Origin of the sequence: Marinoscillum sp. MHG1-6 (genome assembly GCF_024714475.1) — a bacterium.
Lineage (GTDB): Bacteria > Bacteroidota > Bacteroidia > Cytophagales > Cyclobacteriaceae > JAMZMI01.
On record NZ_JAMZMI010000005.1, the window covers coordinates 173015 to 270349 of the forward strand.

Annotated in this window: 85 protein-coding genes and 1 tRNA gene (1 of these 86 running past the window's edge); 43 read left to right on the forward strand and 43 right to left on the reverse strand. The window is 41.9% G+C overall.

Annotated features, from left to right (window positions below; all coding sequences use genetic code 11):
• The 7 genes from NXR94_RS12925 to NXR94_RS12955 form a co-directional block, all read right to left on the reverse strand.
• On the reverse strand, positions 1 to 127 hold the 5' end (the start) of the coding sequence (locus NXR94_RS12925) for a Crp/Fnr family transcriptional regulator (protein ID WP_258105071.1). The gene continues 503 nt to the left of window position 1, outside the view; only the first 127 of its 630 coding nucleotides appear in the window; it begins with the start codon at positions 125 to 127; its stop codon lies off the left edge, out of view.
• Between the two features lie 14 nt (positions 128 to 141).
• Positions 142 to 1119 (reverse strand): hypothetical protein, encoded by a 978-nt coding sequence (locus tag NXR94_RS12930; RefSeq protein ID WP_258105072.1) that lies wholly within the window; start codon positions 1117 to 1119, stop codon positions 142 to 144.
• A gap of 87 nt (positions 1120 to 1206) precedes the next feature.
• Positions 1207 to 1971: an SGNH/GDSL hydrolase family protein gene (locus NXR94_RS12935; protein ID WP_258105073.1), complete on the reverse strand. Its 765-nt coding sequence runs from the start codon at positions 1969 to 1971 to the stop codon at positions 1207 to 1209.
• 6 nt (positions 1972 to 1977) lie between these two features.
• A complete protein-coding gene (locus NXR94_RS12940; protein WP_258105074.1) occupies positions 1978 to 2334 on the reverse strand; it encodes an MmcQ/YjbR family DNA-binding protein in 357 nt (118 codons plus the stop codon).
• A 3-nt stretch (positions 2335 to 2337) separates the two neighbouring features.
• Positions 2338 to 2544: a DUF6728 family protein gene (locus tag NXR94_RS12945; RefSeq protein ID WP_258105075.1), complete on the reverse strand. Its 207-nt coding sequence runs from the start codon at positions 2542 to 2544 to the stop codon at positions 2338 to 2340.
• Between the two features lie 8 nt (positions 2545 to 2552).
• Positions 2553 to 4541, reverse strand: a complete 1989-nt coding sequence (ispG, locus tag NXR94_RS12950; RefSeq protein ID WP_258105076.1) for a (E)-4-hydroxy-3-methylbut-2-enyl-diphosphate synthase — start codon at positions 4539 to 4541, stop codon at positions 2553 to 2555.
• A gap of 10 nt (positions 4542 to 4551) precedes the next feature.
• Positions 4552 to 5265: an SDR family oxidoreductase gene (locus tag NXR94_RS12955; protein WP_258105077.1), complete on the reverse strand. Its 714-nt coding sequence runs from the start codon at positions 5263 to 5265 to the stop codon at positions 4552 to 4554.
• A 96-nt stretch (positions 5266 to 5361) separates the two neighbouring features.
• Here NXR94_RS12955 and NXR94_RS12960 point away from each other — a divergent pair, with 96 nt between their 5' ends.
• Genes NXR94_RS12960 through NXR94_RS12970 form a run of 3 tightly spaced genes read left to right on the forward strand, consistent with a single transcriptional unit; the run spans position 5362 to position 8021 of the window.
• Positions 5362 to 6093 carry an ABC transporter permease gene (locus NXR94_RS12960; RefSeq protein WP_258105078.1) on the forward strand — a complete coding sequence of 244 codons (732 nt, stop codon included), beginning with the start codon at positions 5362 to 5364 and terminating at the stop codon, positions 6091 to 6093.
• Complete coding sequence (locus NXR94_RS12965; RefSeq protein WP_258105079.1) at positions 6090 to 6833, forward strand: ABC transporter ATP-binding protein; 744 nt, start codon at positions 6090 to 6092, stop codon at positions 6831 to 6833. Before NXR94_RS12960 ends, NXR94_RS12965 begins: the two co-directional genes overlap by 4 nt.
• 18 nt (positions 6834 to 6851) lie before the next feature.
• The gene (locus NXR94_RS12970; RefSeq protein ID WP_258105080.1) at positions 6852 to 8021 is read left to right on the forward strand and encodes an MFS transporter; all 1170 of its coding nucleotides are present in this window, start codon (positions 6852 to 6854) and stop codon (positions 8019 to 8021) included.
• A 28-nt stretch (positions 8022 to 8049) separates the two neighbouring features.
• On the opposite strand, the gene NXR94_RS12975 is transcribed toward NXR94_RS12970, so the two are convergent.
• Positions 8050 to 10824 carry a CHAT domain-containing tetratricopeptide repeat protein gene (locus tag NXR94_RS12975; RefSeq protein WP_258105081.1) on the reverse strand — a complete coding sequence of 925 codons (2775 nt, stop codon included), beginning with the start codon at positions 10822 to 10824 and terminating at the stop codon, positions 8050 to 8052.
• Between the two features lie 219 nt (positions 10825 to 11043).
• On the opposite strand from NXR94_RS12975, the gene NXR94_RS12980 reads away from it, so the two are divergent.
• Positions 11044 to 13284: a tetratricopeptide repeat-containing sensor histidine kinase gene (locus NXR94_RS12980; RefSeq protein ID WP_258105082.1), complete on the forward strand. Its 2241-nt coding sequence runs from the start codon at positions 11044 to 11046 to the stop codon at positions 13282 to 13284.
• Between the two features lie 99 nt (positions 13285 to 13383).
• The gene (locus tag NXR94_RS12985) at positions 13384 to 14325 is read left to right on the forward strand and encodes a glycoside hydrolase family 43 protein (protein WP_258105083.1); all 942 of its coding nucleotides are present in this window, start codon (positions 13384 to 13386) and stop codon (positions 14323 to 14325) included.
• A gap of 83 nt (positions 14326 to 14408) precedes the next feature.
• Here NXR94_RS12985 and NXR94_RS12990 read toward each other — a convergent pair whose 3' ends face one another.
• Genes NXR94_RS12990 through NXR94_RS13000 form a run of 3 tightly spaced genes read right to left on the reverse strand, consistent with a single transcriptional unit; the run spans position 14409 to position 20301 of the window.
• On the reverse strand, positions 14409 to 15854 hold the full coding sequence (locus NXR94_RS12990; protein WP_258105084.1) for an efflux transporter outer membrane subunit: 1446 nt from the start codon (positions 15852 to 15854) through the stop codon (positions 14409 to 14411).
• 4 nt (positions 15855 to 15858) lie between these two features.
• Complete coding sequence (locus tag NXR94_RS12995; protein ID WP_258105085.1) at positions 15859 to 19092, reverse strand: efflux RND transporter permease subunit; 3234 nt, start codon at positions 19090 to 19092, stop codon at positions 15859 to 15861.
• 33 nt (positions 19093 to 19125) lie between these two features.
• Positions 19126 to 20301, reverse strand: a complete 1176-nt coding sequence (locus NXR94_RS13000) for an efflux RND transporter periplasmic adaptor subunit (RefSeq protein WP_258105086.1) — start codon at positions 20299 to 20301, stop codon at positions 19126 to 19128.
• Positions 20302 to 20888: 587 nt separating this feature from the next.
• Here NXR94_RS13000 and NXR94_RS13005 point away from each other — a divergent pair.
• From NXR94_RS13005 to NXR94_RS13020, 4 genes are all read left to right on the forward strand, one after another.
• Positions 20889 to 21977 carry an acyl-CoA desaturase gene (locus NXR94_RS13005; protein ID WP_258105087.1) on the forward strand — a complete coding sequence of 363 codons (1089 nt, stop codon included), beginning with the start codon at positions 20889 to 20891 and terminating at the stop codon, positions 21975 to 21977.
• 56 nt (positions 21978 to 22033) lie between these two features.
• Complete coding sequence (locus NXR94_RS13010; protein ID WP_258105088.1) at positions 22034 to 23215, forward strand: DEAD/DEAH box helicase; 1182 nt, start codon at positions 22034 to 22036, stop codon at positions 23213 to 23215.
• Positions 23216 to 23259: 44 nt separating this feature from the next.
• A complete protein-coding gene (locus NXR94_RS13015) occupies positions 23260 to 23451 on the forward strand; it encodes a cold-shock protein (protein ID WP_258105089.1) in 192 nt (63 codons plus the stop codon).
• 79 nt (positions 23452 to 23530) lie between these two features.
• Positions 23531 to 23980, forward strand: a complete 450-nt coding sequence (locus NXR94_RS13020; RefSeq protein ID WP_258105090.1) for a cold-shock protein — start codon at positions 23531 to 23533, stop codon at positions 23978 to 23980.
• Positions 23981 to 24115: 135 nt separating this feature from the next.
• Here NXR94_RS13020 and NXR94_RS13025 read toward each other — a convergent pair whose 3' ends face one another.
• The 21 genes from NXR94_RS13025 to NXR94_RS13120 form a co-directional block, all read right to left on the reverse strand.
• Positions 24116 to 24409 carry a GNAT family N-acetyltransferase gene (locus tag NXR94_RS13025; protein WP_258105091.1) on the reverse strand — a complete coding sequence of 98 codons (294 nt, stop codon included), beginning with the start codon at positions 24407 to 24409 and terminating at the stop codon, positions 24116 to 24118.
• 113 nt (positions 24410 to 24522) lie between these two features.
• The gene (locus NXR94_RS13030) at positions 24523 to 28005 is read right to left on the reverse strand and encodes a hypothetical protein (RefSeq protein WP_258105092.1); all 3483 of its coding nucleotides are present in this window, start codon (positions 28003 to 28005) and stop codon (positions 24523 to 24525) included.
• Positions 27926 to 31480, reverse strand: coding sequence for a sensor histidine kinase (locus tag NXR94_RS13035; protein ID WP_258105093.1), 3555 nt, complete (start codon positions 31478 to 31480; stop codon positions 27926 to 27928). Before NXR94_RS13035 ends, NXR94_RS13030 begins: the two co-directional genes overlap by 80 nt.
• A gap of 28 nt (positions 31481 to 31508) precedes the next feature.
• Positions 31509 to 31907 carry a DUF983 domain-containing protein gene (locus NXR94_RS17195; protein ID WP_374988007.1) on the reverse strand — a complete coding sequence of 133 codons (399 nt, stop codon included), beginning with the start codon at positions 31905 to 31907 and terminating at the stop codon, positions 31509 to 31511.
• The gene (locus NXR94_RS13040) at positions 31861 to 32118 is read right to left on the reverse strand and encodes a hypothetical protein (protein ID WP_258105094.1); all 258 of its coding nucleotides are present in this window, start codon (positions 32116 to 32118) and stop codon (positions 31861 to 31863) included. The genes NXR94_RS17195 and NXR94_RS13040 overlap by 47 nt, the downstream gene beginning before the upstream one ends.
• Positions 32119 to 32121: 3 nt before the next feature.
• Positions 32122 to 32691 (reverse strand): DUF420 domain-containing protein, encoded by a 570-nt coding sequence (locus NXR94_RS13045; protein WP_258105095.1) that lies wholly within the window; start codon positions 32689 to 32691, stop codon positions 32122 to 32124.
• Complete coding sequence (locus tag NXR94_RS13050) at positions 32678 to 33085, reverse strand: hypothetical protein (RefSeq protein ID WP_258105096.1); 408 nt, start codon at positions 33083 to 33085, stop codon at positions 32678 to 32680. Before NXR94_RS13050 ends, NXR94_RS13045 begins: the two co-directional genes overlap by 14 nt.
• A 53-nt stretch (positions 33086 to 33138) precedes the next feature.
• A complete protein-coding gene (locus NXR94_RS13055; protein WP_258105097.1) occupies positions 33139 to 33468 on the reverse strand; it encodes a cytochrome C oxidase subunit IV family protein in 330 nt (109 codons plus the stop codon).
• Positions 33469 to 33491: 23 nt separating this feature from the next.
• Positions 33492 to 34211 carry a cytochrome c oxidase subunit 3 gene (locus NXR94_RS13060; protein ID WP_258105098.1) on the reverse strand — a complete coding sequence of 240 codons (720 nt, stop codon included), beginning with the start codon at positions 34209 to 34211 and terminating at the stop codon, positions 33492 to 33494.
• 11 nt (positions 34212 to 34222) lie between these two features.
• Positions 34223 to 34807, reverse strand: coding sequence for a cytochrome c oxidase subunit 3 (locus NXR94_RS13065; RefSeq protein ID WP_258105099.1), 585 nt, complete (start codon positions 34805 to 34807; stop codon positions 34223 to 34225).
• 1 nt (position 34808) lies between these two features.
• Entirely contained in the window at positions 34809 to 35696 is an 888-nt protein-coding gene (gene cyoE / locus NXR94_RS13070) for a heme o synthase (protein WP_258105100.1), read from the reverse strand.
• Positions 35696 to 36697, reverse strand: coding sequence for a heme A synthase (locus NXR94_RS13075; protein WP_258105101.1), 1002 nt, complete (start codon positions 36695 to 36697; stop codon positions 35696 to 35698). Before NXR94_RS13075 ends, cyoE begins: the two co-directional genes overlap by 1 nt.
• The gene (locus NXR94_RS13080) at positions 36687 to 38540 is read right to left on the reverse strand and encodes a cbb3-type cytochrome c oxidase subunit I (RefSeq protein ID WP_258105102.1); all 1854 of its coding nucleotides are present in this window, start codon (positions 38538 to 38540) and stop codon (positions 36687 to 36689) included. The genes NXR94_RS13075 and NXR94_RS13080 overlap by 11 nt, the downstream gene beginning before the upstream one ends.
• 12 nt (positions 38541 to 38552) lie before the next feature.
• Entirely contained in the window at positions 38553 to 39638 is a 1086-nt protein-coding gene (locus tag NXR94_RS13085) for a cytochrome c oxidase subunit II (protein WP_258105103.1), read from the reverse strand.
• Between the two features lie 21 nt (positions 39639 to 39659).
• Complete coding sequence (locus NXR94_RS13090) at positions 39660 to 40940, reverse strand: quinol:cytochrome C oxidoreductase (protein WP_258105104.1); 1281 nt, start codon at positions 40938 to 40940, stop codon at positions 39660 to 39662.
• A gap of 23 nt (positions 40941 to 40963) precedes the next feature.
• Entirely contained in the window at positions 40964 to 41581 is a 618-nt protein-coding gene (locus tag NXR94_RS13095; protein WP_258105105.1) for a cytochrome c, read from the reverse strand.
• Between the two features lie 8 nt (positions 41582 to 41589).
• On the reverse strand, positions 41590 to 42114 hold the full coding sequence (locus NXR94_RS13100; protein ID WP_258105106.1) for a DUF3341 domain-containing protein: 525 nt from the start codon (positions 42112 to 42114) through the stop codon (positions 41590 to 41592).
• A 1-nt stretch (position 42115) separates the two neighbouring features.
• The gene (gene nrfD / locus NXR94_RS13105; protein ID WP_258105107.1) at positions 42116 to 43474 is read right to left on the reverse strand and encodes an NrfD/PsrC family molybdoenzyme membrane anchor subunit; all 1359 of its coding nucleotides are present in this window, start codon (positions 43472 to 43474) and stop codon (positions 42116 to 42118) included.
• 21 nt (positions 43475 to 43495) lie between these two features.
• Positions 43496 to 46597: a TAT-variant-translocated molybdopterin oxidoreductase gene (locus NXR94_RS13110; RefSeq protein WP_258105108.1), complete on the reverse strand. Its 3102-nt coding sequence runs from the start codon at positions 46595 to 46597 to the stop codon at positions 43496 to 43498.
• Positions 46598 to 46634: 37 nt separating this feature from the next.
• Positions 46635 to 47942: a cytochrome c3 family protein gene (locus tag NXR94_RS13115; RefSeq protein ID WP_258105109.1), complete on the reverse strand. Its 1308-nt coding sequence runs from the start codon at positions 47940 to 47942 to the stop codon at positions 46635 to 46637.
• Positions 47943 to 48228: 286 nt separating this feature from the next.
• Positions 48229 to 49545 (reverse strand): serine hydrolase, encoded by a 1317-nt coding sequence (locus NXR94_RS13120; protein WP_258105110.1) that lies wholly within the window; start codon positions 49543 to 49545, stop codon positions 48229 to 48231.
• A gap of 41 nt (positions 49546 to 49586) precedes the next feature.
• Here NXR94_RS13120 and serA point away from each other — a divergent pair, with 41 nt between their 5' ends.
• The 4 genes from serA to NXR94_RS13140 all read left to right on the forward strand — a co-directional run bounded on the left by serA (position 49587) and on the right by NXR94_RS13140 (position 54271).
• Positions 49587 to 51479: a phosphoglycerate dehydrogenase gene (gene serA, locus NXR94_RS13125; protein ID WP_258105111.1), complete on the forward strand. Its 1893-nt coding sequence runs from the start codon at positions 49587 to 49589 to the stop codon at positions 51477 to 51479.
• A 79-nt stretch (positions 51480 to 51558) separates the two neighbouring features.
• Positions 51559 to 51945, forward strand: a complete 387-nt coding sequence (locus NXR94_RS13130; protein WP_258105112.1) for a monothiol bacilliredoxin BrxC family protein — start codon at positions 51559 to 51561, stop codon at positions 51943 to 51945.
• A gap of 258 nt (positions 51946 to 52203) precedes the next feature.
• On the forward strand, positions 52204 to 53277 hold the full coding sequence (locus NXR94_RS13135; protein WP_258105113.1) for an aminotransferase class V-fold PLP-dependent enzyme: 1074 nt from the start codon (positions 52204 to 52206) through the stop codon (positions 53275 to 53277).
• Positions 53278 to 53347: 70 nt separating this feature from the next.
• Positions 53348 to 54271, forward strand: coding sequence for a universal stress protein (locus tag NXR94_RS13140; RefSeq protein ID WP_258105114.1), 924 nt, complete (start codon positions 53348 to 53350; stop codon positions 54269 to 54271).
• Between the two features lie 13 nt (positions 54272 to 54284).
• On the opposite strand, the gene NXR94_RS13145 is transcribed toward NXR94_RS13140, so the two are convergent.
• A complete protein-coding gene (locus NXR94_RS13145) occupies positions 54285 to 54737 on the reverse strand; it encodes a MarR family winged helix-turn-helix transcriptional regulator (protein ID WP_258105115.1) in 453 nt (150 codons plus the stop codon).
• Between the two features lie 125 nt (positions 54738 to 54862).
• On the opposite strand from NXR94_RS13145, the gene NXR94_RS13150 reads away from it, so the two are divergent.
• The 11 genes from NXR94_RS13150 to lepB all read left to right on the forward strand — a co-directional run bounded on the left by NXR94_RS13150 (position 54863) and on the right by lepB (position 65693).
• The gene (locus tag NXR94_RS13150) at positions 54863 to 55402 is read left to right on the forward strand and encodes an RNA polymerase sigma factor (RefSeq protein ID WP_258105116.1); all 540 of its coding nucleotides are present in this window, start codon (positions 54863 to 54865) and stop codon (positions 55400 to 55402) included.
• Positions 55403 to 55434: 32 nt separating this feature from the next.
• Positions 55435 to 55860: a hypothetical protein gene (locus NXR94_RS13155; protein WP_258105117.1), complete on the forward strand. Its 426-nt coding sequence runs from the start codon at positions 55435 to 55437 to the stop codon at positions 55858 to 55860.
• A 59-nt stretch (positions 55861 to 55919) separates the two neighbouring features.
• Positions 55920 to 56414, forward strand: a complete 495-nt coding sequence (locus NXR94_RS13160; RefSeq protein ID WP_258105118.1) for a hypothetical protein — start codon at positions 55920 to 55922, stop codon at positions 56412 to 56414.
• Positions 56415 to 56450: 36 nt separating this feature from the next.
• Positions 56451 to 57533 carry a hypothetical protein gene (locus NXR94_RS13165; protein ID WP_258105119.1) on the forward strand — a complete coding sequence of 361 codons (1083 nt, stop codon included), beginning with the start codon at positions 56451 to 56453 and terminating at the stop codon, positions 57531 to 57533.
• 81 nt (positions 57534 to 57614) lie between these two features.
• Entirely contained in the window at positions 57615 to 59234 is a 1620-nt protein-coding gene (locus NXR94_RS13170; protein ID WP_258105120.1) for a CTP synthase, read from the forward strand.
• A gap of 31 nt (positions 59235 to 59265) precedes the next feature.
• On the forward strand, positions 59266 to 61098 hold the full coding sequence (gene yidC / locus NXR94_RS13175) for a membrane protein insertase YidC (protein ID WP_258105121.1): 1833 nt from the start codon (positions 59266 to 59268) through the stop codon (positions 61096 to 61098).
• A gap of 170 nt (positions 61099 to 61268) precedes the next feature.
• Positions 61269 to 62045, forward strand: a complete 777-nt coding sequence (locus NXR94_RS13180) for a ParA family protein (protein ID WP_258105122.1) — start codon at positions 61269 to 61271, stop codon at positions 62043 to 62045.
• Between the two features lie 9 nt (positions 62046 to 62054).
• On the forward strand, positions 62055 to 62945 hold the full coding sequence (locus tag NXR94_RS13185; protein WP_258105123.1) for a ParB/RepB/Spo0J family partition protein: 891 nt from the start codon (positions 62055 to 62057) through the stop codon (positions 62943 to 62945).
• Between the two features lies 1 nt (position 62946).
• Entirely contained in the window at positions 62947 to 63522 is a 576-nt protein-coding gene (locus NXR94_RS13190; protein WP_258105124.1) for a DUF5683 domain-containing protein, read from the forward strand.
• A gap of 2 nt (positions 63523 to 63524) precedes the next feature.
• Positions 63525 to 64244, forward strand: a complete 720-nt coding sequence (gene dapB, locus NXR94_RS13195; protein ID WP_258105125.1) for a 4-hydroxy-tetrahydrodipicolinate reductase — start codon at positions 63525 to 63527, stop codon at positions 64242 to 64244.
• Entirely contained in the window at positions 64245 to 65693 is a 1449-nt protein-coding gene (lepB, locus tag NXR94_RS13205; protein WP_308706271.1) for a signal peptidase I, read from the forward strand.
• 3 nt (positions 65694 to 65696) lie between these two features.
• Here lepB and ung read toward each other — a convergent pair whose 3' ends face one another.
• Positions 65697 to 66359, reverse strand: coding sequence for a uracil-DNA glycosylase (gene ung / locus NXR94_RS13210; protein ID WP_258105126.1), 663 nt, complete (start codon positions 66357 to 66359; stop codon positions 65697 to 65699).
• 77 nt (positions 66360 to 66436) lie between these two features.
• On the opposite strand from ung, the gene apaG reads away from it, so the two are divergent.
• From apaG to NXR94_RS13225, 3 genes are all read left to right on the forward strand, one after another.
• Positions 66437 to 66823 (forward strand): Co2+/Mg2+ efflux protein ApaG, encoded by a 387-nt coding sequence (gene apaG / locus NXR94_RS13215; protein ID WP_258105127.1) that lies wholly within the window; start codon positions 66437 to 66439, stop codon positions 66821 to 66823.
• A gap of 2 nt (positions 66824 to 66825) precedes the next feature.
• Positions 66826 to 67593, forward strand: a complete 768-nt coding sequence (locus NXR94_RS13220; RefSeq protein ID WP_258105128.1) for a class I SAM-dependent methyltransferase — start codon at positions 66826 to 66828, stop codon at positions 67591 to 67593.
• Positions 67594 to 67674: 81 nt separating this feature from the next.
• The gene (locus NXR94_RS13225; protein ID WP_258105129.1) at positions 67675 to 68571 is read left to right on the forward strand and encodes a chromosome segregation protein SMC; all 897 of its coding nucleotides are present in this window, start codon (positions 67675 to 67677) and stop codon (positions 68569 to 68571) included.
• On the opposite strand, the gene NXR94_RS13230 is transcribed toward NXR94_RS13225, so the two are convergent.
• Both NXR94_RS13230 and NXR94_RS13235 read right to left on the reverse strand, forming a co-directional pair.
• A complete protein-coding gene (locus NXR94_RS13230; RefSeq protein WP_258105130.1) occupies positions 68572 to 69183 on the reverse strand; it encodes a hypothetical protein in 612 nt (203 codons plus the stop codon).
• A 2-nt stretch (positions 69184 to 69185) separates the two neighbouring features.
• The gene (locus tag NXR94_RS13235) at positions 69186 to 70205 is read right to left on the reverse strand and encodes a YHYH protein (protein WP_258105131.1); all 1020 of its coding nucleotides are present in this window, start codon (positions 70203 to 70205) and stop codon (positions 69186 to 69188) included.
• Between the two features lie 208 nt (positions 70206 to 70413).
• Here NXR94_RS13235 and rpsF point away from each other — a divergent pair, with 208 nt between their 5' ends.
• The 9 genes from rpsF (at position 70414) to NXR94_RS13280 (ending at position 78862) form a co-directional block, all read left to right on the forward strand.
• The gene (gene rpsF / locus NXR94_RS13240; protein WP_258105132.1) at positions 70414 to 70779 is read left to right on the forward strand and encodes a 30S ribosomal protein S6; all 366 of its coding nucleotides are present in this window, start codon (positions 70414 to 70416) and stop codon (positions 70777 to 70779) included.
• Complete coding sequence (rpsR, locus tag NXR94_RS13245) at positions 70776 to 71027, forward strand: 30S ribosomal protein S18 (protein WP_258105133.1); 252 nt, start codon at positions 70776 to 70778, stop codon at positions 71025 to 71027. The genes rpsF and rpsR overlap by 4 nt, the downstream gene beginning before the upstream one ends.
• Positions 71028 to 71034: 7 nt before the next feature.
• Complete coding sequence (gene rplI, locus NXR94_RS13250; protein WP_258105134.1) at positions 71035 to 71475, forward strand: 50S ribosomal protein L9; 441 nt, start codon at positions 71035 to 71037, stop codon at positions 71473 to 71475.
• Between the two features lie 73 nt (positions 71476 to 71548).
• Entirely contained in the window at positions 71549 to 72508 is a 960-nt protein-coding gene (locus NXR94_RS13255) for a GSCFA domain-containing protein (RefSeq protein ID WP_258105135.1), read from the forward strand.
• 2 nt (positions 72509 to 72510) lie between these two features.
• Positions 72511 to 74538: a thioredoxin domain-containing protein gene (locus tag NXR94_RS13260; protein WP_258105136.1), complete on the forward strand. Its 2028-nt coding sequence runs from the start codon at positions 72511 to 72513 to the stop codon at positions 74536 to 74538.
• Between the two features lie 123 nt (positions 74539 to 74661).
• Positions 74662 to 74865 (forward strand): hypothetical protein, encoded by a 204-nt coding sequence (locus NXR94_RS13265; RefSeq protein WP_258105137.1) that lies wholly within the window; start codon positions 74662 to 74664, stop codon positions 74863 to 74865.
• Between the two features lie 29 nt (positions 74866 to 74894).
• A complete protein-coding gene (priA, locus tag NXR94_RS13270) occupies positions 74895 to 77354 on the forward strand; it encodes a primosomal protein N' (RefSeq protein ID WP_258105138.1) in 2460 nt (819 codons plus the stop codon).
• A gap of 4 nt (positions 77355 to 77358) precedes the next feature.
• Positions 77359 to 78087 carry a hypothetical protein gene (locus tag NXR94_RS13275; RefSeq protein WP_258105139.1) on the forward strand — a complete coding sequence of 243 codons (729 nt, stop codon included), beginning with the start codon at positions 77359 to 77361 and terminating at the stop codon, positions 78085 to 78087.
• Entirely contained in the window at positions 78059 to 78862 is an 804-nt protein-coding gene (locus tag NXR94_RS13280) for a DUF6048 family protein (protein ID WP_258105140.1), read from the forward strand. The genes NXR94_RS13275 and NXR94_RS13280 overlap by 29 nt, the downstream gene beginning before the upstream one ends.
• Before the next feature lie 72 nt (positions 78863 to 78934).
• On the opposite strand, the gene can is transcribed toward NXR94_RS13280, so the two are convergent.
• The 5 genes from can to dnaG form a co-directional block, all read right to left on the reverse strand.
• A complete protein-coding gene (gene can / locus NXR94_RS13285; RefSeq protein ID WP_258105141.1) occupies positions 78935 to 79567 on the reverse strand; it encodes a carbonate dehydratase in 633 nt (210 codons plus the stop codon).
• 107 nt (positions 79568 to 79674) lie between these two features.
• Positions 79675 to 80445 (reverse strand): 5'/3'-nucleotidase SurE, encoded by a 771-nt coding sequence (surE, locus tag NXR94_RS13290; protein WP_258105142.1) that lies wholly within the window; start codon positions 80443 to 80445, stop codon positions 79675 to 79677.
• 4 nt (positions 80446 to 80449) lie between these two features.
• Positions 80450 to 81058: a hypothetical protein gene (locus NXR94_RS13295; protein ID WP_258105143.1), complete on the reverse strand. Its 609-nt coding sequence runs from the start codon at positions 81056 to 81058 to the stop codon at positions 80450 to 80452.
• A gap of 3 nt (positions 81059 to 81061) precedes the next feature.
• Positions 81062 to 82282 (reverse strand): bifunctional 3,4-dihydroxy-2-butanone-4-phosphate synthase/GTP cyclohydrolase II, encoded by a 1221-nt coding sequence (locus NXR94_RS13300; protein ID WP_258105144.1) that lies wholly within the window; start codon positions 82280 to 82282, stop codon positions 81062 to 81064.
• A 17-nt stretch (positions 82283 to 82299) separates the two neighbouring features.
• Positions 82300 to 84234 carry a DNA primase gene (gene dnaG / locus NXR94_RS13305; protein WP_258105145.1) on the reverse strand — a complete coding sequence of 645 codons (1935 nt, stop codon included), beginning with the start codon at positions 84232 to 84234 and terminating at the stop codon, positions 82300 to 82302.
• 164 nt (positions 84235 to 84398) lie between these two features.
• Here dnaG and NXR94_RS13310 point away from each other — a divergent pair, with 164 nt between their 5' ends.
• Genes NXR94_RS13310 through NXR94_RS13335 form a run of 6 tightly spaced genes read left to right on the forward strand, consistent with a single transcriptional unit; the run spans position 84399 to position 94213 of the window.
• On the forward strand, positions 84399 to 85493 hold the full coding sequence (locus tag NXR94_RS13310) for an Mrp/NBP35 family ATP-binding protein (RefSeq protein ID WP_258105146.1): 1095 nt from the start codon (positions 84399 to 84401) through the stop codon (positions 85491 to 85493).
• Between the two features lie 12 nt (positions 85494 to 85505).
• On the forward strand, positions 85506 to 85784 hold the full coding sequence (locus tag NXR94_RS13315) for a NifU family protein (RefSeq protein ID WP_258105147.1): 279 nt from the start codon (positions 85506 to 85508) through the stop codon (positions 85782 to 85784).
• Positions 85785 to 88772, forward strand: a complete 2988-nt coding sequence (locus NXR94_RS13320) for a T9SS-dependent choice-of-anchor J family protein (RefSeq protein ID WP_258105148.1) — start codon at positions 85785 to 85787, stop codon at positions 88770 to 88772. It abuts the gene before it with no gap.
• A gap of 51 nt (positions 88773 to 88823) precedes the next feature.
• The gene (locus NXR94_RS13325) at positions 88824 to 91487 is read left to right on the forward strand and encodes a D-alanine--D-alanine ligase (protein ID WP_258105149.1); all 2664 of its coding nucleotides are present in this window, start codon (positions 88824 to 88826) and stop codon (positions 91485 to 91487) included.
• A 48-nt stretch (positions 91488 to 91535) separates the two neighbouring features.
• On the forward strand, positions 91536 to 92381 hold the full coding sequence (locus tag NXR94_RS13330) for a PASTA domain-containing protein (RefSeq protein ID WP_258105150.1): 846 nt from the start codon (positions 91536 to 91538) through the stop codon (positions 92379 to 92381).
• On the forward strand, positions 92378 to 94213 hold the full coding sequence (locus tag NXR94_RS13335; protein ID WP_258105151.1) for a T9SS type A sorting domain-containing protein: 1836 nt from the start codon (positions 92378 to 92380) through the stop codon (positions 94211 to 94213). Before NXR94_RS13330 ends, NXR94_RS13335 begins: the two co-directional genes overlap by 4 nt.
• On the opposite strand, the gene NXR94_RS13340 is transcribed toward NXR94_RS13335, so the two are convergent.
• Together NXR94_RS13340 and NXR94_RS13345 are read right to left on the reverse strand one after the other, a co-directional pair.
• Positions 94210 to 95484 carry a site-2 protease family protein gene (locus NXR94_RS13340; protein ID WP_258105152.1) on the reverse strand — a complete coding sequence of 425 codons (1275 nt, stop codon included), beginning with the start codon at positions 95482 to 95484 and terminating at the stop codon, positions 94210 to 94212. The two genes, NXR94_RS13335 and NXR94_RS13340, sit on opposite strands and share 4 nt — an antisense overlap.
• Positions 95477 to 96109 carry an HAD family phosphatase gene (locus NXR94_RS13345; RefSeq protein WP_258105153.1) on the reverse strand — a complete coding sequence of 211 codons (633 nt, stop codon included), beginning with the start codon at positions 96107 to 96109 and terminating at the stop codon, positions 95477 to 95479. Before NXR94_RS13345 ends, NXR94_RS13340 begins: the two co-directional genes overlap by 8 nt.
• A 480-nt stretch (positions 96110 to 96589) precedes the next feature.
• Between NXR94_RS13345 and NXR94_RS13350 the strand changes: the two genes are divergently transcribed.
• Positions 96590 to 96663 (forward strand) — tRNA-Ile (locus tag NXR94_RS13350).
• Positions 96664 to 97335: the final 672 nt, after the last annotated feature.

Sequence of the window (97335 nt, forward strand, 5' to 3'; positions counted from 1 at the left end):
GATCATCCGGGCTAATGATGATACTATCCGCAGAAGCCTTCTTTTGTCTCCCCACTGTAAGGATTTCATCTACCAGGGCCTGCTCAAAACCTGCACCGAGCAGCATGGATGCCAATTGCTCTTTCATAGGAAACTTATTGCTTAGAAACCAAGGTCATCGCCTTGTGGTTCGTTCTGATCATTCGTTTCATCCACGGGTTCGGGAACTTCCTCCGGTTCTACCGCCTCTTCCTGCTGGTTAGTGTCATTTTGATCTTCTACCGGACTGTCTATGCTTTGATCACCTTCCTCCGTAGGAGTTGGCTCCACAAAGGAGTCCGTCTGCTCTCCATCGGGTACAAAGCTGTCAGAAAATCCGGAATCAAAATCAGCGGAATCTGTGGGCTCAGGCTTGGGTTTAGGCTTTTTCTTAGGCATGGGTTGCTGGATCAGATATTGACCAAAATGCTTGTTATAATACTCCTGCTCGACATTCATCAACTTATCCTTGGGATCGTAACCATAAAGGAACTTCGGCTCAGGTTTCTTTTCCGGAGGCGGGGCTCTTGCCAAAGTCGGTAGCGCAAAGTCATCCTGAATACTGTCCGCTCCTGCAAATGCTATAGCAGTGGAATCTACGCCCAGCGAATCTTCAAAGTCAGACACGTAAAACTCTCCCACTTCCACGGCGGCTGTGTCTTCTTCCAGGCCCGGAGGTAATGCAGGTTCCTCGGGACGCAAGACATTCTCCATTGGAGCCGTTTTCATACGGTAGTTTTTCAGCCAGTAAGGCTCATACTTAACAATTCCGTATTTTGATTTTTTAACCTCCCTTTCGTCAACTTTATAATCGCCTGCATAAGCGAAATAATCCGTCTGTTTTGGTGTTGGAGTAGGATTCGTGGGAAGGTCTGCAATTGCCGCGGTATCCGTTGCTGAGCTTTCGGAGACCGGTATGCTCGCCTTGCTTGCAAGGTACTCTGTACGCTCTGCCTCGTCTAGTTTCCAGAGATAGGAATAGTATACCATTCTAACGGAGTCGTCGAGAATGTAGGTGCTTTGAAAGGCCGGACAAATAATTTTATCCTTGCAACCAGTGAAAGCAACAATGGAGACTAATAAGGTAATTAAAAACCTCATAAATAGAGCATCACACAAATCAAGCCTAAAAATAGGATTATTTTAACTCTGGAAAAAGGTAAAAGTCAAATAAGAAATGAAGTGACGTTATTGACTTAGTATTGATTTCGACCACGAAAACATGAGTTCAACCCATCTTCTGTACATCTCTTCGGAAGGATGAAGCCCATCTGAAGCAATCAAATCCGGATTGGATGCAGCTTCTCTGGAAATAGGTGTAATGTCAAAATATTGTACTTGGTAAAGGTCTGCGATTGAATCATTTATACTATTGTAGAGGTCAATTTCCCTGGCAGTTTTCTCGGGGTTTCCGCTTTGTCCAAATGGTGTAACGCTGTAGTCCGGAATTGAGACAACAAACACCCTGGATGTGTCTCCTCCGGCAAAACTTATTGCCTGCTGCAAAAGCTTATCAAACTCCCTTTTTTGTTGGTCGATGGGGTATCCCCGATACTGGTTATTCACCCCGATTAACAGAGAAACAATATCGAAGGTATCTACTACATTTTCAAGAGCGATGGCAGCCAACAATTCATTCGTCGTCCAACCTGTTCTGGCAATAATTGTAGGTGCGTCTATTTTTACGCTATCATTCAAAAGCTTTGTCACCAGTTGGACAGGCCATCTTTGGTCCTCATCCACTGCTTCTCCGATCGTGTAGGAATCTCCTAATGCAAGGAAAGTCTTTTGTTTTGAGGGCACCTCAGGTTCTTTCATGGGATTGTCTTGCACGTGTGATTCTTCTGGAATGGTGTCGGTTAAGTCCTCGTATTCCGATTCAAGGCTTTTTGTTGGTTCTTCAGGAGGCTCGCAAAACGAAAATAAGAGAAAAACCAGAATTAGGGTGCTCAATTTCATCTAAGCTAAACCGGCGAGCTCTTCCTTTTGTTTTTTTGTCAGACCTGAAATCACCAGGTCATAAGATTGATTGATCCATTCCCTTATTTGGGCATCTGCCACTGAACCATCCATCATAATCGTATTCCAGTGTTTTTTGTTCATGTGATAACCAGGCATTACTGCCGGATACTCTTCTCTGAGTTTTTCAGCAATATCCGGATCACACTTGAGGTTAATACTCGAAAAACTTTCAATATCCGTCAGCGCAAACATTTTTCCCATCACCTTAAAAACCAGTGTTTCGGGGCCAAACGGGACCTCCTCGGTCACTCCAGGCTTAGAAAGACAGAAATTCCGATAATCTTCAATGTTCATGAGTTACATGGCTCTGATGATAAACCGGGCGATGATCACAATCAAACAAATCAGAAAGATCAACATGGAAATCTTGTTGATACCATGCATCATCTTAATATTGATGTTCGTAGGCCTGCTAGGGTCCTTTTTTCTAAAAAAATAGGTTAATACCTCTCTGAAATTGAAATAATAACCGGGCTCATGTTTCTCCTTTTCTTCATTCTCCATAGTCACCATTAATTTACAGCCTCTGCCGATGGCTCTATCCAGTTGCCATCTTCCCTAATCAGCTCAATCAGTTCATCCAAAGCCTTCGCCGACGGCACACCACGTTTCACCACTTCTTTACCTTTATATAATGTGATCTTACCCTTTCCGGAACCAACATAACCATAATCGGCATCTGCCATTTCTCCCGGGCCATTCACAATACAACCCATGATCCCGATCTTGATTCCTTTCAGATGATCCGTTCTTTTACGAATCATGGCCGTAGTTTCCTGAAGGTCAAATAAGGTTCGCCCACAGGACGGACATGAAATATATTCCGTCTTGGTTATCCTGGTTCGGGCGGCTTGCAGTACCCCAAAAGCGATCTCATTATATTTCTTAACTTGCCGAAACAAATGATCCTGACTATCAAATTGAGAAGTGGTGATCATACAGCCATCTCCAAAACCATCGATCAACAGACCTCCAATATCCGTTGCCGGAAACATCATCATGGCATCCTCCTCCAGTTGCGGATAAACCCTCTCGATGATAACCGGCACTTTTACTCCCGCTTTATCCAGCTTGAAAAAAGCATTTCGCAGAGCGGCCATTGCATGGGTATTGCGGGTAGTGAGCATCAGTACCATGTTGGACGTCCCTTTTAGGGCCTCAAGGACGGAATTGCTCAGCCTGATTTCATCCACTCTGACAAAATTGAGCTCCGGATGAAGCACCTCCCCCAAGTCCCGTGTCTCTAATAATGGGTATATTGACTTTGAACAACCATCTGTAACCCAGGCAGCGTGATCAACAATTTCTTTTAGTCCGTTTGGCAACATGAACGATACCGGATTGGTACCTGTATAAATGAAATCTGTACCCAGGTCGCTCATCGTCCACTTATCAAGTGCCGGTAAGTAAAAATGACCCACGTTTTTCAAATCAGCCATTTCCAGGTTTTCCACCTTAGAAAAGTCAGCAATTACCCTGGGCACATTAGTATCACCAATATTAAGGACCTCCAGTGATCCCCTTTTAGAATATTCAAAAGGATTGTAGTTTGGATTTTCTACTGCATCTATTTCCTGATGCTCCTCCCTGTTGAGAAAACGATCAACGAGAATTCTCCCTACTGGCGACTCAACTTCCGGAGCTTCTGTCAAAGAAACTCTCACGGTGTCCCCCAAACCGTCCTCCAGTAAAGTACCGATGCCTAATGCGGACTTTATTCTGCCATCCTCAGCTTCACCCGCTTCGGTTACACCCAGGTGCAACGGATATGGTTTCAAGCCCTCCTCTTCCAACTTCTGCACAAGCAGTCTATAAGCCTGAACCATAACCTGAGGGTTGCTGGATTTCATAGAAATTACGAGGTCATAGTACTCGTTTTTTTCACAAATCCGGATAAACTCTAAGGCCGACTCTACCATCCCGATAGGTGTATCTCCATATCTGCTCATGATGCGGTCAGAAAGTGAACCATGATTCGTTCCGATCCTCATGGCTGTACCATGTTCTTTACAGATGTTAATCAGCGGCGTAAATTTCTGTTCAATCCTTAACAACTCGTCCTGATAGGCCTCATCCGTATATTCTATCTCCTCGAATTTCTTTTTGTCAGCGTAATTTCCAGGGTTTACCCGTACTTTCTCCACGATTTTGGCCGCTAGCTCAGCCGCGTTGGGGGTGAAATGTATATCAGCAACTAAAGGAGCCTGAATGTTTCTCTTTCGAAGCTCATCTCGAATGTTTCTTAAGTTTTCAGCCTCCTTAACACTTGGGGCCGTGATCCTCACATATTCACAACCGGATTCCACCATTCGGATTGCTTGCTCCACGGAGCCCGCTGTATCCATGGTATCCACGGTAGTCATCGACTGAACTCTTATTGGCTGATCCCCTCCAAGAGGCACCTCCCCTATATTTACTTCAAGCGTCTGTCTGCGCTTATAAGATGTCAGGGATTCACAATATCTAATAGGCTCCAGAACCTCTGCTGCTTTTGTCTCCATAATTGATTGCTCAAATATCACCCAATTGCGGTCTAATTACCAGATCTTCTACCACGGACCGATCACTCAATTCATAAGTTATCAATACCATCTCTGCCACATCTTCCGGCTTCATGAATCGCTCTTCAGGCAAATCCACCCCTTCCCAACTCGCGGTGTAAGTTGCACCGGGCATCACTGATGTAACCCGAATACCGTGAGGCTTCATCTCTTCTCTTAACACTTTTGACATGCCATATAGTGCGAATTTGCTAATACAATAGGACCCGCCATTACTATAAGCCATAATAGACGCTGTTGAGCACATATTAAAGATATGTCCACGAGCATTTTCCTTCATGTTATGGATCAGTCCGCGGGTGAGGTAATACGCACTGTAAAGGTTCGTCTGTATCATCTTTTCCAAGGCACCTTCATCTTCATTGTGCACTTCTCCAGGAATAAAAATCCCAGTGTTATTCACCAATATTTCTACCGGCTTTCCAATCATTTGTACAAACTCAACAAAGTCCTCAGTAGCCTGTTTTGAAGAAAGATCTGCCTTGAAAACATATACTCTATTTCCGTACTGGGCTTCTACCTCAGACTTTAGGGAATCAAGATCCTTCTGGCTTCGTGAGCAGGTCGCAATTTCAAATCCTTTAGCCGAAAAGCTGTGAATAATGGCCTTGCCGATGCCTTTAGTCCCTCCAGATACGACTATTAGTTTGCTATTATTTTCCATTGTCAGGGATTAAAGCTTAAAAGGGTCAGTAATGTTTGATCTTTAGTTGCTAATTTTCAGCAAAACTAAGCGATATCTGAAAGAAGAGGATTCCGAATGCAGAAATTAGGAAAGTTTATCTTGTTCATGGGTACCCTGTTCACCCGAAGGGAGAATTTCGGGACCTATGTCAAACTTACAATCGACGAATGCATCAAGGTAGGATATAACTCACTATTCATTGTCACCATTGTTTCCGTCTTTATGGGAGCGGTAGTGACGGTGCAAACTGCCTACAACCTGGTTAGCCCTTTTATCCCTGATTATGTGATCTCTCTGGTCGTTCGGGACATGACCGTTCTGGAGCTCTCTCCCACTATTATTGCGATTGTCTATGCCGGAAAGGTGGGTTCCAATATAGCAGGTGAATTAGGGACTATGCGTATCACTGAGCAGATCGATGCGCTGGAGGTTATGGGGATCAATGCCTCCTCTTATCTCGTGCTGCCTAAAATTATTGCCTCGATGATCATGTACCCCATGCTTGTCGTGCTCTCAGCGTTCCTATGTATGTATGGCGGATACCTGACCAGTTTGGCAACCGGCATTATCTCCGGTTATGATTACATCTACGGTATCCGGTACGAGTTCATCGAGTTTAATGTGAGCTTTGCTCTGATCAAAGCATTTGTTTTCTCCTTCCTTGTTGCATCAATCTCCGCATATAAGGGATTCTTCACCAGTGGTGGAGCTTTGGAAGTGGGTCAGGCCTCTACCGCAGCGGTAACGAACAGCTGTATTGCTATTCTGCTGGCTGATTATTTACTTGCTCAACTTTTATTGGCATGATAGAGGCAGTTAACATAGAAAAGTCGTTTGATGGCAAAGAAGTGCTGAAGGGCATCAGTGCCACGTTTGAAAAAGGTAAAACCAACCTGATCATCGGATCCAGTGGTACCGGTAAGAGTGTATTGCTAAAAAACATTGTGGGTCTTGTTCATCCCGATGAAGGCTATGTACTTTATGATGGCCGGGATTTCACCAATGGTGATAAGCAGCTACAGACTCAGATACGAAGAGAAATAGGCATGCTTTTCCAGGGAAGTGCATTGTTCGACAGTAAGAATGTCGAGGAGAATGTCATGTTCCCGATGGATGTACTGACTGATACGCCTTTCGAAGAAAAGCTGGAACGTGTAAACTTTTGTCTGGAACGTGTCGGACTGGAGAATGTGAATAGCAAAATGCCTTCCGAAATCAGTGGCGGTATGAAAAAGCGGGTGGGTATCGCCCGGGCCATTGTCAACAACCCCAATTACCTGTTTTGCGATGAGCCGAACTCCGGGCTGGATCCTCAGACGAGTATCACGATTGATGAGCTCATTGCAGAAATTACCCATGAGTACAACATCACCACAGTTGTGGTCACTCACGACATGAATTCGGTCATCGAAATTGGCCAAAAAGTTATCTTCCTTTACCAGGGAAATAAGCTCTGGGAAGGAAGCAATGAAAATATTACCCAGTCTGAAGTGAAGGAACTCAACGATTTCGTTTTCGCCAATCGAATGATGAAACTCATCAAGTAAGCTTCCGTTTCTAATTCGATGCACAAGAACGTTTGGATATTGACCATCGCACAGGCGCTGATGATGTCGCTCAACTCACTCAATGTATTTGTTGGTGGACTCGTAGGCACAAAACTTGCACCCTCAGAAAAACTGGCCACCATTCCTGTGGCAAGTATTGTTGTGGGAACCGCGCTATCAACGGTTCCGGTAACCATGATCATGAAACGAATCGGTCGAAAGAAAACCTTTCTGCTCATATCCGTTTACTCCATCATCGTTTCCATACTGGCGGGATATGCCATCATGATGGAAAGCTTTTACCTGTTCTCTTTTTGTACATTTTTACTGGGACTGACCAGTGCCTGTCTGATGCAGTTTCGATTTGCCGCCATGGAAAGCGTCAATGAGGATCAAATACCTAAAGCTGCCTCCTATGTGCTACTTGGAGGAATTGCCGCCGCATTCATGGGCCCAGAAGTGGCAGTACTGGGAAAAGACCTATTCACCAGTGAGTTCATGGGTAGTTATTTGCTGTTGGGTGGACTGTTCCTTCTGTCTTTGTTTGTTTTACTTACTTACGAAAACACCGTATTCAAAACCAACGAATCCGACCTACCACAAAGGACACTTAAAGAAATTTCCTCTCAGGGTGTTTTCTGGGTTGCCGTATTAGGAGCAACTGTCGGTTATGCTGTCATGACCTTTATCATGACTGCCACACCTGTTAGTATGCACCTCATGGATGGCCATTCTCTTTCAGATACGAAATGGGTCATCCAAAGTCATATTGTAGCCATGTTTCTGCCTTCCATCTTTACAGGTTGGCTTATCAAGAAGTTTGGTATTATCAGAATGATGATCATTGGATTGTTCATCTACCTTTTCTGTATAGCCACAGCATATTCAGGGCACTTCCTACATCACTATTGGGTTTCCCTGGTATTGCTAGGTTTAGGATGGAATTTTCTATTTGTTGGTGGTACTGCCCTCCTACCTCAATCTTATACCCCTTCGGAAAGATTCAAGGTTCAGGGCATGAATGAGCTGATCATTTTCGCCACTCAGGCGGTAGCCTCTCTCTCATCAGGTTGGATCGTCTTTACTTTGGGTTGGGAGAACCTGTTAATGATGACGCTACCTGTCATTTTGATTCAATTTATCACGATATGGCTTTGGCAAGCTAAAAAGAGAAAGGTAGCAGCATAAAGCTACTACCTTTATTAAAGACGTTTGATCACTCCACCATCACAAAGGCACCCCAATAATAGGGATGAGGATAGGTTTTCATAAGATCAATCTGTGCCTTTTGGAATGCCGCCTCAGGTGACAAGCCTCCACGGGTCCAGTTCTGATAAAATGCACTCATCAGCTTTTGAGTAGCAATATCATCTACTTTCCATAGGCTCATGATCATTCTATCTGCTCCTGCTACTTTAAAAGCCCGCTGAAGTCCATAAACTCCTTCACCCGACTTGATATCCCCTTTTCCTGTTTCACAAGCCGAAAGCACTACTAAATCCGTTTTACTAAGATTCAAATTGATGGCTTCAAATGCAGTCAGTATCCCATTGTCTGACTCTGAGAACGAAGCTCCACTACCCTGACCATCTTCCGATGCACCGGCCAATAATAATCCGGAGCGCAGTAATGGATTGTTTTTAGCATACTCTACCTGTACCCCAAACACCTGTCCTCCTGATTTTACATCTTCCATAAAAAATCCGTGGGTGGCTATATGCAGTAGTTTTGGTGAGTTTACCTGTTTAATTGCACTCTCGGTAGCATTTTCTGAGAGCTTTAGGCTGATCCTATATTGACTGGATTTAAGGGCACTTTCCACCACACCAATTTCTTTTGCTGTCCCGGGTAAGGGAGCAATACTAGTCGATCCGTAGGTTGGAAATCCAAGTAAAAAAGCGTCTCTGGATTTCTTCTTCTCACGCCCTGAACTTGCCAAGTCTGCCACATTCCCAACTAAATGAAGATCCTTTTGCTGAACAATGAATTTTCCTTCAGGTGTCTTTAGTGTATTAACATTAAGCTGGTTATAAACGCCATCAGGAGAAAGGTATACCGTCTTAATTCCTGGAATGGCGCTGTCTATCTTTTTCCAGTACTGGCTATAAGACTGAGTATCATCCATTTTCAATCGAATAATGTTCTTATAGTAGCTGTAGTACTTGCTATCTAACTGAGAACCATTTTCCAGAATAACGACCTGAGGTTTGATTGATGGTTTCAAAATGATAGCTGCATACCTCATCTCCTCAGTCAGTCGACTATCGAAATATGGATAATGAATCATCTCGATTGCCACCTGTCCGGGGCCCAGTTTGGAAACGATTGACTGATACTCTTTTGATTGATCTACCATATTCTCTGAAAATATGGTTGACACTTCTGACAAAGCTTTTTCAGTATCATTAGCTTCAGCTTCTAACTGATCAAGGAAAATGTTTTGTTCTTCCAGTTCCTCCTTGGACATAGTGTAATAGGTAGCCAACTCCTTCTTCTGATCAACCCAGATTTGATAGAGTTCGATCAACTCCTGATTTCCACTTGATAGAATGAGATTCTTGATCTTGGTAGTCGTATTAAGCAACAGGCCTTTCGTTGCAATACGATAATTGATCGCCTGGTCTAACAACACGGGGTTGTCATCCATCTGATCAAATGCAAAATTGTAGTAGTTGAAAAAGCGTGGTCCTAGTTTCTCCCAGTACTTGGTTTTCTCGGCTTCGCTCATTGAGGGAAAAAAGCTGTTAATAAAGTCCATCGTCTGAGTCATGACGTCAGAATACATCAGCGCACTGGCTTCAGCATTCCCTTGTTTCCACAAAACCAAAGCCATATCTTCCATGCTTTGAACTGTTTTCGGATGCTTATCTCCTAATCTCTTTTTATTCGTCACCAAAGCGGAAGAAAGCAACTCGCCGGCCTTATCTAATCTGCCGGTTACCCGATAAAGGTTACCAAGGTCCTGCATTGCCGAAGCGGTAAGTGGATGACTCTCACCAAATTTCAATTTATAGATAGACAGACTCTCTTTTAGCAGACTCTCGGCTTCCTCTAACCTATCAGTCTGAAAATAGAGCGACGCCAGATTGTTCAGCATATGTGCATAATCGGGGTCCCCCGTCCGGTTCACTTTTAATCTCGATTTTTGCAGCTCTATCGCTTCCTGGTAAACCGCCTCCGCTCCCGCATAGTCTCCGCTCTCCTGTAATACCAGCGCCCTGTTGGTCATCAGTTGAAGATAGGTCCCCGAATTGTCACTGATTTTACGCTCGGCAATATTTTGAGCATACTGCATCAATTCAGTGGCTTCTTTGGAACGCCCCATGTAGAGATACAGAATTCCCTTGTTGTTGAGAGAAATGGCGTTAGGCATTGATCCGCCACCTTCCGCTAATTGAATCTGCTTGATTGACTGCTCCATGTCTTTTTCAGCCTGTGTATACTCCCCCTTATTAAATCGCAGGACAGCCATATTGTTGAATTCGGCTGCATATCCCTTGCTCTCTACTCCGTAATGTTCTTTCCAACTATCAAGGGCTTGTTGGGTGTAGGTCGTGGCCTTTTCAAAACGGCCCATATCGCTATATAATAAGCCAAGAAGACCTAAGGTCTTTAAGTATACCGGATCAACCTTTTCTCCCAAAACTTCAAATTGTAGCTGTGCATCTATTAGTGCTGATTCTGACAACCGATAAGCACGTCTTAGGTAACTGAACCGACCAAATTCGTATTGGCTCACTGCTTCATCACGTGGCGTTTTTTTGCTGTCATCCTGGGTAACCCAGGCGGCTGTTTTATAGAAGGTCTCCCCTTTTTGTTTGTTTTCAAACGATTCCGATTTATCCAGGAAAGCAATGGCATAGTTGAAGGTAGAGGTCTCATATTCCTCGTTCTTCTCCTCTATCTTTTCTTTGATCGCCTCCTTGGCCTTTTTCTTTAAAGATTTTCCCAGGTCACCAAACTGTGCCTGAATTAACCCCGGGAATATCATTAGGGCGGATATTAGAAAAATCTGATAGCGTGGTTTCATAGCATATTTAAATGAGGGTTAAACTTAGATATTTTCATAAGCAAGTAAAAAGCCAAAAGCTCAATGGCTCAACATAAGCAAGATCCTGTTCTAAAAAGTCAGAAGATTCAAATTCATGACATCGATAAGCTGTAAATGGTTGAGTATTAAAATATTATTAAATTGAGCTTCCAACTACCTATGAAATTAAGATTCTCATTTATTTTCCTTTATTTCATTATTCATTCCGCAGATGCCTCCTTGGACTCTTTGGTATTAGCTGCGAGAATCTCAGAAACTCCTCAGGAACTGATTGACCATTACCTGATGCTTTCAGAGGAGTTTACAGATAAGGACTTCGATATTTCAAACACCTATTTACAGGCCGCCTATTACCTGTCTGATTCCTTAAAATATCCAGATGGAATTATTAATAGTTATATCGTAGCTGGCATCTATTTTACAAAATCAGGTCAATTCGATACTGCATTTGCCCTTTTAAAAAAATCATTAGTACAGGCTAAAAAACATCAAAACAAACTACTAAAAGGACGAGCTCATTTGTTCTTGGGGGATTTTTATTGGCTTTCCCAGGTAAAAAGTAGTCTCGCTCATTATTATCTGGCATGGGAATGCTTTCATTCGATAAATGACAGCCATTATGAGATTATCACAGATCTTAAACTGGGATATGTATACCAGAAAACAGGTGACTTTTATAACGCACTCGAAAGTTACAATCAGGCAAAGGAATTGAGTAAACTCAATAACGATGCCGAACAACATGCTTCAAGTTATCGACATCTTGGATTATTTTACCAATACAGAGGGGATTACCAGAGAGCACTCCACTATTTTAACCGGGCTATTGAAATAGGGGAACAAAACAATCTGAAAATAAGACTATCAGAATTTCATTATGAACTTGGTGATTTATACCGACTTATGGATAATTACGAAGCCGCTGAAAACTGTCTCAACACCTCAACCCAACTTTGTTCTGAAGAAGGATTAAGACCCTGGATTTATAATTTACTGCATTACGGATTGCTATACATGGACATGGGAAAATATGATTTGGCTCATGACTACTTAGATAATGTAATTGATGAATCAGAAAAGACGGGCAATGAATTTGCACTTGCAGAGGCAATAACCGCACTTGGAAGAGTAAGTTATAAATTAGGAAATTATAACGAGTCCAGAGAAATCCTTATCAGGGCCTTTAATTTATCAGATAGTTTGGAAGCCCAGAGGGAAAAAATGAATACACTACAATCTCTGGCTGAGTTGGAAGAGGAATCGGGCAACTACAATAAGTCCTTAGAATATTATAAAACCTTCGTAGCACTTCGCGATAGTCTTAATTATTTTAAGTCAAATGAAGATATAGCATTTCTTGAAGCGGAGTTTCAATTTAAATACCAGGAAGACTCCATCCAACACGTTGCGGAGCTTCAAAAGGCTTCTATAGAGGCAGAAATACAGCGACAATCTAAGAGACAGGCTATCTTCATCATTACTCTTGTATTGCTTTTTGTTCTGCTTGCTGTCGTTATCATATGGATTAAAACAAGACAAAGGGCTCATCAAAAGCTTATTGAATTATTGGCCGCCGTTCGAGATCAACACAAGAAAATAACCCAACAAAGAGATCAACTTCAGGATACTCTGGAAAAACTGGAAAGTACTCAGGAACAGCTCATGATATCAGAACGAAAAGCAGCGGTAAGTATTCTAGCCGCAGGCTTAGGTCATGAAATGAACAACCCCTTAAACATTATTTTGGGGGGAGTTTGGAGGCTTAAAGATTACCTCAAAAATGACGATGTCAAATTAACCGAAAAGGAACAACTCGATGTGTTGGGATCAATTGATGATGGCGTTATGAGAATCAATAAAATTGTGAAAAACCTGATCTACTTTGATTCAAATAGTCAAGATTTGATCCATGAAGTGGATATTCATGAAATCATTGATTCTGCCATTTCCAAAATGTCTGAATCTCTACACAAAAAAGACATCGAACTTGGAAAAATGTATTTCGCACCACCAGCAAAAGTGCTTTGTTCGTTTATTGCAGTCCAACGCATATTTGTCAATTTACTACAAAATGCAGTTGACGCTATTGAGCATACTGGAAAGATTGAGATTACAACTGAAGTTATAGATGCAGATGAAATCAGAATAATCATTAATGATAATGGAACTGGGATAGATTCGGAGGATATGGAAAAAATCGGGAAACCCTTTTTTACAACAAAATCACCAGGGCAAGGTTTTGGATTGGGGCTATATATCTCCAGAGATCTTGCAGCTGCTTATGGAGGTACCATCAATCTTTATCCAAATCATACAGGAGTTAAAGTTGTCGTGGTTTTCCCAATATCCCATAGAATAGCCACGTCTGATTTGATGGACAGAAATTTCAAAAACTCGTAATCAATCCCTCTCTCCTCTCCACATTTTATTGCAAATAATTATTTCTATATAATGAGTACTACTTTTACTGTAAGCAGAATTGCAACATATCAAACTATCATGAAAAAATTGACAGTTCTAATTATTCTGTTTGGCCTTATTGGCTGTAAACCCTCAGAACCCGAAGTATATCTTTTTTCCTTTTTTCAGGGAAATGGTGAAGATGGATTACACCTTGCTGCAAGTACCGATGGTCTTAATTGGAAAGCGCTGAATAACAATGAATCTTTTCTGGCTCCTACTGCCGGTAAAGACAAGCTTATGCGGGACCCATGTATAATCAAGGGCGGAGACGATAAGTTTCATATGGTATGGACAGTTAGCTGGAATGAACGAGGCATAGGTTACGCCAACTCAACTGATTTAATCAAATGGTCAGATCAAAAATATATCCCTGTGATGGACCACGAACCAACAGCAAGAAACTGCTGGGCACCAGAGATCTATTATGATGAGGAGAAAGATCAGTACCTCATATATTGGGCAACTACCATTCCCGGAAGGTTTCCCGCAACGGACACTTTGGGTGGTGGAGGCTACGATCACAGAATGTATTACACCACCACCAGGGACTTTAGGAGTTTTAGCGATACTAAAATCTTATATGATAAGGGCTTTAGTGTTATCGATGCTACCATCGTGAAGGATGGTAAAACCTATGTTATGTTCCTCAAAAATGAAACCCTGTTACCCAAACCAGAAAAAAACATCAGAATTTCTACAAGTACGGATTTGCTTGGTGACTACTCAGAACCTACAACGCCAATAACCACTGATTGGGTCGAGGGTCCTACGGTAACCAGGGTAGGTAATGATTGGGTTGTCTATTTTGACATGTACACCAAAAGTAAAATGGGGGGAATCTCTTCAAAGGACCTGAAAATATGGACCGATATTTCCGAGAATATTAGCTTCCCAAAAGGCACAAGGCATGGCACGGTCTTCAAGGTGAAGCAAAGTGTATTGGAGAATATCATTACCGCCAAAACTCCTAAAGACTAAAATGAACTTACGATGATACGGGACTTAGCACTCATGCTACCTGAGTGCTTTCAGTCTCTATCAGGTGGGTAATAGTTTCGAATCTACTTCCATCCGCCACCCAGGCTACGATACAATTCCACTTTAGCTGAGAATATTCGCATCTTGACATTTTCAAGATTCAATTCACTATCCAGGGCCTCTCTTTGTGCGGTGATTACCTCCAGATAATTAGCCAAACCACTTCTAAAAAGAAAGGAAGCATCCTTGACCGCATTCTGTGCTGCTACTACTCTTTCCTGAGCGATTGCATATTCTTCCTTCAACTTTTCAATAGAAACGAGCGCATTAGAGACCTCATTCATGGCCTGGATGAACTTATCCTTGAATTCCAGTTCCGCTATTTTCTTTTGGTTCAGGGCTATCTCATAATTTGTTTTGAGCCTCCGCTTTTGAAATAAAGGCTGGAAAATCACTCCATTCAATAAAAGTAGTCCTGAGCCGGCAGGGTTTAACAGTCTATCAAGTTCAAAGGAATTCAATCCAAGACTTGCTCCTAAATTGACAGAAGGGTATCTCATGGCGTTGGCTACCCCCACCCGCTCATACGCCTCGCGAAGGTTATATTCTGCTGCCGCCACATCCGGACGATTATTGATCAACTCTAACGGCATCCCTGCCACGTAGGACTCATCGAAGATTGGATCTTCCAGGCTTTGCAACAAAACAGCCCGTCCCTGCCGACCAATCAATCTATTTAACCTGTTTTCCTCCCTGATATATTCTCTTTCAAGCCTTGGAATCAAGGTTTGCGCTCTCAGTTTTTGCGATAGGGTTTGCTTTACCGCAAGAGAGGTCACCTCCCCTGCCTCAAACTGCAATTGGACAATGTTGAGGGTGTTGTCATTAAGCGTTAAGTTATCCTTATAAACTTCTATCTGTGACCGGAGTAAGGCAAGATTATAATAGGTAGAGGCGATATTTGCAATCAATGAAGTTTGGACCGCCTTTTGAAACTCCATCGTTTTCATGTAAGAAAGCTGACTTGCCCTTTTCTGTCCGCTCAATTTGCTCCATATATCAAGCTCCCAACTAAGATCCAAAGACACCTCATATTCTAACCGCTCTTTATAAAAGCTGGTAGGAACAGCATCCGGATCATAAATTCTTCTGGCTCGATTCGAATTATAATTTGCATAATTCTCTGAGTATTGATCCTGTCTAAACTTAAATGCATTCAGCCCGACCGATGGGTAGTAATTAGCCTTTGATTGCTTTAATCTTGATAAGCCAATTTCTACATAAGTGTCAGCAATTTGAAGATCAATGCTGTATTGCAAAGCCGTATCTACCAGGGAAACCAGAAGTGAATCACCAAAGAAATCTGCCCAGTGAATTCCAGCGAGGTTCGCACTATCTCCTGTCGACCCAATTTCAGTTCCATAATATTTCTCGGATTCGCCCAGGTCCGGCCGCTCATAAGGCTCGCTTAGCTTACAACTACCGATCGTGATGAGGGTTAATATCCAGATAAATTTGTTGTACTTCATGACATTAATCTTCATCACCAAAATCCATATTAAATCTCTGATGCAAACTAAGAAACAGGTAGGCTAGCACGGGAATAACTAAAACTCCTAGAATAACACCCGACATCATTCCTCCGGCAGTACCAATACTCACGGATTTGTTACCCTGAGCTGCTGCACCGTGAGCAAACATCAACGGGATTAGTCCTACCGTAAATGCCAAAGAAGTCATCACAATAGATCGCAGACGCAGAGCACTCGCATCCAGTACCGCTTCAATCACCGGCTGACCGGCTTTCCACTTCTGTGTAGCGAACTCAACAATTAGAATAGCATTCTTTGCCAATAGTCCAATCAACATGATGATACCCACTTGCACATAGGTGTTGTTGTCAATACCAGCCAGATCGATGGCAATGAATACTCCCAGTATACCTGTTGGGATGGAAAGTATTACCGCCCAGGGAAGCCAGAAACTTTCATACTGTGCAGCCAAAATCAAATAGACCAGTATGATACTCATGATGAATATGATTGCCGTATCACCACCAGAGTTTTTCTCTTCCAAACTCATACTTGTCCATTCATAGCTCAAACTAGCCGGAAGCTTGTTGGACGCCTCTATTTCAATAGCATTCATCACGTCTCCGGTACTGTAGCCTTTGGCCGGAGTGACATTAATCTTAGCCGCATTGTACAGGTTATACCTGTTGACTGTCTCTGGACCAAAATCCTGTTCCAACTTCACAATGGTATTAATAGAAACCATTTCTCCTGCGTCGTTTTTGACGAATATGTTATTGAAATCTGAAGGGTTTTCCCTGAACTGAATATCCGCCTGCATATAAACACCATATTGACGACTAAACCTGTTAAAGTCTCCCGCCTGGGTACGTCCAAAGTATGACTTTATGGTAAACATCAGGTCAGAAACACTTACCCCAAGACTTTTCGCCTTCTCATAATCAATATTGAGTTTAGTCTGCGGAAAGTTGGGATTGAATGAGGTAAACGCATTTTCTATTTGAGGCAACCTGTTCAGGTTAGCTATAAATTCATTTGCCAACTGACCAAACTCTCCTAAGTCCCCATCTGACCTGTCCTGAAGCATGAGTTGTACCCCATCAAAACTTCCAAATCCCTGAACTGTAGGTCTGGGGTAGATATTGATGCTCGCTCCATCAATTGCCAGCATCCTTTTGGATAGAAGCTTCATCACATCTTCCATCCGATGGACCTCACCTCGCTCCTTGGATTTCTTCAATTTAATATAGGCCAAACCAGAAGATGGACTGTTCGCATTCACCACCACATTAAAGCCCGAAACGGTATTGACCATTGCTACGGATGGCTCCATTTTGAGAAGTGAATCAGCCATTCTAAGTGCCACATTTGTTCTGTGCAAAGAAGACCCTTCAGGCATTCTCAGGGACATGATCAAGAAGTTATCATCTTCTGTAGGGATAAATCCACTTGGGGTATTCCTCATCAAAACTACGGTCAATATAAAGATGGCTATCAATCCCAGAATAGACACAAAACTGTTATGGATAGCCCACTTGATCAAAGAAACATATTTCACCACAAGCCTGTCAAAGAAGCTATCAAACTTCTCCAATCCCGTTTGCCACCCTATTTTTATTCTTTTAAGGAGTCCTAACTCTCCTATTCTATTAACATCGGTATTTTCAATGGAGCGGTTGATACGTGAATGAAATAAGAACGTAAACTCACCCAAAAACTCCAGCTTTCTTTCCGACGTTTTTCGTTCCTTAAAAAGTAACCGTGTTAAAACCGGACCGAGTGTAAGTGCATTCACCGCCGAGATGATTACAGCAAAAATGATTGTGTAAGCAAACTCTCGATAAAATATTCCAACCGGACCATGCAGAAAGGCAATGGGTAGAAATACCGCTGCGATAACCACAGTAATTGAAACAATCGCGCTCGTAATCTCACTCATAGCTGAGAAAACCGCCTGTTTTGCTGTCATGCCATGGCCACTCATTTTCTCATAAATCGCCTCCATTACTACAATGGCATTATCCACAACAATACCAATGGACAGTACCAGAGAGAACATACTCAAAACGTTCATAGAAACGCCTACAAGATTCAAGAAGAAGAATGTTCCTACCAGGGATATAGGAATAGAAATAGCAGTTATTATCGTTATTCTGAAATTCTGAAGGAAGATAAAAACGACTAAGAACACCAAAAAGAATGCTTCAAACAACGTATGAACCACCTGATTCATGGACTCATCAATCTGATCGCGCACACTGTAAGTAATCTCATAGTCAATGCCTTCCGGAAATACCCTGGATTGTTCTTCCAGAATCCTTCTGACCTGTTTGTCTATCTCTACGGCATTTGCTCCACTCAACTGAACCACGTCAATGGTCACGGCCGGTCTACCATCTAGCCTATTTTCACTTGTATAATTGGAAGCACCAAATTCAACCCGGGCCACATCTCGCAAATGAAGCAGAGATCCCGTTTCGTCCGTCTTAATTACGAGGTTTCCGTACTCTTCCACCTCATTGAAACGCCCTTCATGTTTAATAACAATTTCAAAAAGCTCATCAGAGTTCTCCCCGAACTTACCGGGGGCAGCCTCAAAGTTTTGATCTTTTATCTGATTATAGATATCCCTCGGAGAAAGTCCATATTGGGCCAGCTTGTTGGGGTCGAGCCAGATACGCATGGCATAGTCGCGGGCACGAAGGATACTCGCCTCAGCCAATCCCTCAATACGCTTTAGCTCTCTTCTGATATTGATCCTGGTATAGGCGTTAAGGAAGGTTTCATCATACATCCCCGATTCACTGAAGATGTTGATGGTCATGATACTACCCTTCATCCGCTTCATTACCTGGATTCCCGCTGCAACAACTTCAGCTGGTATCCGCTCCGTAACACTTGAGATCCGGTTTTGAATCTCGACGGCCGCTTTATCAGGGTCAGTCCCCGGCTTAAAATAAACCGTCACCCTACCACGCCCTGAGTTTGTGGCCGTGGAGTTAGCGTACGTCATGTTTGCCGTACCATTAATGGATTCCTCGATAGGCAATAGCACTGACTTGGCTACAGTTTCTGCATTACCTCCAGGATAGTATACCTGCACACTCACACTTGGTGGCGCAATTTCCGGAAATCGTTCTACCGGAAGTGTGGAAATACTGGTCACACCTGCCAGAACCAGCAAGATGGAGATGACTAAAGTCAGGACCGGTTTTGAAATAATCTTCTCTAACATAATTTATCTCAGATATGCAATGAGAGGTAAAAACTATTGTGAAACCTGCCCTGGGGCCTGTGATGAAGTACCGTTGATTAAAGAACCACTTTTGATCGGATTGATCCTGACACCATCAGTCAGCTTATTCAATCCCGAAGTCACGATTCTGTCATCCTCTGATAAGCTGTTATTACTGATGATATAATCCTTACCTGTTCTGCCCTCAATTTGAATTTCCCTCCTTTTGGTCAAGTTGTTGTCATCCAACACAAACACGAACTTTTTATCCTGAATGGAAATGGCTGCACTCTGAGGTATCAGGATGGCATTAGGATAAATCTGTTCCATCAAAATCTTGCCGGTATTACCGGATCTCAACAGCGTGTCAGGATTGTTAAACACTGCTCTCAGGGTAATGGAGCCTGTGTTTCTATTAATCTGTCCGGAGTTGGCGTCAATCCTACCCGTATGATCATATATGTATCCATCCGCAAGAATAAGCTTTACATCAGGGCTAATTCTTTTTGAAGTTGAATCATTTTTCATCCGCTCATAATAGAGATAATCAGATTCACTCATAGAAAAGTAAACATAAATCTTGCTGACATTGGACAGTACCGTCATGGGTTCAGAATCGGTCTTCTTTATCACATTACCTACTGACTTTGGGATTCTGCCAATAAACCCGCTTACAGGTGCATGAATGGTCGTAAAGCTTAATTTGATCTGCATGTTGGCTTCAATAGCCTGAGCTTTCGCCAGAGAAGCCTGTGCAATCTCATAGTCAGCCTCGGCCGTCCGCATCTGCACATCGGAGATCACGTCATTATCGATTAATGGCTGTAACCGATCCAGCTCTGTTTTCGCTTTCTTTAGCTTAGCACGTTCCAAGGCAACATTGGCCTGAGAATTTTTTAGGTCCTCAATGTAAGGTTGAGCATTAATTTTGAATAGGGCTTGCCCTTTTTTTACAAAGTCCCCCTCGTCCACGTATATCTCTTCCAAAATACCATCAACCTGGGGACGTATTTCCACATCCTCTATGCCCTCAATAGAACCAAGGTATTGAAATGTATTGGCGGCTGATTGCCCTTTCAGGGTTTTAACAGGTAAAGGCAATCCTGTATCCTCTTCATTTTTAGAGCTACAACCAATAATTATGAGGAAAAGAAAGCATAGCAGAAATTTAACCTTGCTTTCCAAGGCTATTCGCTGGTGATTATTCATCGATTTATCAAAAATTTTACAAAATGCGTTGTCTGTACATCCGAGCGGTAAAATTGATGCCAGCTTTAAGCCGAAAAGATAATAAATCCATCCGGTGTTATACCTTTTATTAAGAAAATCTCAATCAAAAGGATTGACAAACCCCTGAATCATTTAATCCCTTTCTTTACTCCTGGCCTTTTAAACATCATATCAATCACTAATATCATAATTGAAACCGCAGAATACAACAATCAATAAGCAGCACATAAATCTACGCCAAAAAGCTAATGAGTGGGAAATATTACCAAGCATCAACGACTCGAGCAACCAGCCCGACAATCATACCCAATTTCCCAATGCCGATTATTTTCTGTACCTTTGTACTTTAACTGAAGGATTAATTCTCTTTATTGATCTCCCGATCTGATAACTGGTTCTTAAGCCTCTCTTAGAACTAAAACGTTTCAAAAAACAAACATTAACATTTGTCGGATTGCTGCAGTATTCTGCAGTCTAATCTTCTCTTATTGGTATTCACCAAGGCAAATCCCTAGCAAGGTCCTTAAGTGATCCGGTAGGCGGGTTCAATCACGACCCCCTTTATTATGAAAAATTTAAAATTCTCTTCCGAACAAGGTCTTGCCTTTGCACAGGACCTGAGACAAGGTATTAATCAATACTTTAAGTCTGGTGAGAGCAGGTATGCCAACCATTCGATGGTGGTAAAATCTATCCTCATTCTTACCATTTACAGCTTACCACTGATCCTTTTGAGCACAGGATTGGTTGCTGGAATCGCTCCGCTTTTTATCCTTTATATCATCAGTGGACTTGGTATGGCAGGTATCGGCATGAACATCATGCACGATGCACTTCACGGATCCTATGCTAAAAATAAATTTCTTAACAACTTGATGGGCCATTCGATCAATCTAATCGGTGCGAGTGCATCCATCTGGAAGATCCAGCACAATGTGCTTCATCATACCTATACCAATGTAGCAGATGCGGATGATGACCTGAACAGTTCCATTTTACTCCGTTTTTCACCGGATAAGAAGCTTTACTGGATCCACCGGTTTCAGTTTATCTATGCATGGTTCTTCTATGGCCTTATGACCCTGATTTGGGTAACAGCACGGGATTTTATCAGAATTAGACAATACAAAAAACTCGGATTCTTTAAGAAAAAATCAGAGTTCAACTCAGAGGTGCTAAAGGCTTTGGCATGGAAAATCACCTATTTCACCTATGCCCTGGCTCTTCCCATCATTATGGTTCCACAAGCCTGGTGGATAGTGGTGTTAGCCTTTTTATGTATGCATTATGTTACAGGAAGCATATTGAGTATCGTATTTCAAACTGCACATGTCATGCCAACATCAGATTTTCCAAAACCCGATGAAAATGGGGTGATTGGAAATCACTGGTCTGTGCATCAATTGCATACTACCTCTAACTATGCACCCAAAAGCACGCTTTTCTCCTGGTACATTGGCGGGTTAAATTATCAAATCGAGCACCATTTAATGCCCAACATTTGCCACGTACATTATAAGGGACTTTCAAAAGTGGTGAAAGCACTTGCCAAAAAACACGGCTTGCCATACAATTCCCACAAAACATTTTTACAAGCAGTATGGGATCACCTGAGAATGCTGAAAATGCTTGGCCAACAACAGGTACATGGATAAGGAGCTTTGCTCATAGTACACTACCCTTACGGGTATTTTAAATAGAATAAATCAGAATGAAATTCATAAAAAAACAAAAATCGTCTTCTTCTAACTTTAGAAGAAAAAAGGGAAATAATCGAAGGGCCCCTTCAACCTTAAACCCTGAACTTTTGGTTCGTAAGGCTACGGCACATAAAGAAGAAGCAAGGACTCCAGCCTGGAATTATGAGGCTACCGAGCTCCATCCTCTTCTAAAGCGTAACCTTTCCAAACGTGGGTACACACACCCCACTCCAATTCAGGAGCAATGCCTGCAACCGGCAACGCAGGGTCGGGACATTTTGGGTATAGCAGGAACGGGAACAGGCAAAACTGCTGCGTTCCTCATTCCTATCGTTCAACAGCTATTAGAAAATCCAAAAACCACCAGAGCGCTGATCATTATTCCAACACGTGAGCTTGCACTCCAGGTGACAGAGGAATTTGATATGGTTGCGGCACAATTGAATTTTCGTGCTTCATGCTTCATCGGAGGTAGAAGTATTTCTTCGGACCTGGCCAGATTGAAGCAGCCTAACCATGTAGTGATTGCTACTCCGGGGAGATTGCTGGATCTTAACAATCAACGTGCACTTTCCCTTGGACAATTTAACACTCTGGTACTTGATGAATTTGACAGGATGCTGGATATGGGCTTTTTACAGGATGTAAAGAAAATCTTGAAGGGACTTACCAGCAGGAAACAAACAATGTTTTTTTCCGCTACCATGGATAAAAAACAACGTGCATTAATCAATGATATCCTTACAAACCCTGTAGAAATAATGATTGAGCAACGGATTGCTGCCTCAGACCGGGTTGATCAGGAACTGATAAAAGTACAACCGGGAAGAAATAAATTCGACATGCTCCTACAACTGATTCAAAACAATGACTTTAGTAGGGTGATGATCTTTGCCGAGACCAAAAGGGTTGTCAATCAGGTGAGCAAAAAGCTGGGACAAAGTGGTGTCAGATCAGATGTCATTCATGGCAACAAGTCACAGAGCTATAGGCAAAATGCCTTAAAAATGTTTAGTTCAGGAAAAGTCCAGGTACTCGTTGCTACGGACGTTGCAGCTCGAGGCTTGGATGTTTCGGATGTATCGCATGTGATCAATTATCAGATGCCTCAAACGATGGACAGCTACATTCACCGAATTGGCAGAACCGGGCGAGCAGGCAAACATGGCCGTGCTTTCACCTTCGTCGACTAGGCGGAATAATCAAATGAAATTTTAATAAATCAATACAATACATAATGAAAGAAGGAACTGTAAAGTTTTTCAATGAAACCAAAGGATTTGGTTTCATTACTCCGGACGATGGTGGAAAAGATGTTTTTGTTCACCAAAGCAATCTGGTCGATAGCATTAGAGAAAATGACAAAGTAAAATTTGAAACCCAAACAGGTGAAAGGGGCATCAATGCTATCAATGTAGAAAGAATCTAACATTTAGCAAGTCTTAAAAAAGACTGCCTGATAAGAGGTGGTCTTTTTCATTTTATTCAACAACCATAAACGCACCTATATGCCAAAATCACAGAACGCATTTAACAAGAAACAAAAAGAGAAAAAACGTCAGCAGAAGAAGCAGGACAAGCAGCAACGTAAAGAAGAGCGTCAGGCAAATGCGCAAAGTGGAACGTTGGAAAACATGATGGCCTATGTTGATGAACAGGGGAACATACTCGACAGTCCTCCCGAAAAGGATGACAAAAAGGAAAAGATAGATGCGTCTGAGATTGAAGTCAGTGTACCAAAATCACCACACCAACCAGACCTGGAACATCGTGGCAGGGTGAGCTTTTTTGACACTTCCAAGGGCTATGGTTTTATCAACCAGGATGGTACACAACAACGTTATTTTATACACGCCAACAATTTAAAAATGGCCGTTCAGGAAGGCGATAAAGTGTCATTTAAGACGCAAAAAGGTTTAAAGGGAATGGAGGCTATTGAAGTGAAAATACTTAAGTAACCCGGAACCATAAATGAATCCAGGATTACCAATCTGGTATTCTGATCGTTTCTCACATAGGAATCAAATCCATCTCATAAAAATTTAAAAGGCCCGAAATCGGGCCTTTATTGTTTATTTGATCTGGCACAAAAATCAGATCACATGATATCTCAAGCTATGGTATTCGGGTTCACTAATCATCACATTATTTACAAAAGGACAAGAGGCTTTCACCTTTAACGCATTGATTTTAGCGAAATCGAGAGCATGTTCAACCAGAGCTGTTCCTACCTGCCTGTGCCGGTATTCTTTAGGAACATGGGTCGACTTGTAATCCAGGTAAAGATCCCCATGTCGTTCATAATCCAGAATAGCCTGACCATGATTTAGGTTGACATAAAACATATGATTCGACGGGTCGTGTTTTACATTTAGGTTGTTCATCATCTCATCATTTTATTTCTACATAAACCAAATGACTATGTCATCATACATAGACAACGACTTAAAAACCCTAACGTTTTCAAAAAATGAAAAAAGTCGAAAAGCCCGGTTCTGACCTAGAAAAAAGCGGTCAACTGCATGGTCCCGGTATGAATGGGCCGCAAGCCGGGAGACTTCCGTCCGTTATATTGAAAAGTTAGCTGAAGCCCCCCTCCTAATGATTGTTGCCAATTCAGGTTCCATTTTTTATTTTGACCCGGTTGTAAGCCTTCCAATAGTTCATACGCTAGATAAGTGTTCTCTTCCCCATCAAAACCAATAGATAACCATTGAAGCTGAATATTAAAATTTCCCTTACCTGATCTTATCCATGTGGATTCTAATAGATAATCCTGAATATCTGAATGCTGTTGGTTCTCACTCCCCTTTTCTGCCTTTGACCTAAGTGCCACTTTTGCAGAAAAGCGGGCGTTATTGGTTGGCTGCCATATGAGCTCAGGAGCCCATATTTCCCGATGTAATTGAAAGTTTCGTGAAGCCAGGTAATCGGATTGATTGGTGGTTTCTCCAACTCCCGACTGAAAACGTACTGTAAATACCTGATTAATGCTATATCTAAAATTTCCTATCCAATCTTCCCTTGATCGCAACTCGAAACCATTGGTCAGCAAGGTCTTATGATCCTGTTGGGTATGACTTATATCCATTGCCAATCCGGACCCATTGCGGTTATAAAATAGGGTGTATCGTTGCTGTGCCTGAGCTGAAAGCACTTCTTGCAGCCGGATCTTAAAATTAATTGGATTCAAACGGCTACCCAATCGGTCTTCCACAGATTTATAGTTCAATCTTACATTGGTACTCAGGGTAACTCTGGATAAGATTTTAGCTAGTTCATTACCGGACTCCCATCTCTTCGGTAAACGAGCATCGATACTATGTTGAAAAGTGGATTGAAAAGCGTTGATGTACTCATCTGTTGGCAGAAAGATCTTGGCATAGTTCTTCTCATCATAATTGATTGCCTCATAAAACTCATTGAGGTCCTGCTCGCCATCATCATTCTCATCACGCCAGGTATGTGTACCCTGACCAGTTGGGACAAGAATAAATACAAATTCACGTCTCAGCTCTCGGGTATTTGCTGTTGAATATGAAAATTGCTGCTGCACTAGTTTCTTGAAGAAACTTCCTTGCCAATCCAATCTGCCCAGAATATTCTTATCTCTTGAGTTGGCAAAATGATCCGTCACCTTACGGTAATTCCCCGTGATACCGACACGCTGTGATTGAAAGAAATGTGCATAAAAGCCAACAACAAACTGATCGGCGGATGTATAGCGCCTCATCCTGCCCTCCAATGGTTGCTGATCATATCTTTTAATATAATCTAACCGAAATGAGGTCTTTGAGGAATCCCCTGAGCGTAGGTAAAAGTCGTGCAAATAATAATGCATCAGAGTGTTTGTCAGGCTATCCCCCACGGAGGTCCTCTGCTGATCTATTTCATATCGATAACCCGGCTGAATGCCCCATGATATCAACCTGATATCCTGTTTGGCTCTCATCCACTTAGATTGAAAATGGTCAGTGTCATTATTCAGGTAATAGAACGAAGACTGAGATAATAACGGGCCCAATTCTTTTGAAACCTCCAGATCATGCTGATGCCCATTGACAATGCCATTTCGATCTCTATAGCTGTAGTGATAATTCAGCTGATTTAACGTATTTCGGGTTAACCCAATATTTGCTTTCAGGATATGATCAGATCGGTCCAGGCTGTCCTGAAAAATGTCATAACCCCAGTTTCGGTCGTATTCGATAGGCCTAAAACGATCGATCCATTTAAAATTACTGGATAGGCTTTCAAAAGACACACCAGCATCAAATCCGTAGTCGCCTAATTTTCTCCCCGAGGACTGGAAACTACCTCTCCAGGCTATCCCCTGATTATCTCCATCATCTATTAGTGAATATAGGTTTTCATCCCTATCAGAAATGGCCAGTTCCTGAGTAAATTTTTCAAATTCAGAGACCTTAGTCGCATTTCCAACCACCAACATCCGCTTGCTATTGGGAAGGGGTGTAGTCCTAACCGGTGCATAATTCCCTTGAGACACTCCTGACACTGGAGCTACCCATCGATATACTCGCCCATTTGCTGTTCCTGAAACCAGTTGATAGTCTCCATTACCCAATTCCACCTCACTAAAGCTCACTCGAAACAAAGCAATATCAGGATCGGTGGTATATTCAAAATAGGTGTAGGTGATTCCTCCAATCAGTGTATCGCGCTCGAAATAAAGCACCGCATCTTCAATGTACCCTGTTTCATCCGCACCGCTGATTATGCCTAAACCATCATTATCCCCTAATTGAGATAAGGTATTAATATCATTTGGGGAAGGGGTGTAGCCTAAGGTTGTGTTCGGGTTATCCTTCTCCTGATAGAAATTAAAGAAAAACTTCGTGCGGCCATTATAAATTTCCTGAGTAGCAGTGAAATTGGATCGGCCATAATATTGCTCTGCATATTCAAAATCTACTCGAATCCGAGTATACCTTGTAATCAAAATACTATTACTAAAAGTGATCTCTCCCAGATTATAATCAATGACATAGTCCCTGTCGAAACCACGCTCCAGCAGCTTTCCGTCTACAAACACACGTTCTGAGTCGGCCATAACAATGATATACCGCTCACCATTAGGCCCGGTTAACCGATATGGACCCTGAATCCCCTCAAGTGGGGTAAGCTGAGCAGAATAAAATTGTCCCTTGGCCGCAGATCCACTCATACTGGTTTTGCCCTTCCATCGTGAGCCCACGTCATACTGGTAGGACGCACTAAGCCCCTGAACGTTCTTATAATACTGCAAAAAATATCCTTCATCAACGGGGTTCGTGAGTACAACGTCCCCTGCATTGAGTGCCAATTGATCATTATAAAGTTTGATATACACATTGTCAAAATCACGAATTTGCTGGGTGTTTCCTTCAGGCTGAAATGGGACATTCTGATCTGTTATAGACGCAGAGACAAAAAGGTTCTCTGAAAGCTGACCATCCAATTGGAGATTCAAGGCTGAGTTTACAAAGACATTTTGGCGATTTCCGAATGTCACACCTCGGCTGATCGCTCCATAGCTATCCATATTGTTGAACTGAAAAATCTCCTCCTTTGGAATCACAGAAACCGTGGAAGCACTGGGCATTTGAGAAACCCTACCCTGATCATAAGTATCAATACTTCTATTGATAAATGGCTGATAGAGTTCAGTAGATACTGTACGAAAGCAAATAGTTATAGAATCTGATTTAATAGATCCACTTAAGGTCACCCTGTTACTAGATGGATCGAAATCATAGGAGGCGTTTTCTATCGTTATAGATCCGGGTTCTACCGGTATGGTATCCAATAAAATAGTGCTGGTTGCCGGATAACTCCTGCATTGAAGACCCTGACCATTTAGGTCAAAGCAGGTCAGTACCAATAAGCCAGTGGAAATGAGTAATTTATACCACGACAGGCATAGAAATGAAGAACGTGGTCCCCTCTCCGATCTTTGACTCGAACCATATATTTCCTCCGGCATTCTCTATTCCTTTTTTAGCTACTGCCAACCCTATTCCACTACCTGTAGCTTTAGTACTAAAATAAGGAGTAAATATCTTATCCCTACTTTCTTCACTAATACCTTCTCCATTATCTTTGACAGCTATCAAAACCTTCCTCGGCTTTACCTCCAGATCTATATGAACTTCAACTGGATTTTTTGATGTAGCCTGAATAGCATTCAAAAGTATATTATTGAATATCCCGTTAAAAATCTTCTTATCGGCATCAACGATCACTTCCTGATCCACGCCTGACAGGTCAATGAGGACATCATCGGAGCAATGGACGTCAGCCACCTCTTGAATTAAGGCAGCAATGTCAAATTGTTCATTTTTAGGAGCTGGCATCTTTGCAAACGCAGAAAAAGAATCCGCAATGGAACTCAAAGCATCAATCTGGCCAATCAACGAGCTAAGCACTTTATAATCCTGTGAATCAGCACCCTTATGCCTCATCATTTGCTGGATTTTCAAACGCATGGGTGTAAGTGGGTTTTTGATTTCATGTGCCACTTGTCGCGCTATCTCTTTCCAGGCTGACTCCTTTTGGCTCTCAGCCAATGCAGCCTTACTTTCTTCCAGTTTGGAGATCATTTGATTGTACTCATTGATCAAAATTCCTACCTCATCCGCAGAGTGATATTCAATGGGTTGATTCGTCTCCTGAAGATTCGTGGTTTTAAGTCCTTCTGTTATCAACTTCAATGGCTTAACCAATCTGTCTATGATCAGATTGCCAATGATCAGTGAGAACAAGAATATAATCGTGAAGATCGAAATGAGATTATTAAAAACTTCTACCTGCTGTCGTTGCAAATGACTCTTGGAGTCAAAATATGGCATGGATAATATACCTAACAACTCCCCGTTTCGGTAGGATTTAAGCCCCAAAAATGATACCCGAAACTCTAGCTCCCCGATTGATTGCTTATAAATTTTGTTTTCTGCGTTTCCGTACTTAATGGCGTTGAAAGGCCTGGGAGCAATTTGTCTACTCAACAACCCTAACTCAAATATGTCGGCCTCACTCGAGACGAGCAATTGCCCCTGAGAGGAGTATATATTTACATCCGATTGAATAAGCGACGCCACTCTTGAAACCTCATTTCCAAGATCATCTCTATTGATCTCATTGTTATAAAACCGGTCTAGAAGGTCAACCAGCGACTCCGAAATGTTGTAGGCCTTCTTATTAGAATTCTTATCAATTTCCTCCTTATAGGACTGGTTCAAACTATTGAGAAGGGCAACACTCACGATGAGCATCGGTACTACAAAAGACAGCCCTAGATACAGCTGAATTTTGGTAGCCAGATTAAATATTCGTTCGTGATCAAAGGCCTTGAACACCCAAAACAGTAGGGCCATGCAAAACAATATCACTAAATAGAGAAAGGAAAAGTTAGCCACAATAGCAAGGACATGATAATCCGGTGAGGCAATGACATAGACCCTTCCATCAGAGGTTTTTAATCCATAAAATTGAATCCCCTGCTTTTCAATTCCCTTATCAAATAACTGCTCGTTGGTCAGATCAGGATAGCCAAGGATATTCTGAAATTCTATTCGACTTCTCTTATAGAGCAGTTTTCCTTCCTTAAAAACAGCATAATCGTAACGATCATTCTCACTGAGATAATATTGCCCTGCCACCACAAGCTGTGGAAATACGCTGGTAGGGATATATTTCTTCAATGTAAGGGTCAGGACTACATACCCCACCTCCCGACCCAGCGAGGATACGGGGATAAAGGTGTAATATCGATCTTGAACATTATCCTTTTTGCCCTCTACAAAGTAAATATTCGGGTAATCCGTCTTAAAAGGTTCTTTGGCAAACTCCGCCCACAAAGCCTCATATGAAGAGCTAAGGTTATCCATTGCTTTTCCCTCGCTATCAAAGAGAAAAACCTCGATATCATACTTATCAAAGTATGTCGAAAGGTGCTGTCGCCTGATTTTCTCACGAATGTTTTTTCGAACGAGCAGGCGATTGCTTAATCGCGATTTGATGTACTGGTCATTTTGAATATTGAGTACACGTTGACTGAGATAATACTCAGCCAGAAAATCATTCTTAATTAGCAAGCGATTGGCAAACCTCCGCTTCGCTACCAATTCATCCTTTTCGTAATGTTTATAAACCGTGAATGAACAAATTGATGCACAAAGTACAATCAATAGGGAGCTATATAGAAAGGAACTATAATCAAGGTTGAAATGATCAAAAGACAGTCTGGTGAGTACTAGAATCCACCACACTAACCCCGCCAGGGCAATAGAAAAGGTTACCCTCTCAGACAATAAAGACCAGCCAACGACGAGCATGATAACATGAATAACGAACAGTAACCACCTATTCGCTTTCACACTGTTGATCCAATAAATACCAATTTGGAAAACATGAAAAACGATCACTGACCAAACGACTAAAACAAGATAGGCCACCACCCTTTGGTCTGAAAACTGGAGACGTTCACTTACGTCAAGCGAGATCAATGAGTTTTCCAAAATATTCCAGCTCACCTTACAAACCAGAAACCCGCAATATTGAATCACAAGCAGCATCAATATTCCAGCAATGAGGCTGTTAAATCTTACAATTAGGTTGATGAGTTGCCTGTAAAGCAGCCGTAGAACAATAACGATCAACAGCGAATTAAGCAATAAATCACCCAGGGAATGAGCCAGCGAGGAAGTATAATTGATCGGGTCAAATAGTGAAATATCCAACCAGTATCTGGTAAGTATCAAAATAAGAAAACGGGCCAGGACAATGGCGACCAGCCCAAGAATCAGGCGGACTTTTTCTCCGAGATTATCTGTCCAGTCACTCCATTTTTGATAGAACAAAAACAGCCCCGATATGAGTATAAGCAACAGCAATATGGCATCAACCCTTCCTGAGGACACCTCTCCCAAACTGTATGCAACCGTGAAGTCAGTAGATTTAATGTAACTGTCTCCTTCTCCAACGTTCACCTCATACCCCATGAAAATATCAGAATTGATCGTTCCACGCAGGTACTGATTTTTGATCAGCGGTTCCCGATTGACCGGCAGCAGAGAATATATCTCGATAAGCGTATTTTTACTCGGAACCACATGGCGCCTGGCTACATATGTCCCGTTATCGAAACTCAGCTTATACAGCTCATCCTTAGATCTCAGTTGTGGATATGAGGGGGTTAATTCATTATCAGACCAGTAAACCAGCGTACCATTCACAAAAACACGCTTCAGGAAACGAGCATTCGAGTTGATATCAAACGGGTTGGAGTAGATGGTGAACTGATCAACGAAGTCCAGTAAATCAGCCTTCTGATCCATGATTTGCTCTTCAAAGTTTTCCTGTATCTGGCCTTCAATACGCTGCTTATCATTCAGAGATACTCTCCAGATAAATCCGGCAGCAATAAGGAAAATAAGAGTAAGAGATAGGGATCGGGTCATTAAGCCATGAGAATAATGCCCAATATAATTATTTAGATTGTTTTGCGGGATCGTAGTGAACTCCACTAAAAATATTCAGGAATAAAACCCTTGAATAACGAAGAGTTAGCGGATATAGTAAAGCAGAAACAAGTCCTACAGTTATAATGTAAGTTTCCAATTCAGGATCACCTACAAAAAAGTAAAGACAAAAAACAGTCACCAAGAAAATTCCCACGGACAAAGCATAGCTTACAAACATTGCCCCGTAAAAAAAACCGGGCTCTCTTTCATAGCGAAGGTTACAAACCGGGCATTCCTGGTTCATTACTGTAAACTTCTTCAAATCATACGCTCCATGAGGAAAGATTTTACCCTCACGACATCGGGGGCATTTACACTCAAGAAGTGCGGGAATAAGTCCTTTTTGGCTCATTGACCTTTGCATTTTTGTACCAGAAGTAAGCCACCACGGCTATCGCCACATATGGTGTAAAAAATAGATAAAGAATTCCTGTGTTTAAACCAGCAGCTAATGAAGTATCGCCCTGACTAACGTTATTCACTACCTGGGTTCGACACATTGCGCACTGAGCCTCAGCCCAAAATGTACCCAATAAACAATAGGTAATTACGCAAATCCTCAACCATAAATTCATGCCTCAAAGATAATAAGGGGATATCAGAAGGTATACAATTACTCCGGTCACAGAAACATAAAGCCATACAGGAAATGTGAACTTCACAATTTTCTTGTGTCTGGTAATCTGATCAGTCAGCGCAAAGTAAAATGCAAGCAAAACGAAAGGAACGACTACGAAAGAAAGACCAATATGGGAAAGTAATGTAAACACGTAAATCGTTCGCAGGGCACCCACTTTCAACAGCTCATCGGCGCTAAGAATTCCATCCTTATTGGAGTCCCCGAAGATGACAGAAGTCGAATTCGAATGGTAAACCACATAGGAAACAAGAAAAAGTGTTCCCAATACCAGACAGGAAAGCATCAGTTTTTTATGAAGACTTACCTTCCGTTTTCTGATGGCTATTAATGCCAATATCAATAGCACAGAGGTAGTGCTATTCAGCAAAGCATTCAGCTTCGGCAAGGCTTTAATCCAATCCCCACTTAGTCCCAGGTCAAGTGGGCTGTATAATAATATCGCCACAACTAGTGGGATAGCTATAGAAATAGCAATAATGATCCTTAAATAAACTTTATTCTCTTTCACTCTTCTCAATATTAGTTAAGTAGATATCCACTTCAGTAAGTATACGATCCGTCTCTTCTCTGCTTGCCTTATAGAAGCCTCGGTAATAACCCTCTTCATCAACCAAAACGGCGGCATTGTCTTTCAGACAACTCTCCTCCATTATGAGTTTCATTTCAGAATCAGAAACTGACTCAAATCTTCTTTTGATACGTGTTAGTTCATTCCGCTTTGTCTCCCATAATTCTGCATTGAGTTGCAAGTAAGCCCCGTCAACAATGCGACAGGAGTCAGCTACCATTTCAAACTTCGGGATATCAAATTTGTTCTCTCCGAAGATTTGCAATATCAGATACCAGCTAATTGGTAGTACAAATACGACGATAAAAAAGCCAGCTACGATTAGTTTCTTCATGGCATAAAAAAAGAGGCCTAACAGCCTCTTCAAATTTTATTAAGTTCTCTACATCAATAAAGCAAACTGAAAATAGCAGAACCCTGGTAGCTCAAAATAAACAGGAGGAATACTATGAACATGGTAGGCAATAAAATCGCCCAGATCAAAGACTTCTTCTCATGTGAAAGGTGCATAAATTGTCCAACAATGTAGAAAGCTTTTACTATCGTCAAGATGACGAAAATAAACGTCTTTATTGCACCTGATTCCATGGTGAAGGCAATGACGAATTCAACCGCAGTTACGGCCAAAAGAATCAACATAACCTTCCATATACCCCAGATCTTGGCCTTATCAGCCGGCTGCACTTCTATTTGTGGTGTATTATCGTGATGTTCCATAATTTCTTAAATCTCGGGTTAGATTAAACAAGGTAGAAGAAGGTAAATACGAATACCCATACAAGGTCTACAAAGTGCCAGTACAAACCAACCTTTTCAACCATCTCATAGTGGCCTCTTTTCTCTAATTTACCTACCGTAGTCTGATAGAATATGATAAAGTTCAATACCACACCACTGAATACGTGGAATCCGTGAAATCCTGTAATAAAGAAAAACAGGGCAGCGAAGTTTGGAGGACCATACTCGTTTATTGAAAGATTAGCTCCCACTCCTCCGTTACCATGAATGAAGTGTGACCACTCCCATGCCTGACAACCAAGGAAAGTCAAACCACCTAAAATGGTCCAAAGCATCCACTTCTCCACAGCAGTCTTATCCATTCTATGTCCGGCTTCCACCGCCAATACCATCGTCACACTACTCAAGATGAGGATAAAAGTCATGATCCCTACAAAAACCAATGGAAGCGACACACCATGCAAGAAAGGAACCGCCTCAAACACTTTTTCAGGGACAGGCCAGTATGCCTGAGAAAAAACGAAATCCTCGATAGCTCCTTCATAAGCCGGGTAGCTAAACCTGGTCATACCATAAGCAATCAATAATGCTGAAAAGGTAAAGGCATCAGAGAGTAGGAAGAACCACATCATTAGTTTTCCATAGCTGGCCTTCATCGGTTCAGTACCGCCAGCCCAAGCACTCATTTTACCTCCATCCACTAGAACTGTAGTGTTTGACATAGTGAAAAAGTCTAATTATTAAGAATCAAAAATAAATATAAATACAGCCAAAGTCCACCCAAAAAATGCCAATAAGTTACGCACATTTCAATCTGCGCAAGGCTTTTAGAATGAACCTTATATCGAAATGAATTGACAAGCACAACCAGCAAAAAGATAAGCCCTCCTACCAAGTGTACCACGTGCAATCCGGTAAACACATATATAAATGAACCAGCAGGGTTTCCCACAAAAAACACCTCCTGTTCTACCAACTGTCCCCAGGAGAAAAACTGACCAACCGAGAAGGCAACAGCCAGGACAGCTGTTAGGGTCAACCCCAATCTGATGTTGAACAGATTATTCCTTTTAGCAGCCAGATAAGCAAAATGAATACTGATACTGCTTAGCACAATCATTACTGAAGTCACGTTAAACAATGACGGAAAATCTATCAACGCCCAGTTGCCTTCAGATTTCTTCACGATATACGCACTTGTCAGCGAAGCGAAGATCATGGTAACGGATATGATAAATAACCACATCGCAAACTTCTTAGGGTGCATTGATTTCACCCTCACTTTTCCTAAATGTATGTCAGCTGATGATCTCGTCATATTAAATTTTGTCTAAGAGATACGCTATCTGCACTATAGGCAAATAGATAAAAGAACCGAACATAATTTTCAACGCAGATTTTCTTGAGTTGTCCTTTAACAGCATAAAGGTCTGAGAAAGGAACAATGCTCCACAAAACGTTGCAACCACCCCACTGGTAATTCCTGTTAGACCGAAATACGTCGGCAACAAGCCCAACGGCAATAGAAACAAGGTATAGGTCATAATATTAATTGCCGTATTCAAATCCTTCTTACCACCACTTGGCAATAACTTGAATCCGGCCTTTTTATAATCTTCGTCAGCCACCCATGCAATAGCCCAAAAATGAGGAAACTGCCAAATGAACTGAATGCCAAAAATGATCAGGGCTTCGTAGGAAATAACTCCTGTAGCAGCTGTCCACCCTAAAAGTGGTGGAAGTGCTCCCGGAATCGCTCCAACAAACACTGCAATCGGCCCTACCCTTTTTAACGGTGTGTATACAAATGAATACAACACCATAGAAACCATCGAAAGAACTACAGTAATTGGGTTTGTAAGCCAAACCAACAACAACAAACCGATAGCTCCGGTTAATATCGAAAATTGAATTGCATCCTGGCTGGAAAGTCTACTTGTTGGCAATGGTCTGCCCTGTGTTCTGGTCATCACACGATCATACTCCACTTCCTTTACCTGGTTAATAATCACCGAGGATCCCGAGATCAAAAAACCTCCAAATACAAGTCCTGCAAAACCTATCCAGGATAAATCTCCTTTATTACCTAGCAAATAGCCAAAACCACTGGAAAATGCCACCAGAGATGACAATCTCACCTTGAGCAATTCGACATAAGCCCGGGCCTTTTCAGAATAACTTAAAGAATATGTTGAAGTAGTCTGCATTAGCTAGCTGAAGGATATAATCTAGAGTTCAAAAATAGATAAAATATAACTCCGAAGGCCAGAGAGCCCACAAACAAATGTATCGGCTGAGCAAAAGCGGGGAATCCCACATAGGTCAAAATAACTCCCAGCAATATCTCAATGAGAAAAAGTCCGCTTAAGACTAACAGATAATAGTTGCCTCTTAATTCTGACCTATTCAGATAAAGAATATAACCAAGTAGTGCAATAAGTACCAGAGAATATGAACGATGCACTAAAAATACTGTGCTGAGATTATCAATCCATTCACCTCTCAAAATTCCCAGCCCATTGAGTACATCTATCTGCTCTCGAACCCCTGTTCCCAAAAGCACTTGAATTGAAAATAATACCAGCAAAACCAAAATTGCCCAACGACCCTTAACTGCAGTTTGAGCTCCTGTGATTTTGATATTTTGATACATCAACAATCCGACAAGCAACAGGGCCAAAAACATATGAAAAGTAATAAAGCCTGGAAGCAGATTCGTAGAAACCACCAATGAACCAACCCATCCCTGAAACAGCACCAGGATAAAACCGGCCAGGCCTAACCAAAGCTGAGTTGAATCTCCTGATTTGTATGAATAAAACAAGTTGGCCATAATAAACAATCCAATTGCTACTCCTATTAAGCGGTTAACGTACTCGGTCCACGCCTTTGTCGTATCAAACTCGGTTTCTTCAGATATCTCAGGATCGTTTAGCACTCGATCAGAAAGTTCATTCAAGCCTAATGCACCTAGCACTTCAGCCAATCTGTTATTTTTCTCCAACCTTTTCCTGGCATAAATTTCTTCGTAGCCTGATGGCAATTTTTCATCTGAAACCGGAGGAATATAATTACCAAAACATTTAGGCCAATCAGGACAACCCATTCCGGACCCCGTACTACGAACAATGCCGCCTACTAGAATTAAAAAGTAGACGGCAATGATCGTGTATAAGTTGATTTTATAAAATCTATTATTATTTGGCATCTTGAGCAACCGGACTTACATCCTCGGTCTTTGCCAACTCATTTTCAAATGGAAGATTAGATTCCGGAGTATGACTATATGGAACAGTTTGTGGAATAAAATCATCCTTTGCTCCCGGCTTACTATAGTCGTACGCCCATCTATAAACTTTAGGAATATCTCCTTCCCAGTTACCATGACCCGGTATTCTAGGAGTCGTCCATTCAAGTGTAGTTGAACCCCAAGGATTTTGAGGTGCTTTACGTCCTTTGAAAATACTGTAGAAGAAGTTGAACAGGAATACAAACTGAGCAGAGAAAGTCAAAATTGCTGCAATACTTACGAAAGCGTTCAGGTCAGTAAATGAATTGAATGCATCAAAGTTTGTCCATGAATAATATCTTCTAGGAAATCCTGCAATACCCACATAATGTAGAGGGAAGAATACCAGGTAGATTCCAACGAAAGAGAACCAGAAGTGGATGTATCCAAGTTTCTCATCCATCATTCTTCCGAACATTTTAGGGAACCAGTGATAAACACCAGCCAACATCCCAAAGAATGAAGCACTACCCATTACCAGGTGAAAGTGTGCCACCACAAAGTAGGTATCATGAAGGTTGATATCTAAAGCAGAGTTACCAAGGAAAATACCAGTTAAGCCACCTGAAATAAAGAACGACACCAATCCAATTGAAAACAGCATTGCTGGAGTAAAGTGAATATTACCCTTCCATAGGGTAGTGATGTAGTTAAATGCTTTAACCGCAGAAGGCACCGCAATAATCAATGTTAGGAACATGAAGATTGATCCCAAAAACGGGTTCATTCCAGTCACAAACATGTGGTGTGCCCAAACTATAAACGATAAGAATGCAATTGCCAACATAGACATGATCATCGCTGTATACCCGAAAATTGGCTTTCTCGAGTTCGTAGCAATAATCTCAGAAGTAATCCCAAGGGCAGGAAGTAATACTATGTATACTTCAGGGTGTCCAAGGAACCAGAATAAATGTTGATAAAGGATCGGGCTACCACCCATATTAGGCAATGCCTCACCTCCGATATAAATTTCAGACAGGTAGAAACTTGTTCCAAATGATCTATCAAATACCAATAGCAAGGCTGCCGCCACCAATACCGGGAATGATAACAATCCGATTACAGCCGTGATGAAAAAAGCCCACACTGTCAATGGCAGTCTGGAGAATGACATTCCCTCGGTTCGAAGGTTAATTACGGTTGTGATATAGTTGATACCACCGAGTAATGTGGAGGCAATGAAGAACACCATGGCAACTAACCACAAAGTCATACCCAAGCCAGATCCCGAAATAGCCTGAGGTAACGCACTCAAAGGAGGATAAACGGTCCATCCTCCTCCTGCAGGTCCTGTTTCAAGAAACAGAGAAACGAACATTATAGTACTGGAAATAAAGAATAACCAATAGGATAACATGTTCATAAAACCAGAAGCCATATCCCTGGCTCCAATTTGAAGAGGGATCAAAAAGTTACTAAAGGTACCACTCAGCCCCGCTGTCAAAACAAAGAATACCATGATAGTACCATGCATGGTAACGAGGGCCAAATAGAACTCAGAATCCAATTTCCCAGCTGAAGTGATCCACTTACCCAAAATTGGTCTCAACCACTCTAGACTCATATCAGGGAAACCTAACTGGAGTCTGAAAATTATTGACAACCCACCACCGATAAGTGCCCAAAAAATACCTGAGATCAGGTACTGCTTGGCAATCATCTTATGATCAGTGCTGAAAATATATTTTTGAATGAAGCTTTGCTCATGATGCTCATCATGATGCACTTCTTCTCCTATGTGAATGTCCGCTACTGACATGTTTTAATGCTTTTAATTTGTACTAACTAGTGCGTTATCAATATTAACAATCTCAGCCTCTTCTGCCTCAATTCCAGCAGCGATCTTGGCCATCTCTTTAAGTTCAGCAGGAACCTGACTCAGGTAATCTTCATTTTGCTTCAACCATGGAGTCTGTTCGCTGTACCACTTTTCGTAATCCGCGGGTTCGTCTACCACAACAACATATCGCATTGCGAAGTGACCCTTACCACATATTTTATTACAAACTAATTCATAGTTAAAATCCGGATTTCCAGTCTCTGCTCTCATATCAGCTGTAGACTTGGTTGGAGTAAACCAGAAGTGTGTCGGCATGCCTGGAACCGCGTTCATCTGCATTCTGAAATGTGGCATGTAAACACTGTGAATCACATCTCTAGCTCTGATTTTTAGCAATACCGGCTTTCCTTTAGGAATGTGAAGTTCTAATGGGATGAAATCATCAAAAGATGCCTTGTCTGAAAAGTCAATACCCATTTGATTGGTAACATCGATTTTTTTGTAGTCTGAATCTCCAAGCTTTTTATCATCTCCAGGGTATCTAACCGCCCAGGCATATTGATAGCCCATTACCTCAACCACTTCAGCACCTTCAGGAGCCGGACTGGTGATCCCTACCCATGCTTTCCAACCGGAAACAATTAGGACTGCCAAAACAACTGCAGGGACAGCCGTCCAAATCACCTCAAGTTTATTATTGTGAGCGTAGAAAGTTGCCTTTCCGTCCTTCTTATATTGGTACTTATATGAAAATCCAAAAAGGAATATTTGAGTAATCACGAAAACAAATCCCGTAATACCCATGGTGATCCAGAACAGTCTTTCAGTTATCAGACCGTGCTCGGATGCTATTGGCTGAACAAAATCTTCATCCAGTCCCCCGAATGAATAGTAGAAAAACCCGAACAAGCCAGCGACCAGAAAGAGCGCAAGCAGTGTCGCATTTAATTTGTTGTTACTCGGCTCAGGTTTTTTTGCATCACCTTTTGCGATCCCAACCAATGTCGTCACCTTGAAGATTGCTATCAAGATGGCAACAATCAATATTACCGCTAAAACTATGATCAAATTCAACATATCTCTCCTATTACTCTTTTATCAAATATGGTGATGTAAACTTTCCTCTAACATTGGGTGATTCTTCGCTACCAATGCCGATTTGCTCAATTGATTTAGTACTACAAAGATAAATGCACCAGCATAAATCAGCATAAGTCCTACCTCTAATGCTCCAAAACCACCATTACCTTTTAAGGTGCCTGGAGTGATCATTAGGTAGAAGTCAAACCAATGTCCTATAATAACGATCGGTGTAACCACTTTCATGAACCTTGAATGTCTCTTAGAATCTCTTGTCATCAATAACAAGAATGGCAAGAAGAAGTTAAGAAACAGGTTCAAAAAGAAATATGGAGCATAGTGATCATTCTTCCATCTCTCAACGAAATAAATTGACTCCTCAGGAATATTCGCATAGTAGATCAATAGGAATTGAGAGAACCACACGTAGGTCCAGAAAATACTGAATGCAAAGATGAACTTACCTAAATCATGTAGATGGTTGGCATTAACCACTGACAAGTAACCTTTGTCTTTTAGCAATACCACAATAAGCGCGATCAAGGCCAATCCTGATACCCACCAGCTGGCAAACATGTACCAACCGAACATGGTACTAAACCAGTGTGTATCGATTGACATTACCCAGTCCCATGCTGACATTGAAGATGACACAGCAAAGAACACCAAGAAAATAGCAGATAGCTTACGCATCTGATACCACTTTTCAGTTCCTCCATCAACATCCTCGCTGATAGCCGTTGCTTTAAGTTTTAGAAACAACACGTACCATACACCAAAGAATATCACCATTCTGGCAATAAAGAAAAGTGGAAAGCCTCCTTTATGCAATGGCCAATAGAAATAGCCACCCTTACCATCTATAATAGAATCGTAATCTTCAGAAGAGGTGTCATATAAATCATGATGTGTCCAATGGAAAATATCATGCCCTGCAATAAAGAAGACAACCAGCATCAAAACAGCTGCAATCGGTAACCATGCACCAAATGCCAGTGGAATTCTTTTAAGACCTGCAGACCACCCAGCCTGAGCAGCATATTGTACTGCAAAAAAGAAAACACCGATAACTGCTAAACCTGCAAAAAACACATTGTTGATCCAGAGGTTTGCGAATAATCGTTGTGTCCAGTGAAAAGCATGATGTCCACCTTCGGCCACTGCCTCGTGACCTTCATGGCCATGACCTCCCATGTTCAGGGAGATAATACCTATGATAACAAGGATAATTCCGACCCCTATTGTAATGAAGAGGTTCTTTTTGGCCTTACCTGTAAATTCAAATTTTTCTTCAACCATATCTCTAATGGGTAAATCTGCTTTTATTGTTTTTGTAGGGTTTGAACATAAGACACAATCTTCCATCGCTCCTCAACACTCAATTGAGATGAATGAGCTCCCATCCTACCCTTACCGTGCGTAATTACGTGGAATATGTGACCTTCAGGTTGATCCTTGATAGCTGCCGAATTATAAGTTGGCACCCCTTTGAATACTTTACCTACGCTACCGTCTCCCATACCTTTAGCACCATGACAATGATCACAAAAACGATCGTATAGTGCCTTCCCTTCTTTCACTACATCGGGAGTAAACTCGATTGGGCTGGTTAACTCGGTGGCAGCCGTTTCATAATCATCAGGAGCAATATGATTTGGAATCCCACCTCTTCTGATTGTACCAGCTACTGGCTCTCTCATGGTCATTCCAAAAGCATTATACTCGTTAGAGTTATAAAACTCTCCATGTTCATCCTCAGGGTTTGAGTCTAACCACGTACCAGCTTCTTTGTCCTGAATTTGAGAAAGAGGCTCATAAGGTGTAGAGTGATACATTTGTGGGGCATATTCTAACCCGGTATTATCCGGACCTGCAGTGCAAGACGCAAGCATCAAAACAACACCACCTACAATACCTACTTGATAAATCTTCTTTAACATGGTATCTCTTATACTGTTTTCTTATTAACCTCAATAGCTCCGTTATCAGAAAACATTTTCGTGATAACATCTTCGCTCAAACTATTCTTGTTAAGATCCACTGCCACGACGTGCTTGTCATCAGTGATTCTGATATCCAATAAATTAGGTTTTCCCCAGGGCTTTAGATTAGAGATAACGAGAAACGTTCCTACCATTCCAAAACTTGCCAATAAGACTGTCAGCTCGAAAGTCACCGGAATAAATGATGGAAAAGGAATAAAATCTTTACCTCCAATGATCATAGGCCAATCAACCCCCATCATACCAATCTGCATGGTTAACGCCAGGGATGTTCCCAAAAGACCAAACAGGAATGCCACGATAGTCAACCTCGAACCCTTGTAACCTAAAGCATCATCCATACCGTGTACAGGAAATGGAGAATAAACTTCATCAACCTTCACACCTCCGGCACGAACTGTTTTAACTGCATCGAGTAGAACATCTTCGTCCTCGTATACACCTAATATATAATTCTTAGATTCTGACATCTTATTTCTTTTCTCCTGTTGGTTTAACAATACTCTTAACCTCTGCCATGTTGATCACAGGGAAGAACTTAGCAAATGCAAAAAACAAAGTGAAGAACAATCCGAAAGTAAAAATGTAAACTCCTACATCATATCGTGTCGGATAGAACATCGCCCAGCTTGAAGGAACGAAATCTCTGTGTAGTGATGTCACGATAATTACAAATCGCTCAAACCACATACCGATGTTCACAACAATGGACAATACAAAAGTCGCTGCAATATTGGTTCTGATCTTTTTGAACCAGAACAACTGAGGTGAGATTACATTACAAGTCATCATTGACCAGTATGCCCACCAGTAAGGTCCAGTAGCTCTGTTAATGAAGGCATATTGCTCAGGCTCAACACCTGAATACCATGCAATAAAGAACTCTGTGATATAAGCAATACCTACAACCGAACCTGTAATGATGATGATGATATTCATCAACTCAATATGTCCGATGGTGATATAATCTTCCAGTTTGTAAACCGCTCTGGTAATCACCAAAAGGGTCAATACCATAGCAAACCCTGAGAAAATCGCCCCTGCAACAAAGTATGGAGGGAAGATCGTAGTATGCCATCCAGGTATAACTGAAGTTGCAAAGTCAAAGGATACAATAGTGTGTACTGAAAGTACAAGTGGTGTTGCTAAACCAGCAAGGATCAATGAAACTGTCTCATATCTTGACCATGCTTTTGCTGCACCATTCCAACCAAGGCTTAGTGCACCATATACAATTTTAGATATCCCTGTAGCTCTGTCTCTGATCGTTGCAAAGTCAGGAACAAGCCCGATATACCAGAACACAAGTGAAACAGAGAAATAAGTCGAAATCGCAAATACGTCCCAAAGAAGTGGTGAGTTGAAATTCACCCAAAGTGAACCGAATGTATTTGGAAGCGGTAAAGCCCAGTAAAAACCTAACCATGGACGTCCCATGTGAAGTACAGGGAACTGAAGTGCGCAGATTACGGCAAAAATGGTCATCGCCTCAGCCGCACGGTTGATGGACATTCTCCATCGCTGTCTGAAAAGAAGCAATACTGCAGAAATCAGCGTACCAGCGTGACCGATACCCACCCACCATACAAAGTTGGTGATATCCCAGGCCCATCCAACGGTCTTGTTCAGACCCCAACTACCAATTCCTTCCCATACCAAAATTGCCACTGCCAATATTCCTATGGTTAATGCACCCAGAGATGCAGCCATAGCTAATAGCCATGATTTTGCCGGTTTTTCCTCAACCCTTCTACAGATGTCATCTGTAACATCATGTACGGTTTTACCACCGGTAACTAAAGGTTCTCTAATAACAGATTCTGAAGTCATAATCTATACATTATCAGCGGCTTAAGCCTCCGCTTCTTCTTTTACAGCTTTTTCGTCTTTGTTTCTAATTTTAGTCAGGTACCAAACATTTGGCATCACTCTTAGCTCTTCCAACACGTGATATGCTCTCGGCTCCTTGGACTCTACTCCTTTATCTGAGCTTTGAATCTTCAACATTTGAGAGATTTTGCTCTCAGGGTTTTTCATATCACCAAACACAAGCGCTTCAGAAGGACATGCGCTGGCACAAGCCGTAGTAACATCTGCATCAGATGGACGTCTTCCTTCTTTCTTCGCTTCAAGCTTACCTGCCTGGATTCTCTGTACACAGAATGTACATTTCTCCATCACACCACGAGCACGAACAGTCACATCCGGGTTCAATACCATTTTACCCAAATCATTGTTCATCGCCATGTTCTTATCGAACTGCTTGTTATCGTGGTATTTAAACCAGTTAAATCTTCTTACTTTATAAGGACAGTTGTTGGCACAGTATCTCGTACCAATACATCTGTTATAAGTCATTTGATTGAGACCCTCAGTACTGTGAGTGGTCGCAGCAACCGGACAAACAGTCTCACATGGAGCGTTGTTACATTGCTGACACATCATCGGTTGGAAAGTGATTTCAGGATTAGCTGAAGCCTTTTCCATTGCAGTGTAACCGTCTTCCTTGGTAGCGTCAGAACTGTAGTATCTGTCAATTCTGATCCAGTGCATTTCTCGTCGGTTCAGAACCTCTTCCTTACCAACTACCGGAATATTATTTTCTACCTGACACGCTACAGTACATGCTCCACAACCTGTACATGAGTTCAGGTCGATGCTTAAACCCCAGTGATGGTTAGCATAAGAGTGCCCTTTCCAAAGAGAAACAGCATAAGGCTTAACCATTCCTTCTGCAGTAGCAATCTTAGGGAAGTGTCTTCCAGCTTGAGGATCTTTTTGGTATTCTTTCAAAAGCGCTTCCTGTACCACAGTCTCTCTACCCATATAAGTATGGTGAGTCTGTGTTTGCGCTATTTGATATGAGGTAGATGTAGGCTCAACGCTTACACCAGAAGTTACTGCAAAAGAAAGACTACCGCCTTTAGAAGCAATCAATGGATAGGCATTCACTCCAACACCATTAGCCACCTTACCAGCTACCGTTCTACCGTAACCAAGTGCTAAACCAATAGTACCATACGCCTGACCCGGTTGAGGTAATACAGGTACTTCAAGAGAAACACCTCCCACGGTCAACTTCACAAGCTGAGTAGTCATATCACCCAAGGCAATTCCCCACTCTTCCACTTGCTTTGGTGACACAGTCAGATAGTTATCCCAGGTAGCCTTAGAGATTGGATCAGGCATTTCCTGCAACCATGGGTTGTTAGCCTGAGTACCATCACCAATACTTGCTTTCTGATAGATCACTAATTCTAATCCAGCGTTATCCAGTGTATAGGATGATGAGATCGCTGAAGCAATTGATGCAACATCTACTGTTGGTGAAAGTACTTCCGCTTCTCCGGAAGCCGCATCATAAACACCATCATGAAGACATTTATCCCAGTAAGCATCAAACGATGCAAAACCTGTAGCCGATGGGTAACCATAGGTCTCCCAATTTGATCGGATAAAATCATAATAGCTTGTCTCAACTCCAGCCCAGGTAAGGAATGAATCCTGTGCCTGTCTGGTGTCAAAAATGTTTTTGATGGTAGGTTGTGATAAGCTGTATGAACCTGAAATTGGCTCAAAATCATTCCATGACTCCAGGTAGTGATGATCCGGAGCTTGGTATTTTACTAATGCTGAAGTTTCATCCTTTCGATCAGCAGTGGATAATGAGAATTTCACTTTAGCCAGACCCGCCTGAATGTCAGCTCCGAATGCTGAATCGTAAACCGGATTACAGTTGTAAAAGATCACGCCTCCAACTACTCCTGACTTAAGCTCGGATACGAAAGAACCGAACTTCTTATCATCTCCAGCTCTGGTTTTTAAAGATTTGGAAGCATCAATAGTTGAACCATAGCTACCTAATAAGTCATTTAGTGCGATTACCAGTTGCTGAACGGCAACATCTGATGAGCCAGAAACAACTAAAGAAGCACCTTTTGATTTCAAAAGATCAGCCGCTGCCTTTTTGATTGTCGCACTGTCTTCAATTTTCTTGGAAGCAATTGTTGCGGCACCCAATTTAGATGCTACTTCATTATACAATGCTGCCACATACAAACCTTCCTGAGAAGGTTTGATCAATGTTCTGTAGTCTGCATTCGCTCCTGTAATAGTCAGGTTTGCTTCAAAAGCATAAAGCCTGGACATGTCTTTTTTAGAATCCGTCAGCTTACGTGTGCTGGCAAATTGTTTTGTACTAAGTGTTGCATTAGGAGCAGAACCCAGGAAATCATAACCAAAGGTTACAATCGTTTTTGCTTTTGAAAAATCATAAAGAGGGAATGATTTAGTTCCAAAAGCAGCTTCATAGGCTGAAGTTAGTCCATCATATGAATAAGAGTCATATTGAACATGATCCAAAGATGGATACTTCTCTTTAAGCTTGCTGATTGCAGCTAAAGTACTTGGACTAGCCACCGAATGGCTCACCAAAGCAATTTTTCCGCTAGCTGCGGAAAGTGCACCAGTTACAGCTGCATCCAGATCAGACCAGCTGGCTTTCTTGCCATTAATCAATGGAGATTGAAGACGTTCTTTATCATAAAGTGATAAAACAGAAGCCTGTACTTGTGGATAAGTACCGCCACCGCTTACCGAAGACATTTTATTACCCTCTACATTGATAGGTCGTCCTTCTCTTGTTTTTACAACAACGGGACAAACATCACTTCCACTTACATAAGTAGAAGCATAATAGTTAGCATTAGAAGGATCAACAGTTTCAGGCTTTCTTACGTAAGGAATCGCTTTTCTAACAGGAGTTTCACAAGCCGCTAATGACACCGCAGCCAAACCAAATCCCATCAGTTTAAGGAAATCCCTTCTTGAAGACTCATCCCCTTCTCCCGTCAATGGAAGATATTCTGGAAATTCCTTATTTGCCTTTTCTTGAAACTCAGCTGTGTTTTGCAGCTGTTCTAATCCTTTCCAGTACTTCTTAGTCTCTTTCATATTTCTGGAATATATACTTTAACTAACTAGCCTTTTATTAATAGTGACACTTAGAACACTCTAAACCTCCGATATCTTCAACCTTCATAGGCTCTTTGCTATGCTCTTCATGAAGCTCGACTAGGTTAGTATAGTACTCATTACCTTTAGTATTTACATCTGTTTCTCTATGACAGTTGATACACCATCCCATCGTTAGAGTAGAGTATTGATAAACCACTTCCATTTCCTCCACAGGACCGTGGCAAGTCTGACATTCAAGTCCACCTACCTTCACGTGTTGAGAGTGATTGAAATAAGCCAAATCAGGAAGATTGTGAACCCTCACCCACTCAATAGGTTTTGGGTTGTTTCCATATTCCCCTGTTTCAGGGTTATAATCGATCGCAGCATAGATTTTTGCAATCTCAGGAGAAACACCGCTTGCACCGCCAACATTTTTAATTCCTGAATGACAGTTCATACAAATATTTGGCGAAGGGATATTAGCTGATTTTGCCTTTCTTACACCTGTATGGCAGTAGTTACAATCTATCTCATACTGACCAGCATGTAGCTCATGAGAGAATGCTATCGGTTGAGTTGGCATATAACCTTGCTGCACACCGATTGTAAACGCCCCATCAATAAGCGTCTTTAAAACAATGGCTGTAAACAAGAAAATCACCAGACCAATGAAAGCATTGCTTTGAAGCAGTCCAAACAGATCAAACTTCTGATTAACAACTTCAACATCTTCCTCATTCAGCTCACTGCTTTCATTCAAGTATTTTCTGAGCACTGAAATAATTAATCCCAGCACAACCAAAATCAAGATCAAAACGACGATCAGAACAACGAAAATGGCTGTAAGGTAACTTGAAGGAATGCTATCATCTGCGGCAGCAACACCTGCTGCATCACCAGCAGCAGCTACTTCCGCTTTCACAGGCTCCTTAGTGGATTCAACCTTTATATAAGCTAAAAGTGATGTCACTTGCTCATCCGAAAACGGATAAGATGGCATCACATTTTTATTGTATTCATTGAAAAGGGCCACCGCATATTCATCACCACTGGCAATTACCTTTTGCGAATTCTTTACCCATTTAAGTAACCACTCCTTAGGTCTGCGCTCATGTACATCCTTAAGGGCCGGACCGATAACCACCTCATGGATATCGTGACACTGCGCACAGTTACCCTTAAACAGGCTTTCACCTGCTGAAACCACAGACTCATCCGTAGGGATTCCATCGGACTCTTGTGCTTGTGACGTATAAGAGAAGAAAATTACTAATAAAAAGAAGCTTGCCGACAAGATCAACCTTGTGGCTTTTCGAATAGATAGGTTGTTTGTTATCATTTATTTCTTAGGTCGAAATCAAACGGGTACAAATGTAATACGGGGGTACGGGTTTTTCAAAGCCGGATTATTCAGCCAAAAAGGCCAAATCTTGAGATGTTGAAAGGCAAAGGCTTAAATTCATTGAAAATCAACACATTATTGACTCTACAGGTCGATTATCCAAGCTATTTAGAATCAGTATAAATAACGCTTCGAGTGAAACATTTTTTCCTCACCTGTTTTTTTCCGGTTTTCTTGAAAAAATTTGCCGAAATCATAGCTGAAAAGCAACTTTTTGAATAAACTAGGGCGCCTTATCAGAACCATTTTTCGGCGTACTTATCTTCTCACAGTTCTCAACCAGATCAAGAAAATCATAGAAATACTGATGGATGGTAGGGCGAACGTTTAACTCGTAAATCATTCGATGATCCCGGCTTGGATAAACCCGGTTCGAAAAGAAGATGTAAACCAAATCATTATCAGGATCCGCCCAACCCAGGGTCCCTGTATAACCCGCATGACCATAACTCATATAACCAGCTGATTTGGCTACACTACTCTTCACTTCATCATATTCAAGTAAGGGCTTATCAAACCCTAACCCTCTCCGATTGTTCAGTGCAGGGTATTGATAGGAAGTGAATAAATCTATAGTCGCAGCATTGAGAAGTGTATCGCCTCTGTAGATACCATTATTAATGAATAGGTGCCACACCTTGGCCAAATCTTCAATCCTTGAAAACTGTCCTGCGTTTCCCGACACTCCCTTCATAAAAATGGCTCCTTCATCATGAACCTCACCATGCAGGGGCTTCTTACGAAAAAAACTATCAATCTCCGTTGGAACGATCTCCTCGGGTTCAAATTTTTCTAAAGGATTAAACATCAGGCTCTCAATTCCCAAGGGGTCATAAAAATTGAACTTCAAAAAGGATTGAAAATCCATGCCTGTCACGTTTTTGACAAGCTCAGGGACTAGATAAAAGAACAAACCCGAATAGACATACTCAGGGTTAGCCTGAACCTTAGTTTTCTTAATATATTTCTTCAGCTTTTTATAAAAGTCTACGTGTAAATAAAGATCGTCTGAAACCTTATAAGGGTAGCTTTCAGTTTGCCGATCTAAAAATGTCTTCCTTTTATACTTTCCATTTCTCCTCTTAATCACCTCATAATATTTGATCCAGCCTTTAAATCCGGCCTGATGTGCTAACGCCTCACGAATGGTCGCTTTTCCAAACTTGCTAAAACCGAAACTATCTACATATTCCCTAACAGGCTTATCAAGGTCAAGCAACCCTACTTCATATAATTTCATTAAGGCCAGCGTAGAGGCGGAAACTTTTGTGATTGACGCAATGTCATATAAATCAGAATAGGAAACCGATCTTAAACTATCATAGGTATGAAACCCATAAGCCTTGCGAAAGAAGGCTTTTTCACCTTGCGAAGCGTAAATAATGCAACCCGGAAATGCTTCTTTGGAGATCGCATCTGTTATGACACTATCTATATCAGAATAAAGATGAAGTAAGAGGCTATCCCGGGAGTTTTGTGCCAAAGAATCTATCTGAAAATTTATAAATAATAAAATCAGAATGATTGTTTTATAAGACATGAACCTAATTAATTTTGCCGCCCCAGAGATAAAGCGAACTTATGGAAAATCTGAAACATTTTGTAATTGATTTTGACAGTACCTTCACCCGAGTTGAGGCCCTTGATGTCTTGTGTGAAGTTTCCCTTAATGGGCATCCAAATAAAGATAGCGCATTACAAAAAATCAAGGAGATCACTGATTTGGGAATGGAAGGTAAGCTTTCGCTAAGAGAATCTCTGGAAAAGCGTTTAGACATTCTTCAAGCAAAAAAAGAACACTTACCTGAACTTATTAACAGACTAAGCAAAGAAGTCAGTGAATCATTTAAGCGTAACAAGGATTTCGTTAAGAAATACGCCGACGAGATTTACATCGTCTCAAATGGATTCAAAGACTTCATCGTGCCCATTGTAGAACAATATGGCATCAATCCTGATCAGGTATATGCGAATGAGTTTACCTACGATGATGAAGGGAACATTACAGGCTTCGATCCGGATAATTTATTATCCAGCAACGGAGGAAAACCTAAACAGATCCAATCGCTGAACCTCCAGGGAGAAATCTTCGTTCTTGGTGATGGGTATACGGATTATGAAATCAAAAAAGCCGGAATCGCCCATAAATTCTATGCTTTTACTGAAAATATCAGAAGGGAAAATGTTTTGGAAAATGCAGACCATGAAGCCCCTACGCTGGACGAATTTCTATATGTAAATAAAATGGAGAGAGCTCTTTCATATCCAAAAAACCGTATTAAGGTACTTCTTCTTGAAAACATCCATGATCATGGCATTAAAAAATTGAAGGAAGAAGGTTACCAGGTGGAGGTATACCCTGCCGGAATGAGTGAAGAAGAATTATCTGAAGCTATCAAAGATGTTTCTATCTTAGGGATCAGATCAAAGACTCAGGTAACGGCAAAAGTTTTGGAAAACGCAAACAGACTTTTAGCGGTTGGAGCTTTTTGTATTGGAACCAATCAAATTGACCTCAATACTTGTCTTAGGAAAGGTATTGCGGTATTCAACGCTCCGTATTCAAATACACGTTCTGTAGTTGAACTTGCTATTGGTGAAATCATCATGCTGATGAGAAACCTGCCGGACAAAATAAAACTCATGCACGAAGGTAATTGGGATAAGTCCGCTAAAAATAGCTTTGAGATCAGAGGTAAAAAACTAGGTATTTTCGGTTATGGAAATATCGGAAGTCAGCTTTCTGTTGTTGCGGAGTCTCTCGGTTTGAAGGTTCAGTTTTACGACATCGAAGAAAAGCTGGCCCTGGGTAATGCCGAGCAATGCAAATCTCTGGACGAATTCCTTGAAACTTCTGATGTGATCACCCTTCACGTAGATGGGCGACCTACCAACAAGAATATTTTCGGAGAATCTGAATTTAGTAAAATGAAAGATGGGGTTATTTTCCTCAATCTGAGCAGAGGTCACGTGGTAGATATTGCTGCACTTAAGAAATACATTGTTTCTGGCAAAATAAAAGGTGCCGGAATTGACGTATTCCCAGAAGAGCCGATGAGCAACAATGACGAGTTCATCTCAGAATTGAGAAGCCTGCCCAATACAATCCTGACGCCACATATTGGTGGTAGTACCCTGGAGGCACAGGAAATGATCGCCGACTTTGTTCCAGGTAAGATCATGGATTATATCAACACTGGATCAACTAGTGTGAGTGTGAATTTCCCGAATATCGTCCTCCCGAAACTCAAGGATGCTCACAGGTTTATTCATATTCATAAAAATGAGCCAGGTGTATTGGCGGAAATAAATAATGAGCTCGCAAAACACGATATTAACGTTGTAGGTCAATACCTAAAAACCAACGAAGAAGTGGGTTATGTGATTACTGACATCAATAAAGACTACGATTCGGAGGTGATAAAAAACCTTAAGAAGATCAAGGCGACTATAAGATTCCGTGTTTTGTATTAGTGATATATGAATCTTAATCATTAAATTTAGTCGCAGTAAGGTTGTATATCATCCCGTTTGTCAACCCAAAGCAGAAAAAATGAGTTTATCGTCACCGCAATGGAAAGATGTTAAAACGGTAGCTGAATTAGAGAAAATCATTGAAGACTCTAAATCAAAGCCGGTTTTACTTCTAAGGCATAATGAATCCAATCCGTTCAGTGTCCAGGTTAAAAAAAATCTGGATCAGGACTGGTCTTTGTCTGCATCTCAGCTGGATACATATATAGCAGACGCTTCCATAGCGTCTATTACTGATAAAGTTATTACTGTGGCAGGCGTTGACGACGAAACCCCTCAAGTCATATTATTTGCTGATGGTGTCACCATGTACGATGAATCCCTTGAACTTATCAGCTTTAAAAAAATCAAACTGGCGCTTAAAATTGTCAACCGCACCTTTCGCTGGATGGAAACCAGGGCATAAAAAAAGCTTTCGGTTATCCGAAAGCTCTCTAAATTCTTTCCGAATTGATTTTAAACCCCTATATAGTAAGGATTTGAGCTGTAAAAATGTATCAATAATCCCCTGTTATCCTTTTCATAAATGAACGAGGTTCGCATTAAAAATGAGAATGGGGCCCGCTCTTTACACTCCACTTGGCTCGGTCTTGTTTTAGTGTTAGGTTTAAAACAATATGATCCGGAAAGAGTAGCAAAACTAACAGCTAATTATTAAAACGAAATGTCTAAGAATATTTATTTCACTCCTGGCCCTACACAACTTTTCTATACCGTTGAAGGTCACATTAAATCAGCATTAAAAGATGACATAGGATCCATTTCACACCGAAGCAAAGCATTTGAGAAGGTCTTTGCTGAAGCTCGTGAAAACCTAACTGAGCTATTAGGGCTATCTCAGGGACACGAAATTTATTTCACTTCTTCTGCTAATGAAATCTGGGAGCGAATTATCCAAAACCTGGTAGCGCATCGCTCTCACCACTTTAGCAATGGATCGTTTGCAAAGAAATTTTATTCTTTCGCCAAAGACTATCAGAAAGATTCTATTCTTACCGAATCCGGACCGGGTAAGCCGTTTGAAGATCTTTCCATCGCAGAAGGATCGGAATTGATCTCCTGCACATTAAACGAGACTAGTATTGGTTATACCTTCCCTATTCAGGATATCTACGACTTAAAGGCCAAACATCCTGATAAATTGGTCGCTGTTGATGGTGTGAGTGCGTTTCCGTGTATACCGTTTGATTTTTCAAAAGTGGACACCGCTTATTTTTCAGTGCAAAAGTCCTTTGGACTACCCTCAGGATTGGGCGTTTGGATATTGAACAAAGCTTGCGTTGAAAAGGCAGAGCAATTGGAAGCGAATGGACAGATCACAGGAAGCTATCACAAACTTTCTGAATTGAGAAAACACGGTGCGAAAAACCAAACTCCTGAAACACCTAATACCCTTGGGATTTACCTTCTGGGTAAAGTAGCAAAGGATATGATCGACAGGGGGGTGAAAAATATTCAGAACGAGACAATCTATAAGTCTACCCTTCTCTATCAAACACTGGAAAACCACCCGGACTTCAATCCATTTATTGAAAACAAAGAGCATCGTTCAAAAACGGTTGTTGTTTCAGAGTGTAAAAATGGAAGTGCTGAGGTAATAGAAAGGTTCAAGAAGAAAGGATGGATTCTCGGTAGCGGTTACAGCTCATTTAAAGCTGACCACATCAGGATTGCCAACTTCCCAATGCATTCCAAGGAACAAATTGAGCAACTTTGCGATTACTTCAATCAAGGATAATAATTAGTTGAAAAGGTTTAGATTTAGCATCTTTTAAAAAACACCCTGTCAAAATTGATGACTATACACAATGTATAAATTCAACAAAATACTCGTTGGTCTTGATCACTCGTCAATTGATAAAGACCTCATTAAAGGCGCTTCAGAATTATGTAAACTATCCGGGAGTACAGAGATATTCTTCGTGAATGTCATTAAAGACTTCGAGGTGCCTGAACAGGTCATTAAGGAGTTTCCCCATTTGATCGAACATGCACTTGAAGACCGTAAAAAGGAGCTTGAAAAATCCGTTGAAAAATACCTTGATTATGATTCAGCGAAGGTCGAAGTAAATGTAATAGTTGAGCAAGGAGTAATTACCAAGACGCTGATCAAAACTGCAGCAAAAGAAAAGATTGACCTGATTGTTATCGGTAGAAAAAACGAAAAAAGACCGGGTGTCCTCGTAACCAGAATCGCCAGAAGGGCTCCATGTTCCCTTTTAATTATTCCTAAAGGTAAGACGGTCAGCTTTGATAAAATACTTGTCCCTACGGACTTTTCAAATTACTCTAAAGGTGCAATGGAAAAGGCTATCAGCCTGGCCACGAAAGCTCAAAAGAAGACCAAGCTGGTTATCCAAAATGTATTTCAGGTACCTACAGGCTATCATTATGCAGGAAAAAGCTTTGAGGAATTTGCCGATATTATGAAGGAAAATATCGCTAAAGAATACAGCAAGTTCATGTCTCAATTCAACACTGAAGGTCTGGATATTCAAAGCAAATACTCCCTGGACAAAAATGACAACATCATTGATGACATTGTCAAAGAGGCGAAAAAGATACATGCCAATATGATCATCATTGGAGCGAAAGGAAGAACCGCTACAGCCGCGCTTTTCATTGGAAGTAAAGCCGAAAGAATGGTTCAAATCAATGAAGATATCCCTATGCTGGTTATCCGGCCAAAAGGAAAAGGTGCGGGCTTTATCGATTACATCCGAGAGCTTTAAATCATAAAATCACTCAGCAACCTCTGAGTTTATCCAGAAGGTTGTTGAGTGTTTCAAACTCTTCCTCACTGAGATTTCGGACACTCTCTTCCCACTCATTCATTTCATTATCAATCTTTTCAAGAAGCTTCAGGCCTTCTTCAGAAATAATAACATCCACAGCTCGCCTGTCCCCTGAGCATTGTCTCCTCTCAACCAATCCTTTCATTTCCAATTTATCCACGATCCGAGAGGCATTCGAACTTTTGTCCATCATCCTGTCTATCAATAAGTTAACCGTTGAGGGGCCAGGGTACTGACCTCTTAGAATTCTTAGGATATTATATTGAGGCGTTGTTAAGCCATGTGGTTTAAATACAACGGACTGCTTTTGATGCAGCCATCCATTGGTATAAATAATATTTACAATTGCTTTGTGAAGCTCACTATTAAATTGCTTCTGCTTGATATCTTCCGCTATTCCCATAATTATTAAAGCAAACAATTACATTAAATGTTCCAACACCGAATATAAAATTATTCAACTTTTTTTCCATCAGATTAAACCTTAGTTTCAATAAAGAATCTAATCCTCAAATCGCTACTACAAGTTTGGAAGAAGAATTCATCATAAATAAGCTCCGAAATGAGGAAACGCGACATTACGGGTTTAACCTGCTAATGAAGGCTTATCAGGAAAGAGTTTATTGGCATGTACGAAAGATGGTGATCGATCATGAGGATGCAGATGACATCACACAAGAGGTCTTTGTTAAAATATGGTCAAAGATTGATCAGTTTCGAGGAGACTCAAGCCTTTTTACCTGGGTCTATCGAATAGCCACCAATCAATGTTTGAATTTTTTGAAAAAGAAAAAACGACGTTCTTTCTTTTCATTGAATGACCATACTCAGGAGCTGGAGAACAAACTGGAAGCGAATCCATTGATATCTGGAGATGAAATCCAGATCAAGCTTCAAAAGGCCATTATCAAATTGCCTGAGAAACAGCGATTGGTATTCAATATGAAGTATTACGATGAGTTGAAATTCGATGAAATCGCAGAAATAACAAAAACCAGTGTGGGTGCCTTAAAGGCCAGCTATCATCATGCGGTAAAAAAAATTGAAGAATTTGTATCTGAGCATTAAACCTTTGACATTTAGAAACATCTAAGAGGAAAATGAGCATTAAACTAGACGATATTGACAACAAACATCCCTTCCGTGTCCCTGACGGCTACTTTGATAAATTAAGTGCTGATATTCGGGAGCGGGTGAGCGTGAAGGACTCCGGAATTAAGGTACTGATCAAGCAAATGCACTGGGCCTATGCAATTCCAACCATGATTTTGATGCTTGCAATAGGAATTTGGATGTTCAATACAGAATCTCAGCCTCCGACAGAATTGTTACTGGCAGAAGTATCTGATGATGCCATCTTAGAATATCTGGAGAGTACTGATCTATCTCTTGAGGAGCTGGCTTCTATTGCGGAAAGCCCGGAACAATTATTTGAAAACTCGGACTACCTGCAAGGAATAGACCTGGAAGAAGAAAACCTCGACGATTTAATGAATACGTTCGACTTAAATGATACTTACCTGTAATATAGAAAGCAGGTCATGAAGTGACCATTCCTTAAAATATTGAATATAACCTCAAAACCATGAGAAAGCTATATATACTCTTTACTTTGATCCTACTTGTCTCCTTTGGAGCTATAGGTCAGGATCAATCGGCAATGGAAAAAATAGAAGCTGCCAAAATTGCTCTAATCACTGAGCGACTCGAACTAACTCCCGAGCAAGCTGAGAAGTTCTGGCCTATATACCGGGAATATGCTGAGCAGCAAAAACAACTGAAGTCTGAGTTCCAGGAATTGAAAAAGAACTTTGACCCCAACAATGCCACAGAGGAAGAGAACAAGAAAATCCTTGAGCAAGGCCAGCAACTTAAACAGAAAAGGCTCAACATGGAGCGGACCTATACTGAACGAATGCAGCAGGTAGTTACGACCAGACAGTTGATGAATTTAAGAAAGGCAGAAGATGATTTTAGAGAAATGCTGATCAGACGAATTCGGGAACAAAATCAGGATCGCCAGCGCCTGCAAGAAAAACGACAAAGAAATGACGAACAGATGCAACAACGTCGGTTCTAATCCTGCAAATCAATTTTACGCCCTAACCCCTACCCAATGCCTCTGAAAAAAACGATCATTTCGTTTTTGGCCCTTATTTGTTGCCTGGTTGCCAAACCTCAAAGCGACTCGCTTTCCTGGCAGGAAAAATTCGCTCAATTAGAAATGGAGATGGATTCCCTCTTCATTTTTTCCATGATTGATAGCATTTTGAATACACAACCTGTGAAATACTCAGAGTGGTATATACGTGCAGGATATAACAGTAACTTTCTGAGCGCAGGGAGGAACTATGGAATCAAACAACACTCAATTTCCCCTGCAATTTCATATTACCATAAATCAGGTGTTTTTGCAGATATGTCTGGTTACTGGAACAGCGGATTTGACCCAAAATACAATTTGACCATTGCATCTGTGGGCTACATGGGTCTTCTCGGAAAGAAATGGAGCTACACCGGAAGCTACGACCGCTGGTTTTATAATAGCAACACGACATCCAACCGCCTCAACAATAACCTTTCTCTTTCCAGCGCATTTAGCACCAAAGTGTTCTACACATCATTTGACTACACCATGCTGTTTAGCGATTCTGACTTCGCCCAGAGGATTATAGGAACAATATCCGGCAACCTGAAAATCAGGAGAAGTAAATTCTTTGATAAGATTCAATTCTCCCCATCCATCTCGAGTATTTATGGCAACAATCAAGTAATACAACAATTTTCAGGTGATATAATTGGTGAGTTTAGACAAAATGAGGCACTCAGAGAAAGCCTCAGAACGGAGGATTTCAGAGCTTATTCGGAATCTGTTCTTACCCAGGAGGAAAAGGATCTAATTTTCTTGATTCAAAACAACACCCGATTGACGCGTGAAGAAAAAAGACGCAGGACGACAGCCGTATACCTCAGCAATCCGGATATTCAGAACTATATCTATGACCTTCTCGAGACAAACAATAACGAGTATGGAATTATGAATATCAGCTTCAGCCTGCCCCTACTCCTCAAAAAGGACAATTTCACTTTTATAATTAGCTATTTATACAGCATTCCAGTGGCACTTCCGGGCGAGCAACACCTCAGCCCATCAGGTTATTTTTCCGCTACTATATCATATCGAATTCCGGTCAGATAATATTTTTGAATCGTCAGGGTAATTTCACCGAAAGACCTACCTTTGCATCCCGTAACAATAGCAAGGTCATAAACTCTTTCAATGTCCAAAACCAAATACATTTTCGTTACGGGTGGCGTAACATCTTCGCTGGGAAAAGGTATCATCTCCGCATCTTTAGGTAAACTTCTTCAGGCCAGAGGTCTCTCTGTAACCATTCAGAAATTTGACCCTTACATCAATGTAGACCCTGGAACACTTAACCCATATGAGCATGGAGAATGCTATGTCACTGACGATGGAGCAGAGACAGACCTCGACCTGGGACACTATGAAAGGTTTCTGAATATCCCAACCTCTCAGAACAACAACGTTACCACAGGTAAGATTTATTACAATGTTATTCAAAAAGAGCGTGCCGGAGAGTTTCTTGGAAAAACTGTTCAGGTAATCCCGCACATCACGGATGAGATTAAAAACAACATATATAAGCTCGGGGATACCGGGAAATTTGACATTGTAATCACTGAGATTGGTGGATGTGTGGGTGATATTGAATCATTGCCGTTTATTGAAGCAGTGAGACAGGCTAAACTGGAGCTTGGTCCTACCAACTGTATAACGCTTCACCTGACACTGGTACCTTATCTCAAAACAGCAGGTGAGCTTAAAACCAAGCCTACTCAGCATTCGGTAAAAGAACTACTAGAAGCCGGGGTTCAGCCTGACATCCTGGTATGTCGTTCAGAGTATCATCTTGATGCCGATATCAGAAAGAAACTGGCCTTGTTTTGCAACGTACCTGTTAACTGCGTCATTGAGTCAATTGATGCTGAATCAATTTATGATGTTCCTATTCTAATGCGTAAGGAGAAATTGGATGAGCGAGTTTTATCCAGGTTCAAAATGTCTTACAAAAAGGAACCAAAGATCGATCAGTGGAAAGAATTTTTGGGGCGCCTGAAAAACCCTACCAGCGAAGTTCGAATTGGCCTTGTAGGAAAGTATGTTGAGCTTAAAGATTCCTACAAATCAATTGTTGAAGCTTTCACTCACGCCGGAGCAAACAACGAAACAAAAGTGAAGTTGGAATGGATTCATTCGGAGGATGTTCAGGAAGATAATACTGAAAAGTTATTCGGACATCTCGATGGAATTCTGGTAGCCCCTGGTTTTGGAGAAAGAGGTATTGAGGGTAAAATCTCTACTGTTCAGTATGCACGTGAAAACGAAATTCCATTCTTCGGAATATGTCTGGGCATGCAGATGGCTGTTATTGAATTCGCCAGAAATGTCTTGAAACTGAAGAAAGCGAACAGTTCAGAGATGAATCCGAAGACCAAACATCCGGTAATCAACCTGATGGAAGAGCAAAAGAATATTACCGATAAAGGAGGAACCATGCGACTGGGTGCCTATAGCTGCCAAATCAAAAAAGGAAGCAAGGCATACAATGTCTATGGGCAGTCAAAAATCTCCGAAAGGCATAGACATAGATATGAGTTTAACAGCGAATATTTAGAGGCCTATGAACAGGCAGGAATGATTGCCTCGGGGATCAATCCTGAAAACAACCTGGTGGAAATGATCGAATTAACCGATCACCCCTGGTTTATTGGGACGCAGTTTCACCCGGAGCTTAAGTCTACAGTGATTAACCCACATCCCCTTTTCGTAAAATTTGTAAGAGCTGCAATGAATTACAGAAGCAGTAAATCATAAGAATAACTATTTCGTTAGTATCAAATCAATCATGGATAGAAATCAAATTATAGGTCTTGTGGTGATGTTGGTATTCATAACGGTGTACTTCCAGTTTTTTGCACCCGAACCACCAGCACAACAAGCAACACCTGAGTCAAGCACGACTGAACAAGTTGTTACTGACTCAACTTCAGCTTCGGTATCTACTGCCCCTGCCCTTACGGACAGCGCAAAGGCTAAACTGGATGAATTAAAGTATGGAATTTTTTCAGGGAACACTGTTGGAGAGGAAAAACTCATCACCATTGAAAATGAAGACATGGTCGTCACTTTCAATACTAAAGGTGCATCTGTTGAAGAGGTCATATTGAAAAAACACCTGGACTTCCGTGGAGAGCCGTTGGTATTGATCGATAAAGATCATGCTCAGCAACACATTCAACTAAATCACCTTTCGAGGAACATTGACTTGGCTGAACTTTATTTCCAGGTTGGGAAATATAAAAATATCCTATCTGGTGATGAGTCTACCAATATCGTCTTTACGCTAAACGTGCAAGGCGATCAGAAAATCACGTACGAGTACTCCATCGCAGGAAAAGGTTATGAAGTGGGAATGAAGATTCTCCAGTCTGGTATGGAGCCCTTATTGGAAAACGGGATCAATTTTGCCTGGGAGCAAAACATGAACCGTGTAGAAATGGACTTCAAAGATGCTCGTAATCGCTCTACCGTAAAGTACAGATACACCGATGGCGATGTGGATGAACTGGATGCCAGATCTACTGAAAAAGAGGCCGAGACATTGGAGTTGCCTTCCAATTGGATCTCTTTCCGTCAGAAGTTCTTCACCTCTGCGATCATCTCAAATACTGCACCATTTGAAAAAGGAGATGTTTCTTCTGTCATAGATTTTAGTGATAGCAGCTCGGTCAAAAATGTTTCAATGAATTTAAGCTTATCATATGAGGCATTCATTGGAAATAACACCGATCTGAAATTTTATTACGGCCCGAACAACTATGCCTTGTTGAAAAAAGTGGCTCCTGACTTTGGCGAAAACGTGGAGCTGGGATGGAGCATTCTTTCATGGATTAACAAGTTTGCCATTATTCCAATTTTCCATTTTCTGGAAAACTACATCTCCAGCTATGGAATCATTATCATCATCATGGTATTTATTCTGAAGCTGGTGCTTTCACCTTTGACATACACCTCACACATGGGTATGGCGAAAATGAGAGTCCTTAAGCCGGAACTGGATGAGATAAAAGCTAAGCATGGTGATGACATGCAAAAAGCGCAGCAAGAACAAATGGCACTTTATCAGAAGGTAGGAATCAATCCGCTTAGTGGTTGTATCCCGATGCTCCTGCAAATGCCGATTTTGTTTGCAATGTTCTATTTCTTCCCGAATTCCATTGAGCTTAGGCAACAAAGCTTTTTATGGGCACATGACCTATCAACCTATGATAGCGTGCTTAATTTGCCATTCACGATCCCATTCTACGGAGATCATGTTAGTTTATTCACGCTATTAATGACAGCTTCCACGATCTTGTATACCTGGTCGAACAGCCAAATGACAGCCTCTGTACAAGGGCCAATGAAAACCCTTCAGTACGTGATGCCTATTATGTTCCTATTCTTCCTAAACAGCTATTCAGCAGGATTGACTTTCTATTACTTCATTTCCAATATTGTTTCATTTGGACAGATCGCAATCTTCAGAAAACTTATTGATGAAGAAAAAATCAAGCGCATTCTGGAAGAGAACAGAAAGAAGAACGCCAATAAGAAGAAATCTTCGTTCCAACAAAGGCTTGAAGACGCTATGAAAGCTCAGGATCAGAAGAAAAAGTCTCGCTCAAACAAAAAGTAATACACTACTTATACACATTCAGATTGTTAATTATCTGATTACTAGATATATAATTAAAACCACTGGCCTCGCCAGTGGTTTTCGCTTTTTTTGGATTTGAGTTCCGTTGGACTCTGGATATATTTGTGTCCTTGTCTTTTTTAAGGGTCAAACACTTTGAAGTATCTACTATGGGAAAAATCATTGCGATAGCTAATCAAAAAGGTGGTGTTGGTAAAACCACATCAGCAATCAATCTTGCCGCCAGTCTGGCAGCACTCGAGCTAAAAACACTGATTGTCGATGCCGATCCTCAGGCAAATGCTACCTCAGGCGTAGGCATCAACCCGAAAGACGTTGAAGCCAGCATCTATGAATGTATGGTAGATAATGTGGATCCGTACGATTGCATTGTTAAGACTGACAATAAATACCTTGATCTCCTCCCTTCTCATATTGATTTGGTTGGAGCGGAAGTTGAGATGGTAAGCATCAACCAGAGGGAAAACAAAATGAAGGCGGCACTAGCCGACGTGAAAAAGGAATATGATTTCATTATCATTGACTGCTCCCCTTCACTTGGTCTGATAACCGTAAATGCACTCACTGCTGCAGATTCGATCATCATACCTGTTCAGTGCGAGTACTTCGCCCTTGAAGGTCTCGGAAAGCTTTTGAATACCATCAAAATCATCCAGAACAGACTCAATCCTGATCTGGCGATCGAGGGTATCCTTCTTACTATGTACGATCTGAGATTGAATCTGTCAAACCAGGTTGTAGAAGAGGTGAAAACGCATTTCAAATCAATGGTATTCAGCACGCTGATACCTAGAAATATCAAGCTAAGTGAATCTCCAAGTTTTGGGGTGCCGGCTATCAGTCATGACGCTGAAAGTAAAGGAGCTTTGGCTTATCTAAATCTTGCAAAAGAAATATTAGAAAAAAATCAAGTAGAGGCAGCATAAGGAGAGTTCATGGCGGAAAAGTGGAAAAAAAGAAGCGGGTTAGGAAGAGGTCTGGGTGCATTACTTGATGACACTGAAGAAAAAGAAACCTTAAGTGGTGCTGGTGCCACCATTCGCGGGGCGATCAATGAGATCCCTCTTGATCAAATTGAGGTCAATCCGTTTCAGCCTCGAACTGACTTCAATGAAGAAGCCCTCAATGAGCTTGCTGAATCCATTAAAGTTCAGGGAATAATTCAACCAATCACTGTTCGCGCTCTCAGCGAGACTGAGTTCCAGCTTATCTCTGGTGAGCGAAGATTTCAGGCTTCAAAGCGTGCAGGATTAGAAAAAATCCCTGCATATATCCGTACCGCCGATGACCAGCAAATGCTGGAGATGGCGCTCATCGAGAATATTCAAAGAGAGAATCTTAACGCTATAGAAATAGCGTTGAGTTATCAGCGCCTTTTGTCTGAATGTGATCTCAAGCAAGAACAGTTAGGTGACCGAGTAGGAAAAAACAGGACTACGGTTAATAATTACCTACGTCTTCTTAAACTTCCGCCGGATATCCAGATTGCCCTTAGAGATGGTAAAATTTCAATGGGCCACGCAAGAGCTATCATCAATATTGAAAATGTTGATGCGCAACTGGATATTTTCAAAAAGATCATCGCGCAGGAGCTCTCAGTGCGAAAAGTAGAAGAGTTAGTACGTGCCATTGGAAAACCGAAAACAGAAACTCTAAAACCAGAACCACAGGTTAACCCTGAAATTCAGGCAATTGAAAATAGGCTTACCTCCCACTTCGGAACAAGGATTTCAATAAAATCTGATACCAAAAACAAGGGTGAGATAAAGATCCCGTTTGTATCTTCGGATGAACTAAACAGAATTTTGGATATTCTCGATCTCTGAAATGATCAGGTATTTATTCGTTATCACAGTTTTATTCTGGATTTTTGAGTCAAATGCACAGATCAGCAAGGCTGACTCTATCTTTTTGATGACGGATGCTAACCTGGAATCCTTTCAATCTGTATCTAAGCTAAATCCACAAAAAGCGGCATTTCTTTCAGCCATTGTACCGGGACTTGGTCAGGCATATAACAACCAGTACTGGAAGATTCCTATTATTTATGGTGGCGGGATCATTTTCGCGCATTATATAAGCTATAACCATCGCATTTATCAGGAGATGCAAAATGCCTTGATTGCCGAGACAGATCAAAGCGAGAGCACTGTAAACTTTTATGCTGGCATCTTTAATCAAACAGCCCTGGAAAACAACCGAAATGTCTTCAGGCGCAACAGAGATTTTCTAATCATTCTTACCTCGGCATTCTATTTACTCAATATCGTAGAGGCCCATGTATCTGCCCATTTGGATGAATTTGAGGTGAATGAGAACCTTTCCATGACAATAGTACCTGTTGTTGAGTCAACTCCATTAATTTCGCGTGCAGTAGGATTTTCTGTCTCACTTAACTTTTAGCAATGCGAATAGCACTAGTCGGATATGGCAAAATGGGAAAAGCAATTGAAGCTCTTGCCCAAGCGGCCGGACATGAAATCAGCTTTATCATCGACGCTGATAACACTCAGGACATTAATAATATATCTCCCGAAAATACGGATGTAGCCATTGAATTCTCACAGCCTTCTTCGGCCTATCAGAACATCAAGACCCTACTGAGTAATAGAGTAAAAACCATGGTCGGTACTACCGGATGGCTGGATCAGTATGAGGAGATGGCTGCTCTTTGCAATAGTAATAATGGAACTTTCTTATATGCTTCCAACTACAGCATTGGGGTCAACCTATTCTTTGAGTTGAATAAATGGCTAGCCGAAAAGATGGCTTCCCTAAGCGACTTCAAAGCAGAGATGGAAGAAATCCATCACACAGAAAAGAAAGACGCTCCAAGTGGAACCGCGATTACCTTAGCGGAAGGGGTGATTGAAAAAAATCAATCCATCAGCAAATGGGTGAATGAAGAGACTGATGCTGCTGACGCTATTGGCATTATCTCCCTTCGTGAGCCCGGAGTTCCGGGAACCCACACCATCAAATATGACTCTCCATTAGAGAGCATTGAAATCAAGCATACCGCACATGACAGAAAAGTTTTTGCCAGTGGTGTAATAAAGGTGGCCGAATGGTTTACTAACCAATCAGGTGTATTAACTATGGCAGATTTTTTAAAACAATCTTAAATGTATCTTAACGATTTCAGCCTGACATTTTGCATCATCGTACTGGGTGGCTGGTACCTGATGCAGGGCATTGCCTACCATAAATTTTTTGAAAAGGCGAACCAGCCCTCGTGGATTGGATGGGTGCCATTTTATAACTATTACGTACACATGAAAATCATTGGACGACCTGTTTGGTGGGTCGCCCTCCTGTTTGTGCCTGTTGTCAATTTCTTTATTGCGCTTACTGCTCATTTGGATCTAATGAAGTCATTTGGTCGGTATTCTTATGTGGACCAGTCACTGGGAGTTATTTTCGCTCCTTTTTACATGGTTTACATAGCCTTTGCTGATACTAAATATGAAGGAAAAGCCACAGAGCTGCCAAAGCGCAAAAGAACGATTGTTCAGGAATGGTTTGAGGCGATTGTCTTTGCAGTCTTTGCTGCGACCTTTATCAGGTGGATATTCATGGAAGCTTATGTGATCCCAACACCTTCGATGGAAAAATCTTTACTGGTTGGCGACTTCCTTTTCGTAAGCAAGATCAATTACGGGCCAAGAACCCCAAAAACACCCTTTCAGATTCCTCTGACACATGCTACGATATGGGGATCGGATGCCCCCTCCTATTCTGACGCGATTCAGTTGCCACAGTTTAGGCTTCCCTCATTAGGGAAAGTTGACAGAGGCGATGTCGTCGTATTTAACTACCCTCCGGAATTCAAGCATCCAAAGGATTTACGTACTCACTATATCAAAAGATGTGTAGCTGTTGCGGGCGACACCATAGAAGTAAAGGCCGGCCAGGTTTATATCAATGGAAAACCTCAGGATAACCCTGAGCTTATGCAACATGATTATTTCATCAAAGCCAACAAACTGGTCAGTGATCATAACTGGATGAAAATCATTGAAAAGTATGACCTTTTCCAAGACTTAAGACCCGTGAAACTACAGGGTGGTATCACTTCTTTTTATGCAATGACAAATAGCGAGGTAGCCAGGGAATTGGAAAAGCTGGATTTTGTTGAAAGCGTTAAAATTCAACTACGTGACACCTCAATCGTTGAGCCGGAAATTTTCCCGGACGCAAGGTACTATCCATGGAATGCTGACTATTTCGGTCCATTGGAGCTACCCTTTAGAGGGATGACGATTCAGGCTGACGAATATGCATTGGCTAAGTATGGCAGCACCATCAAAAACTACGAAGAGCTTGATGATGTGAAAATCGATATCGACAAGCTTTTTATCAACGGACAGGAAGTGGCTGAATATACCTTCACAAAAGATTACTTCTTCATGATGGGTGACAACCGTCACAACTCCGCTGACTCAAGGTATTGGGGTTTTGTACCCGAGGATTTTGTTGTTGGAGAAGCTTCATTTATCTGGATGTCCATGGATGATCGCAATTCATTCCCTGCTAACATCCGATGGAAAAGGCTTTTCAAGCCAATCGAATAAAGATTACCAGTCAATCAATGTTCTACCTTGTTTTTCAAGGTAGGCATTGGTTTTAGAAAACGGCTTGCTACCAAAAAAACCTCTGTGAGCTGCAAATGGTGATGGATGCGCACTTTTGATCACATAGTGTCTGTTCGGGTCAATCATTTCCCCTTTTCGCTGTGCATATGCTCCCCACAGTATAAAGACGAGTCCTGATCGTTCAGAAGCGAGTTTACTGATTACCGCATCTGTGAAATTTTCCCATCCCTTTTTCTGATGTGACCCTGCCTGACGAGCCTTCACTGTAAGCGTGGCATTTAACAGCAGCACTCCTTGCTTCGCCCACTTTTCCAAACTTCCATGGGGAGGAATATCTTTATTCAAATCTGTCTTGAGTTCTTTAAAGATGTTCAGCAATGAAGGTGGCATAGGAACCCCCTCAGCCACAGAGAAACACAATCCATTGGCCTGTCCGGGACCGTGGTAAGGATCTTGTCCAATAATCACCACTTTAACTTCTTCCAGCGGACAGAAATCAAAAGCACGAAATATCTGACTTCCCGGAGGATATACCGTACCCAACTGATACTCCTGTTTCACGAAAGTCACCAATTCATTGAAATAATCTTTATCAAATTCATCTGCAAGAAGGCTCTTCCATGAATCTTCAATTTTCACATCCATAAGCTTTAGAAAAGTTTATCGCGATTGTTGGCAAAATAAAAAAAAGGACTATAAATTTCTTTTCTCAAAAGAAGACAATGGTTGTAACCACCACAAAGGGAATACGCGTTTCTGTCGAAACTGAATATCAGGAAGAATATTCTAGTCCTGGACAGATGCATTATGTCTTCACCTACAAAATTACCATCGAAAACTTAAGCGAACATACCATTCAATTGTTGGAGCGTCACTGGGATATTGTAGACCTGACCTTTCCAGGAAGAGCGGTTGATGGTGAGGGAGTTATCGGGAAGCAGCCCATATTGGAACCAGGTCAAATGCACCAGTACATCTCCGGCTGCAACCTTAAATCCGGCTTAGGTAACATGTCGGGCTTTTATACCATGGAAAGGCTTGTGGACGGCAGACGCTTTACAGTCAAGATACCTCAGTTCGACATGGTAGTACCTTTCAGATTGAACTAAGATTGTCCCTATCCTCCTTTCAGATAAGCCAGTACCTCAGGTACCGACTACGTGCTGTGAATGCGCATGGGCTCCACTCCCCTTTTCTGTACGAGCTCTACACGAAGGTCATAAGGAACAAGAATGCCTCCATTCAAAAAGAGGTCAGAGCCTTGCGAAAAGCTACTTTCTCGAGCAAGGAGGCTCTGAGTTTCACAGACCCAAGAACAGGAGATGCTAAAAAAGTAATTGTTGGTCAATGGGCGAAAAAGGTCACCTCTCAGAGGAAGTTTTCAGTGTTCCTGATCAACCTGATCAACTGGCTGAATGTTTCTACTGTGATGGAGACGGGCACTGCTTCAGGAGTTAATTGCTGTGCGCTCAGTTTATCCACTGCTAAAAAGATCATAACGCTGGAAGGTTCAGGCGACATCGCTGTCCTGGCAAAACAGAATATCGAGAAGTATGGAAACCGGAAAGTTGAAGTCATTGAAGGCATGGTTCAGGAAACCTTCAAAGAAACCATTCAAGCACATCAACCCGAGCTCATCTTTCTGGATGCCGATCATCGAAGTGAATCCATTTTCAAATATTTGAAAGATATTCACACACTCGACACGCCACCCAAAGCGATAATCGTTCATGATATTTACTGGTCTAAGGATATGATGGAGGCCTGGAGAAATATAATATCTGACCAAAGATATAACCTGACTATAGATCTGTTTCAAGCGGGAATCATCTTTCCAAACCACCCCACACAGAAGCAACATTTCACGATACAATTTTAGTGTTTCAAGACGTTTTATGATTTCTCGTTCAATAGCCTATTTTTGCAATCGCAAATTCTCGAAGTTTAAAGGACCTCACCTATGAGTAATAAAAAGCAAAAAGATTTTACTCCCTACTTTATTGGGCTGGCCGTACTATTGCTAGGCGTCGTGGCATTCTACTATTTCCAGGTAAGAAACCTGGAAGCAGAGAAGGAAGCCCAGCAACAGGAACTTAATAACACAGTTCTACAACTTGACTCAATTTCAACAGAACTCAACAAGAAAATTGTGACCATTTCACAGCTTGGTGGTGACATCGACACCTTGCTGAAGGTTCAGGCTCAATTGGAGGAAGACAAAAAGAAACTTCTGACTCAGAGAAACAGCGAACGCAATTATGCTCACTCATTAAAGGATAAAGTTGATGGCTATCAGGAATTGCTCCTCATGAAGGACGTGGAGATCCAGAAACTTCAAGAGCTGGCCGAAGTACTTATGTCAGAAAACACCGAGCTGAAGGTCGAAAAGCAGGAGCTCAATAAGTCTATCAATGAGATCAACGACGAGAAAAATGAGTTACAACAGAAGGTTGAGCAAGCTTCTCAGCTCAAAATTGAGGGAATGACGGTTTATGCAGTAAGTTCAGGTGAACGCAGACGCGAAAGCCCTTTCAGAAACAGACATATAGAGCAAATCCAAATCACCTTTACCGTACTTGAAAACACTGTCGCTCCTATTGAAGGTAAAGAATTGCTCATTCGGGTAGTTGCGCCTGATGGGAATGTATTATTTGATGTAGCTCGTGGATCTGGCTCTTTCACCTTTAAGGGCAGAGAAATGTTCTATACCCAAAAGCAGGAGATCCTTTACGATAAAAGAGATCAGCAGGTCACTTTATTTTACGACAAGGGTAGCGAATATGCTTTAGGTAACCATATCGTGGAAGTCTACACAGACGAGTACCTAATGGGTAAAGGATCATTTGAGGTTCACTAATCAGGCACCTTCAAATTTCCATTTCATAAACCAAAATAATCCCAATACCATTAAAAGAACAATGGCAGGAAGGGTAACACCCGCGTGGCTAAGCCCCTCTTTATTATTCTCCTCTACCGGACTAACCTTAGGGTCATAGGTAAACCCGTTGGAGTTGCTTAAAACCCTGTGTTTTATCCCTGTTGACTTTGGATAAAGAAACACATTTTGCTGATGAGTATTTTCCGACATGCACCGGATCACGATTTTCAGTGCTCCCAGATCCGCTAACGGGTCGTCGACTACAAACCTTACATCAGTTTGATGGCTTCCTATTTTGATCCCTCCTTCTCCAAGCCGCAACAGTTTACCGTACGGGTATGAGACTTCAATACCTTCACGTAGGTAAGCCATGGCTTTCTTTTTAAATTCCCGGGAAGTGAGTTCACTCAAATTCAATTCAGGGTAATGGCTCTTCATAGCCTCATTCAGACCAAACTGTGCGAAACTACCCTCCAGCACCCACACCTGATTATATTGCTTTAGCTGAAATGTAGCCAGATTAGGGCTGTGTGCGTAGCCGACCACTACGACACACATACCCAAAATCACGATGAAAATTTTCCTTTTCATAATTATTGATAGACAAAAGCATTAGTTACTGATGCACCCTTTAAGCATGGCGGCATATTAGGAGCCTCGGTTTTACTTGCATGATAGTGATAGACACCATCAGGAAACTCAGCAGTAGCAGAAAAATGGCCGTTACATTGATCAAGATCAGATGGCTCACTTCCATCCATATCAGCATATGCATAGATTGGATAACCATCTTTAGCAAAACCACTGAGGGCAGATTTATCCTGCTCAGTATTAGTACAGGTTAGTTCACTTATTTGATAAGCCGACAGCACCTCATTCATAGATTCTGAGATAAAATGCCAGTGATAGTAGCCTGAAGGATCATGATGACCACCACAGGCATCCAGCGATGGGATGTTTCCATTGCCAAAACCAACCACGGACGGTGGCGTCCCATTCATCGGAACTCCGTCAAGAGAAACACCAATCAGTTCAACAGTTTCTATGGTATTTGGAGAAGACAGGTCTTCCGGTTCCAGTGGGATATAAAAAGTCAACTTGAGGTTATCATTTACAACTGGTTGTAGACAGTAAGAGAACTCTGGTTTGTCCTTTGTGGAAAAGTCACTCATTCGAATATTGCCTCCAACATCTATGATGTCGTAACCATCTGCTTCCATGGCCTCAAAAAGAGAAGCCTTCATCACCTGAAAACCGGCATTTGTATTTCCATCATAGATGCCCAGGCCACCTACATCAGAAGTTGTAGCCGGACAAAACGGGCCATCGTCGGGTACAGGGTTGCTAATAAAGGTTAACTCATAACACTGAGTTGTTGATCCATTATCCAAAGTACAGTCCACCACCTTGGCTGTGACTGCAAAACTCGACGAAGCGAAGAAATCAGGATCAATATAGGTTGTTGAGGACTCCTCCTGTTGCTCTTCATTTTGTAATTCATTGTCGTTTAACTGCTCATCTTCATCACCAGGAGATGATCCGTCATCCTCCATGCAAGAGGTTTGAAAAAGCAATGCTCCGATAATGAATAAGCTGAATAGATTTCTTTTCATAGTTTTCATAATTGATTTTAGGTTGGCTGGTGTAAGCGCCAATTGAACCTAAAACGGGAAGATCAACTTAAACCCTACCCTATAAATGAAATATCCATGGAAAGTGAAATGATCGCGCCTCACTATTTAAGGCAGCAGTGTTTCTCATTATCAATAATTTACCTAGCTTTGCACTTCGAAAAATTTTAAAGGTTTTTATTTTAAAACGATGACTAAAAATTACGAGACAGTATTCATTTTAACTCCCGTTTTGTCTGAGGCTCAGATGAAGGATGCTGTCGAAAAATTCAAAGGTGTCCTTGTAGATCAAGGTGTGAAGATCGTCAATGAAGAAAATTGGGGTCTTAGAAAATTGGCTTATCCAATTCAACACAAGACTACAGGTTTCTACCAACTCTTTGAATTCGAGGCAGAACCATCCGTAATTGCAAAGCTTGAGACAGAATACAGAAGGGATGAGAAGGTAATGAGATTCCTTACAACAGCGCTTGACAAACACGCGGTGGCTTACAACGAGAAAAGAAGAAGCGGAGCATTCAAGAAAAAAGAAGTAAAAGAGGAGGCAAAAGCATGACACTACAGAACGAACCGATCAACAGAGAGCAGAAAAAAGATAAATACTGCCGATTCAAGAAAAGTGGTATCAAATACATCGACTACAAGGATGAAAAATTCCTTTTGTCTTTTGTAAATGAGCAAGGAAAACTTCTTCCAAGAAGAATCACAGGTACAAGCCTGAAATTCCAGAGAAAAGTTGGACAAGCTGTGAAAAGAGCTCGTCACCTGGCCCTTTTACCATACGTTACTGACTCTTTAAAATAATAGCGAGATGGATATTATATTAAAAGAAGACATCAAAGGTCTGGGTTATAAAAACGACACAGTGAGCGTAAAGCCCGGATACGCGAGAAACTATCTTATCCCTCAGGGATTTGCTATTATCGCAAATAAGGCGAACACTAAAATGATCGAAGAGAATATCAGACAAGCTGCCCACAAAGCGGAAAAAATCAAAGCTGATGCTCAGGAGATCGCTAAAAAACTTGAAAGTGTTACGCTAGAGCTTAAAACCAAAGCTGGTGAGTCTGGTAGAATTTTTGGTGCTATTACAGCACTTCAGGTTTCTGACGCACTAAAAGAAAAAGGTTTTGATATCGACAGAAAGAAAATTTCTTTGGATTCAATCAAAGAGCTTGGCGAGCACGCTGCTGAGATTGATCTCCATAAAGAAGTAAAAACTGAGATTAAAGTGAGTGTTGTTGCTGAATAACAACTCACGAATCAAATTCGAAAACCCTGGCCTTTGGTCAGGGTTTTTTTATGCTTAAGGCTAAATTACATACATGTTCAAGCTGGATTTTCATATCCCTCCTTCCCCTGAAAAAATTGCTTTAAGCGATCGCATTGTTTCCTTAGGCTCATGTTTCTCGGACAACATCGGACAGAAACTCCGGGAACATAAATTTCACGTACTCAGCAACCCATTCGGGACCATCTACAATCCTCTCTCCCTTTTAAGGATTCTTGAAGGAAAAATTGATCCTGAGAATACCACTGAACATCAGGATGTCCATTATCATTGGGATGCTCATGGTGAAATTTCACATTCCGATAAAGACCAATTCAATGCGCTTCTGAGAGAACGCCTGGCAAAGACCGAAAGGGCAGTTAAATCTGCCAAATGGCTGATCCTCACCTTCGGAACTTCTTATGTTTACGTACTTGAAAAAACAGGGGAAGTTGTTGCTAATTGCCACAAAGCCCCACAGAAAGAATTTAAAAGAAGGTTACTAAGTCCATCTGAAATCGTTGAATCATTTTCCAGGTGCATTGAAAATCTTAGATCAGAAAATGCAGATCTAAAGGTGATTTTAACAGTAAGTCCGGTCAGACATGTAAGAGATGGCCTGCATCAAAACAACATCAGCAAGGGCATCCTTCATCATGCTGTAGCAGAGATCATCAAGCAAACCGAAGGGATATATTACTTCCCTGGCTATGAGATCATGATCGATGAACTGAGAGACTACAGGTTCTACGAAAGGGACATGATCCACCCAAGCCAATTGGCCATCGACTATATATGGTCCATGTTTATAGAATCCTGCATGGATGCTGAGGCTTTAAACTTTATTAAAGACTGGTCTAAGATCAGAAATGGCCTCAATCATCGACCTTTTCATGTACAATCTCCGTCCCATCAAAAATTTCTTGGCAATCTCATCAAGCATATTGGGCAGTATAAAGGAATCATAGATGTCCAGGAAGAATTAGAACAGCTCAAATCACAGTTGAAAGATTAATAATGAACCAGGCTTCTCAACAGAATCACTTAAAAGACAGTACCAGTCCCTATCTTTTGCAACATGCTCATCAGCCTGTTGATTGGTTCCCCTGGGGCCATGACGCATTGCAAAAGGCTCAGGATGAAAACAAACCTATTTTATTGAGCATTGGCTATTCATCATGTCATTGGTGCCATGTAATGGCCCATGAATCCTTTGATGACCATGTGGTGGCTGAGTACATGAACAATCACTTCGTGAACATCAAACTGGATCGTGAAGAACGACCGGATATCGATAGCATTTACATGGATGCGATACAGGCTATGGGCTTGCGAGGCGGTTGGCCATTGAACATATTCCTCACTCCTGACCAAAAGCCTTTTTACGGTGGCACCTACTTTCCTAAAGAGAACTGGATCAAGCTCCTTCAGAGCATCACTCAGGCTTATGATCAAAATTTTGAGAAATTGAATGAATCTGCGGAGCAATTTGCACAACACATTCAAGCCAGTGATGTAGTCAAGTATGGTTTGGAACAGAAAGCTCTCGAGATCAATGACCAGGATTTTAATGCGGCTATTCAAAAGCTTGTTTCAAAATTTGACCTGAAGTGGGGCGGCCTAAATAAAGCTCCCAAATTTCCGATGCCCTGTGTCTGGGAATACCTTGCTCACTACGCCTACCTGTTTCAGGATGAACAGGCTCAAAATCACTTCCTTTTCACGTTGGATAAAATCGCTGAAGGTGGGATTTACGATCAAATTGGTGGGGGTTTTGCGAGGTACTCAGTAGATGGCGAATGGCATGTTCCACATTTCGAAAAAATGCTCTATGACAATGGTCAGCTCATGAGTTTATATGCTAAAGGGTATAAAATATCCGGAAAAGAAAAGTACAAGCAGGTGTTAATTAACACCGCTGAATGGCTGAAGAGAGAGATGACCAACGAACAGGGGGGCTTTTATTCTGCTTTGGACGCAGACAGTGAAGGTGTCGAGGGTAAATTTTACGTGTGGAGCTACGACGAAATACTGGAGCTTGCTCTGGATGACGCGAATATAATAACCAGGTACTATGACGTCTCCAGAAATGGTAACTGGGAAGGCACTAATGTTCTCAGAAGGCTGGATGATGACGAGACCTTTTCCAACAACTGGAAGCTCACAGTATCAGCGTTAAATCAAAAGGTACAAGCCTTCAACAAGAAAGCGCTTTTTGAACGAAACAAGAGGATCAAACCCGGCCTCGACGATAAGATCATTTCCGGATGGAATGGTCTCATGCTGAGTGGACTCTTAGATGCGTATCAGGCCACAGGAAATGAGGTTTTTCCCGAGCTTGCAAAGACTAACGCCGCCTTTATTAAGGAGAAACTGATTAATTCAGAAGGCCAACTTTTGAGACTCCTGAATCAACCAATAGAAGGGTTTCTGGAGGATTATGGAGCCATTATTCAGGCATTTGTTTTGTATTACGAAACACTGGGAGATCAGGAGTATTTGTCGATGGCGTCAACGCTTTGTGATCATGTAATCGGACAATTTTATCATGATGCCGAAAAGCTTTTTCATTTTACAAGCCGACAAAGTGAAGCATTGATCGCACGAAAAAAAGAGATCTTTGATAATGTTATCCCTTCCTCCAATGCCCTGATGGCAGAAAACCTTTTTAAGGTTGGAACCATAATGGACAGAGAGGATTACAAATCAATAGCTACCGCAATGGTCAGACAGGTCAGTAGCCTGATTGCAGCCGAACCAGAATATATGTCCTACTGGTCCAAAGTGGCTTTACTCATCAACCACCAGCCTGCCGAGGTGGTGATCCTTTCGCCTGACGAGGAACCTTTCCCAAAAGACTTGTTGGAAACCTACTTACCGAATGCTATTAAAATGATGGGACAAGAGGGTGATCAGCTGCCTTTGCTTTCCGATAAGAAGGTAATTGATGGTAAGCAGACCTATTACGTATGCTTTAACAAAACATGCCAACGTCCAACCACAGATATCAAGGAAGCACTTAAAGAAATAGCATTAAGCCTTTAATCGCTATGAATGTAAAAAGTGTCTTAAAATGAGGATTCAACAAGCTTTCTTCCTGTTTATTCAATTTATTTTTCTCATCCCGTTATCTACACTATTTTTGCCGCAATTAGAACCAGCAAAGCTATGACAAACCTCAGTGAAGAAAGACAATTCCTCACCTCTATGAAGGCAAAAATTGCCGAAGAACAAAAATTATCCGATGAAGAACTGAAAGAGATCTGCAACTACCTTGAGGATGCCATTGAGCTTGCTTCCGTTTCTATCAAAATGATTGATCGACTGAGGATAAACTTTCTTAACCTTCAAAATTCATTAGCAAAGAATTAATTTCGTAAGCCTCATAGATCGGGCTTATTTTGAAATTTGCAGAAGTCATTCTCCCTCTCCCACTGAAGGGAACCTTTACGTATAGTATACCAGAGACCATCGAATCACTCGAGCCCGGAATTCGTGTGATTGTACAGTTTGGTAAGCGTAAGATCTATACCGGAGTCATTTACCATCTACACGATGAAGCACCCAATGTATACACACCAAAGGAGATTTTGGATGTATTGGATGAAAGTCCAACATTTACCGCACACCAATTGGAGCTTTTTCATTGGATGTCGAACTATTACATGGCGACCATTGGTGAAGTGATCAATGCGGCCCTCCCTTCGGGTCTTAAAATTGCCAGTGAGTCTTTTGTCTCAATGAACCCGGATATTGATCTCGATGATCTTGATTTGACAGAAAAAGAACAACTCATTGTAACTAACCTGCAACAGGCGGACCACACCCTCGATGAACTGGCCAATTTGCTGGAAATAAAATCTCCTCATCATCACATCAAATCGCTTACTCAAAAGAATGTCATCCATTTGTTTGAGAAGGTTAAAGACAAATACACCGCTCGCACAGAGACACGAATCAGGCTCGATGCTAAATTCGTAGAGGAAGAATCGCTACAACAAATTTTTGATGAGCTAGAAAAAAAGCCTAAACAATCAGAGGTACTCCTCTCCTATGTGAAGCTCGTCAACGTTTTTGAATACCCATCCAGAAACCAAAAAGGCGTTGTCAAAAAAGACCTGATCAATGAAGGAGTAAGCACCTCAAGCTTGTCTACTCTTGTCAAGAAGGGCGTATTTGAAGAATGGAAAGAAAAGGTTTCTCGCATTCCGCATGACGAAAATGCTGATACAGACATTCCATCCTTGTCCCCCGATCAGGAAAGAGCTAAATTAGAAATTCTGGGTCATTTCCAATCCAAAGAAACAGTTCTTCTTAAGGGGATTACGGGTAGCGGGAAGACTGAAGTTTACATCTCGCTCATCCAGGACATATTAGACAACGAAGGTTGCGTCCTTTACTTGCTGCCGGAAATTGCACTGACCACCCAAATTATCAAGAGGCTTCGAAAGGCATTTGGAGACACCTTTGGAATCTACCATTCACGATATTCTGACAATGAACGCGTCGAGGTTTGGCAAAAGGTATTAAAGGGAGAATACAAATTTGTGGTTGGGGTAAGAAGTGCGGTCTTCCTTCCATTTTCTGACCTGTCGCTAATCATCGTGGATGAAGAGCATGAACCGTCATATAAACAATATGACCCTGCTCCTCGCTATCATGCAAGAGACACTGCCATCTATATGGCATCAAAGTTCCACGCCAAAACATTGCTAGGCACAGCTACGCCTGCGATAGAAACTTATAAAAATGCTATTGATGGCAAATTTGGTTTGGTCAGAATGGATAAGCGTTTTGGCGAAGTCAACCTCCCTGACATCGTTTTTGCAAATCTGAGTAAAGAACGGAAAAAGAAAACCATAAAAGGCAACTTCTCCTCGTCACTTCTTGGAGCAATGGAGCAAACATTATCTGACGGAAATCAGGTGATCCTATTTCAAAACCGTCGAGGCTACGCCCCATATATTGAGTGTGACCAATGTGGCTATCACGCCACATGCCCCAACTGTGACGTCAGTCTGACCTACCACATTTATCAGAATGTACTGGTTTGTCATTATTGCGGACATAAGAAATCTATGATCACGGAATGTCCGCAGTGCCAGTCTCGCGATTTGAGAACTATGAGCTTTGGTACCGAAAAACTCGAAGAGGAACTTGAGATCATGCTTCCTCATGCTCGTATCCAAAGAATGGATCTGGATGCCACAAGAAGTAAAAACAGCTACCAAAGGATCATCGACCAATTCGAGAATGGAGAGATTGATATTTTAGTTGGTACACAGATGGTGAGTAAAGGGCTCGACTTCGATAAGGTGTCCCTCGTGGGTGTATTTGCTGCTGACCGGATGATCAACTTCCCCGACTTCCGGGCGCATGAAAGAGCTTTTCAACTAATCCACCAGGTAAGTGGAAGAGCCGGAAGACGAAAACAAAAAGGACAGGTTATCATTCAAACCAATGATCCCGAGCAACCTATACTTCAGCTCATTAAACGGCATGATTACGAATCCTTCTATCGCTCAGAGATATTAGAAAGGGAAAGGTTTCACTACCCTCCTTTTTTCCGAATGATTGTGATTACCTTAAAAGACAACGACAAGCAGGTTGTCAATCATGCTGCCCAGTTTTACTACCGGGAAATAAGCAGACAACTAGGTACCATGCGTGTTATTGGGCCTGTAGAACCACTTATCGGAAAAATAAGAAATCAATTCCTGATGGAAATCACAGTGAAAGTAGAAAAACAAAGCGTGAGCTTAATGGCATTAAAGGAATTCCTACTTACTTCGCGTAATATTGTGTTGAGTCAACGTTCTTTTAAAAGTGTCCGAATTCAGTTTGACGTTGACCCAATCTAGTCCAATGAAATACAGAATAGTACCCATCCTCGTTATATGTCTTTCACTCCTGTGGAAATGTGAGCCTTGTGCTGATTGTGGTGAACCTGTAGTGTTCGATCCCTTTATCAGCCTGGTTTTCATCGATTATGATAGCCTTTCTGATCTGGACATTTCCCTTCTGGAAACAAATGACAGCCTTCTGACACTGACCACTTTGCGTGACTCCCTTGTAGACACCATTGGTGTTTGGAACAACCTTTTGATTGCTTATCGGGACTCAATTGAAAATGGAAATAGTGATTACGTGGACGACACTGTACAGTTGGACAGCGACATTTCCATGGCAACTGCAGATTTGGGTGAAGTGGATACAGCCAGAAAATATACGAATGTATATCTTACCACCCTGCAAACGGCCAGAACAGGGGTCAATTCGGGTAAAATCCTGGTAGATAACATTGAATTAATTGAAAATCAAAGAGATACGAGCTACTTCGACAGCACTAAGACCTACCGGCTACCCCTGCTAATGGACAGTGATTTTACCTCATATAAAATCACCATATTAGGTGAGTCGGACACACTGAGCTTCTCCTATGAGCGGGAGATCAGCACAAATGCTCAACGTAAAGTCCGGATGAGAGTAAGGAACATCCAATTAGTTGACTACACTTATCAGGAAGCACCTGTTGTAGATTGTGAATCAGATGACTGTTTAGATAATGAAGTATTGGTTACTGTTTATTTCTAGCCTTATTTCCCTCTCGCTGTGGGCGCAGGATACTGATTCGTTGAGCAGTTCATCCACTGACACTCTTCAATGGATACAGGAAATACCTGCTCAAGGGGATTCTTTATCCACTCCCTCTCAGGTTATTCAGAGTGAAGAGGAGGAAGAAGTAAGCTTCTTTGAAAACAGAACGGTCTTCACACCACAGGTCTATATCGATTATGGAAAACTGATCACCACAGCAGCCGGACTCGAAAATAAAATGGAAGGCGCTTTCTCGCTCCTCTTCTTTGATGCATTTGAATTAATTGGTGAAGCTGGTATGGCTACCCTAAAACCTGAACATGCCTATACCAACGGCAACTATGAATCCTCCGGAAGATATTACCGTGTTGGTGGCGGTTATATCAGTAAAATAAATGCTAAGTCCAACATTGGCTTAGGTGTAAGGTATGGACAGAGCCTCTTTGAAGATCAGGGGAAAATTGAAATTCAAAGTGCTTCAGGACTTCAGGATGATTACATCTCAACATTTAATAGAAATGACCTTACCGCTCGCTGGTGGGAAATGGTTTTGACCTCGGAAAGTCGTTTGATTTTGAATAAAAACAATCCGGATTCCAGGCTGAATCAAATGATAAGTTTGGGTTTCTTTTTCCGGGTCCGCTTCCTTGTTGCACATGAAAACACTATGGACAAGTATGAAGTGGATGTCTACAGTATCCCTGGTTATGGCTCCACCGTCAATAAGCAACAACTGGCCTTCAACCTATTTGTGAAGTTTACCCCCTGGTAACAAAAAAAGCGACCCAGTGGATCGCTTTCGTTTTATATCTAATTATTCTCCAACAGTGGAAAATATCATTTATTAATATTTATAAACATTCTCTAAAGACTCACTTGAATTAATAGCCACTCCAAGGTCTTTTATCAAGCCATCCTTAAGGCTATACACCCATCCGTGAATATGCGGGAACTCACCTGACTTCCATTTATCCTGAATAAATGAAACCTTCGCAAGATCGCGCACTTGTTCCTGAACATTTAATTCAACGAACCTATCAAAACGCTCACCTTCATCAGCGATACCATCCAGTTCCTTTTCATGTAATCGATATACATCCTTAATATGAAGCAACCAGTTATTCAAATAGCCATAATCGCCATTCGTCATTGCTGCTTTCACCCCTCCACAACCATAATGACCACAAACGATAATATGCTTAACCTTAAGCACTTCAACGGCGTAGTTGACAACACTCAGCAGGTTGGTATCGGTATGCACCACCATATTCGCAATATTTCTATGAACGAAAATGGATCCTGGAACCGTGTTAGTAATTTCAGTTGCCGGTACTCGGCTATCAGAACATCCTATCCATAAAAATTGTGGATGCTGGGCCTCAGCTAACTTTTCAAAAAAATCAGGTTTTACCTTTAAAGTATTTCTCACCCAGACCTCATTGCCTGAAAGTAATTCTTTGTGCAGTTCAGATGCCATATTATTAATCTTTAGTTGTGTTATTCAATTAACTCAACCAAATATAGCCTCCACTTGTTATATAGCCTGAAGATTAATGCCAGATAATAGAGATAATGGCAAACCTCTTATAGTTCCCAGGAATCGTTCAGGGTATTAAAAGCGAAGTAGCCGGTGAGGTCAAACTGGCATGGGACAATGGAAACGTAATTATTAGCGATGGCCCATTCATCATTATCCTCTCCTTTGTCGTGATTAACAAAGTTTCCCACCATCCAAAAGTATTTTTGCCCGTGTGGATCGATCCGTTGATCAAAATCCTCCTCCCACCTGGCATTGGCTTGTCGGCAAACTTTTATTCCCTTGATCGCCTCCTTTTGAGCCGGAGGAATATTCACATTCAGCGCAATACCCTTTGGCACTCCTCTTTTCAGGGCCTGTCTACTTATTCGTAGGATATATTCGTCCACATGAGACATATCTGCCTTGGGATCATAATCACAAAGAGAAAAACCAATGGCAGGAGTCCCTTCAATCGCTGCCTCAATGGCCGCACTCATGGTTCCGGAATACAAAACACTGATAGAAGTATTGCTGCCATGATTGATTCCACTCACCACCAAATCAATTTTACGCCCTTTTAGTACGTAATGCTTGGCGAGTTTGACGCAATCTGCAGGAGTACCACTACAGTCGTAAGCATCCACCCCATCGAAAATATCGTTTTTCGTTATTCTCAATGTATCCCCTACGGTGATCGCATGCCCCATTCCGGATTGTGGACTGTTAGGGGCTACCACCACTACTTCACCAAGTTGTTTCATCAAGAAGGTTAGTTTTTTGATCCCCTCCGACGTTATACCATCATCGTTAGTTATGAGTATGAGTGGTTTGGCCATAATGTTATAAAGAGTTGTAGAATGCTGTGATTCGAATCAAATCACGAAGGTCATTGGTATTCAATCTATTCTTTTTCACAAAGCTTTTTACCTGTGCCTGCTTATTGGACATGATTAAGTAAAGATCCTTTTTATTACCACTAAACCGTCGAATATTGCCCTTTTTATCCAAAAAGAAGTAGGCATAAGACACCACTTCTCGCTGAACAGGCATACTATAATAAGCACCGGAGGCATTGACCACTTCAGTCACAATGGCCTCCCGGGTCAGCAATGAAAGGGGCCCTTCATAGAGTACTTCAAAAAAAATTGGTAATTCGTAGTCGAAATTCACGTTGTAGGGCAATGCGTAAAACTGTCTATAGTTCCCTACGATCTCATCGAAAATCTCAAAATAGAAGGTTTTTTGACTGGTAAAGGTTTGAACGACTTCATTTCTGGAAACCAGCACCACATTATTTGGAATGTCATACTTGATTTTACCTCGAATGGTATCTCTCTCTACAGAAACCAGAAATCCCCGGTGCCATGTCTCCATGGAAAACTTTTGTGCGCTGACCGTACTCAGACCAAGCAGCATCACCAAACAAACCAATAAGCGCACTACTTGCATCAATCAGGGCTTTTTCAAAATTTCATGACCCATTTTATCTCGCTTGGTTTCCAAATACTTTTTGTTGTGGATATTCGGAACAACCTCGATTGGTACATTCTCCACAATCTCCAGACCATAACCTATTAGTCCGACTCTTTTTTTAGGATTATTGGTGATCAGTTTCATTTTTGTAATGCCCATTTTCCTAAGAATCTGAGCGCCCACCCCATAATCTCGCTGATCCATTTTGAAGCCAAGATGCTCATTCGCCTCAACAGTATCCATACCGTCTTCTTGTAGCTTGTAGGCTTTCAATTTATTTACCAGACCGATACCACGGCCTTCCTGATTCATATATAGCACCACGCCCTTTCCGTACTTCTCCACCATCTGCATCGCACTGTGCAACTGATTTCCACAATCGCATCTAAAGGATCCAAAGATGTCTCCTGTCACGCACGAAGAGTGTACACGGACCATTACCGGTTCGCCCGGCTCCCACTCACCTTTGTACAGGGCCAAATGGGTATCTCCGGTATTTGTTTGCTTGAAAGCTTTTAGCATGAATTCACCATGCTCCGTAGGCATTTGCACGGTTATCTCCTCCTCGACCAGTGATTCATTCTTCATCCGGTATTCAATCAAATCCCGAATAGAAACAAGCTTAAGGTTATGCTCATCAGCAATTTCTCTTAAGTCCGGCACTCTGGCCATGGTACCATCCTCCTTAAGCACCTCGACCAATACACCCGCAGGTGATAATCCCGCCAATCGGGCAAGGTCAATGGCTGCCTCGGTATGGCCTGCACGTCGAAGTACGCCACCCTTTTTGGCTTTTAATGGAAAAATGTGTCCGGGTCTTCCCAGCTCCTCCGGTTTGGTTTTAGGATCCACCAACGCCCTTATGGTCTTGGCTCTATCCGAAGTAGATATACCCGTTGTCGTTCCATGCCCCTTTAGATCAACGGAAACCGTAAATGGTGTTTCATGCACGGCGGTGTTCTTACCCACCATCAGCTCCAGGCCAAGCTCTTCGCAACGTTCTTCAATTAGGGGAACGCAAATCAACCCACGTCCAACTTTACTGAAAAAGTTTACGATGTCCGGCGTTACCTTTTCGGCAGCACATATGAAATCGCCTTCATTTTCACGATCCTCATCGTCCACCACGATTACCACTTCACCTAATCTAATCGCCTCAATGGCCTCCTCTATTGTGTCTAATAATTTTTCCTGACCCATTTGTCTAAATTGATCTATTATTTCACCGTGACATTACCTAAATGACCGGCAATTGTCATCTCTATTTTCTTTAATTCGTGAATTTCGTCCAGCAACTGATCAACTTCCGTTTCCTCAGTAACATTTTTGAGCTTTTTATTCTCAGTTTCAATCAAATGCTGAATAACACGAAACTTCAGCCTTAATATATTGGAATACGTAACGTCCCTTAAAAGTTCCGATTCCTTAGGAACATAAATTTTGTATTTCTTCTCCCAGTTTTCACTCACCTCATATCGCTGGGTGAGCAAATCTACAACCACCTTTTTAACTTCTTCCCTTCCATGCTCAATCAGATACGCTCCGTCAATCAATTCTCCATCCTGAAGCCTTGCCTTAATGACCTCCAAAATTTCCCTGTAAATTGGGTTAATGAAGTTGATTTCCTCTATTTCTGTTAGAAAATAAGCGACTAATTCCTGATCCTGCAACTCCTGATCTGTGATCCGACTTTTCCCATAATTCATGAGAACACGTATGCTCTCTCGCTCCTGAAGTTCTATGACCTTGAGAATATCCATCTTTTCGATGGACTTCTGAGCAGGCATAAACGCTTCGGCAAACCCGTTTTCCATCGGATCAGATGGTTGAGGATGGCTTGCACTCCCTTTTTTGAAAAGAATTTTGTTTTGCTCAGAAATGAGAACAGATTCATCGATTCCAAGCAGATCACTACATTCTTTCAGGTAAACCGTTCTCTTGATCGGATCATCGATTTTGGCAATGGAGGTTACCAAATCCTTGATCACACCTGCCCTTTTTATCGGATCATTTTGCGTTTCATCCAGAAAAAGATGCGTCTTAAAACGAATGATGTCCTGAGACTCACTTTCAATAAAGTGCTTGAATGCGCTGGTTCCCAATTGCTTAGCGTAACTGTCAGGATCCTCTCCTTCGGGTAATGCAACCGCTCGTACGTTGAGGCCTCCCTCCAGCAGCATATCTATACCACGAATACTGGCTTTGATACCTGCCGCGTCACCATCGAAGATAACCGTTACATTTTTCGTGTAGCGGCTGATAAGTTTGATTTGATCCTCCGTTAGTGCCGTTCCAGATGATGAAACCACATTATGCACGCCTGTCTGGTGCATGCTGATCACATCGGTATATCCTTCTACGAGGTAGCAATTGTCCTCCTGGCGGATGGCCTGTTTCGCCTGAAACAAGCCGTAAAGGATCTTGCTCTTATTATATAGCTCTGTCTCCGGGGAGTTAATATACTTGGGTTGCTTCTTATCCTTAACCAGAATTCTGGCACCAAAAGCGACCACCTTTCCCGAGATATTATGAATAGGAAACATGACCCGGTTTCTGAAGCGGTCATAAGTCTTTCCCTCCTCCTTTTTGTTAATGATCAGACCGGCTTCTTCCAAAAGGTCCTTATCATAGCCCTTTTCCAGGGCTTCTTTCATTAACCCATCCCACAAGCTCAGACTATATCCAAGCTCAAACTTCTCCAGCGACTCCTCAGAAATTTCGCGCTCTTTGATGTAGCTCAGCCCGACTGATTGTCCCTCCTCATGCTCAAGGAGTTTTTCCTTAAAGTAGTCTTTGGCAAAGTTGAGAACGATAAAAAGACTTTCTCTTTTGTTTTGAGCCTTAATAGACTCATCACTTTGCTCCTCAACAATCTCAATATGGTACTTATTGGCGAGATATCGTAAGGCTTCCAGATAACTCAAGCCATCTATCTCCATAATGAAAGTGATGGCGTCCCCTCCTTTTCCGGAACTAAAATCTTTAAAAATACCTTTGGAAGGCACTACATAGAATGAAGGTGTTTTCTCATTAGAGAAAGGGCTCAGTGCCTTAAAGCTGGACCCAGAACGCTTGAGGGTCACAAAGTCTCCTACAACCTCAACGATATCGACTCGGTTCTTTATTTCTTCTATAGTTGCAGGACTGATCATTCTGGTATTTCGTGGAATGCAAATCTAAAATGTTTTGAGAGGAAACCCTTGCCATCCACATAATGTTAAGGGGTAGTTTAACAGTATAAAACCATCAATAGAGTAATATACTTAGTTTGAGGTCTAATCAGGCTTGATTAACATTGCATCTGATTTGATATAGCATGGAAATAACGAGGGAAAACGTCTTAAAGGCATTGAGTAATGTTCAGGATCCGGATCTAAAAAGAGACCTGGTGACATTGGATATGATTAAGAACGTGGCGATTGACGGCAAAAAAGTAAGCTTCACGGTAATGCTCACCACTCCTGCCTGTCCATTAAAGGAAATAATAAAGAAAGACTGTGAAAAGGCAATCTTTTCACACTTGGGTGAAGATGTTGACGTTGATATTGAAATGTCTTCAACTGTGACCACTATCAGAACCAATGCACCTTTGCTTCCAGGCGTTAAGAATATCATTGCTGTTTCCTCCGGAAAAGGCGGTGTCGGTAAATCTACCGTTGCTGCGAATTTAGCAGTAGCCCTGGCAAAAACAGGCGCAGAGGTCGGACTCATCGATGCTGATATTTTTGGCCCCTCGGTCCCTACCATGTTCAACTGCGAGTTTGAACAACCTACAGTCGTAGTAGAAAACGGGAAAAACATGCTTGTCCCTGTTCAACAATATGGCGTGAAGTTAATGTCGATTGGGTTCCTTAGCCCTCCGGATAATGCGGTTGTTTGGAGAGGTCCCATGGCCAGCAGTGCATTAAAGCAATTTTTGGGAGATACGAACTGGGGGGATCTTGATTATCTATTGATCGACCTGCCTCCAGGAACAAGTGATATCCACCTGACCTTGGTTCAATCTGTACCTGTAACTGGAGCTATTGTGGTCACTACTCCACAAAAAGTGGCATTGGCGGATGCAAAAAAGGGACTTGCGATGTTCAAACAACCACAGATTAATGTACCTGTGTTGGGAATCGTTGAAAACATGGCTTATTTCACACCTGAGGAGCTTCCTGAAAATAAATATTTTATTTTCGGAGAAAATGGCGGAAAGAACCTTGCGGAGAAACAAAATGTTCCTTTTCTAGGCCAGATCCCTATCGTACAGAGTATTAGAGAAAGCGGGGATTCGGGATATCCGGCGGTGTTGAAGGATGATATTACGGCTCATGCATTCTCTAATTTAGCAGAGTCTCTGGCACAGCAGGTAGCGATTAGAAACGCTACAATGCAAAAAACTGTGAAAGTAGCGTTAAATTCGTAGGTAAATACGATCATGGAACTAATTGAAAAAATAGAAGGCGCACTGGATAATATCCGACCTTACCTTGAAGCAGACGGGGGTAACGTGAAAGTTTTGCAGGTAAGTGAAGATATGGTGGTACAACTGGAGCTACTGGGAAATTGTGGGTCCTGCCCCATGTCAACCATGACATTGAAAGCGGGTGTTGAAGAAGCCATCAAACGTGCAGTTCCTGAAATCAAAGCTGTAGAAGCGATCAATATCACTGCTCCTGACGACCCTAACGCCAAGCTACCTCAAACGATGGTCTGAATGAGGCTGTGGTGGGTATTAGCATTTATCATACCGCTTTGGGCCGGTGCACAGGAGCGCTGTGCCACTGATTACATTGATCTTAACACCAATCGTCAAGAGACAAAAGAGGCGTTCTCTAGCTGGATAGATAAAAAAATAGCTCAGAAAAACGCCAGTCGCCGACTTTACGATCCTCTTTCAACACAAAGCATTTACACCGTTCCGGTCGTTTTCCACATCATCCACAACGGGGAGGCCGAGGGTTCAGGAGTTAATATCTCCTCCGACCGAATAGAGGAACAGATAGCTATCCTCAACGAAGATTATCGCCGACAGAACTGGAACGCCTCGAGCACTCCTACCGAGTATGAATCCGTAGCTGCCGATGCTGAAATAGCGTTTGTATTGGCAAAACAAGACCCGGAAGGACTTCCTACTACGGGAATCACCCGAACGGAAGGCAGCCAACCGGAATTCAAGGACAGTGAGGTCAATAAGCTAACCGCAACCATTCAATGGCCACCTGAAGATTATATCAACATCTATGTCACCGACCTGAAAGACATCCTTGGGTTCGCGATTTTTCCTTTTTCGGATGTTGGGGGACTTGAAAGCCTCTACGACAACATAGCCGAGCAGGATGGGGTCTTTCTTGACTATGAGTTTGTAGGAAACAATGACGATCCTTCATTGGAGTTTGAATCTTACGGGAGAACAGCTTCACACGAAATCGGTCATTACTTTGGGCTGTTGCACACCTTTCATGGTGGTTGTGGCGGACCTGGAGATTATTGCGCCGACACTCCACTTCAAGGTGGCTCGTCTATTGGTAAGTGCACTACTCCTGCTACGAATACCTGCGATGAAGAAATTCGCCCAATGATTGAAAACTATATGGATTATACAGACGACGCCTGTATGAGCCTGTTTACAACGTGCCAAAAAACACGCATGCGCACCGTCTTGGAAAATAGTCCAAGACGTAAAAGTCTACTCACAAGCCATGCCTTAGCGCCAGCAACCATTGTCGAAAATGACCTCGGCATCAGAGAAATCAGGAATCCATTGAAATCCAATTGTTCGCCTGATTTCACTCCTTCTGTTCAGGTAAGGAATTATGGTTCTAACCTCATATCGAGTTTCAAAATAAAGTTCTCTATTGATGGGCAGGAAATAGAGACTGCCAGTTTTAGTAACGCCCTTGGGCCGCTTGGCCTGGTAGTGGTGAGTTTCCCAACACCACAAACTGTAGAAACTGACTCCGCTTTTTTGGCATCATTTGAAGTGACCGAAGTAAATGGCGGAGCTGATGGAAAGGCATCCAATAACATGAAGGAAGTTCAAATAAACCCTACCATCACCAGCATTGCTCCTTACACTCAGAGCTTCGACAGTTCGGATTATATCATCACCGAAATGGAAGAAGAAGGCCTGACCTCTCAATGGTCAGTGACAACTGCTCCTGATGCAGAAGCTATGAATCGAGCGGCTGTACTTCCCTATTTTAATAACACCCAGAGCTACGGTATTAAGGATATGCTTCTAACAGCACCACTGGATCTATCCTCCTTAACATCTGCTCAACTGAGTTTCAAATACTCCTATTCCGGCCGAAGTTTTGATGAGTATGGAGATGGCCTCATCGTCGGTATTTCTACTGATTGCGGACAGACCTTCCATTACAGTGATTACGTTTTCGTCTTATCGGGCAATAACCTGGTTACTACCACAAAAACAAATTTCAGTTTCACCCCCTCTTCCCCTGCTGATTGGCAACAAGTGGATCTGAACATTACCCCTTATCTGGGTATGGGTGAAATACAAATTGCTTTTATCGGAGTCAATGGCGGCGGAAATAATATTTATGTTGACGATGTAGTGGTCAGCTCTGCCAACCTTCCGGCTTATGATATCGGCCTTAGAAAATTAACCGATGCAACTGTATTTACCTGCCAGGATCAATTATCTCCCGAATTGAATATCAGAAATTATGGCTATGAGGTTATCGACGAGCTGGAACTAAAAGTGACTATTAATGGAAACGCAAACATTCAGACCTTCAACAGTCTTGGTATGGTTTCCGGACAAAGCGAGGATTTGACTTTTAACCTGTTGAATCTGCCCGCTGGGGAGAATGATATTCTGTTCGAAATTATGAGTATTAATAGTCTGATGGATTCATTTCCTACGAATAATCAGCTTAAGTATCATTTCGTAATTGACGCTTCGGAGGATGCGATCCCTTCGAAAGAAACATTTGACAAGGAGGAGCTTCAATGGGGCGTTAGTGAGATCAATGACGAGCCCCTCTTTGAGATTGTTTCCCTCGAGGAGCGCACCAACAAAGTACTCAAGACCAAATCCTTTAACCAGGGTATGGTAGGTTCAGAAACCTATTTGGTCAGTCCTACTTTGAAAACGCTGGATTATGAATCTGCTGCTGTTCGTTTCAAAATGTCCTATGCTTCTCGTGAAAATCATATAGATAATCTAAAAATACTGCTTTCCAACAATTGTGGTCGCACCTATACGATGGAGGCTTTCAATGAAAATCTTGGGGACCTAACCACCAAAGTATCCGACTCGACATGGGTTCCTCAAGATGATAGTGACTGGCAAACCATACAAGTAGATATCACCGAATACTTAATCTCTCCCTCCTTGCGGGTTGCACTCGTATTCACGAATGGACAGGGAAATAGTCTTTTCCTCGATGATGTGGAAGTGCTAACCTCAAGCGACACTTCACAGATAGCTTTTGAGGACCGGTTTACATTTTATCCGAATCCTGCAGAGAAGTTTTTCTACATGACATTCAACTTACCGGAAAAACAGCCTGTGCATTTTCAACTGGTGGACATGAGTGGAAGAAAGGTGATAGAGCACGTTTATGAAAACACCCTGAACCAGCGATATGAAGTCATTACGCCCGACGAAAAAGGTTTTTATTTGATTGTAATTAAGGGTAAGGATGTAAGCAGGGTTGAAAGATTATACATACGCTAATAAAAATTAGTAATCGGGTTATTTTTACCCATCAAGGAGTAAACAAGGGACATGAAAATAGGAATCATTTTTGGAGGTCAGTCGAGAGAAAGGGAAATATCATTTGCAGGAGGCCGTACGGTTTACGACAACCTCAATAAGTCGCTTTTCACCCCAGTTCCTATTTTCGTTGATAGTCTTGGAAACTTCATCCTCCTCAACTGGCATTATTTATACAAGGGCACCATTCGAGATTTCTACCCTGCCGCCGAGCATACCCCTGAGAGCAAACACTTTTTCCAGATTTATGTAGAATCCATTGCCAACAATAAAGAGGCGGTTGAAAAAAGCATTGACAAGATCGGTCGTAAAATACAGCCGGAAGAACTTAGAGAATTAATTGACTTTGCATTTCTGACGCTTCATGGTCCTTATGGAGAAGATGGAAATATTCAGGGCATACTGGAATGGTACGGCATCCCTTACTCAGGTGCAGGGATCTTACCGGGAAGTATCGGTATAGATAAGAGTATTCAAAAGAACATCATCAAAGGCGCTGGTTTTGATGTGCTGAAGAGTGCCATTATCAGTCGTGATCACTGGCTCGCATCTAAAAAGGAATTTGCAGATGCCATAGTCAAAGACTTTGGCTTTCCAATCGTGATCAAAGCCCCTCATCAGGGTTCATCCATTGGGGTTAATATCGCCAAAGAAAGATCAGAGCTTGAGAAGCTGATCAATAGGTCCTTTTTTATTGAGGAACTAAATATCGATGAGTGGAAAAGCTGGAATGACGACGAAAAAAGACAATACCTAGTAAGCTTTACGGATATCCGAGAAGGCCTCGGATTCCCGGTTATTGCCAACGGACGCATGATCCGCCACCCTGAAGATCTTTGGGTACTTCTTGATCATGCAGATAAGAATATCAAGTTGGAATCTCCCGATGGCGAATCCATGCTACTCATTGAGGCTTTCACGGAAGGAAAAGAATTCTCTTGCATCGTTATTGAAGATGATAAGGGACAACCCCTTGCTTTGCCTCCCACGGAAATAAAGAAATCTCATCAGCTTTTTGATTATCGATCCAAGTATTTACCAGGGATCTCAAGGAAGATTACGCCTATCGAATTGCCGGACAAGGAGATCAAAAGGATCAGATTGTCTGCAGAAAAGCTTTTTAAGGACCTCAACAGCGAGGTCTATGCGCGTATCGATGGATTTTATACCGTAAAAAGAAAGATCATTCTAAATGATCCGAATACCACTTCGGGCATGCTTCCCTCCTCTTTCTTTTTTCACCAGGCAGCAGAAATTGGCTTAAATCCATCCCAGTTCCTGACTTACATCATCGATCAATCACTAAAGGCCAGATTGAGAACGGGTAAGAATATTTTCAGGCTTCAGTCTCTTATTGAAAGGCTCGATGAGGCTTTGAAAAATGAGTCCAAACAAAATACAGACAAGATCAGGGTGGCTGTGATCATGGGTGGCTTTTCCTCTGAACGCCACATCAGCGTAGAAAGCGGCAGAAACATCTATGAAAAATTAGCTTCTTCTTATAAATATACTCCGGTACCGATCTTTTTAACTGGAGATGAAAAGGAGCATAAGATGTACCAGCTGCCGGTCAATATCATGCTGAAGGACAATGCAGATGACATCAGGGAAAAGGTGACTGCCACAGAACACGAAAAACATGCAACCATTGAAAAAGTCAATGAACTGGCAGCGCCTATTAAGTCCAGGTTTGCCTATGAACACTCACTGGACCTGGAGGAAATCACTTATGATATCCTGAAAGAACGGGTGGACTTTGCGTTTATCGCGCTACATGGACGACCGGGTGAAGACGGCGCGGTTCAGGAGCAACTCGAACAGCGCGGGATTCCTTACAATGGATCTGGTATCGAAAGCTCAAGGGTCTCTATCAACAAGTATGACACCAATGAGTTGCTGGCGCAAAATGGCATATTGGTAGCCAAACATGCCCTGATGCAAAAGGCCGACTATCTGAACAACCCGGAAGGCTCCATCAAACAAATGGAATCTGACTTTGGATATCCTTTTATTGCCAAGCCTGCCGACGATGGTTGTTCCTCAGCGGTCAAGAAGATTAAGTCAAAAGAGGAATTTCAAGCCTTCTGCGAGATGATGTTCAGAAATACTGAGGCATTCCCTGAAAAGCCCAAGAAGGTATTGAAGCTGAAAAACAGTGAAGAATTCCCTCAAAAAGATTATTTCCTCATAGAAGAACTCATCTCTTCCAATGGTGCGGACAAGTTCCTGGAAATCACCGGAGGTATGCTGACCCATATGAATGATGATGGCTCCATTTCTTTTGAGGTTTTTGAGCCGTCGGAAGCCCTCGCCAGTGGTGAGGTGCTATCACTGGAAGAGAAATTTTTAGCAGGAGAAGGTCAAAACATCACTCCCGCCCGCTTCGCAGATAGTCAAAAGGAATATGACCGGATCGCCTCATCTGTGAAGGAGACACTTGAAAAAACTGCCCGCCTTATTAATGTAGAAGGCTATTGCCGAATTGATGCCTTTGTCAGGGTCTTTCCTGACAAGGTAGAGACAGTTATTATTGAAATAAACTCTCTACCGGGCATGACTCCGGCCACAGCCATCTTTCATCAAAGCGCAATCAATGAAATGAAGCCTTACGAATTCATTGACCGCATCATCACCTATGGTTTTGCAAAACAAAAGCGGGATGCTATCTCGGTTTAATAAAAAAGCCCATATTTATCAGTTGATTTGAATCGTAACTAGCGAAAAATGTCAAAAGAAAGGACCTGGAAACATTTATTAATTAACCTCGGAATTATTACCGCACTGGCCATTACCTTCATTTTGGTCTTCTTCTACAGCTATCTGCCAAATATCACCAATCATGGCGAGTCTATTACCGTACCCGATGTCCGTGGACTTACCGTTGATGAGCTGGATGATTTTTTAGGCAGTAGAAACCTACGTTTCGAGGTCACCAAAGACTCGGGGTACTCGGCTACCGAAAAGCCACTATCTGTGCTCAAGCAAGTACCTCTTCCTGACGCTAAGGTCAAGGAAAACAGAAAGATCTATGTCACACTAAATGCCAAAACACCTCCATTGATCAGGATGCCAAAACTGATCGAGGGCTCAGTTAAAAATGCAACGCTCATACTTCAAACTTATGACCTCGTGCTTGGAGATATCATCTACGTTCCGGACAGAGACCTTAACTATGTCCTGAAGCAGCAAATTGATGGCAGAGAGGTGATGGAAGGCGAGAAAATCCCGAAAGGATCAAAAATTGATCTGGTAGCCGGAGACGGACTGGGTCAACAGCAGCTTTCTGCTCCGAATCTCATTGGCTATGATCTGGAAAGTGCTCAGATCGCGATTATAGGATCCGGATTAAAAGTTGGCGAAATTACGCGCGATAAAGAAAATGTTGCCGTTGTAACTACGGTAGACTCTAAAGGTAATGCAGCATCTTACAGAACGAAAGTAAGACCTGGCTGCATCTATAAGCAGTCTCCAACTAAAGGCGAAGAAATGACTTTAGGACAAACTATGGATCTGTGGGTTTACTCTCCCGACTCCATTGACCTGGCACCAACTATTTTGGACGAACCTTGAGAAAACACTTCATTCATATTATTATTTTTCTGCTGGCCACTCCCAGCCTGATGGCCCAATTAAGAGCGATTCCCATCAGGTCATATGATGTGCAGGCCGTAACTGCTGATACCACACTGGCACTGCCTTTTTGGGAGGATTTCGCACAAACAAAAGAAACGCCGGACAGCATACGTTGGAGATATGGAAGTGATGTTTATGTGAATGATGGCCTTGCCATCAATCCTCCAACCTATAATGTGGCCACGCTGGATGGACTTCGTGGCGATGGTACTGCTTATGACATCGCGAATGAGATTGTTGGGGAGACAGACAGCCTTGTATCACAAAAAATTGACCTGAGTGGCCTGGGGCTTTCGGACAATGTATTTATGAGCTTCTACTGGCAGGCCGGTGGTAATGGGGAATTGCCTGATGATGATGACTCGCTTAGTTTACAGTTTCTAAATATTGATGGCTCATGGGAAACCGTTTGGAGCATCATCGGAGGAACAGCAACAGCTGACTTTAAGCAGGAGATCCTGGGAATATCCGCAGCTAAATTCATGCATGCGGGATTCAAATTTAAGTTTCAATCCTACGGAAACGTGGCAGGTCCTTTCGATGCATGGCATCTTGACTACATCTACATTAATAAATCCCGAAGTATCAATGATCTGACTCATCTGGATCGAGCGGTGACGGGAAATCTGGACCCGCTGTTTGCGTTGTACACCCATGTTCCCGCCAAGGTATTATTTGAAGATCCGTCAAGGTTTCCACTTAGTCAGGGCGTTTTGGTTTCTAACCTGGACGACAAAGTGCACTCCTTTGACATCTATTATAAACTTGAAAACCTAAATACGGCAGAAGTTTATGTTGACCAGCTACACCCGATACAAAGTTTACAGCCGCTTCAGCTTTTGAATATCCAAACCGAAGCGATATTCTCTCCATCAGATGGGATCATCCTGTCACAAGATTCTCCGGCGGATTCACAGGTGGTCAGAAGTACTTTTTACATGAATAGTGGTGACAAATTCCTTTTTGAGGAAACGAATGAAATGGGGGATTCCCTTTTCACGGATGTGGATTTAAGACAAAATGATACCCTCAGCATTGATTATACTTTACAGAATTTCTTCGCTTATGACGATGGCACTGCAGAGTATGCCTACGGAATCAATGTTAACAAAGGAAAAATAGCTGTTCGCTATGTCCTTCCACGGGCAGACACGCTTTCGCACATAGATATATGCTTCCCCTCCATCAACCCAAGTGCCGTTGGTGAACAAATCAACGTGATGGTTTGGTCAAGGCTCGAAGAAGAGAAAATAATCGCCATTCAGTCCCACACCATTCAGGAGAACACTCATAGAAACATGTTCCAGAGGATCAAACTTCAGTCTGCAAAATATGTCAATGACACCATTTACATTGGATTTCAGCAACTTAGAGAGGATTACATTGGGGTTGGGTTTGATAAAAGTAATCCGGATGCGATGGAGACCATCTGGACAAAGACGACTACCACCATGTGGGAGCAAAATGATCGCCTCGCAGGGGCTTTTATGATTCGTCCGGTGTTCGCGGCCGACAGTACCTTCATACTAAGCACAGAAGAAGTATCGACAGATCAAGTTCCGAATATTGTTGTTTATCCTAACCCTTCCTCCGGAACAATTTGGGTTGACGGAGCTCACGAGCATGTAGAAGTTTACAACCTCTCAGGATCAATGCTCTTCAGAAGCAGCAGGCAGGATCAATACCGACTGGACGTCAAACCCGGCCTTTATATTCTTCGCGTCTATAACAAAAACAAGATCAGTAGTCGAAAGCTTATTATCCGTTAGATCTCTACTATAATTGGCTCCGGGCTAAAGGACAGCACAAACACAATCAAGGCTATCCAGCCAAGAATTTTTCTACTTAAAGAAATAGGTCGGTTATCCAATACCGGTGGATGATAGATCCCAATAAAACGACCCAAAAATAACCCAAACAACAACCATCCGCTGTATCCTTCAAAGCCAAACATCGTGTGAAGCGTAAACTGAAGCGCCATGATCACGGCCGCATAGGTAAAGCGGTCCTGTCGGCTTTCGAAAATGGAATACGCACAGATATAAAGAAAGTACAGATACCCTAATAGAATGGCTACAAATGTGAACACACCTTCAAAGGAAGTATCATGCATTTGCCTTACGTCGATGATCCCAAGTCCTGCATAAAAAAGAAAAGCCGTGAACAGCACCAATGAAATTTTACGGCTGTTTTTCTCACCAAACAACCCGAAAACCACATGTCCACCATCAAGCTGTCCAATGGGAAGTAAATTCAGGGCTGTGAAAAACAGCGCCAGTAGCCCCGCCAACAGATATGGATAGTGCATAATCTCCTGAACACCGGGTATTCGTGATGTATCCTTCACGAGATATTTTTCTACCAGGATGAAAAGCAAAGGCTTATTGAAGTAGAATGATCCGTAGCTATCCAAAGCTTCAAAATCAGGGTATGTCCATTCACCGGGAGCTGATTCTTTCAAATGCGCCAATGAATCGGCCTGCCTCGCCTCCTGATAGCTTAGGAAGTGCTGCTGACGTGCGAACTCATCCGTGTAAACATGATCTTTATAATCTGCTCCGAATTGCTCATACTCTGGGTGTATTTCAAAGATATACTCCATCGGAGGCAGGTGAGTATAAGCATAATAGATCACACCGAGTGCTATCACAAAACCCGCTAGTGGTCCTGATACTCCTACATCAAAATAATGCTTACGTGTACGGATCTTATCCTTGATCCGAATAAAGGCGCCCATGGTTCCCAGTGAAAAGGCTCCGAAAAAACCCAGCCAAAAAGGAATGTAGAACGGAAGCGTCACCTTAATGCGATGGTACCTGGCCGTGAAGTAATGCCCAAACTCATGCACAGTAAGAATTCCCAAAAAGGGCAATGAAAACATAAAGCCCTTATTAAAATCACCCAACGTCATCAGGTGATCTTCCGGAACAAAGAACAGCCATTTAGAAAACATCCATTCTACGCCCGCCAACGTAGTAGTGAATATCGTTACCACCAGTAGTCCTATCTGGATCAGTAAAGTTTTTTGTTCTTTATTCATATCCCAAAATCTTGAAGATCTGATCAGGGTATTCCACCTGCTCTGATTGCATTCCTACAGCAATTGCTGCCTCCACATTTTCTGCCTTGTCATCCAAAAAAAGTGCTTTAGACGGGCTGGTTAAATAATTTTCGATCACATATTCATAAATATCCGCCTTCGGCTTTCTCAGGCCGATTAGATGAGAGTAGATAGGATGGTGTACGTAGTGGTCCAGTCCCGAGACGCCTCGCTCCTTTCTGATCTTGTCCTCAAAGAAGATCTCATGAAATTCATTAGTATTGCTTAGGATCAACACCTGATAAGATTGGGCGAGCTCTTTCAAAAGATCCAATCTGCGCTCGGGTATGTCCCCTATCATGAGATTCCAGGCTTCTGAAAAATCATCTGCATGGATATCGGCTCCTAAAAATTCATTACAGGCTGTTACAAATTCCTCAGATGTGAATTTTCCTGTCTCGTATTTGATGAGCAGATCTGTGTCTTTTATCAGGGCCGGGATGTCCCTGGAGGCATCCGGAGCCAGTTCTGCAAACCGATCCAGCACTGCTTGCGGTTGCAGATCTACGATCACGTTTCCCAGGTCAAAAATTATTGTATCTAATTGAGAGAGTCTTGAAGGCACTTCGTTGTATTATTTGCGGCAAATATCTAATATTGCACTCCCAATTCAAAAGCGGATGCAAGTCCGTTTTGGGATAGGTATTTCGAACCTATAAAACAGTTAGTTAGAGTAACTGACTGGCACGCATAGTGTCATAATCAGTAAGTCTCACAACTAACTACAAATTGTAGAATATAGGATTAGAACCTATAAAACAGTTAGTTAGAGTAACTGACTGGCACGCATAGTGTCATAATCAGTAAGTCTCACAACTAACTACAAATTGTAGAATATAGGGATTAGAACCTATCAAACAGTTAGTTAGAGTAACTGACTGGCACGCATAGTGTCATAGTCAGTAAGTCTCACAACTAACTACAAATTGTAGAATATAGGGATTAGAACCTATAAAACAGTTAGTTAGAGTAACTGACTGGCACGCATAGTGTCATAGTCAGTAAGTCTCACAACTAACTAATATATTACAGAATATAGGAAAATGGGCCTATAACTCAGTTGGTTAGAGTAACTGACTCATAATCAGTAAGTCCCTGGTTCGAGCCCAGGTGGGCCCACAAAAAGCCTTTTACATTGTAAAGGGCTTTTTTTATGAATATGAATAAAATTGATTAGTTCATTCCTTTCCTTATCCCTCGGCACAGCCGCGCAAGGTCTGGATAGATGGAAGTACATTGAAAACCTGACTTTGCAATCAATCTACTTCAAAGATATCACTAAGTCCCTGGTTCGCCCCGATAGCTATCTGGGCAGGTGGGCCCACAGAAGCGAAGTTCAATGAACTTCGCTTTTTTTATGCGCAATGTTTTGAGTTGGCTTACTAAGGATCAATCGGTGTTTCTGGGGGGATCAACCAAAAAATCTGTAGTATCTTTTGATATAGGTCATTTAGATAATGATGATCATGTATCTGTAACAAAATTCATTTATCCATTCTAGTGTATCCCAACCGGCTTTCTTCAGTCATTTTCTGCTACTTTTTCATCGGACCAGGCGTCCCCTCAAAAAGCTGGCAAAATCCAGACTGAAGTCATATTGACCCACATTTTTTTTCTTGATCCGTTATATGGTTTTCATAACTAATATTTCCACGGATTGAACCTGCCCATCATGTAATCCTGACATTGTATGATCAGTACTTTTTCTTTCCCATTATCCCAAATGGGCGTGAAACCGTAATCGTAGCATAAATAATATGTGGCGCCTTTTGTTGATTGATAGAGATTTGT

Excerpts from the sequence above, each read along its gene's own strand:
- NXR94_RS13000 (WP_258105086.1), bottom strand. The coding sequence starts at position 20,301 with ATGAATAATCACCAGCGAATAGCCTTGGAAAGCAAGGTTAAATTTCTG.
- ung (WP_258105126.1), bottom strand. The coding sequence starts at position 66,359 with ATGGATGTGAAAATTGAAGATTCATGGAAGAGCCTTCTTGCAGATGAA.
- dapB (WP_258105125.1), top strand. The coding sequence starts at position 63,525 with ATGCGAATAGCACTAGTCGGATATGGCAAAATGGGAAAAGCAATTGAA.
- NXR94_RS13280 (WP_258105140.1), top strand. The coding sequence starts at position 78,059 with ATGAAGTATTGGTTACTGTTTATTTCTAGCCTTATTTCCCTCTCGCTG.
- NXR94_RS12930 (WP_258105072.1), bottom strand. The coding sequence starts at position 1,119 with ATGAGGTTTTTAATTACCTTATTAGTCTCCATTGTTGCTTTCACTGGT.
- can (WP_258105141.1), bottom strand. The coding sequence starts at position 79,567 with ATGGCATCTGAACTGCACAAAGAATTACTTTCAGGCAATGAGGTCTGG.
- NXR94_RS13145 (WP_258105115.1), bottom strand. The coding sequence starts at position 54,737 with ATGGGAATAGCGGAAGATATCAAGCAGAAGCAATTTAATAGTGAGCTT.
- NXR94_RS13040 (WP_258105094.1), bottom strand. The coding sequence starts at position 32,118 with ATGAATTTATGGTTGAGGATTTGCGTAATTACCTATTGTTTATTGGGT.
- NXR94_RS13165 (WP_258105119.1), top strand. The coding sequence starts at position 56,451 with ATGCCTCTGAAAAAAACGATCATTTCGTTTTTGGCCCTTATTTGTTGC.
- serA (WP_258105111.1), top strand. The coding sequence starts at position 49,587 with ATGGAAAATCTGAAACATTTTGTAATTGATTTTGACAGTACCTTCACC.
- NXR94_RS13230 (WP_258105130.1), bottom strand. The coding sequence starts at position 69,183 with ATGAAAAGGAAAATTTTCATCGTGATTTTGGGTATGTGTGTCGTAGTG.
- NXR94_RS13080 (WP_258105102.1), bottom strand. The coding sequence starts at position 38,540 with ATGTCAGTAGCGGACATTCACATAGGAGAAGAAGTGCATCATGATGAG.
- ispG (WP_258105076.1), bottom strand. The coding sequence starts at position 4,541 with ATGGAGACAAAAGCAGCAGAGGTTCTGGAGCCTATTAGATATTGTGAA.
- NXR94_RS13115 (WP_258105109.1), bottom strand. The coding sequence starts at position 47,942 with ATGATAACAAACAACCTATCTATTCGAAAAGCCACAAGGTTGATCTTG.
- NXR94_RS12990 (WP_258105084.1), bottom strand. The coding sequence starts at position 15,854 with ATGAAGTACAACAAATTTATCTGGATATTAACCCTCATCACGATCGGT.
- NXR94_RS12975 (WP_258105081.1), bottom strand. The coding sequence starts at position 10,824 with ATGATATTCCCGGGGTTAATTCAGGCACAGTTTGGTGACCTGGGAAAA.
- cyoE (WP_258105100.1), bottom strand. The coding sequence starts at position 35,696 with ATGCAGACTACTTCAACATATTCTTTAAGTTATTCTGAAAAGGCCCGG.
- NXR94_RS13095 (WP_258105105.1), bottom strand. The coding sequence starts at position 41,581 with ATGTTAAAGAAGATTTATCAAGTAGGTATTGTAGGTGGTGTTGTTTTG.
- NXR94_RS13110 (WP_258105108.1), bottom strand. The coding sequence starts at position 46,597 with ATGAAAGAGACTAAGAAGTACTGGAAAGGATTAGAACAGCTGCAAAAC.
- NXR94_RS17195 (WP_374988007.1), bottom strand. The coding sequence starts at position 31,907 with ATGCAAAGGTCAATGAGCCAAAAAGGACTTATTCCCGCACTTCTTGAG.
- NXR94_RS12970 (WP_258105080.1), top strand. The coding sequence starts at position 6,852 with ATGCACAAGAACGTTTGGATATTGACCATCGCACAGGCGCTGATGATG.
- NXR94_RS13320 (WP_258105148.1), top strand. The coding sequence starts at position 85,785 with ATGAGGCTGTGGTGGGTATTAGCATTTATCATACCGCTTTGGGCCGGT.
- NXR94_RS13065 (WP_258105099.1), bottom strand. The coding sequence starts at position 34,807 with ATGACGAGATCATCAGCTGACATACATTTAGGAAAAGTGAGGGTGAAA.
- NXR94_RS13170 (WP_258105120.1), top strand. The coding sequence starts at position 57,615 with ATGTCCAAAACCAAATACATTTTCGTTACGGGTGGCGTAACATCTTCG.
- NXR94_RS13225 (WP_258105129.1), top strand. The coding sequence starts at position 67,675 with ATGAGTAATAAAAAGCAAAAAGATTTTACTCCCTACTTTATTGGGCTG.
- NXR94_RS13160 (WP_258105118.1), top strand. The coding sequence starts at position 55,920 with ATGAGAAAGCTATATATACTCTTTACTTTGATCCTACTTGTCTCCTTT.
- NXR94_RS12945 (WP_258105075.1), bottom strand. The coding sequence starts at position 2,544 with ATGGAGAATGAAGAAAAGGAGAAACATGAGCCCGGTTATTATTTCAAT.
- NXR94_RS13155 (WP_258105117.1), top strand. The coding sequence starts at position 55,435 with ATGAGCATTAAACTAGACGATATTGACAACAAACATCCCTTCCGTGTC.
- NXR94_RS13325 (WP_258105149.1), top strand. The coding sequence starts at position 88,824 with ATGAAAATAGGAATCATTTTTGGAGGTCAGTCGAGAGAAAGGGAAATA.
- NXR94_RS13075 (WP_258105101.1), bottom strand. The coding sequence starts at position 36,697 with ATGCCAAATAATAATAGATTTTATAAAATCAACTTATACACGATCATT.
- NXR94_RS13085 (WP_258105103.1), bottom strand. The coding sequence starts at position 39,638 with ATGTTGAATTTGATCATAGTTTTAGCGGTAATATTGATTGTTGCCATC.
- surE (WP_258105142.1), bottom strand. The coding sequence starts at position 80,445 with ATGGCCAAACCACTCATACTCATAACTAACGATGATGGTATAACGTCG.
- NXR94_RS12955 (WP_258105077.1), bottom strand. The coding sequence starts at position 5,265 with ATGGAAAATAATAGCAAACTAATAGTCGTATCTGGAGGGACTAAAGGC.
- NXR94_RS13255 (WP_258105135.1), top strand. The coding sequence starts at position 71,549 with ATGTTCAAGCTGGATTTTCATATCCCTCCTTCCCCTGAAAAAATTGCT.
- NXR94_RS13005 (WP_258105087.1), top strand. The coding sequence starts at position 20,889 with ATGAAAAATTTAAAATTCTCTTCCGAACAAGGTCTTGCCTTTGCACAG.
- NXR94_RS13315 (WP_258105147.1), top strand. The coding sequence starts at position 85,506 with ATGGAACTAATTGAAAAAATAGAAGGCGCACTGGATAATATCCGACCT.
- rplI (WP_258105134.1), top strand. The coding sequence starts at position 71,035 with ATGGATATTATATTAAAAGAAGACATCAAAGGTCTGGGTTATAAAAAC.
- NXR94_RS13030 (WP_258105092.1), bottom strand. The coding sequence starts at position 28,005 with ATGCCGGAGGAAATATATGGTTCGAGTCAAAGATCGGAGAGGGGACCA.
- NXR94_RS12960 (WP_258105078.1), top strand. The coding sequence starts at position 5,362 with ATGCAGAAATTAGGAAAGTTTATCTTGTTCATGGGTACCCTGTTCACC.
- NXR94_RS13035 (WP_258105093.1), bottom strand. The coding sequence starts at position 31,480 with ATGACCCGATCCCTATCTCTTACTCTTATTTTCCTTATTGCTGCCGGA.
- NXR94_RS13295 (WP_258105143.1), bottom strand. The coding sequence starts at position 81,058 with ATGCAAGTAGTGCGCTTATTGGTTTGTTTGGTGATGCTGCTTGGTCTG.
- NXR94_RS13275 (WP_258105139.1), top strand. The coding sequence starts at position 77,359 with ATGAAATACAGAATAGTACCCATCCTCGTTATATGTCTTTCACTCCTG.
- NXR94_RS13265 (WP_258105137.1), top strand. The coding sequence starts at position 74,662 with ATGACAAACCTCAGTGAAGAAAGACAATTCCTCACCTCTATGAAGGCA.
- yidC (WP_258105121.1), top strand. The coding sequence starts at position 59,266 with ATGGATAGAAATCAAATTATAGGTCTTGTGGTGATGTTGGTATTCATA.
- nrfD (WP_258105107.1), bottom strand. The coding sequence starts at position 43,474 with ATGACTTCAGAATCTGTTATTAGAGAACCTTTAGTTACCGGTGGTAAA.
- NXR94_RS13055 (WP_258105097.1), bottom strand. The coding sequence starts at position 33,468 with ATGGAACATCACGATAATACACCACAAATAGAAGTGCAGCCGGCTGAT.
- NXR94_RS13010 (WP_258105088.1), top strand. The coding sequence starts at position 22,034 with ATGAAATTCATAAAAAAACAAAAATCGTCTTCTTCTAACTTTAGAAGA.
- NXR94_RS12980 (WP_258105082.1), top strand. The coding sequence starts at position 11,044 with ATGAAATTAAGATTCTCATTTATTTTCCTTTATTTCATTATTCATTCC.
- NXR94_RS13060 (WP_258105098.1), bottom strand. The coding sequence starts at position 34,211 with ATGTCAAACACTACAGTTCTAGTGGATGGAGGTAAAATGAGTGCTTGG.
- apaG (WP_258105127.1), top strand. The coding sequence starts at position 66,437 with ATGGTTGTAACCACCACAAAGGGAATACGCGTTTCTGTCGAAACTGAA.
- NXR94_RS13120 (WP_258105110.1), bottom strand. The coding sequence starts at position 49,545 with ATGTCTTATAAAACAATCATTCTGATTTTATTATTTATAAATTTTCAG.
- NXR94_RS12965 (WP_258105079.1), top strand. The coding sequence starts at position 6,090 with ATGATAGAGGCAGTTAACATAGAAAAGTCGTTTGATGGCAAAGAAGTG.
- NXR94_RS12985 (WP_258105083.1), top strand. The coding sequence starts at position 13,384 with ATGAAAAAATTGACAGTTCTAATTATTCTGTTTGGCCTTATTGGCTGT.
- NXR94_RS13310 (WP_258105146.1), top strand. The coding sequence starts at position 84,399 with ATGGAAATAACGAGGGAAAACGTCTTAAAGGCATTGAGTAATGTTCAG.
- NXR94_RS13025 (WP_258105091.1), bottom strand. The coding sequence starts at position 24,409 with ATGATGAACAACCTAAATGTAAAACACGACCCGTCGAATCATATGTTT.
- lepB (WP_308706271.1), top strand. The coding sequence starts at position 64,245 with ATGTATCTTAACGATTTCAGCCTGACATTTTGCATCATCGTACTGGGT.
- NXR94_RS13340 (WP_258105152.1), bottom strand. The coding sequence starts at position 95,484 with ATGAATAAAGAACAAAAAACTTTACTGATCCAGATAGGACTACTGGTG.
- NXR94_RS13330 (WP_258105150.1), top strand. The coding sequence starts at position 91,536 with ATGTCAAAAGAAAGGACCTGGAAACATTTATTAATTAACCTCGGAATT.
- NXR94_RS12940 (WP_258105074.1), bottom strand. The coding sequence starts at position 2,334 with ATGAACATTGAAGATTATCGGAATTTCTGTCTTTCTAAGCCTGGAGTG.
- NXR94_RS13050 (WP_258105096.1), bottom strand. The coding sequence starts at position 33,085 with ATGAAGAAACTAATCGTAGCTGGCTTTTTTATCGTCGTATTTGTACTA.
- NXR94_RS13015 (WP_258105089.1), top strand. The coding sequence starts at position 23,260 with ATGAAAGAAGGAACTGTAAAGTTTTTCAATGAAACCAAAGGATTTGGT.
- NXR94_RS13300 (WP_258105144.1), bottom strand. The coding sequence starts at position 82,282 with ATGGGTCAGGAAAAATTATTAGACACAATAGAGGAGGCCATTGAGGCG.
- NXR94_RS13180 (WP_258105122.1), top strand. The coding sequence starts at position 61,269 with ATGGGAAAAATCATTGCGATAGCTAATCAAAAAGGTGGTGTTGGTAAA.
- NXR94_RS13020 (WP_258105090.1), top strand. The coding sequence starts at position 23,531 with ATGCCAAAATCACAGAACGCATTTAACAAGAAACAAAAAGAGAAAAAA.
- rpsF (WP_258105132.1), top strand. The coding sequence starts at position 70,414 with ATGACTAAAAATTACGAGACAGTATTCATTTTAACTCCCGTTTTGTCT.
- NXR94_RS13130 (WP_258105112.1), top strand. The coding sequence starts at position 51,559 with ATGAGTTTATCGTCACCGCAATGGAAAGATGTTAAAACGGTAGCTGAA.
- NXR94_RS12995 (WP_258105085.1), bottom strand. The coding sequence starts at position 19,092 with ATGTTAGAGAAGATTATTTCAAAACCGGTCCTGACTTTAGTCATCTCC.
- rpsR (WP_258105133.1), top strand. The coding sequence starts at position 70,776 with ATGACACTACAGAACGAACCGATCAACAGAGAGCAGAAAAAAGATAAA.
- NXR94_RS13135 (WP_258105113.1), top strand. The coding sequence starts at position 52,204 with ATGTCTAAGAATATTTATTTCACTCCTGGCCCTACACAACTTTTCTAT.
- dnaG (WP_258105145.1), bottom strand. The coding sequence starts at position 84,234 with ATGATCAGTCCTGCAACTATAGAAGAAATAAAGAACCGAGTCGATATC.
- NXR94_RS13090 (WP_258105104.1), bottom strand. The coding sequence starts at position 40,940 with ATGGTTGAAGAAAAATTTGAATTTACAGGTAAGGCCAAAAAGAACCTC.
- NXR94_RS13190 (WP_258105124.1), top strand. The coding sequence starts at position 62,947 with ATGATCAGGTATTTATTCGTTATCACAGTTTTATTCTGGATTTTTGAG.
- NXR94_RS13185 (WP_258105123.1), top strand. The coding sequence starts at position 62,055 with ATGGCGGAAAAGTGGAAAAAAAGAAGCGGGTTAGGAAGAGGTCTGGGT.
- NXR94_RS13235 (WP_258105131.1), bottom strand. The coding sequence starts at position 70,205 with ATGAAAAGAAATCTATTCAGCTTATTCATTATCGGAGCATTGCTTTTT.
- NXR94_RS13100 (WP_258105106.1), bottom strand. The coding sequence starts at position 42,114 with ATGTCAGAATCTAAGAATTATATATTAGGTGTATACGAGGACGAAGAT.
- NXR94_RS13260 (WP_258105136.1), top strand. The coding sequence starts at position 72,511 with ATGAACCAGGCTTCTCAACAGAATCACTTAAAAGACAGTACCAGTCCC.
- NXR94_RS13140 (WP_258105114.1), top strand. The coding sequence starts at position 53,348 with ATGTATAAATTCAACAAAATACTCGTTGGTCTTGATCACTCGTCAATT.